The sequence below is a fragment of the Nocardia higoensis genome (assembly GCF_015477835.1).
GTDB lineage: Bacteria > Actinomycetota > Actinomycetes > Mycobacteriales > Mycobacteriaceae > Nocardia > Nocardia higoensis_A.
Genome location: NZ_JADLQN010000001.1, coordinates 2066505 through 2181197 on the forward strand (window position 1 = coordinate 2066505; position 114693 = coordinate 2181197).

The 114693-nt window shown below is 69.1% G+C and carries 107 protein-coding genes and 2 tRNA genes (2 of these 109 running past the window's edge); 49 read left to right on the forward strand and 60 right to left on the reverse strand.

The annotated features are described in order from the left end of the window. Together IU449_RS09355 and IU449_RS09360 are read right to left on the reverse strand one after the other, a co-directional pair. Positions 1-3098 carry the 5' portion of a pyruvate carboxylase gene (locus tag IU449_RS09355; protein ID WP_195001453.1) on the reverse strand. 304 nt of this gene lie to the left of the window's left edge, so only the first 3098 of its 3402 coding nucleotides appear in the window; the start codon lies at positions 3096-3098; the stop codon falls past the left edge of the window. 427 nt (positions 3099-3525) lie between these two features. Then, positions 3526-3906, reverse strand: a complete 381-nt coding sequence (locus IU449_RS09360) for a nuclear transport factor 2 family protein (RefSeq protein WP_195001454.1) — start codon at positions 3904-3906, stop codon at positions 3526-3528. A 256-nt stretch (positions 3907-4162) separates the two neighbouring features. Between IU449_RS09360 and IU449_RS09365 the strand changes: the two genes are divergently transcribed. After that, positions 4163-5584, forward strand: coding sequence for a short-chain fatty acyl-CoA regulator family protein (locus IU449_RS09365; RefSeq protein ID WP_195001455.1), 1422 nt, complete (start codon positions 4163-4165; stop codon positions 5582-5584). Between the two features lie 125 nt (positions 5585-5709). Here IU449_RS09365 and recG read toward each other — a convergent pair whose 3' ends face one another. Both recG and IU449_RS09375 read right to left on the reverse strand, forming a co-directional pair. Continuing rightward, on the reverse strand, positions 5710-8022 hold the full coding sequence (gene recG / locus IU449_RS09370; RefSeq protein WP_195001456.1) for an ATP-dependent DNA helicase RecG: 2313 nt from the start codon (positions 8020-8022) through the stop codon (positions 5710-5712). A gap of 31 nt (positions 8023-8053) precedes the next feature. Then, positions 8054-9811: a DAK2 domain-containing protein gene (locus tag IU449_RS09375; protein WP_324188146.1), complete on the reverse strand. Its 1758-nt coding sequence runs from the start codon at positions 9809-9811 to the stop codon at positions 8054-8056. A gap of 285 nt (positions 9812-10096) precedes the next feature. Here IU449_RS09375 and rpmB point away from each other — a divergent pair, with 285 nt between their 5' ends. The 3 genes from rpmB (at position 10097) to IU449_RS09390 (ending at position 11674) form a co-directional block, all read left to right on the forward strand. Beyond that, positions 10097-10288, forward strand: coding sequence for a 50S ribosomal protein L28 (rpmB, locus tag IU449_RS09380; RefSeq protein WP_011210730.1), 192 nt, complete (start codon positions 10097-10099; stop codon positions 10286-10288). Positions 10289-10371: 83 nt separating this feature from the next. After that, positions 10372-10878: a GNAT family N-acetyltransferase gene (locus IU449_RS09385; RefSeq protein ID WP_324188147.1), complete on the forward strand. Its 507-nt coding sequence runs from the start codon at positions 10372-10374 to the stop codon at positions 10876-10878. A gap of 10 nt (positions 10879-10888) precedes the next feature. After that, positions 10889-11674, forward strand: a complete 786-nt coding sequence (locus tag IU449_RS09390) for an enoyl-CoA hydratase/isomerase family protein (protein WP_195001458.1) — start codon at positions 10889-10891, stop codon at positions 11672-11674. Between the two features lie 45 nt (positions 11675-11719). On the opposite strand, the gene IU449_RS09395 is transcribed toward IU449_RS09390, so the two are convergent. From IU449_RS09395 to IU449_RS09410, 4 genes are all read right to left on the reverse strand, one after another. After that, a complete protein-coding gene (locus IU449_RS09395; protein WP_195001459.1) occupies positions 11720-12604 on the reverse strand; it encodes an alpha/beta fold hydrolase in 885 nt (294 codons plus the stop codon). Between the two features lie 102 nt (positions 12605-12706). Further along, the gene (locus IU449_RS09400) at positions 12707-12964 is read right to left on the reverse strand and encodes a hypothetical protein (RefSeq protein ID WP_195001460.1); all 258 of its coding nucleotides are present in this window, start codon (positions 12962-12964) and stop codon (positions 12707-12709) included. A gap of 118 nt (positions 12965-13082) precedes the next feature. Further along, positions 13083-13766, reverse strand: a complete 684-nt coding sequence (locus tag IU449_RS09405) for a uracil-DNA glycosylase (protein ID WP_195001461.1) — start codon at positions 13764-13766, stop codon at positions 13083-13085. An 11-nt stretch (positions 13767-13777) separates the two neighbouring features. After that, positions 13778-14830, reverse strand: coding sequence for a thiamine-phosphate kinase (locus tag IU449_RS09410; RefSeq protein ID WP_416382118.1), 1053 nt, complete (start codon positions 14828-14830; stop codon positions 13778-13780). 144 nt (positions 14831-14974) lie between these two features. Between IU449_RS09410 and IU449_RS09415 the strand changes: the two genes are divergently transcribed. After that, positions 14975-15640 (forward strand): DUF3515 domain-containing protein, encoded by a 666-nt coding sequence (locus IU449_RS09415; protein ID WP_195001462.1) that lies wholly within the window; start codon positions 14975-14977, stop codon positions 15638-15640. A 34-nt stretch (positions 15641-15674) separates the two neighbouring features. Here IU449_RS09415 and IU449_RS09420 read toward each other — a convergent pair whose 3' ends face one another. Then, complete coding sequence (locus IU449_RS09420; protein WP_195001463.1) at positions 15675-16775, reverse strand: D-alanine--D-alanine ligase family protein; 1101 nt, start codon at positions 16773-16775, stop codon at positions 15675-15677. A 55-nt stretch (positions 16776-16830) separates the two neighbouring features. Then, entirely contained in the window at positions 16831-17841 is a 1011-nt protein-coding gene (locus IU449_RS09425; RefSeq protein WP_195001464.1) for an NAD(P)H-dependent glycerol-3-phosphate dehydrogenase, read from the reverse strand. Between the two features lie 31 nt (positions 17842-17872). On the opposite strand from IU449_RS09425, the gene cofC reads away from it, so the two are divergent. The 3 genes from cofC to IU449_RS09440 all read left to right on the forward strand — a co-directional run bounded on the left by cofC (position 17873) and on the right by IU449_RS09440 (position 21767). After that, positions 17873-18562, forward strand: a complete 690-nt coding sequence (cofC, locus tag IU449_RS09430) for a 2-phospho-L-lactate guanylyltransferase (protein WP_195001465.1) — start codon at positions 17873-17875, stop codon at positions 18560-18562. A gap of 74 nt (positions 18563-18636) precedes the next feature. Then, positions 18637-20811: an RNA degradosome polyphosphate kinase gene (locus IU449_RS09435; protein ID WP_195001466.1), complete on the forward strand. Its 2175-nt coding sequence runs from the start codon at positions 18637-18639 to the stop codon at positions 20809-20811. Beyond that, on the forward strand, positions 20808-21767 hold the full coding sequence (locus IU449_RS09440) for an NUDIX hydrolase (protein ID WP_324188148.1): 960 nt from the start codon (positions 20808-20810) through the stop codon (positions 21765-21767). Before IU449_RS09435 ends, IU449_RS09440 begins: the two co-directional genes overlap by 4 nt. 152 nt (positions 21768-21919) lie before the next feature. Here IU449_RS09440 and IU449_RS09445 read toward each other — a convergent pair whose 3' ends face one another. From IU449_RS09445 to leuC, 3 genes are all read right to left on the reverse strand, one after another. Beyond that, positions 21920-22594 (reverse strand): HU family DNA-binding protein, encoded by a 675-nt coding sequence (locus tag IU449_RS09445; protein WP_195001467.1) that lies wholly within the window; start codon positions 22592-22594, stop codon positions 21920-21922. Positions 22595-22752: 158 nt separating this feature from the next. Then, complete coding sequence (gene leuD / locus IU449_RS09450; RefSeq protein WP_195001468.1) at positions 22753-23361, reverse strand: 3-isopropylmalate dehydratase small subunit; 609 nt, start codon at positions 23359-23361, stop codon at positions 22753-22755. Positions 23362-23400: 39 nt separating this feature from the next. Then, positions 23401-24825 (reverse strand): 3-isopropylmalate dehydratase large subunit, encoded by a 1425-nt coding sequence (gene leuC / locus IU449_RS09455; RefSeq protein WP_195001469.1) that lies wholly within the window; start codon positions 24823-24825, stop codon positions 23401-23403. 264 nt (positions 24826-25089) lie between these two features. Between leuC and IU449_RS09460 the strand changes: the two genes are divergently transcribed. Next, the gene (locus IU449_RS09460) at positions 25090-25791 is read left to right on the forward strand and encodes an IclR family transcriptional regulator (protein ID WP_195001470.1); all 702 of its coding nucleotides are present in this window, start codon (positions 25090-25092) and stop codon (positions 25789-25791) included. Between the two features lie 30 nt (positions 25792-25821). After that, positions 25822-26358, forward strand: coding sequence for a pyridoxamine 5'-phosphate oxidase family protein (locus IU449_RS09465; protein ID WP_195001471.1), 537 nt, complete (start codon positions 25822-25824; stop codon positions 26356-26358). A gap of 66 nt (positions 26359-26424) precedes the next feature. Here IU449_RS09465 and IU449_RS09470 read toward each other — a convergent pair. The 4 genes from IU449_RS09470 to IU449_RS09485 form a co-directional block, all read right to left on the reverse strand. Continuing rightward, a tRNA-Glu gene (locus IU449_RS09470) sits at positions 26425-26497 on the reverse strand. 154 nt (positions 26498-26651) lie between these two features. Then, positions 26652-26723: transfer RNA gene (locus IU449_RS09475), tRNA-Gln, on the reverse strand. A 199-nt stretch (positions 26724-26922) separates the two neighbouring features. Beyond that, on the reverse strand, positions 26923-28407 hold the full coding sequence (gene gltX / locus IU449_RS09480; protein WP_195001472.1) for a glutamate--tRNA ligase: 1485 nt from the start codon (positions 28405-28407) through the stop codon (positions 26923-26925). Between the two features lie 13 nt (positions 28408-28420). Next, on the reverse strand, positions 28421-29194 hold the full coding sequence (locus IU449_RS09485) for a fumarylacetoacetate hydrolase family protein (protein WP_195001473.1): 774 nt from the start codon (positions 29192-29194) through the stop codon (positions 28421-28423). A gap of 209 nt (positions 29195-29403) precedes the next feature. Here IU449_RS09485 and IU449_RS09490 point away from each other — a divergent pair, with 209 nt between their 5' ends. Then, positions 29404-30687: an MFS transporter gene (locus tag IU449_RS09490; RefSeq protein WP_195001474.1), complete on the forward strand. Its 1284-nt coding sequence runs from the start codon at positions 29404-29406 to the stop codon at positions 30685-30687. On the opposite strand, the gene IU449_RS09495 is transcribed toward IU449_RS09490, so the two are convergent. The 4 genes from IU449_RS09495 to IU449_RS29455 all read right to left on the reverse strand — a co-directional run bounded on the left by IU449_RS09495 (position 30633) and on the right by IU449_RS29455 (position 34458). Continuing rightward, the gene (locus tag IU449_RS09495; protein WP_195001475.1) at positions 30633-31232 is read right to left on the reverse strand and encodes a Uma2 family endonuclease; all 600 of its coding nucleotides are present in this window, start codon (positions 31230-31232) and stop codon (positions 30633-30635) included. The genes IU449_RS09490 and IU449_RS09495 overlap by 55 nt on opposite strands. Positions 31233-31430: 198 nt before the next feature. Continuing rightward, on the reverse strand, positions 31431-32438 hold the full coding sequence (locus IU449_RS09500; protein ID WP_195001476.1) for a 3-isopropylmalate dehydrogenase: 1008 nt from the start codon (positions 32436-32438) through the stop codon (positions 31431-31433). Between the two features lie 86 nt (positions 32439-32524). Continuing rightward, the gene (gene serA / locus IU449_RS09505) at positions 32525-34123 is read right to left on the reverse strand and encodes a phosphoglycerate dehydrogenase (protein WP_195001477.1); all 1599 of its coding nucleotides are present in this window, start codon (positions 34121-34123) and stop codon (positions 32525-32527) included. 200 nt (positions 34124-34323) lie between these two features. Further along, positions 34324-34458, reverse strand: a complete 135-nt coding sequence (locus IU449_RS29455; protein WP_267468263.1) for a hypothetical protein — start codon at positions 34456-34458, stop codon at positions 34324-34326. A gap of 1232 nt (positions 34459-35690) precedes the next feature. On the opposite strand from IU449_RS29455, the gene IU449_RS09510 reads away from it, so the two are divergent. Next, positions 35691-36509 carry a DNA polymerase beta superfamily protein gene (locus IU449_RS09510; RefSeq protein ID WP_195001478.1) on the forward strand — a complete coding sequence of 273 codons (819 nt, stop codon included), beginning with the start codon at positions 35691-35693 and terminating at the stop codon, positions 36507-36509. Here the strand turns inward: IU449_RS09510 and IU449_RS09515 are convergent. The 3 genes from IU449_RS09515 to IU449_RS29650 all read right to left on the reverse strand — a co-directional run bounded on the left by IU449_RS09515 (position 36493) and on the right by IU449_RS29650 (position 38215). Next, positions 36493-36699: a cold-shock protein gene (locus IU449_RS09515; protein WP_195001479.1), complete on the reverse strand. Its 207-nt coding sequence runs from the start codon at positions 36697-36699 to the stop codon at positions 36493-36495. The two genes, IU449_RS09510 and IU449_RS09515, sit on opposite strands and share 17 nt — an antisense overlap. Before the next feature lie 169 nt (positions 36700-36868). Next, positions 36869-37075 carry a cold-shock protein gene (locus IU449_RS09520; RefSeq protein ID WP_011210759.1) on the reverse strand — a complete coding sequence of 69 codons (207 nt, stop codon included), beginning with the start codon at positions 37073-37075 and terminating at the stop codon, positions 36869-36871. 357 nt (positions 37076-37432) lie between these two features. Further along, positions 37433-38215, reverse strand: a complete 783-nt coding sequence (locus IU449_RS29650; RefSeq protein WP_195001480.1) for an HNH endonuclease — start codon at positions 38213-38215, stop codon at positions 37433-37435. A 267-nt stretch (positions 38216-38482) separates the two neighbouring features. Between IU449_RS29650 and IU449_RS09530 the strand changes: the two genes are divergently transcribed. Both IU449_RS09530 and IU449_RS09535 read left to right on the forward strand, forming a co-directional pair. Then, entirely contained in the window at positions 38483-38701 is a 219-nt protein-coding gene (locus tag IU449_RS09530) for a hypothetical protein (RefSeq protein ID WP_195001481.1), read from the forward strand. Between the two features lie 166 nt (positions 38702-38867). After that, entirely contained in the window at positions 38868-40229 is a 1362-nt protein-coding gene (locus IU449_RS09535) for a helix-turn-helix transcriptional regulator (protein WP_324188149.1), read from the forward strand. On the opposite strand, the gene IU449_RS09540 is transcribed toward IU449_RS09535, so the two are convergent. Then, entirely contained in the window at positions 40189-41013 is an 825-nt protein-coding gene (locus tag IU449_RS09540) for an alpha/beta hydrolase (protein WP_195001482.1), read from the reverse strand. The genes IU449_RS09535 and IU449_RS09540 overlap by 41 nt on opposite strands. Positions 41014-41589: 576 nt before the next feature. On the opposite strand from IU449_RS09540, the gene IU449_RS09545 reads away from it, so the two are divergent. The 11 genes from IU449_RS09545 (at position 41590) to IU449_RS09595 (ending at position 51305) form a co-directional block, all read left to right on the forward strand. Next, on the forward strand, positions 41590-42861 hold the full coding sequence (locus tag IU449_RS09545) for a cytochrome P450 (protein ID WP_195001483.1): 1272 nt from the start codon (positions 41590-41592) through the stop codon (positions 42859-42861). A gap of 16 nt (positions 42862-42877) precedes the next feature. Continuing rightward, a complete protein-coding gene (locus IU449_RS09550; RefSeq protein WP_195001484.1) occupies positions 42878-44152 on the forward strand; it encodes a cytochrome P450 family protein in 1275 nt (424 codons plus the stop codon). Beyond that, a complete protein-coding gene (locus IU449_RS09555) occupies positions 44149-44460 on the forward strand; it encodes a hypothetical protein (protein WP_195001485.1) in 312 nt (103 codons plus the stop codon). The genes IU449_RS09550 and IU449_RS09555 overlap by 4 nt, the downstream gene beginning before the upstream one ends. A 3-nt stretch (positions 44461-44463) precedes the next feature. Then, positions 44464-44769 (forward strand): hypothetical protein, encoded by a 306-nt coding sequence (locus IU449_RS09560; protein ID WP_195001486.1) that lies wholly within the window; start codon positions 44464-44466, stop codon positions 44767-44769. A gap of 214 nt (positions 44770-44983) precedes the next feature. Continuing rightward, a complete protein-coding gene (locus IU449_RS09565) occupies positions 44984-45778 on the forward strand; it encodes a PIG-L deacetylase family protein (RefSeq protein ID WP_228803857.1) in 795 nt (264 codons plus the stop codon). 2 nt (positions 45779-45780) lie between these two features. Next, a complete protein-coding gene (locus IU449_RS09570; RefSeq protein WP_195001487.1) occupies positions 45781-47082 on the forward strand; it encodes a nucleotide sugar dehydrogenase in 1302 nt (433 codons plus the stop codon). A gap of 39 nt (positions 47083-47121) precedes the next feature. Continuing rightward, on the forward strand, positions 47122-48084 hold the full coding sequence (locus IU449_RS09575) for an NAD-dependent epimerase/dehydratase family protein (RefSeq protein WP_195001488.1): 963 nt from the start codon (positions 47122-47124) through the stop codon (positions 48082-48084). Next, positions 48084-48365, forward strand: coding sequence for a MoaD/ThiS family protein (locus IU449_RS09580; protein ID WP_195001489.1), 282 nt, complete (start codon positions 48084-48086; stop codon positions 48363-48365). The genes IU449_RS09575 and IU449_RS09580 overlap by 1 nt, the downstream gene beginning before the upstream one ends. Before the next feature lies 1 nt (position 48366). Further along, on the forward strand, positions 48367-49245 hold the full coding sequence (locus IU449_RS09585; RefSeq protein ID WP_195001490.1) for a formylglycine-generating enzyme family protein: 879 nt from the start codon (positions 48367-48369) through the stop codon (positions 49243-49245). 12 nt (positions 49246-49257) lie between these two features. Then, a complete protein-coding gene (locus IU449_RS09590) occupies positions 49258-50175 on the forward strand; it encodes an NAD-dependent epimerase/dehydratase family protein (protein ID WP_195001491.1) in 918 nt (305 codons plus the stop codon). Positions 50176-50417: 242 nt separating this feature from the next. After that, positions 50418-51305, forward strand: coding sequence for an HNH endonuclease (locus IU449_RS09595; protein ID WP_195001492.1), 888 nt, complete (start codon positions 50418-50420; stop codon positions 51303-51305). A gap of 54 nt (positions 51306-51359) precedes the next feature. Here IU449_RS09595 and IU449_RS09600 read toward each other — a convergent pair whose 3' ends face one another. Next, positions 51360-51617, reverse strand: a complete 258-nt coding sequence (locus IU449_RS09600) for a hypothetical protein (protein WP_195001493.1) — start codon at positions 51615-51617, stop codon at positions 51360-51362. Between the two features lie 249 nt (positions 51618-51866). Between IU449_RS09600 and IU449_RS09605 the strand changes: the two genes are divergently transcribed. The 3 genes from IU449_RS09605 to IU449_RS29655 are packed head-to-tail and all read left to right on the forward strand — an operon-like array spanning position 51867 to position 53480. After that, positions 51867-52142 (forward strand): hypothetical protein, encoded by a 276-nt coding sequence (locus IU449_RS09605; protein ID WP_228803859.1) that lies wholly within the window; start codon positions 51867-51869, stop codon positions 52140-52142. Further along, positions 52123-52644 (forward strand): DUF6879 family protein, encoded by a 522-nt coding sequence (locus tag IU449_RS09610; protein ID WP_324188150.1) that lies wholly within the window; start codon positions 52123-52125, stop codon positions 52642-52644. The genes IU449_RS09605 and IU449_RS09610 overlap by 20 nt, the downstream gene beginning before the upstream one ends. Continuing rightward, positions 52641-53480 (forward strand): helix-turn-helix domain-containing protein, encoded by an 840-nt coding sequence (locus IU449_RS29655; protein ID WP_195001495.1) that lies wholly within the window; start codon positions 52641-52643, stop codon positions 53478-53480. The genes IU449_RS09610 and IU449_RS29655 overlap by 4 nt, the downstream gene beginning before the upstream one ends. A gap of 10 nt (positions 53481-53490) precedes the next feature. Here the strand turns inward: IU449_RS29655 and IU449_RS09620 are convergent, their stop codons facing one another. Continuing rightward, positions 53491-54042, reverse strand: a complete 552-nt coding sequence (locus IU449_RS09620; RefSeq protein WP_195001496.1) for a flavoprotein — start codon at positions 54040-54042, stop codon at positions 53491-53493. A 313-nt stretch (positions 54043-54355) separates the two neighbouring features. Here IU449_RS09620 and IU449_RS09625 point away from each other — a divergent pair, with 313 nt between their 5' ends. Then, positions 54356-54664, forward strand: coding sequence for a hypothetical protein (locus IU449_RS09625; RefSeq protein ID WP_195001497.1), 309 nt, complete (start codon positions 54356-54358; stop codon positions 54662-54664). A 43-nt stretch (positions 54665-54707) separates the two neighbouring features. Here IU449_RS09625 and IU449_RS09630 read toward each other — a convergent pair whose 3' ends face one another. The 6 genes from IU449_RS09630 to IU449_RS09655 form a co-directional block, all read right to left on the reverse strand. Continuing rightward, positions 54708-56087: a DUF2252 domain-containing protein gene (locus tag IU449_RS09630; protein WP_195001498.1), complete on the reverse strand. Its 1380-nt coding sequence runs from the start codon at positions 56085-56087 to the stop codon at positions 54708-54710. 64 nt (positions 56088-56151) lie between these two features. After that, entirely contained in the window at positions 56152-56640 is a 489-nt protein-coding gene (locus IU449_RS09635; protein WP_195001499.1) for a Uma2 family endonuclease, read from the reverse strand. Between the two features lie 258 nt (positions 56641-56898). Next, positions 56899-57369 carry a hypothetical protein gene (locus tag IU449_RS09640; protein WP_195001500.1) on the reverse strand — a complete coding sequence of 157 codons (471 nt, stop codon included), beginning with the start codon at positions 57367-57369 and terminating at the stop codon, positions 56899-56901. 103 nt (positions 57370-57472) lie between these two features. Further along, entirely contained in the window at positions 57473-58474 is a 1002-nt protein-coding gene (ilvC, locus tag IU449_RS09645) for a ketol-acid reductoisomerase (protein ID WP_174550437.1), read from the reverse strand. Positions 58475-58573: 99 nt separating this feature from the next. Next, positions 58574-59077, reverse strand: a complete 504-nt coding sequence (ilvN, locus tag IU449_RS09650; RefSeq protein WP_195001501.1) for an acetolactate synthase small subunit — start codon at positions 59075-59077, stop codon at positions 58574-58576. Continuing rightward, on the reverse strand, positions 59074-61029 hold the full coding sequence (locus IU449_RS09655) for an acetolactate synthase large subunit (protein ID WP_195001502.1): 1956 nt from the start codon (positions 61027-61029) through the stop codon (positions 59074-59076). The genes ilvN and IU449_RS09655 overlap by 4 nt, the downstream gene beginning before the upstream one ends. Before the next feature lie 347 nt (positions 61030-61376). On the opposite strand from IU449_RS09655, the gene IU449_RS09660 reads away from it, so the two are divergent. After that, on the forward strand, positions 61377-62093 hold the full coding sequence (locus IU449_RS09660) for a PH domain-containing protein (RefSeq protein WP_195001503.1): 717 nt from the start codon (positions 61377-61379) through the stop codon (positions 62091-62093). Between the two features lie 209 nt (positions 62094-62302). After that, positions 62303-64144, forward strand: coding sequence for a dihydroxy-acid dehydratase (ilvD, locus tag IU449_RS09665; RefSeq protein ID WP_195001504.1), 1842 nt, complete (start codon positions 62303-62305; stop codon positions 64142-64144). A 347-nt stretch (positions 64145-64491) separates the two neighbouring features. On the opposite strand, the gene IU449_RS09670 is transcribed toward ilvD, so the two are convergent. Then, positions 64492-65508, reverse strand: coding sequence for a DoxX family protein (locus tag IU449_RS09670; protein ID WP_324188151.1), 1017 nt, complete (start codon positions 65506-65508; stop codon positions 64492-64494). 216 nt (positions 65509-65724) lie between these two features. Here IU449_RS09670 and IU449_RS09675 point away from each other — a divergent pair, with 216 nt between their 5' ends. Further along, positions 65725-66831, forward strand: a complete 1107-nt coding sequence (locus IU449_RS09675; protein ID WP_195001505.1) for a PQQ-dependent sugar dehydrogenase — start codon at positions 65725-65727, stop codon at positions 66829-66831. A 103-nt stretch (positions 66832-66934) separates the two neighbouring features. Continuing rightward, positions 66935-67369 (forward strand): DUF4259 domain-containing protein, encoded by a 435-nt coding sequence (locus IU449_RS09680; protein WP_195001506.1) that lies wholly within the window; start codon positions 66935-66937, stop codon positions 67367-67369. Positions 67370-67530: 161 nt separating this feature from the next. Here IU449_RS09680 and gatB read toward each other — a convergent pair whose 3' ends face one another. The 4 genes from gatB to IU449_RS09700 all read right to left on the reverse strand — a co-directional run bounded on the left by gatB (position 67531) and on the right by IU449_RS09700 (position 72590). Next, the gene (gatB, locus tag IU449_RS09685; protein ID WP_195001507.1) at positions 67531-69036 is read right to left on the reverse strand and encodes an Asp-tRNA(Asn)/Glu-tRNA(Gln) amidotransferase subunit GatB; all 1506 of its coding nucleotides are present in this window, start codon (positions 69034-69036) and stop codon (positions 67531-67533) included. Between the two features lie 51 nt (positions 69037-69087). Beyond that, entirely contained in the window at positions 69088-70464 is a 1377-nt protein-coding gene (locus tag IU449_RS09690) for an alpha/beta hydrolase family protein (RefSeq protein WP_195001508.1), read from the reverse strand. A 125-nt stretch (positions 70465-70589) separates the two neighbouring features. Then, the gene (locus tag IU449_RS09695; RefSeq protein WP_195001509.1) at positions 70590-71624 is read right to left on the reverse strand and encodes an ATP-dependent 6-phosphofructokinase; all 1035 of its coding nucleotides are present in this window, start codon (positions 71622-71624) and stop codon (positions 70590-70592) included. A 72-nt stretch (positions 71625-71696) separates the two neighbouring features. Then, positions 71697-72590 carry a class A beta-lactamase-related serine hydrolase gene (locus IU449_RS09700; protein ID WP_228803861.1) on the reverse strand — a complete coding sequence of 298 codons (894 nt, stop codon included), beginning with the start codon at positions 72588-72590 and terminating at the stop codon, positions 71697-71699. Positions 72591-72924: 334 nt separating this feature from the next. On the opposite strand from IU449_RS09700, the gene IU449_RS09705 reads away from it, so the two are divergent. Beyond that, on the forward strand, positions 72925-74064 hold the full coding sequence (locus tag IU449_RS09705) for a cytochrome P450 (protein WP_195001510.1): 1140 nt from the start codon (positions 72925-72927) through the stop codon (positions 74062-74064). 115 nt (positions 74065-74179) lie between these two features. Here the strand turns inward: IU449_RS09705 and IU449_RS28965 are convergent, their stop codons facing one another. From IU449_RS28965 to IU449_RS09720, 3 genes are read right to left on the reverse strand one after another with little or no spacing between them, the layout of a single operon-like run. Continuing rightward, positions 74180-76894, reverse strand: coding sequence for a protein kinase domain-containing protein (locus IU449_RS28965; protein ID WP_324188152.1), 2715 nt, complete (start codon positions 76892-76894; stop codon positions 74180-74182). 46 nt (positions 76895-76940) lie between these two features. Further along, on the reverse strand, positions 76941-77594 hold the full coding sequence (locus IU449_RS09715; RefSeq protein WP_195002451.1) for a response regulator: 654 nt from the start codon (positions 77592-77594) through the stop codon (positions 76941-76943). A gap of 35 nt (positions 77595-77629) precedes the next feature. After that, the gene (locus IU449_RS09720) at positions 77630-78970 is read right to left on the reverse strand and encodes a sensor histidine kinase (protein WP_195001511.1); all 1341 of its coding nucleotides are present in this window, start codon (positions 78968-78970) and stop codon (positions 77630-77632) included. A 186-nt stretch (positions 78971-79156) separates the two neighbouring features. Here IU449_RS09720 and IU449_RS09725 point away from each other — a divergent pair, with 186 nt between their 5' ends. Genes IU449_RS09725 through IU449_RS09735 form a run of 3 tightly spaced genes read left to right on the forward strand, consistent with a single transcriptional unit; the run spans position 79157 to position 82731 of the window. Beyond that, a complete protein-coding gene (locus IU449_RS09725) occupies positions 79157-79477 on the forward strand; it encodes a hypothetical protein (RefSeq protein WP_195001512.1) in 321 nt (106 codons plus the stop codon). A 27-nt stretch (positions 79478-79504) separates the two neighbouring features. After that, a complete protein-coding gene (locus tag IU449_RS09730; protein WP_195001513.1) occupies positions 79505-80242 on the forward strand; it encodes an ABC transporter ATP-binding protein in 738 nt (245 codons plus the stop codon). After that, positions 80239-82731 (forward strand): FtsX-like permease family protein, encoded by a 2493-nt coding sequence (locus tag IU449_RS09735; RefSeq protein WP_195001514.1) that lies wholly within the window; start codon positions 80239-80241, stop codon positions 82729-82731. The genes IU449_RS09730 and IU449_RS09735 overlap by 4 nt, the downstream gene beginning before the upstream one ends. A gap of 199 nt (positions 82732-82930) precedes the next feature. Here IU449_RS09735 and IU449_RS09740 read toward each other — a convergent pair whose 3' ends face one another. Then, the gene (locus tag IU449_RS09740; RefSeq protein WP_195001515.1) at positions 82931-84961 is read right to left on the reverse strand and encodes a serine/threonine-protein kinase; all 2031 of its coding nucleotides are present in this window, start codon (positions 84959-84961) and stop codon (positions 82931-82933) included. A gap of 335 nt (positions 84962-85296) precedes the next feature. Here IU449_RS09740 and IU449_RS09745 point away from each other — a divergent pair, with 335 nt between their 5' ends. Continuing rightward, entirely contained in the window at positions 85297-86169 is an 873-nt protein-coding gene (locus IU449_RS09745; protein WP_195001516.1) for a hypothetical protein, read from the forward strand. Here the strand turns inward: IU449_RS09745 and IU449_RS09750 are convergent. Together IU449_RS09750 and IU449_RS09755 are read right to left on the reverse strand one after the other, a co-directional pair. Further along, the gene (locus IU449_RS09750) at positions 86139-86801 is read right to left on the reverse strand and encodes a response regulator (RefSeq protein ID WP_195001517.1); all 663 of its coding nucleotides are present in this window, start codon (positions 86799-86801) and stop codon (positions 86139-86141) included. The two genes, IU449_RS09745 and IU449_RS09750, sit on opposite strands and share 31 nt — an antisense overlap. Before the next feature lie 133 nt (positions 86802-86934). Continuing rightward, positions 86935-88227, reverse strand: a complete 1293-nt coding sequence (locus IU449_RS09755) for a sensor histidine kinase (protein WP_195001518.1) — start codon at positions 88225-88227, stop codon at positions 86935-86937. 168 nt (positions 88228-88395) lie between these two features. Between IU449_RS09755 and IU449_RS09760 the strand changes: the two genes are divergently transcribed. The 3 genes from IU449_RS09760 to IU449_RS09770 are packed head-to-tail and all read left to right on the forward strand — an operon-like array spanning position 88396 to position 90857. Then, entirely contained in the window at positions 88396-88995 is a 600-nt protein-coding gene (locus tag IU449_RS09760; RefSeq protein ID WP_195001519.1) for a hypothetical protein, read from the forward strand. Beyond that, a complete protein-coding gene (locus IU449_RS09765; RefSeq protein WP_324188153.1) occupies positions 88992-90380 on the forward strand; it encodes an alpha/beta-hydrolase family protein in 1389 nt (462 codons plus the stop codon). Before IU449_RS09760 ends, IU449_RS09765 begins: the two co-directional genes overlap by 4 nt. A 30-nt stretch (positions 90381-90410) precedes the next feature. Continuing rightward, positions 90411-90857: an SRPBCC domain-containing protein gene (locus IU449_RS09770; protein WP_195001521.1), complete on the forward strand. Its 447-nt coding sequence runs from the start codon at positions 90411-90413 to the stop codon at positions 90855-90857. A 173-nt stretch (positions 90858-91030) separates the two neighbouring features. Here the strand turns inward: IU449_RS09770 and IU449_RS09775 are convergent, their stop codons facing one another. After that, on the reverse strand, positions 91031-91627 hold the full coding sequence (locus IU449_RS09775) for a TetR/AcrR family transcriptional regulator (RefSeq protein ID WP_324188154.1): 597 nt from the start codon (positions 91625-91627) through the stop codon (positions 91031-91033). 112 nt (positions 91628-91739) lie between these two features. Between IU449_RS09775 and IU449_RS09780 the strand changes: the two genes are divergently transcribed. Continuing rightward, on the forward strand, positions 91740-92702 hold the full coding sequence (locus IU449_RS09780; RefSeq protein ID WP_195001523.1) for an SDR family NAD(P)-dependent oxidoreductase: 963 nt from the start codon (positions 91740-91742) through the stop codon (positions 92700-92702). 76 nt (positions 92703-92778) lie between these two features. On the opposite strand, the gene gatA is transcribed toward IU449_RS09780, so the two are convergent. Both gatA and gatC read right to left on the reverse strand, forming a co-directional pair. Then, a complete protein-coding gene (gene gatA, locus IU449_RS09785) occupies positions 92779-94269 on the reverse strand; it encodes an Asp-tRNA(Asn)/Glu-tRNA(Gln) amidotransferase subunit GatA (protein WP_195001524.1) in 1491 nt (496 codons plus the stop codon). A 144-nt stretch (positions 94270-94413) separates the two neighbouring features. Next, positions 94414-94713: an Asp-tRNA(Asn)/Glu-tRNA(Gln) amidotransferase subunit GatC gene (gene gatC / locus IU449_RS09790; protein ID WP_195001525.1), complete on the reverse strand. Its 300-nt coding sequence runs from the start codon at positions 94711-94713 to the stop codon at positions 94414-94416. A gap of 273 nt (positions 94714-94986) precedes the next feature. Here gatC and IU449_RS09795 point away from each other — a divergent pair, with 273 nt between their 5' ends. Further along, positions 94987-95637 (forward strand): amino acid-binding protein, encoded by a 651-nt coding sequence (locus tag IU449_RS09795; protein ID WP_195001526.1) that lies wholly within the window; start codon positions 94987-94989, stop codon positions 95635-95637. A 140-nt stretch (positions 95638-95777) separates the two neighbouring features. Here IU449_RS09795 and IU449_RS09800 read toward each other — a convergent pair whose 3' ends face one another. Next, entirely contained in the window at positions 95778-96443 is a 666-nt protein-coding gene (locus IU449_RS09800) for a hypothetical protein (RefSeq protein ID WP_195001527.1), read from the reverse strand. A 17-nt stretch (positions 96444-96460) separates the two neighbouring features. On the opposite strand from IU449_RS09800, the gene IU449_RS09805 reads away from it, so the two are divergent. After that, entirely contained in the window at positions 96461-96775 is a 315-nt protein-coding gene (locus tag IU449_RS09805; protein WP_195002580.1) for a hypothetical protein, read from the forward strand. A gap of 79 nt (positions 96776-96854) precedes the next feature. Here IU449_RS09805 and IU449_RS09810 read toward each other — a convergent pair whose 3' ends face one another. From IU449_RS09810 to IU449_RS09820, 3 genes are all read right to left on the reverse strand, one after another. Beyond that, positions 96855-97343 carry a GNAT family N-acetyltransferase gene (locus tag IU449_RS09810; protein ID WP_195001528.1) on the reverse strand — a complete coding sequence of 163 codons (489 nt, stop codon included), beginning with the start codon at positions 97341-97343 and terminating at the stop codon, positions 96855-96857. A 257-nt stretch (positions 97344-97600) separates the two neighbouring features. Further along, on the reverse strand, positions 97601-97942 hold the full coding sequence (locus IU449_RS09815; RefSeq protein WP_324188155.1) for a hypothetical protein: 342 nt from the start codon (positions 97940-97942) through the stop codon (positions 97601-97603). Between the two features lie 242 nt (positions 97943-98184). Then, entirely contained in the window at positions 98185-98658 is a 474-nt protein-coding gene (locus IU449_RS09820; RefSeq protein ID WP_195001530.1) for a MarR family winged helix-turn-helix transcriptional regulator, read from the reverse strand. A 110-nt stretch (positions 98659-98768) separates the two neighbouring features. Between IU449_RS09820 and IU449_RS09825 the strand changes: the two genes are divergently transcribed. Then, entirely contained in the window at positions 98769-99902 is a 1134-nt protein-coding gene (locus IU449_RS09825) for a GDSL-type esterase/lipase family protein (RefSeq protein WP_195001531.1), read from the forward strand. Positions 99903-100188: 286 nt separating this feature from the next. Next, positions 100189-101061: an SDR family NAD(P)-dependent oxidoreductase gene (locus IU449_RS09830; protein ID WP_195001532.1), complete on the forward strand. Its 873-nt coding sequence runs from the start codon at positions 100189-100191 to the stop codon at positions 101059-101061. Positions 101062-101245: 184 nt separating this feature from the next. On the opposite strand, the gene IU449_RS09835 is transcribed toward IU449_RS09830, so the two are convergent. From IU449_RS09835 to IU449_RS09870, 8 genes are all read right to left on the reverse strand, one after another. Continuing rightward, a complete protein-coding gene (locus IU449_RS09835) occupies positions 101246-102490 on the reverse strand; it encodes an AAA family ATPase (RefSeq protein ID WP_195001533.1) in 1245 nt (414 codons plus the stop codon). Between the two features lie 165 nt (positions 102491-102655). Beyond that, a complete protein-coding gene (ligA, locus tag IU449_RS09840; RefSeq protein ID WP_195002452.1) occupies positions 102656-104779 on the reverse strand; it encodes an NAD-dependent DNA ligase LigA in 2124 nt (707 codons plus the stop codon). Positions 104780-104957: 178 nt separating this feature from the next. Continuing rightward, positions 104958-105950, reverse strand: a complete 993-nt coding sequence (locus tag IU449_RS09845; protein WP_195002453.1) for a methionine synthase — start codon at positions 105948-105950, stop codon at positions 104958-104960. 262 nt (positions 105951-106212) lie between these two features. Continuing rightward, a complete protein-coding gene (gene mnmA, locus IU449_RS09850; RefSeq protein ID WP_195001534.1) occupies positions 106213-107331 on the reverse strand; it encodes a tRNA 2-thiouridine(34) synthase MnmA in 1119 nt (372 codons plus the stop codon). Continuing rightward, complete coding sequence (locus IU449_RS09855; RefSeq protein ID WP_195001535.1) at positions 107331-108560, reverse strand: cysteine desulfurase family protein; 1230 nt, start codon at positions 108558-108560, stop codon at positions 107331-107333. The genes mnmA and IU449_RS09855 overlap by 1 nt, the downstream gene beginning before the upstream one ends. A 141-nt stretch (positions 108561-108701) precedes the next feature. Next, the gene (locus tag IU449_RS09860; RefSeq protein ID WP_228803865.1) at positions 108702-109778 is read right to left on the reverse strand and encodes a lysophospholipid acyltransferase family protein; all 1077 of its coding nucleotides are present in this window, start codon (positions 109776-109778) and stop codon (positions 108702-108704) included. 13 nt (positions 109779-109791) lie between these two features. Beyond that, entirely contained in the window at positions 109792-110619 is an 828-nt protein-coding gene (locus IU449_RS09865) for a GNAT family N-acetyltransferase (protein ID WP_195001536.1), read from the reverse strand. A gap of 155 nt (positions 110620-110774) precedes the next feature. Further along, the gene (locus tag IU449_RS09870; RefSeq protein ID WP_195001537.1) at positions 110775-112088 is read right to left on the reverse strand and encodes an NAD(P)/FAD-dependent oxidoreductase; all 1314 of its coding nucleotides are present in this window, start codon (positions 112086-112088) and stop codon (positions 110775-110777) included. Positions 112089-112197: 109 nt separating this feature from the next. Here IU449_RS09870 and IU449_RS09875 point away from each other — a divergent pair, with 109 nt between their 5' ends. The 3 genes from IU449_RS09875 (at position 112198) to IU449_RS09885 (ending at position 113810) form a co-directional block, all read left to right on the forward strand. Continuing rightward, positions 112198-113055 carry a LysR family transcriptional regulator gene (locus IU449_RS09875; RefSeq protein WP_324188156.1) on the forward strand — a complete coding sequence of 286 codons (858 nt, stop codon included), beginning with the start codon at positions 112198-112200 and terminating at the stop codon, positions 113053-113055. Between the two features lie 81 nt (positions 113056-113136). Next, complete coding sequence (locus IU449_RS09880) at positions 113137-113388, forward strand: hypothetical protein (RefSeq protein WP_067862427.1); 252 nt, start codon at positions 113137-113139, stop codon at positions 113386-113388. Further along, positions 113385-113810, forward strand: coding sequence for a hypothetical protein (locus IU449_RS09885; RefSeq protein WP_195001539.1), 426 nt, complete (start codon positions 113385-113387; stop codon positions 113808-113810). The genes IU449_RS09880 and IU449_RS09885 overlap by 4 nt, the downstream gene beginning before the upstream one ends. 87 nt (positions 113811-113897) lie before the next feature. Here IU449_RS09885 and IU449_RS09890 read toward each other — a convergent pair whose 3' ends face one another. Continuing rightward, positions 113898-114693, reverse strand: the 3' portion of a protein-coding gene (locus tag IU449_RS09890; protein ID WP_195001540.1) for an electron transfer flavoprotein subunit alpha/FixB family protein. It continues 161 nt past the right edge of the window; only the last 796 of its 957 coding nucleotides appear in the window; its start codon lies beyond the right edge, outside the window; the stop codon is at positions 113898-113900.

Sequence of the window (114693 nt, forward strand, 5' to 3'; positions counted from 1 at the left end):
TGACCGTTGAGGATGCACATGACGGTGCGCATACCCTTTTCGTCGGGTTCGGAGATCGCTTCCAGGCCGATCAGCAGCGTCACGCCCTTCTCCAACTGCACGCGATGCTCCTCGCCGCGGCGCAGGCCGTAGAAGAACTGGTTCGCCGACAGGCCCATGGTGTCGCCGTACCTCTCGCGGTGGGCCAGGAACTCGGCGGTCGGGCCGGGGAACAACAGACGGTTCAGCGTCGCCCGGCGCTGCGCCGAGTCCCCGGACAAGGCGGCCTCGTCGGCGGCCGAGAGCGGGGTCTCCGGCTTGGCGGGGCCGCGCCCTTCCAACGCTCGTGAGCGCAGCGGTTCCGGCCAGCCGCCCGCCGGGGTGCCCAGCTCGCCGCGCAGGAAGCCGATCACCGAATCCGGGATGTCGTAGCGGCCGGGGTCGGCGGCGAAATCATCGGCGTTCACACCGGTGCCGACCAGCGCCAGCGCCAGATCACCGACCACCTTGGACGACGGAGTCACCTTCACCAGGCGGCCGAGCATCCGGTCGGCGGCCGCGTACTGCGCCTCCACCTCTTCGAACCGGTCGCCCAGCCCGAGCGCGATGGCCTGCTGACGCAGGTTCGACAACTGGCCGCCCGGGATCTCATGGGTGTACACGCGGCCGGTCGGCGCGGGCAGGCCCGATTCGAACGGGGCGTACACCTTGCGCAGCGCCTCCCAGTACGGCTCCAGGTCGCACACGTTCGACAGATTCAGACCGGTGTCGAACTCGGTGTGCGCGGCCGCGGCCACGATCGCCGACAGCGCGGGCTGGCTGGTCGTGCCCGCCATCGCCGCGCTCGCGCCGTCGACCGCGTCCGCACCGGCCTGCCAGGCCGCCAGGTACGTGGCCAGCTGACCACCGGGAGTGTCGTGGGTGTGCACGTGCACCGGCAGATCGAAATTGCTGCGCAGCGCGGTCACCAGCTTCGCCGCCGCGGGGGCGCGCAGCAGACCGGCCATGTCCTTGATCGCCAGCACGTGCGCACCGGCATCGACGATCTGCTCGGCCAGTTTCAGGTAGTAGTCCAGCGTGTAGAGGTCCTCGGCCGGGTTCATCAGATCGCCGGTGTAGGACAACGCGACCTCAGCGATCGCGGTCCCGGTCTCGCGGACCGCGTCGATGGCCGGACGCATCTGATCGACGTTGTTGAGCGCGTCGAAGATGCGGAAGATGTCGATGCCGGTGGCGGTGGCCTCGGAGACGAACGCCCGGGTCACCTTCTCCGGATACGGCGTGTACCCGACGGTGTTGCGACCGCGCAGCAACATCTGCAGGCAGATATTCGGAATCGCCTCGCGCAGCGCGGCCAACCGCTCCCACGGATCCTCGTACAGGAACCGCAGGCCGACGTCGTAGGTGGCCCCACCCCAGCACTCCACCGACAACAACTCCGGGGTCAGCCGCGCCACATGTCCGGCCACACCCAACAGGCCGTTGGTGCGCACCCGGGTCGCCAGCAACGATTGATGCGCGTCACGGAAGGTCGTATCGGTGACCCCGACAGCCTTCTGCTCGCGCAACGCCCGCGCGAACCCCTCCGGCCCCAGGGTCAGCAACCGCTGCCGCGAGCCGTCCGGCGGCGGCACGCTCAGATCGATGGCGGGCAGCTTGTCGTGGGCGTACACCTGCGTCGGACGCTCGCCGTGCGGCTTGTTGACCGTCACGTCGGCGAGGTACTCGAGGATCTTGGTGCCGCGGTCGGCCGACTGGCGCAAGGTCAGCAACTGCGGGCGTTCGTCGATGAACGAGGTGGTGACCCGGCCCGCCCTGAAGTCCGCGTCGTCGAGCACGGCGAGCAGGAAGGGGATATTGGTCGTGACGCCGCGAATGCGGAACTCCGCCAGCGCGCGCCGGGCCCGCGCCGCGGCGCCGGCCAGATCCCGCCCGCGACAGGTCAACTTGACCAGCATCGAATCGAAGTGGGCGCCGATCTCCGCGCCGAGAGTCGCGCCGCCGTCCAGCCGGATACCTGCCCCGCCCGGCGTTCGGTAGGCCGTGATGCGGCCGGTGTCGGGACGGAACCCGTTGGCCGGGTCCTCAGTGGTGATCCGGCACTGCAACGCCGCGCCGCGGATCGTCACCTTGTCCTGGCTCAACCCCAGATCCGCCAGCGACTCTCCCGCCGCGATCCGCAACTGCGACTGCACCAGGTCCACATCGGTGATCTCCTCGGTCACCGTGTGCTCGACCTGGATCCGCGGGTTCATCTCGATGAACACATGATTGCCGCGCTCGTCGAGCAGGAACTCCACCGTGCCCGCGTTGCAGTAACCGATCTGCCGGGCGAAGGCCACCGCGTCCGCGCAGATCCGCTCACGCAACACCGGATCCAGATTCGGCGCGGGCGCCAACTCGATCACCTTCTGATGCCGCCGCTGCACCGAGCAGTCCCGCTCGAACAGATGCATCACGTTGCCCTGGCCATCGGCCAGGATCTGCACCTCGATATGCCGCGGATTCACCACCGCCTGCTCGAGGAACACCGTCGGATCACCGAACGCCGACTCCGCCTCCCGCGAAGCCGCTTCGATCGACTCCCGCAATTGCGCCGGCTCGGCCACCCGCCGCATACCGCGCCCGCCGCCACCGGCCACCGCCTTGACGAAGATCGGGAACTCCAGCTCCCGCGACGCCTCGAGCAACCACTCCACGTCCGCCGACGGCTCGCTGGACTTCAGCACCGGCAGCCCGGCCGCCTCGGCCGCCGCGATCGCGCGTGCCTTGTTGCCCGCCAGTTCCAGCACCTCGGCGGAGGGGCCGACGAAGGTGATGCCCTCCCGCGCACAGGCCGCCGCCAATTCGGGGTTCTCCGAGAGGAACCCGTAGCCGGGATAGATCGCGTCGGCGCCTGCCGACTTGGCCGCGTCGATGATGGCCTCGATCGACAGATAGGCCCGGACCGGGTGGCCGGTCTCACCGATCTGGTAGGACTCGGCCGCCTTCAGCCGATGTACCGAGTTGCGATCCTCGTGCGGGAAGACCGCGACCGTCCCGATGCCGAGCTCATAAGCCGCCCGGAACGCGCGGATAGCGATCTCGCCACGATTGGCGACCAAGACTTTCGAGAACATTGGCCTACGGTACCCGCCGCCATACCGGCGCTCGACAGGCAAGTCCCGGTTCGCCATCTTCTTCACAACTATGGCTGGCAACGTTGCGAAGACTTGTTCACCGGCCCGTCACATACTCCGGGAGTGTCATTCCTCATCCACAGGTTTGCGAACCTGATGCCAGCGCGGGGAGGTGTAGCTTTCACAGGCTTCGCCGGCGGGCGATGCCGGGCGCGGCCGATGCCTGGGCCGCGCTCCGCTGCCATGACCTGTTCCCCGCCGCCACGTCAGCCTGCACTTCGGATTCTCCACGCGCCACCACTCCTCACAGCTCCACAAGCCGGATCGTGCACCCGCTTGTACTACTTCGACGTACGGACGCGCGGTTCGGTTCCCGACCGTGGCTCGGGAATCTCCGTGAGCGGGAATCCGCGGGAGGGCGGGCTTCTCAGTCGTCGGCGGCGAAAGCGCGGGTCACCGCGGTCATGTCGAAGTAGTCGCGCCAGGCGGTGACGAGGCCGTCGTTCACCTCGAACACGCCCATCACCGGCAACGCGGTGTCGCGTCCGTCCTTGCCCCGCATGGTGTCCGTGCGCTCGTTCATCACCAGCCCACCGGCGACGACCTGGTGATGGATCTCGAAATCGATGGCCTCGAAGGCGGTCAGAAAGCCCGCCACGAACTCCCTGATAGCGGCGCGACCGACCACCGGCTCCATCGGGATGTTGTGGTAGACGGCGTCCTCGGCGAAATAGGCGGCGATCTCGTCGGGGTCGGGCGTGGACCAGCTGCGGCACAGCGCGCGCACGATGTCGTCGGAATCGGTCATGTCCTCGGCTCGCTTTCTCGCGGCAGTGGCGCTCGGCGCCCGTCGGCTGCGATTCAAGCAAACAACGGCCCGTCCCGGCCGGTGTTCGCGCGGATTCCCATCGCGCGCCGGGGGATCCCCCGAGGTTTGCCATCCCGGGCGCACTCTTCACACGGGGGCATCGCCACGCAGAAATCGTTGTGACACAGCGGTTTGCGAATCCTCGCAGGCGACGACCCCGGCGTCCGCCGGATCGGGGAGACTAGGATTTTTCCCTGTGCGCAAGATGTACGCGGGCGCTCGGCTTCGTCGCCTACGCGAGGAACGACGGATGACCCAGGCCGCCTTGGCCAAGTCGCTGGATCTCTCGCCCAGCTATCTCAACCAGCTCGAACGCGATCAGCGACCGCTCACCATCCCGGTTCTGCTCAAGCTCAATTCCACCTTCGACCTGGACGTCCAGTTCTTCGCCGCCGATTCCGACGCCCGGCTGGTCTCGGCCCTGCACGATGTCCTCGTGGACGCGGCGGGCGGCGACAGCGCACCTCTGGCCGAGGTCGAGGAGCTCGCGACCCGCCAGCCCGAGGTCGCCCGCATCCTGGTCGCGATGCACCGGCGGCTGCGCGCGGCCACCGATCAGCTGGACCTGCTCTCCGCGCAGGTCACCACGCCCACCGGCGCGGCGAAGGTACCGATGCCCGCGGAGGACGTGCGCGATTTCCTCTACGACCACCACAATCACATCCCGCAGCTCGATCACCTCGCCGAGCAACTGTTCGACGACTGCGGGCTGAGCATCGGCTCCCTGGACCGGCAGCTGGCCAGGGTCGCCGAGGAGCGCGCGGGCGTGACAGTGCTGGTCCGCGGCGACGGCGCGGACCCGAGCATCCCGAAACGCCACTACGACGAAGCCGGTCGCACGCTCACCCTGGCCCGGCGGCTGCGCCCGGGGCAGCGCGCCTTCCAGATCGCCGCCACGCTGGGTTTCCTGCTCTACGGCGACCACTTCGACACGGTCCTGAACGAGACCCCGTCGCTGTCGGGCGAGTCTCGGGACCTGGCCAGGCTCGCCCTGGGCAACTACTTCGCCGCCGCGCTGGTGCTGCCCTACAGCCGGTTCCTGCGCTCGGCGGAGGAATTGCGCTACGACATCGACCTGCTCGGCCTGCGTTTCGAAGTCGGTTTCGAAACCATCTGCCACCGTTTGAGCACCCTGCAACGCCAGGGTCAGCGCGGTGTGCCGTTCTTCCTGGTCCGTACCGACCGGGCGGGCAATATCTCCAAACGCCAGTCCGCGACGGCCTTCCACTTCGCCCGCGTGGGCGGCAGCTGCCCACTGTGGGTGGTGCACGAGGCCTTCGCCCAGCCCGGCCGCATCCTCACTCAGATCGCCGAGATGCCAGACGGCCGTCGCTACCTGTGGATCGCCCGGACCACCGCCGCCGCACCGCGCGGATTCGACACCGCGACCCGCGATTTCGCCTTGGGCCTCGGCTGCGACATCGAGTACGCCGACCGGCTGGTCTATTCCGCCGGGATGCCCGTGGCCGATCCCTCCGCCGCGGTCCCGATCGGCGCGGGCTGCAAGGTGTGCGAGCGCCCCGCCTGCCCACAACGCGCCTTCCCGCGAATCGGCAGTCCACTGAGTGTCTCCGAGCACACCGTCACCGATCTGCCCTACCCGCGCGCCCTCCCCTGATCGTGTCCGACCACCGGCGGCGCCCGGCATGACCATCGACCGTGGTGACGGCGGCATCGGCACCGACGCAGTCCCCGATGCCCCGCGAGCTGCTCACGCGAGGTGCGGATCACCGCCGGGCGCGGTCAGGACTTGGCGAGATACTCGAGGCGGTCGGTATCGACGGCGGCGTGCATCATGGCAGCGAGGCCGGGATGCGCGGCCAGTCCCGGATCCTCCTCGACCAGCCGACGCGCGAGTTCCTGCGCACTGGTGATGACCTCCAGGTCGTCGACCAGCGAGAGCAGACGCAGTGAACGTGCGGTGCCGGACTGCGCGGAGCCGAGCACATCGCCTTCGCGGCGCTGGCGCAGGTCGAGCACGGCCAGCTCGAATCCGTCGTTGGTCCCGGCGACCGCCTCCAGGCGCGCCATCGCCGAGCCGCCCGGTGCGGCGTCGGTGATCAGCAGACACAGGCCCGGGTGCACGCCGCGCCCGATCCGGCCGCGCAACTGGTGCAACTGGCTGACGCCGAACCGGTCGGCGTCGACGATCACCATCACCGTGGCATTCGGCACGTCCACGCCGACCTCGACGACGGTGGTGCACACCAGCACATCCACCGAACCGTCGTTGAAGGCGCGCATCACCTGGTCCTTCTCGTCGGCGGGCAGACGGCCGTGCAGCAACCCGACCTCGACCGAGGCCAGCGGCCCGGACCGCAGCATCTCGAAGACGTCCACCGCGGCCTGAGTCGGTGGCGGCTCCTTCTCGTCCGCCTCGGCGGCGTTGCCGCGCGCCTTGCCGCCCTTGGCGCCGCCCCCCTTACCCGCGACCTTGCCGTCCTCGTCGTCGCCGATGCGGGAGCACACCACGTACGCCTGGCGCCCCTGGCCGACCTCCTCGAGTATCCGCTCCCACGCGCGCTGCACCCAGTTCGGATGCAGCTTGCGGGGCACCACTTTGGAGCTGATGGGCGAACGGCCGCGTGGCAGTTCGGTAAGCGTGGAGGTCTCCAGATCGCCCAGGGTGGTCATGGCGATCGTGCGCGGGATCGGCGTCGCCGTCATGACCAGCAGGTGCGGGCTGATCCCCGCTTTCGCCTTGGCGCGCAGCGCGTCTCGCTGTTCGACGCCGAAGCGATGCTGTTCGTCGACGATGACCATGCCGAGATCGAAGAACTCCACGTTGTCCTGGATGAGCGCGTGGGTGCCGATCACGATCCCGGTTTCCCCGGTGACCGCCGCGAGCAACGCGGCCTTCTTCGCGCTCGCCGACATCGACCCGGTCACCAGCACCACCCGGGTCGCGTTCTCGGCGGCGCCCAGCTCACCGGCCGAGCCGAGGTCGCCCAGCATCGCGCACAGCGATCGATAGTGCTGGGCGGCAAGCACTTCCGTGGGCGCGAGCAGCGCGCACTGCTGCCCCGCGTCGACCACCTGGAGCATGGCGTGCAGAGCGACGATGGTCTTGCCTGAGCCGACCTCGCCCTGCAACAGCCGGTGCATCGGGTGGGTGCGTTCCAGATCCGCGGAGATCTCGCCGATGACCTTCTGCTGGCCTTCGGTCAGCTGGAAGGGCAGCCGTTCGGCGAACGCGGCGGCGATCCCGTCGGCACGGGGCGGACACGGGCGGGCCGCCCGCCCGGACACCTCGTGCCTGCGCTCGGCCAGTACCAGTTGCAGCGCCAGCGCCTCGTCGAAACGCAGCCGCTCGCGGGCCTTTTCGATATCGGCGCGATGCTCGGGCAGGTGGATCAGCCGCAGCGCGTCGGAGACCGGCAGCAACTCGCGTTCGTCCCGGATCTGCTGTGGCAGCGGATCGTCGATCGGGTCGAGCTGTTCGAGCACCTGCCGCACACAGGCGAGCAGATCCCAGCTCTGCACCTTCGCGGTGGCCGGATACACCGGGATGAACTCCCGCTCGAGGAACGAGACATCCACTCCGCCCGCGCCTTTCGCGCTCTCGGCCAGCCCGCGCAGATCGCCGCCGCCGCGTACCCGCGTGATCGGCGCGAGATCGGTCGACGCCGGGTCGTCGCCGGCCTCCGGCAGGATCAGATAGCCGGGGTGGTTCAGGCTCCAGCTACCGGGACGCCAGTAGCTCACATTGCCCGACATCATCGCGCGAAGTCCTTGCTTCACGACGTATTTCACCTTGTCGCCGTTGAAGAAGGTGACGTCGACCGGACGTCCGGAGCCGGTGTCGAGCTGCACTTTCAACAGGGAGCCGCGGCGGTTGCGCATCGGGCGCAGGTCGGCTTTGACGATCCGGCCGATCACCGTGATGTGGGTGCCGTCCTCGGGGGCCTCCTCGGTGAGCGGCTGTCCCTGGGTGGCGTAGCGCAGCGGGTAGTGGCGCAGCAGGTCCTCGACGGTGGTCATGTCGAATGCCTCGGACAGCGAATCGGCCGCCTTCGCTCCGAGGATGTGGTCGAGCCGGTCGCTCAGGGTCGCCATGTGTTCGTCCTCACCTCTGCCTGCCCCGCGTTCATTCCACCCCGATCTGCACCAGATCCCCGCGCTGACCACCCGCGTACACCGCGATCTCCACTCCGGGGAAGCCGCGCGCGATGTGCTCGCCCAGGGCGTCGGCCAACGCGGGGTCGGCGTCGGCGCCCATCAACAGAGTCACCAGCTCACCGCCGAGACCGAGCATCCGGTCCAGCAGTATCCGGCCCGCGCCGAGTACCTCGCGATCGATGACGACCACATCGTGCCCGACCAACCCCAGGCCGTCACCGGGCCCGCAGGTGCCCACCATCGTCAGCGCCCGATGCTGGGCGCGACGTACCGATCCCCACCGGGTCGCCGCCGCGGCCTCCGACATGGCGAAACCGTCGTCGACGGCGATGCGGGCGCGATCGTGCACCGCGAGCGCCGCCAGCCCCTGCACCATCGACCCGCTCGGCAGCAGCAGCACGTCGCGGTGCGCGTCACGGGCGGCGACTCCGACAGCCACCAGTTCGTGCGCGGGCAGCGCGCCGTTGGGCAGCACGAGGACTTCGCGGTGCGGCAGGGTACGTATCGCGCTGAGCAGGCTCGCCGAGGTGACCGGATGCTGATCGAGCACCACCGCGCCCGCTTGCTCGAACAACGCGGCCGCGCCCACTCCCGTCGCGACCGCCAGCACCGCCCGATCGGCGGGCGCCCCCTCGGAGCGCGCCGCCGTCCCGATGCCCGGTAGACGGCCCGGCCGATGCCCGGTGCCGTGGGCGTTCTCGGCGAAACTCTCGATCCTGATGCGGCTGAGCGTGCCCGCCGCCAGACCCGCTTCCACCGCGGCCCCCGCGTCGGCGCAGTGCACGTGCGCCGACCAGATCTGCGCGCCGTCTCCGACGACCGCCACCGAATCGCCGAGTTCCCCGAGCGCCGCACGCAGTCTGTCGATCCGTCGAGGGTCGGTGTCACCGATCAGATACATCACTTCGAACGCGGGCTCGGCGGCCGCGGTCGTGGGGTACTCGCATTCCGGACGGGTCGGCTCCACCACCAGGCGGGCGTATTCGGGGCGTGCCGGGAGTTCCCCGAGTGTCACCGCCACCAGGGCGTCGAGCAGCACCAGCAGCCCTCGCGCGCCCGCGTCCACCACCCCGGCATCGCGCAGCACCCCCAGTTGCGAGGGCGTCTCCCCCAGTGCTTCGGCCGCGCCCTCCGCCGCGGCGACGGCGACGTCGGCGACGGTCACCGGCCCCGCCGGATCCGCTGTCGCGAGGTCGCCGCCGCCCGCCGACGTGATCGAGGCGCGCTCTCCCGCGCCGACCATCGCACGGTCGTAACAGGCGCGGGCGGCGGCGGCCGCACGGTCGAGCACCGTGAGGATGGTGCCCTCGACAGGGGCGCTCAAGCAGGCCCGCACCAGCGTCGCCGAGCGGGACAGCGCGTCGGTGAGCGCCCCTGCGGTGAGTGGGCCGTATCTACCCGCGTCGGCGAGTCCGCGCAACAGTTGCGAGAGGATGATGCCCGAATTGCCGCGTGCGCCGACCGTCGCGCCACGGGCCATCGCGGCGGCCACCTCCCCGACGGACGGTTCGGCGGCGGACTCCCCCGCGCGAGCCTGCGCCGCCTGGACGGCCGCGCGCATGGTGGACAGCAGATTGGTGCCGGTGTCGGCGTCCGGGATCGGGAAGACATTCAGGGAGTTGATCTCCGCCCGGCGCTCGGCCAGGCCCTCGAGGCAGAGCCGGCCCCAGTGCAGCAGCGCAGCGCTGTCGATCGTCTCCCGCTCGCCGGGCACGGTCCACCTCACTCCCTCACACCGCCGCTCACCACCGCCGCTCGCCAGGTTAGCGGCAGCGGCCGACGGCCGAGGCCGCAGCGGGGCCCGTGCCCCCGGTTTGGTCGTTCGGGGAAGCTGCGGTTACGCTTGCGGGGTTGCCACGCCGCACGTCACTCCCACGGGGTCGCTGTTTCTCGCCGGGTTGCCGCGCGCCGCACGCCGACATCAGTCGGCACAGGCACATCACGACATTGTTTCCGGACATGCCGCCTGTCAGGGTAGCTGTCCCCACAGAACATGAAGGAGTTCGCGACTATGGCTGCCGTCTGCGACGTCTGCGCCAAGGGCCCCGGCTTCGGGAAGTCGGTCTCGCACTCGCACCGGCGTACCAACCGTCGTTGGAACCCGAATATCCAGACCGTGCGTGCCCAGGTCGCGCCGGGCAACACCCGCCGCATGAACGTGTGCACCTCCTGCCTCAAGGCGGGCAAGGTCGTTCGCGGCTGAGCCCAGCGCGATACCGCACACGCCCCGGCGCCCTGATGGGTGATCCGGGGCGTTGCCGTTCCCAGCCGATACGAGCATGGCGCGTGGTTCCCGCCGCGCCCGAACACGCCCGCGGCATCGCCGAGTGCCATATCGAGTCCTGGCGCGAGGCATACCGCTCTCTGGTGCCCGCACCGCTGCTCGCCGCCTTCGACATCGATCGCCGCGCGGCCGCGGTGGCCCGGCATCTCGATCCGGCCACCGGGGAGACCGCCGAACGCACCTACGTGGCGTCGGCAGGCGAGGAGGTGATCGGGTTCGTCACGGTCACCGTGCCCGGCGACATCGACCCGGGCTACGCCGAACTCGACGCGCTGTACGTGCGGGAAGCCTGGTACGGCACGGGAGTCGCCGACGATCTCGTGCGCACCGCACTCGACCCCGCCGTCCCGTGCCGCCTGTGGGTCTTCGCCGACGCTCCGCGCGCCCTGGCGTTCTACCGGCGCCACGGCTGGCGCGCCGACGGCGCCATCAAGTTCGAGGAATTCACCGCCCTGACGCAGCTGCGCATGTCCCGGACCCGGCAGCCGGAGCGGAATCGGTCCGGTTAGGGTGGCGATCATGACGACCAGCGAGACTGTCGAATACGTCACCAGCACCGAGGGTGTCCTGCGGATCACCATCGCCACCGCCGCGCACGGCACCTCCATGGACTTCGCCGGAATCGACGCGGGCACCACGGCTCTGCGGGAACGCGATTCCTCCGTCGGCGCGGTGCTGCTCACCGGCACGGGCGCGAACTTCTGTGCCGGTGGCGACGTACGCGGCTTCGCGGCCGCCCCGGAGCGCGGCGCGCACATCCGGGACCTGGCCACCAGGCTGCACGACTTCGTCCGCGCACTCGACGCCACCACCGTGCCGATCGTCGCGGGCGTACAGGGCTGGGCGGCGGGTGCGGGCATGAGTCTGGTGCTGGCCGCGGATGTGGCGCTCGGCACCTCCTCGACCAAGTTCCGGCCCGCCTACCCCGGTATCGGGCTGAGCCCGGACGGCGGGATGTCCTGGAACCTGCCGCGCGTGGTCGGACTCGGCCGAGCGCGCGAGATCCTGCTCACCGACGCGGTGATCGGCGCCGAGGAAGCCGTGCGACTGGGCATCCTCAGCAGGCTGGTCGACGAGGGCGTCGATGTACGCGAGGCGGCCTTCGATCTCGCCCGGTCGCTGGCGAACGGACCCCGCTCCACCCACGCGAGCATCAAAGCCCTGCTGCGCGACTCGCTGACCACCCCGCTCGATGCTCAGCTCGACCGGGAGACCGACGCGATCGCGACCGCCGCCGACAGTCCGACAGGCCGGGAGGGCGTCGACGCCTTCGTTCAGAAGCGCGCGCCCGACTACACATCCTGATCGGCGCGGGCCGGGCGGCGAGGCCGCCCCGGACGACTGCTCCGCTCAGCGAACCGACGCGCGCACGAATTCCGCGACCGCGTCGGTGAAGGCGTCGTTGTCGTCTCCGGCGGCGGTATGCGCGGCATTGCCGATTTCCACCACGTCGGCGTGCGGCACCTGCTCGAGGAATTCCTCGACCGCCTCGGCGCTGACCACATCGGACATCCTGCCGCGCACCAGCATCACCGGGATGGTCAGGGCTCGCGCCGCGGGCTCGAGCACCCTGGCCATGCCCTCGGTGTCGGCGTCATCGGTGCCACGACCGGCGATCATGTCCGGATCCCAGTGCCAGTACCAGCGACCGTCACGGTGACGAAGATTGCGCAGCAGCCCGTCGTTGCTGGTCGGTCGCGGCCGGTGCGGCATATACGCGGAGACGGCGTCGGCCGCCTGCTCGACGGTGTCGAAACCGTCGCGATGCTTGCCGAGGAAGTTCAGCACCCGCTCCACACCCTGGGACTCGGGCCTGGTCACGATGTCGACCAGGACGAGCGCGTGGATGCCCGCGCCACGGGGATGGGAGGTGGCCAGCAGCCCGGTGATGCCACCCATGCTCGCGCCGACGATCACCGCGCCGTGTTCGGCGGTGGCGCCCAGTTGGTCGAGCACCTCGACGAGATCCTCCACCAGGACCGCACGAGAGTAGTCGCGGTCGGGAGCCCACTGGCTGTCGCCGTGGCCGCGAGCGTCGAGGGTGACCACGCGCAGGCCGTCGGCGGCCAGGACCGCGCCGGTCTGCTTCCAGGAGTGCCTGGTCTGACCGCCTCCGTGCAGGAACACGACGAGCGGTCCGTCCTCTGGTCCGAACTGGTCGGCGGCCAGTTCGATCCCGCCCTTGCCACGCAACCGCAGCGGCTTCGGCTCGACGAGATACTTCGCATTACTCACGATCCGAGGATCGCATACCGACAGTGCTTTCTCACAGTGCCCCCGACGCGAACGCGGGCCGGTGACACTGTCACCGGCCCGCGAGATAGGTGTTTCAGCTGGTCAGCAATCCAGCGGCATGGCGCTGAGGGTGCGCTGGAGGGTGCAGGCGATCTTCGCGTTCACCGCGGAGGAGATGGTGGAGGTGCCGGTCGAGGTGAATTCCTCCGCCACGGGAGCGGATTCGACCACCGGCTCCGTGTAGGGCTGCAGCGGCAGCGGCTCGGCGTTCGCAGCGGACGCGCCCCCCGCCAGTGCGCCTGCCAGCGCCAGGGTCGTCAGGGTGCCGCGCAGTCCCGCGCGAACGGTCGTGTGGTGCATGGTGTAGCTCCTCGGTGAATCGTTGCGTGCGATATAACAGGCCCCGGATTCGCCCGGGGCACAGCGGTGGGGATCAGAGGGTACGAACTCACGGACCGGAGCACCGCGGGCCGCGGGCTCAGGGCAGCCGCCAGTCGACAGGGTCGGCACCGAGTTCGTCGAGTAGTTCGTTGACCCGGGAGAACGGCCGCGAACCGAAGAAGCCGCGCGAGGCCGACAGCGGCGAGGGGTGCGCCGACTCGATGTAGGGCACCTCGGCCTCGGTCAGCAGTGGCCGCAGCGTGCCCGCGTCGCGGCCCCACAGGATCGCGACCAGCGGTTCGTCCCTGGCCACCAGCGCGCGGATGGCCTGCTCGGTGACCGCTTCCCAGCCCTTGCCTCGATGGGAGGCGGCCTGGCCGGGAGCGACGGTGAGTACCCGGTTCAGCAGCAGTACGCCTTGATCCGACCAACGGCTCAGGTCCCCGTTGGAGGGGGTGGGATGACCGAGATCCTTGTGCAGTTCGGTGAAGATGTTGACCAGGCTGCGTGGAATCGGCGAAACATCCGGCGCCACCGAGAAACTCAGGCCCATGGCGTGTCCCGGCGTCGGGTACGGGTCCTGGCCGACGATCAACACCCGCACATCGCGGAAGGGACGCTGGAACGCGCGAAGGACGTTCTCCCCCGCGGGCAGGTATCCGCGTCCGGCGGCATTCTCCGCCCGGAGGAATTCACCCATGGCCGTGATCCGATCGGCCACCGGTTCGAGCGCCTGCGCCCAGCCCGGATCGATGATTTCCGACAATGGTTTCGAGCCCATGACCGCACAACCTATCGCGCTTCGTCACCCGGCGCAGCCTCCGCCCCACGGAACGATTCCCAGCCCCCAGCGCCCTGCGGCGTCACGCCGTCCACCGTGACGCCCGTGCCCGCGCCGACCACACCGATCACCCGCCAGCCCGCGGGCAGTTCGACCCCGGCCGACCAGGCGCCCGCGAAGGCGTGGTCCTCTCCGCCGACCAGAACCCACTGCGCCGCATCGGCATTCAGTTCCGCGGCGAGGGATTCCAGCTCCGGTGCCCGCAGTGCGTCCCAATGCACATCGATGGCCACTCCGGAGGCCGTGGCGAGATGCCCGAGATCGGCGAGCAGTCCGTCGGAGACATCGGTCAGCGCGTTCGGCCGCGGGCCCGTACCGATCGGGACGCAGTCGTAGGGCGGCTGTGGAGCACGGTGCGCGGCGAGCACGTCCGCCAACAGCCGCGCGCGAGCCGACACCTCGTCGCCGGGCGCACCGGAGGAAACGCGGTGCTCGGTGGACGAGCCGGGCTCGGCGTCCTCGCCCCGGGCGAATGCGCCCCTCTCGAACACCGCCAACCCGGCCGCCGACCACCCGAGCGCACCCGCGACCGCGACGACGTCGCCCGGCCGTGCCCCCGAGCGGCTGATCGCGGGCTGTCCGCGCAGGTCCCCGAACGCGGTCACCGAGATCACCAGTTGCGGGCTGCGCACCAGGTCACCCCCCGCGATCGAGGCCCCTGCCCGGCCGGCCTCGGCCCACATCCCGTCGGAGAGCTCGTCGATCACCTCGACCGGGGTGTCGGCGGGGCAGCCGAGCGCCACCACGAACGCCGAGGGCGCCGCCCCCATCGCGTAGACATCGGCGGCGTTCTGGGCGATGGCCTTGCGTCCGATATCGCGCGGGCGGGACCAATCCAGCCGAAAGTGCCTGCCCTCCACCAGCATGTCGGTGGAGACGACGAAGCGCCCGTCCGGCGCGGCCACCACCGCGGCGTCGTCGCCGGGTCCCAGCAGGACACCGGCGGTGTGCACACGCCCGGCGTTGATGCGCTCGATGAGCGCGAACTCCCCCAATTCGCGCACCGTCCGCGGCGTCGCGCTCTCGCTGATGGCCGTGGCCCCTTTCCCGAGGTCGTGCGGGCAGAAGTCGGCACGACGGTACCCTGTTCTGAACGCTCGGCACCACCGAGCGGCTCCGATGCCGACGAGATCGAAAAGGACCAGGGCATGGCGGCGGATGCGCCGGACGAGGACATCTCCCACGAAACCGCTTCCCGCGAGGACCACTCGCGCGAGGACGCGGCCCGCTCCGACGGGAACGGCGCTTCCGACAGCGGGACCGTCGAGGACGTCGCCGAGTCCCGGTACTCCCCCGCGTTGATCGCGACCGCCGTCGCACTGCCCGTCGTGCTCGTGGTCGGTCTGCTCGTCGCCGCGCTGATCGCGGGCAATACGTCGGTCGAGCGCGAGCCGCTGGCGCTGGGCGCGGTCCCCGCACCCGCTGCCGACGGCCCGGCCTGCGCGGCGCTGCTGCCCACCCTGCCCGAGGAACTCGGCGATTACACCGCGGCCACTCTGGTCGAACCGGTCCCGCCCGGCACCAAGGCCTGGCAGCCCGAGGGCGAAGGCGAACCGATCGTGTTGCGCTGCGGCCTGGAGCGCCCGCTCGAATTCCACCGCGCCTCACCGCTGCAGATCGTCAACGATGTGCGCTGGTTCGAGATCCGCGACGATGCCGCCGCGGCCAGCACCTGGTTCGCCGTCGATCGCGAGACCTACATCGCGCTGACCATCCCGGAAGGCTCCGGCCCGACGCCGTTGCAGGCGGTCTCCGATGCCATCGCCGCCGGTATGGCCCCGCGCGAGATCGATCCGGGCCCGCTTCCCAACTGAGCGACGGGTCGCGTCCCGATGCGTGCCCGGCCTGTCAGCGCAGTCCGGTCCCGCGCGCCACGGCGGTGTCGATCAGAGTGGACACCAGCGTGGCATAGTCCACGCCCGCCGCTTCCCACATCCGTGGGTACATCGAGATCGAGGTGAATCCGGGCATGGTGTTGATCTCGTTGATCACCGGTCCGTCCTCGGTGACGAAGAAGTCGACCCGAGCCAGCCCCTGGCAGTCCAGCGCGCGGAACGCCCGCACCGCCATCTGCCGCACCGTGTCGGTGATCTCGTCGTCGAGCTTGGCGGGCACATCGAATTCGCAGACGTCGTCGAGGTACTTGGTGTCGAAGTCGTAGAACTGCGGCCCGTCTCCCTCAGGCATCTTGATCTCGGCGACGACACTCGCGTCCACCCGCCCGTCCGGGAATTCCAGCACGCCGCACTCGACCTCGCGCCCGACGATGCCCGCTTCCACGATCACCTTCGGATCGTGCTGCCTGGCCTTGCCGATCGCCGCGTCCAGACCGCTCCACTCGTCGACCTTGGTGATGCCGATGGACGAGCCGGCCCGCGCGGGTTTGACGAACACCGGCAATCCGAGTTCGGCACGCTGTTCGTCGGTGAGGGTCGCGGTCCCCGGCCGCAGCACCACCTGCCTGCCGATCGGCAGCCCCTCCGCGGCGAGCAGCTTCTTGGTGAACTCCTTGTCCATGCCCGCCGCGCTGGCCAGCACGCCGGGTCCGACATAGGGCACGCCCGCCAGTTCCAACATGCCCTGGAGCGTGCCGTCCTCGCCGAACGGTCCGTGCAGGACCGGGAAGACCACGTCGACCGAACCGAGCACCGCGCCGGGATCGTCGAGCGCGACCAGCGCGCCCGCCCTGGTCGGGTCGGGGGTCAGGGTGAGCGCGGTGCCGGTCGCGTCCACCGACGGCAACGCCTCGTGGCTCAGGCCGATCGAGGCGGCGTCCGAGTTCGCCTGGTTCGCCAGCACCCAGCCGCCGTCGACGGTGATGCCGATCGGGACGGGCTCGTACCTGTCGCGATCCAGATGCCGCAGCACGCTGGCCGCGGACACACACGACACCGCGTGCTCGTTGCTGCGCCCGCCGAACACCACCGCCACCCTGATCCGGTTCGTCATGCCAGGAACCGTACCGGGCGCGCCGGTGTCCGCCGCACCCGCACTTCTGGGGTCACTACTCCGGCTTGATGCGTCTGCCGAGCAGGCTGCCGACCGCGTCGCGCACCGAAACTCCCTCGTGGCACACGCGGTGCACGGCATCGGTCAGCGGCATCTCCACCCCGTGCGCGGCGGCCAGCGCCCGCACCGATGTGCACGACTTCACACCCTCGGCGACCTGGCCATGGGTGGCCTGTTGCGCGGCTTCCATCGAACCGCCCGCACCGAGCACATGACCGAAGGACCGGTTGCGCGACAGCGGCGAGGTGCAGGTCGCGACGAGGTCGCCGACGCCCGCCAACCCGGCCAGCGTCACCGGTTCGGCGCCCAGGGTGACCGCGAGGCGGATGATCTCGGCCAGCCCGCGGGTGATGATGCTGGCGATCGAGTTGTCGCCCAGTCCCATGCCCGCCGCGATGCCGGTGGCCAGCGCGATGACGTTCTTACAGGCGCCGCCGATCTCGCAGCCCACCACATCGGTATTGGTGTAAGGCCGGAAATAGCCGGTGTAGCAGGCGCGTTGCACCGCCTCCGCCCGCGCCGAATCGACGCAGGCGACCACGGTCGCCGCCGGCTGGCCCGCGGCGATCTCCTTGGCCAGATTCGGTCCGGACAGCACCGCGATGCGTTCGCGCTCCGCGCCGGTCACCTCTTCGATGACCTCGCTCATCCGCAACAGCGTGCCGGTCTCGATGCCCTTGGCCAGACTCAGCAAGGTGGCGTCGTGGTCGTCGATCGCGGCGCGCAGCGCGGGTCGCCATGCCGTCAGGTTCGCGCGCAGCGATTGCGAGGGCACCGCGAGCACCACCAGTTCCGCGCCGCGCAGCGCGAGTTCGGGGTCGTGGGTGGCGGCGATCCCGGGTAGCCGCACGTCGGGCAGGTAGGCGGGGTTGCGATGCTCGGTCGCGATCGCCTCGGCGATCTCCGGGCGCCTGGCCCAGATGGTCACTTCCGTTCCCGCGTCGGCCAACACCTTCGCGAACGCGGTGCCCCATGATCCCGCACCAAGTACTGCCGCCCTCGTCATCAACCCAATATGCCATGCAAGGATTGGGCCCATGCGTCCGCACGCCGTGCACGCCCTGATCGCGGTCAAGCGCCTCGATCAGGCCAAGAGCCGCCTCGCCGACCGGTTGCCCGCACCACACCGGGCCCGCCTCGTCCTCGCCATGCTCGCCGACACCGTCACCGCCGCCACGGCGGTCCCGCAGATCCGCACGGTCACCGTGGTCACCCCGGACGCGACGGTGACCGACCTGATCGGCGCGCTCGGCGCCCACGCTCATCCCGAACCCGCGGCCGACGGCCTCGACACCACCGACGGCCTCAACACCGCACTGATCCACGCCGCCGCGAGCCTGCGCGCCGAGCACCACGGCGCCGACCTGCTGGTCCTGCAGGCCGATCTCCCCGCGTTGCGCCCGGCCGAGCTCGCCGACATGCTCGACACCGCCCCGCCGCACGGACGCGCCGTGGTCGCCGACCACACCGGCTCGGGCACCGCCGCCCTGCTGGTGCGCGGCGGCGGCGAGCTCGCACCCGCGTTCGGCGTGGACTCCGCGCGACGCCACGTCGCGGGGGGCGCGGTGGAACTGGGGGGCGATTGGCCCGGCCTGCGGCTGGACGTCGACACGGTCGCCGATCTCGAGCTGGTGACCGAGCTGGGTGCGGGTTCGTCCACGCGCGCTGTTCTGCACGACATCGGCTGGTCCTGCCGCGTTCACGAACCGGCCCGCCGAGTGTGCTAGCGGGTCGCCGTCCCCCAGGTCGCGACGCTGTGTTCGTTGCGACGTCGACGTGCGCGCCGGGCCGCCGGTAAGGGATGATCGGTGATGTGAGCCCTACGGAAATCGTCAAGCAGCAGCAGCTGCCAACGCCGCCCCCGGCCGCGACGCCTCCCCGACCAGACCAGGCGACACAGCGTTTGCCGCAGGATCGCTACCTCAATCGGGAATTGAGCTGGCTCGACTTCAACGCACGGGTTCTCGCCCTGGCCGAGGACGCCTCGCTGCCCCTGCTGGAGCGGGCGAAGTTCCTGGCGATCTTCTCCTCGAACCTCGACGAGTTCTTCATGGTGCGCGTCGCCGGTCTCAAACGACGCGCCGAGACCGGTCTGTCGGTGCGATCGGCCGACGGACGCTCGCCGAGCGAACAGCTGGCACTGATCGCCGCCCGCACCCAGGAGATCGCCGCCAGGCACGCGCGGGTGTTCATGGATTCGGTGCTGCCCGCGCTCACCGCCGAGGGCATCGACATCATCGGCTGGGACGATCTGGACGCCGAGGAGCGCAAGCGCCAGTCGGCGTACTTCCAGGATCAGGTCTTCCCCGTCCTGACCCCGCTGGCGGTGGATCCGGCGCACCCGTTCCCCTACATCAGCGGCCTGAGCCTGAACCTGGCGGTGACCGTGAAGGACTCGGTCACCGGCGGCGAGCACTTCGCCCGCGTCAAGGTCCCCGACAATGTCGACCGGTTCGTGCGGGTGCGCCGCACGTCCGGCTCCATCGCGGCCTTCCTGCCGATGGAAGCCCTCATCGCCGCGCACCTGGAGCAGCTGTTCCCCGGCATGGAAGTCGTCGAGCACCATTCCTTCCGCATCACCCGCAATGCCGATTTCGAGGTAGACGAGGACCGCGACGAGGATCTGCTGCAGGCCCTCGAACGCGAACTGGCCAGGCGCCGCTTCGGTTCCCCGGTGCGACTCGAGGTCTCCGACGACATGACCGAGCACATGCTCGATCTGCTGCTGCGCGAACTCGACGTCGATCCCGCCGACGTGATCCAGGTGCCCGGTCTGCTCGACCTGTCCTGCCTGTGGCAGGTCTACGGCGTGGACCGGCCGCTGCTCAAGGATGCCCCCTACGTGCCCGCGACTCCGCCGGCGTTCGGGGAGCGCGAGACCCCGCGCAATGTCTTCGCCGCGCTGCGCGAGGGGGACGTGCTCGTGCACCACCCCTACGATTCGTTCTCCACCAGCGTGCAGCGCTTCATCGAACAGGCCGCCGCCGATCCGCAGGTGCTGGCCATCAAGCAGACGCTGTACCGCACCTCGGGTGACTCCCCCATCGTCAACGCGCTCATCGACGCCGCCGAGGCGGGCAAGCAGGTCGTGGCGCTGGTGGAGATCAAGGCCCGCTTCGACGAGCAGGCCAATATCAAGTGGGCCCGCAAGCTCGAACAGGCGGGCGTGCACGTGGTCTACGGGCTCATCGGCCTCAAGACGCACTGCAAGACCTGCCTGGTGGTGCGACGCGAGGGCTCCACGATCCGGCGCTACTGCCATATCGGCACCGGCAACTACAACCCGAAGACCGCGCGACTGTACGAGGACGTCGGATTGCTCACTGCCGCACCGGAAATCGGCGCGGATCTCACCGATCTGTTCAACTCGCTGACCGGATATTCGCGAAAGTCGGACTACCGCAATCTGCTGGTTGCCCCGCAAGGGGTTCGCGCAGGCATCATCGAGCGAATCCAGCGCGAGATCGAACTGGCCCAGCAGGGCGTGGCAGCGCGAATCCGGTTGAAGGCCAACGCGATTGTCGATGAGCAGGTCATCGACGCGCTGTACCGCGCCTCGCAGGCGGGTGTGCCGGTGCAGATCGTCGTGCGCGGCATCTGCGGCCTCAAGCCGGGTGTGCCGGGCATGAGCGAGAACATCGAAGTGCGATCGATCCTCGGCCGGTTCCTCGAGCACTCGCGGTTGCTGCATTTCCAGGCGCAGGACGAGTTCTGGATCGGCAGCGCCGACATGATGCACCGCAATCTCGACCGGCGCGTGGAGGTCATGGCGAAGGTGAACGATCCCAAGCTGAAAGAGCAATTGGCACGAGTGCTCGATTCCGCCCTCTACCCGACCACCCGATGCTGGGTGCTGCAGCCGGACGGCAGCTGGGCCGCTTCCCCCGGCCACGACTCCACCGAGGACGGGCAGGGCGAGCAGGTTCGCGATCACCAGCAGTACATGATGCGACTACGGAGGCCGGAGCAGCCGTGATCGAACACGCTGGCTACACCGACGAGGGCCCGATCACCGATCCCCGGGTCACCGCCAATATCCACGCGGCAGGCGCGGTGCTGTGGCGTCCCGGCACCAAGGGCGGGATCGAGATCGCCGTCGTGCACCGGCCGAAGTACGGCGACTGGTCGCTGCCCAAGGGCAAACTCGACCCCGGCGAGACGCCGATGCTCGCCGCGGTGCGTGAGGTCCACGAGGAGACCGGTCTTTCCTGCCGGCTCGGCAGATACCTCGGGTCGGTCACCTATCCCATTCCCGGCCACCGCCGGCTCAAGCGCGTCGATTACTGGGCGGCCTCGGCGGCCGGCGGCGAATTCCACGCCGATTCCGAAGTCGACGAACTGCGCTGGTATCCGCTCGATCGGGTGATGGACGCGTTGTCGTATCCGATGGACCGTCAGGTGGTGCGCACCTTCGCCCGACTGCCCGCCGACACCGCCACCATGATTCTGGTGCGCCACGCGAAAGCCGGTAACCGCGACCGTTTCGACGGACCGGACGATCAGCGCCCGCTCGAACAGGCCGGCCAGGAACAGGCGCGGGCACTGGTGCCCAACCTGCTCACCTTCGGCCCTGCCGCGGTGCACTCGGCGCCGCCGGTGCGCTGCGTGGACACGGTGCGGCCGCTGGCGGACAAACTGGGCGTCGAGGTCCTCCTGGAGCCGACGTTGTCGGAATCCGCCTACGACGCCGACCCCGAGGCGGCCAGGAGGCGGGCCACCGAACTGATCTCGCCCGATGAGGTGCGGGTGGTGTGCAGTCAGGGCGGAGTGATTCCCGATCTGCTGGACTGGTGGGCGAATCGCGACGGATCGAAACTGCCGCCGGCACGCAATCGCAAAGGCAGCGCGTGGGTGCTCTCGTTCGCCGGCGGGCGACTGGTCGCCGCGGATCATCTCGACCGCAAGCTGTCGGCCTCCGTAGTGAAATCGTGACCTGCTCAGCGAAATACCTCGGCCGATAGCGCCCGCACACGCCGAATCGGCCCCGGGACGGTGTTCCCGGGGCCGTTATCGGTCCAGCGGCGGTGTATGCGCGTGTGCCGCGCCTGCGGCGGGGTACGCGGCGTTCGGCGCGTTGTGCGGCGTCAGCGGCGGGTGGTCGTCCGCTTGGCCGCGGTCTTCTTCGCGGGGGCCTTCTTTGCCGCCGTGGTCTTCTTTGCGGCGGTGGCCTTGGCCGGGGTCGCCTTGGCCGTCGTGGTCTTCTTGGCGGCGGTCGTCTTCTTGGCGGCGGTGGTGCTCTTGGCGGCCGTCGCCCTGGTGGTGGTCTTCTTCGCGGGCGCCTTCTTGGCCGCGGTCTTGGTCGCGGTCGTCTTGCGCGCGGTGGTCTTCGCGGGCGCCTTGGTGGCGGCCTTCTTGGCCGGTGCCTTGGTGGCGGCCTTCTTGGCCGCCGCCTTGGCCGTGGTCTTCTTGGCCGCGGTCTTCTTGGCCGCCACAGGCGCATTCACGCCGCGCTTGACCGCGGGGCCGGTCGCGGCCAGCTTCTGCTTACCCGCGATGACGGCTTTGAACTGGGCGCCAGGCCGGAACGCCGGCACCGAAGTGGCTTTCACCTTGACGGTTTCGCCGGTGCGCGGGTTCCTGGCGACCCGGGGAGCCCGCTTGCGCTGTTCGAAGACACCGAATCCGGTGATGGTGACGCTCTGGCCCTTGTGCACTGCACGCACGATGGTGTCGACAACGTGCTCGACTGCCGCGGTAGCCGTGCGCCTGTCCGTACCCAACTTTTCGGTCAGAACGTCGATCAGTTCCGCCTTGTTCATTGAATCCTCCGCAGACTAATGGCCCGTCGTCGGACCGACTAGGTACCACGGTAAACCCACATTGAGCAAGAGTCTATGTGCCACGCCAAAATTCATGGTGGTTTAGCACACGTCCAGCTACCGCTTCTGATGAGGCCCAGCTATCACCGCGCCGGTGATTACGTCTGCGAAATAGGCGCCGGAAGCGTGGTGGGCTTCCATGCCGGCCTTGCCTTTTCGAACTCGGCGATCACGTCACTACGGCGCAGCGTAAGGCCGATGTCGTCCAAACCCTCGAGCAGACGCCACCGCGTGTAGTCATCAATATCGAACGGCAACACGACGGTTCCGGCGGTGACCGTGCGCGCGTGCAGGTCCACCGTCAATTCGAGACCGGGCTGTTCCTCGATCATCTTCCAGAGCATTTCGACATCGTTCTGTGACATCTGCGCGGCCAACAGACCGCCCTTACCCGCATTGCCGCGGAAGATGTCGGCGAAGCGGGAGGCGATGACCACTCGAAAGCCGTAGTCCGACAGCGCCCAAACGGCGTGTTCACGGGAGGATCCGGTGCCGAAATCCGGTCCCGCCACCAGTACGGTGCCTCGGTTGAAGGGTTCGATGTTCAGAATGAAGTCCGGGTCGTTGCGCCAGGCGGCGAACAGCCCGTCCTCGAATCCGGTGCGAGTGACCCGCTTCAGGTAGACCGCCGGAATGATCTGGTCGGTGTCGACATTGGACCGGCGCAGCGGCACGCCGATTCCCTTGTGCACGGTGAAGGCTTCCATCGGATTCTCTCCTGGTCGAAAAAGGTGAAGGGTGGGCTTTCAGGCCAGATCGGCGGGTGAGGACAGCGTTCCGCGCACCGCGGTGGCCGCGGCCACCAGCGGGGAAACCAGGTGGGTGCGGCCCCCCTTGCCCTGCCTGCCCTCGAAGTTGCGATTCGAGGTGGAGGCGCAGCGCTGACCCGGCTCCAGCTGATCGGGATTCATGCCCAGGCACATCGAGCAGCCCGCCTGCCGCCATTCCGCGCCCGCGGCGGTGAAGATTTCGCCGAGCCCCTCGGATTCGGCCTGTGCGCGCACCCGCATGGAACCGGGCACCACCAGCATCCGCACGCCGTCGGCGACCCGACGACCCTTCAACACATCGGCCACCGCGCGCAGGTCCTCGATCCGGCCGTTGGTGCACGATCCGACGAAAACGGTGTCGACCGGGACCTCGCGCAGCGGCGTGCCCGGGATCAAATCCATATACCGCAGCGCCTTCTCCGCGGCCTCCCGGGCCGTCTCGTCGGCGATCTCGGCCGGATTCGGCACCGCCGAACTCAGCGGCGCGCCCTGACCGGGGTTGGTGCCCCAGGTGACGAACGGGCTCAGCGTGCTCGCGTCGATGTGCACCTCGGCGTCGAAAACCGCCCCTTCGTCGGTCCTGAGCGCATCCCAGGCGGCCACCGCGGCGTCCCAGTCGGCCCCCTTGGGGGCATGGGGGCGGCCTTTCAAGAATTCGTAGGTGACCTCGTCGGGGGCGATCATGCCCGCCCTGGCGCCCGCCTCGATGGACATGTTGCACATGGTCATCCGGGCTTCCATCGACATCGACCGGACGGCCTCGCCGCGGTACTCGAGCACGTAGCCCTGACCGCCGCCGGTGCCGATCTGGGCGATGACCGCGAGAATCACGTCCTTACTGGTGACTCCGTGCGGCAACTGACCGTCGATGTCGATCGCCATGGTCTTGAACGGGCGCAGCGACAGCGTCTGAGTGGCCAGCACGTGCTCGACCTCGCTGGTGCCGATGCCCATGGCCAGCGCGCCGAACGCGCCGTGCGTGGAGGTGTGGCTGTCGCCGCAGACCACGGTGGTGCCCGGCTGGGTCAGCCCCAGCTGCGGCCCGACCACGTGCACGATGCCCTGCTCGATGTCACCCATCGGGTGCAGGCGGATGCCGAACTCCGCGCAGTTGCGCCGCAGCGTCTCGACCTGGGTACGCGAGATCGGGTCCGCGATCGGCTTGTCGATGTCGACGGTCGGGACGTTGTGGTCCTCGGTGGCGATGGTGAGATCCGGCCGGCGCACCGGTCGGCCCGCGGCGCGCAGACCGTCGAAGGCCTGCGGACTGGTCACCTCGTGCACCAGATGCAGATCGATGTAGATCAGATCGGGCTCGCGCGAGGCGCCTTCACCCTCACCGCGGGCGACGACATGCTCGTCCCAGACCTTCTCGGCCAGGGTACGGGGGCGGTCGGTCATTTCTCGCTCACCTTTCGAAACGAAACAGCAGGTCCGCTGCCTCCGGGCTGCGGAGGGCGGCTGACTGCACGGGCTGGGCTCTCGCGTCCGGCGGACTCGCCCGGGCGGAGCCGCCCGAGGCCGGTGTCCGGCGAGATCGCTTTTCCGAGGGTTCCCACCGATTCGATCTCCGGGCCGGCTTCCGGTCGACCTTCCCGGGGTGGGATTCGCGGTATTCGATTCTCAGTATTCGAATCTCAGTATCCGAGACGCTAGTATCGTTCTATGAGACAGCATAGCGGTATCGGCGTTCTGGACAAAGCGGTGGCGGTGCTCTACGCGGTCGCCGAGCAACCCTGCGGCCTCAACGACCTCTGCGCCCGCACCGGCCTGCCGCGCGCCACCGCGCACCGGCTCGCGGTGGGCCTGGAAACGCACCGCCTGCTCGCCCGTGACAACAACGGCATCTGGCGGCCCGGCCCGGCACTGGCGGAGCTGTCCGCGACCGCCAACGATCCGCTCCAGGAAGCGGCGACCCTCATCCTGCCGCGGCTGCGGGAGATCACCGGCGAGAGCGTCCAACTCTACGTCCGCGACGGCCAGGCCCGCGTCTGCGTGGCCGCCATGGAGCCGCCCTCCGGCTTGCGCGACACCGTCCCCATCGGCGCTCGCCTACCGCTCACCGCGGGTTCGGCGGCCAAGGTCCTGCTCGCCTGGGCCGATGCCGAGGTGCAGCGGGCCGTACTGCCCGACGCCGTGTTCGGCGAGCGCGTGCTGGCGGAGGTGCGCAAGCGCGGGTGGGCGCAGAGCGCCGCCGAACGCGCCTCCGGCGTGGCCAGCGTCTCGGCACCGGTGCGCGATACCGCGGGCCTCGTGGTCGCGGCGGTCTCGGTGTCCGGCCCGATCGACCGGATGGGCAGGCGGCCGGGCGCGCGCTGGGCGGCCGACCTGGTGGCCGCGTCGGACGCGCTCCACAAAAGGCTGTAACACGTTTCATTCTCGCCCTAGAGTGGGCGAATGGGAGTCAATCAACGCGCGCAGATCGTCATGGCCGACGCCGAGGTCGCCGAGTTCCTGGAGAACAGTCGCATCGCCACCCTGGCGACCATCGGCCCCGGCGGCGCCCCGCATCTGATCGCCATGTGGTACGCGCTGATCGGCGGCGAGCGCGAGGCCGACGGGTCGGTCCGCACCCTGCCGGAGCTGTGGTTCGAGACCAAGGCCAAGTCGCAGAAGGTGGTGAACCTGCGCCGCGACTCGCGGATCACCTGCATGGTGGAAGCCGGCCACACCTACGACCAGTTGCGCGGGGTCTCCCTCGAGGGCACCGCCGAGATCGTGGAGGACCCGGACGCCATCTGGCGGGTCGGGGTCAGCGTATGGGAGCGCTACACCGGGCCCTACAGCGAGGAGGTCGCTCCGCTGGTGGCGAACATGCTGCACAAGCGGGTCGCCGTGCGGGTCGTGCCGACCCGCATCCGCAGCTGGGACCATCGCAAGCTCGGCCTGCCCGCCATGCCGCTCGGCGGGAGCACCGCCGCCGGCCTGGAGTGAGACCGCGCCGGAAGAGAGCCGGAACGAGAAAGGCTCCCGCTCGTGACGAGCGGGAGCCTTTCGTTGTAGCCCCGACGGGATTCGAACCCGCGCTACCGCCTTGAGAGGGCGGCGTCCTAGGCCGCTAGACGACGGGGCCAGGGACATGATCTCTCATTTCTGAGGACCACCCGGTGTGGATCTCTGCGATCCGTGGAGTGCTCGGTTAGCTTAGCCGACCGGAGCCCGGCGACCAAATCGCCGGGTGCTGAACTACTTTCGGTCGCGAACCGAGAGACGTGCAACACTTTCCGCTGGGGTACCAGGACTCGAACCTAGAATGGCTGAACCAGAATCAGCTGTGTTGCCAATTACACCATACCCCAATGACCTGGACTTTCTTCCCGGAGTCTGGCTGACTCCGGTCCGTGTTCCGGCCGAGAAAGAGATTACCAAACCCCAGAGGGTAAACTACAAATCGCCTGGTCAGAGGCATGTTTTCGGCGGTTTCGAGCCGATTGCCGGGGTGTGGAGCCCGGACGGCGCCCCACCCCAGCTCCCAGACCCCGGCACCGCCGGCCCTCGCTACTCCCGCGAGGATTCGATAGCCGAGCGCAGCCGAGCGAGAGTGATCTCACGCCCGAGCAGTTCCAGCGACTCGTACAGTGGCGGGCTGATGTGCGAGCCGGTGACAGCCACCCGCACCGGCGTGAATGCCTTGCGGGGTTTGAGGCCCAGATCGTCGATCAGCGCCGTTTTGAGCGCCTCCTCGATCACGGGGGTGGTCCAGGAGGTGAGCGGCTCCAGCGCGGCCGCGGCCGCCTCCAGCACCGGCACCGCGTCGGGGCCGAGATTCTTCGCGGCCGCCGCCTCGTCCACGGCGAATTCCTCGGCCGGCACGAACAGGAATCGCAGCAGATCCCAGGCGTCGCTCAGCACGACGATGCGGGTCTGCACCAATTCCGCCGCCGCCGCGAACACTTTCTCGTCCACCTCGCCGGCTGTGGTCCCGGCGCCGATGTGCCCGTGCCCGGTGAGGAACTCCCGCAGCCGTCCGGCGAAATCGGCCGGATCCAGCATTCGGATGTGCTCGGCATTGATCGCGTCGGCCTTCTTCTGGTCGAAACGGGCCGGATTCGAATTCACTTTCGAGATATCGAACGCGGCCACCATCTCGGCCATGGAGAAGACATCGCGGTCCTCAGCAAGGCCCCAACCGAGCAATGCGAGGTAATTCAGCAAACCTTCAGGAATGAAGCCGCGGTCCCGGTGCACGAAGAGGTTCGACTCGGGGTCGCGCTTGGACAACTTCTTGTTGCCCTGACCCATCACGAAGGGCAGATGACCGAACTCCGGAGTGAAATCGGCCACCCCGATCCGGCGCAGCGCGGCATACAGCGCGAGCTGACGCGGCGTGGAGGAGAGCAGGTCCTCGCCGCGCAATACGTGGGTGATCTTCATCAGTGCGTCGTCGACTGGATTGACCAGCGTGTAGAGCGGAATGCCATTACCGCGGGTGAGCGCGAAGTCCGGGACCGTGCCCGCCTTGAAGGTGGTCTCCCCGCGCACCAGATCGTGCCAGGACAGGTCCTCCTCGGGCATCCGCAGCCGCACTACCGGCGCCCTGCCCTCGGCCTTGTAGGCCGCGATCGCCTCGGGGGTCAGATCGCGATCGAAGTTGTCGTAGCCGAGCTTGGGATCGCGGCCGGCAGCCCGGTGGCGAGCCTCCACTTCCTCTGGCGTGGAGAAGGATTCATAGGCCTCACCGGCCTCCAGCAAACGCCGGACGACATCGAGGTGCAGATCGCGTCGCTGCGACTGCCGGTAGGGCTCATAGGGGCCGCCGACCTCCGGACCCTCGTCCCAGGTGAGCCCGAGCCACCGCAGCGCGTCGAGGATGGCCTCGTAGGACTCCTCGGAATCGCGGGCGGCGTCGGTGTCTTCGATGCGGAAGACGAAGGCGCCGCCGGTGTGTCGGGCGTACGCCCAGTTGAACAGGGCGGTGCGGATCAGGCCGACGTGCGGCGTCCCGGTCGGCGACGGGCAGAAACGGACCCGTACTGGTGTCATTGCTCTCTCTCGATCAGCGCTTGGCGGCAACAGGATTGGTGAGCGTACCGATGCCTTCGACGGTCACGGACACCTGCTGTCCGACCTGCATCGGGCCGACGCCCTCGGGTGTTCCGGTGAGGATCACATCGCCGGGCAGCAGCGTCATGACCGTACTCACCCATTCGACGAGCTGCGGGATGTCGTGCAGCAGAAGCGAAGTCCGGCTGCGCTGGCGCACCTCGCCGTCGAGTTCGGTACGGATCTCCAGATCCGCGGGGTCGAGGTCGGTTTCGATCCACGGGCCGAGCGGGCAGAAGGTGTCGTACCCCTTGCCCCTGGTCCACTGCCCGTCGCTCTGCTGCTGGTCACGAGCGGTCACATCGTTGGCGACGGTGTAGCCGAGGATGACATCGCGCGCCCGCGCGGCGGGCACATCCTTGCAGGGCCGTCCGATGACCACGGCCAGCTCGCCCTCGTAGTCGACTCGGGTGGAACTGGGCGGATAGACGATCGGCACGTTCGGCCCGACGATGGCGGTGTTCGGCTTGATGAAGATCACCGGCTGCTCCGGCGCGGCCCCGCCCATCTCGGCGGCGTGCGCGGCGTAGTTCTTGCCCACGCACACGACCTTGCTGGCCAGGATCGGCGCGAGCAGGCGCACGTCCGCCAGCGGCCAGCTGCGCCCGGTGAACGTCGGAGTACCGAACGGGTGCTCGGCGATCTCCTTCGCGACGGCGGTGTCCCCCTCACCTTCGATGCTCACGAACGCGACCCCATCGGGACTGGCAACTCGACCTAGACGCATGGCTGGGAGTCTACGGAAGCCGCTGGTCGCCGCGATCCACCTCCCCGCCGAGCGCTCGCCGAGGAGCCCGCGAGTGTGACATTCCTCGCCGCTCGGAGTCTCGAACTCGGATGCGCACACCCGCCGGCCGGGTGTACCGTGAGCCACGGTTTTCACTTTCTGAGAACTATATCCCATATCTTGAGATCATTCGGAACAGGGGTGAGTCGATGTCCGTCGAATCGGTCGGCATACGGGTGGGCGCGATACACCGGTGGTCGATGCTCGCCCTCGGCGTCTTCGCCCAGACCTCCAGCGCCGTCTTCATCCACGGCACGCCGTTCCTGCTGCCCGCGCTGACCGAGCGCGGAATGGCACTGCCGACCGCGGGGCTGCTGGTGGCGATGCCCACCGTGGGCCTGGTCTGCACACTGATCGCCTGGGGCTATGTGATGGATCGCATCGGCGAGCGCACAGTGCTCGTCGCCGGCCCGGCGGTGATGTTCGTCGCCGGCATCGGCGCCGCGACGACCACCGGCCACCTCGCCCTGGGCGCATTGCTGCTGCTCGGCGGCATCGGCGCGGCGAGCACCAACGCCGCCAGCGGCCGGGTGATCGTCGGCTGGTTCCCGCCGAACCGTCGCGGCCTGGCGATGGGGATCCGGCAGACCGCGCAACCGCTGGGCGTCGGCATCGGCGCGTTGACCATCCCTTTGGCCGCCTCTCACCACGGAATCCCCGCCGCCATCCTGGTGCCCGCGATCATGGCGGGGGTCGCGGCGCTGGCCTGCCTGGTCGGGATCGTCGACCCGCCCCGTCCCGAAGGTGGTGCGGCCGACCGGGACAACCCCTATCGCGGCGATTCCACCCTGTGGCGGGTGCACGGGGCCTCGGTGCTGCTGGCCGTCCCGCAGGGCGTGCTGTGGACCTTCGCCCTGCTGTGGCTGCACCGTGACCTCGGTTGGTCGATCCCGGTCGCGGGCGCGGTGGTCACGGCCACCCAGATCCTCGGCGCGCTGGGCCGAATCGGCGCGGGCGCCTGGTCGGACCGGGTCGGCAGCCGGCTGGGTCCGCTCCACCGGATCGCGGTCGCCGCGGCGTTGTGCATGGCGGCGCTGGGCGTGGCCGCGTGGACCCAATGGTGGTGGGCGGCGATACCGCTGCTGTTCGCGGCATCGGTGATCACGGTGTCGGACAACGGTTTGGCCTTCACCGCCGTCGCCGAGATCGCCGGGCCCTATTGGAGCGGACGGGGTCTGGGCATGCAGAACACCGGACAGAACCTCGCGATGGCCGCCATCCCACCGGTTTTCGGCGCCCTGATCACCTGGGGCGGCTTCTCCGCCGCCTTCCTCGGCGCCGCCGCTGTCGCGGCGCTGGCCATTCCGCTGGTGCCGCCGGATCACACGCGCAGGCCGCAGGCGCACAGTGGATTTCGCCGTCGACGCCGCTCGGCCGATCAGATCTCCAGCAGCTCGGCCGGATCCATGACGACCCGAAACCCGTTGACCTGACCCACCTCCGCGATCAGCACCGAACCGGGATCGACCACCGACCGCGCGTGATAGATCCCGTCGTCGAGGACCAGCCGGTGGACGCGCGCCCGCGGATGGTGTTCCACGATCCAGTATTCGGGGATACCGGCGGCCGCGTACTCGCGCACCTTGCGCACTCGATCGGTGCGCTCGCTCGCGGTCGCGGGCGCGATCACCTCCACCGCCAGCCGCACCTGGTCCCCGGCCAGCACGCGCGGCGGATCGGCCACCAGCGCGTGGCGGATAACCTCTCGCGGCACGACCACGATGTCGGGTTTGCGCACCCCGCTGGAGGTCCCCACCTCCCAGCCGCCGCCGATGCATACGTGCAGGGCCAGATCCGCGGCGCGGTCCAGTGACCGCGCCATCCGCCGCACCACATGATCGTGCCGGGCGCCGCGGTCGACCTCGACCAGCCAACCGTCCTCGAGCTCGTAGTCGCGCCCACGGCCGGGCAACGCGTGCAGGTCGTCGGTCGAATACGGTCCGCGACCGGCCCCCGGAGTCACTCGTCGTTCGCTCATCACGACCTCCCGCCGACTCGAGGCGGCCTCTCGGCGATCTCGTCGAAGCTGTGTACCCGGCGACGCGACTTTCGAACGACCCTGAAAGCATGGGCCTCGCCCCGAGAAGGAGGCGAGGCCCATGCGTGTGCGATACCCACGCCGACACCGAGACCACCTGCGGCCGAGGTAGTTCGCGCCGGAGTTCGCCGAAACGGATCAGACCGAGGCGGCGATCCGATCGCCGACCTCGACCGTGGACGCGGCGCCCGAACGCGCGGCCAGATCCTTGGCGACAGCCGCTTCGATGCGCGTGGCCTCGTCGGTCTTGCCGAGGTGGTTCAGCAGCAACGAGATCGACAGAATCGCGGCGGTCGGATCCGCCTTCGACTGGCCCGCGATGTCGGGTGCGCTGCCGTGCACCGGCTCGAACATGCTCGGATTGGCGCCCGAGGCATCGATATTGCCGCTGGCCGCCAGACCGATACCCCCGCTGACCGCGGCGGCGAGGTCGGTGATGATGTCGCCGAACAGATTGTCGGTGACGATCACATCGAAGCGGCCCGGGTCGTTGACCATGAAGATGGTGGCGGCGTCGATGTGCTGGTAGGCCACGGTGACCTCGGGGAACTCCGCCCCCACCGCGTCGACGGTGCGCTGCCACAGCGAGCCGGCGAACGTCAGCACGTTGGTCTTGTGCACCAGGGTCAGATGCTTGCGTCGCGCCTGCGCCTTCGCGAACGCGTAGCGGACCACGCGCTCGATACCGAAGCGGGTATTCGTGCTGACCTCGGTCGCCACCTCGTGCGGGGTCCGCACGCGGATCGCGCCGCCGGTGCCGGTGTAGGGGCCTTCGGTGCCTTCGCGCACGACGACGAAATCGATCTCGGGATCGCCGGCGAGCGGGCTGGTGACACCGGGGAACAGCTTCGACGGGCGCAGGTTCACGTGGTGGTCGAGCTCGAACCGGGTGCGCAGCAGCAGACCGCGCTCGAGCACCCCGCTGGGCACCGACGGGTCGCCGATCGCGCCGAGCAGAATCGCGTCGTGCTCGCGCAGTTCCGGCAGCACCGACTCGGGCAGGATCTCGCCGGTCGCGTGGTACCGCTTGGCGCCCAGGTCGTATTCGGTCTTCTCGACGCCGGGCACGACCACGTCGAGCACCTTCAGCGCCTCGGCGACGACCTCGGGACCGATGCCGTCACCGGGGATGACCGCAAGCTTCATGACAACTCCTCGTCATGCCCCACGCGCCGCCACCGGGTGTGCGGTGGCGGCGCGTGACGGCAATGTATGGATCAGCAGGGTTTCGATCAGAACAGGTCGACCTGGGCGATCTTGGCGGCGCCGACGGCCTCGCCGATCGCGGCCTGCACGTCTTCGGGAACCGGCTTGTTGACACGCAGGATCACGGTCGCACCTTCCTTGTCGACATCCTGAGCCAGCTGGGCGGCCTGGATGTCGATGTCGGCCTCGCCCAGCTTGGTGCCGATCTTGCCGAGCGCGCCGGGGCGGTCCTCGTAGTTCAGCACGGCCAGGTTCAGGCCCTCGGCGCGCATGTCGTAGTTGCGGCCGTTGATGTTGACGATCTTCTCCACCAGCTGCGGCTCGGTCAGCGAACCCGCGACATTGAGCGTGCGGCCGTCGCCGAAGACGGCGCGCAGGTCGACCATGCTGCGGTGGTTCGGGCTCTCCGAAGCGGAGGTGACCTCGACGCTGATGCCGCGTTCCTTGGCCAGCACGGGCGCGTTGACGAAGGTGACCTCTTCCTCGACATGTGCCGAGAAGATGCCGCGCAGCGCCGAGAGTTCGAGCACCCCGACCTGCGAGGAGGCCAGCTCGCCGCGCACCTGCACCTCGACGCTGACCGGCAGCTCGTCGGCCAGCGCGCCGAGCAGGACGCCCTGCTTGCGCACGATGTCCAGCCAGGGGGCGACCTCGTCGCCGACCACGCCGCCGGTGACGTTCACCGCGCCGGGCACGAACTCGCCGGCCAGCGCCAGCAGCACCGACTTGGCGACATCGGTGCCCGCGCGGTCCTGCGCCTCGGAGGTGGACGCGCCCAGGTGCGGGGTGACGACGACCTGCGGCAGATCGAACAGCGGGCTGTCGGTGCACGGCTCGGTCTCGAACACGTCCAGACCGGCGGCCCGCACATGGCCGGAGTTGATCGCGTCGGCCAGCGCCTGCTCGTCGATCAGGCCACCGCGCGCGGCGTTGACGATGATGACGCCCTTCTTGGTGAGCGCCAGCTTCTCCTTGCTGAGCAGACCCTTGGTCTCCGGGGTCTTCGGCAGGTGCACCGAGATCAGGTCGGCACGGCTGAGCAGCTCGTCCAGCGTCACCAGCTCGATGCCGAGCTGAGCGGCGCGCGCCGGGGAGACGTAGGGGTCGTAGGCGATGATCTTGGTCTCGAACGCGGCCAGACGCGCGGCGAAGAGCTGGCCGATACGGCCGAGGCCGACGACGCCGACGGTCTTGTCGAAGATCTCCACACCGTTGAACTTGCCGCGCTGCCAGGTGCGCTCACGCAGGGTGGCGTCGGCGGCGGGGATCTGTCGGGCCGCGGCCAGCATCAGGGTGACGGCGTGTTCGGCGGCGGTGTGGATGTTGGAGGTCGGCGCGTTGACGACCATCACGCCGCGCTCGGTGGCCGCGGGCACATCGACATTGTCGAGACCGACGCCGGCGCGCGCGACGATCTTCAGATTCTTGCCCGCCTCGAGCACCTCGGCGTCGACGGTGGTGGCCGAGCGCACGAGCAGGGCGTCGGCTTCGGGGACCGCGGCCAGCAGGGCCGGCCGGTCGGGGCCGTCGACCCAGCGAACCTCGACACCGTCACCGAGCGCGTCGACGGTCGACTGGGCGAGCTTGTCGGCGATCAGAACAACAGGACGGCCTGCTTGGCTCACAGTGGGTTACTCCTGAAGAAGGGGGACGGCTGATTACCGGGCCCCAGCTTAGTGGGCAGGTTCCGAGCCGATGCCGCCACCCGGTGGGCGGCTGCCGTCAGTGGCATCGCACCCTTGCGATGAATCGGGCAAACCAGGACACAGAACGGGCTCCGCACCCACCTGTCCGGTACGGAGCCCGCGTTCGGCGCCGAAGTCGTCTATGCCGCGTCCGCGGAGCCCAGGGCCTCGGCGATTCCCTCCAGAACACCCACGACGAGGTCGATGACATCCCCGACCACAACACTGCCGAGGTCGAGAACGGCGCTGCCGAGTCCGATGATCGCACTACCCATTGAGAACTCCTCTTCCTTGGGAACCGGTCGGGGCGACCGGATCTACCCCGGTTCGCCGCGCGGCGGACACTGTGGGGCGTCGGATGGTGAGTCAACTGCGAGCGCAAGGCTAGCAACGATCCGATCAAGCTCATGTGAGCCGAAACGCGGATTCGGTTACGATTCGGCAACGCCTACGAAAGGACCCCGCACCACACCGTGCGGGGCCTCTGTCGAACAGTCAGGAGACGGTCGGCGTATCAGACGCCATCCGAGGAGCCCAGCAGCGCGCCGATGCCCTCCAGAATCGTCACGACGATATCCAGGGCTCCGTCGATGACGGCACTGCCGGTTTCGATGATGATGGGAATCACGGTAGAACTCCTCTTCCTCGATGCGGTCGGGTAAAGCCGAATCGCACCCAGGAACCGGCCGATCGGCCGACCCCCGGGACGGGCGTGTAGAGCTACTTCCGACCGCCGAGGTTAGCAACGTTGCGGACACATCCACGCAGGCCGACCAGCGTTTCGATAACGATCGAGTAACACGAAAGCCCGGACGCGCGGAACCCCGCGCCGATCTCGGCGCGGGGTTCCGAAGCCAGTGCCTTCGCTTCCGCGATCAGGCGCCGAACGAACCCGTCCACAGGGTGTTCACCAGACCGTGCAGCGCGGCACCCAGAGTGTCGAAGAGTCCGTTCAGAGCGGCGCTACCGGTGTCGATGATAACGGGGATCATGCGAATTCCTTTTCGTCGAACTGTCCCAGTATTCGAACTGGCTGACATACGACACATCGAGACACCCGCACACACGGTTACGGAAATTCTGAAAATGTGAGCCAGGCTACTATCCGCATCCGGGAGTGAATCCGAACACGTGAACAGTGACCATTTCAGACATTGCACTACGCTCTGACCTGCGCATACATCATGCCCGCCCGGCGATCGAGCAGGGAAACAGACACAGATGCCCCAGATATCCGGGCCTTGACAATTACCAGCGCCTCGCGTGCGTCCGGTCCCATGAGAATTGCACGAAAATTCTCACCGTCCTGCCGTCGAGATCAGACCGAAATAGGCGTTCACCTGCGGTCGAGATATGCCCGGAAGCGATTCGACGGCCGCCGCGACCCGCAGCACGCGTTCTCACCGACCGGCAGGGCAGCGTCGGTCAACCGCCGGTCGAGAACGGCACTGCCGGACGACCGGAAAACGAGAGGCAGCGACCGCCCTCTGGCCCGTACCATCGCCGCATGTCTCTTCGCGCCGTGCCCGACTCGATGGACCCGCACATCGTCGGGACGATCGACGAGGAGTTGTCGCGTATCGAGCGCGACCACGGTGTCCACATCCTGCTGGCCATCGAAAGCGGCAGCCGAGCGTGGGGATTCCCCTCCCCGGATTCCGACTACGACTGCCGCTTCGTCTACCTGTCCGGACTGGACACCTATCTGTCCCCCTGGCGCACCCGCGAGGTCATCGAGACTCCGCTCGTCGATCTCCTCGACGTCAACGGCTGGGACCTGGCCAAGGCCCTGCGACTGCTGGTGCGCGGCAACGCGGTGCTCATCGAGTGGCTGATGTCGCCGATCGTCTACCGCGGAGACCCGGCCTTCCGCGCCGAGTTGCTCGCGCTGGCCCATCAGGTCGCCGATCGTGACCGGATCGCCAGACACTACCTGCACTTGGGCAGCAAGCAATGGCAGCGCAGGAACGAACAGGGTTCGTTGAAGAAGGTCTTCTACGCGCTGCGACCGGCCCTGGCCCTGCGCTGGCTACGAGAGCATCCCGGCGCCGCCGTGGCACCCATGCATGTGCCGACCTTGCTCGCCGAATGCGATCTCGCGCCCAGCCTCCGCACCTCGATCGACGAACTGATCGCACTGAAGTCCCACACGAGAGAGATGGGCTCAGGCGCCGCCCCGGCGATGATCGCCGACTTCGTCGAGGCCGAATTCGCCCGCGCCGCGGCGGCCCTGCCGAAGTCGCCGTCCGAACCCCCTCGGCACGCGCGCCGACTGGCGACCACCTTCTTCCACGACCGCGCCCTCGCCCTCAGCCGACGACCCTGACCCCCATCGCCTCTGGTCCGGACTTGCTGTGACGTAGGTCGAAGGCCACCCGCTGACCTTCTTCGAGCGACCGGAACCCGGTCCCGGCCAGCTCCAGGTAGTCGACGAACACGTCGGGTCCGCCTCCGTCCTGGGCGATGAAGCCGAAGCCCTTCTCGCTGTCGAACCACAACACAGTGCCGTGCACCATCTACGTCTCGAACCTTCTGTCGAACGTGCGGAACGACGAATGGTACTGCGCCGACTGTCACCCGCTGCCCCCGCCCCGCATCGAACCGGCCGCCCCCGGCCCGCGCAACTCCCCCGAAAACGCGAGAAGCCCCGCACCATTGGTGCGGGGCCTCTGCGAAGTCGACGTGTCAGGCGACGACGCGGACATCCTGGGCCTGCGGGCCCTTCTGCCCCTGGCCGATCTCGAACTCCACGCGCTGACCCTCGTCCAGCGACCGGAAACCGGAACCGCTGACCGCCGAGTAGTGCACGAAGACGTCGGGACCGCCGCCATCCTGAGCGATGAAGCCGAAGCCCTTCTCGCTGTTGAACCACTTCACAATGCCTTGAGCCATTTCATACTTTCCTGTAGACGAGCCGGGTAACGTGCAGTGCACCGGTCTCCTGAACCAGAGTGCCACGGGTCGTGGCATTACTCCACCTCTGCAGGGGGAAAGTGTGAGGCAGGCGACCTCCGACCGGCTGGTGTGATCGCAGATTTCCCGCCTGCCGCGGGAGACAGGTTCGCAGGTCAGCATCGTTATTGCATTTCGTAATAAGACCGGTCGAACCACATTGGCGCACACAGCAAGATGATGTTCGCCCTGGGCTGAAGATGCCCACTATCCGCGACGGAAAATTGCGGGCACGCGCCTTCAGAACGTCGATAACTGGCAGCACGCACTACCAGAACCGGGACGCCACCCCTGGGCTCAGTCCGTGCCCGGCACGCGGTCCCCGGCCGCGTCGAGGTCGACCGGCACGTTTGCCGCATCGCGGAGAGCCTCACGCAATTCCGCGGGGCTCAACCATTGCGTCCGGTAGTGAATCATCCGATGACAGTTCGAGCACAGCAGGATCAGATCGGAGAGCTTGGTCTTCGTTTCACCTGAACTGTGTAGCGGCACGATGTGATGGCATTCGATATAGCCCGCCCCATGGGGCCCGTACACGTTCTCGAAGTCGAAGCCACACGCCTCGCAGAACAACCGCGCATGGACGGCACGAAATTGATCGACCTTCTTCTTCCGCAACCTCCGGTCACGCTCACGCCGAAAATGCCTGGTCGCCAGCAACTTTCCCTCGCGGAAGTCGACGTCGTCCACGAAAGCGACGTCCCAGCCTGCGGGCTCCACCACCTCATTCGTCGGCATCTCGGGTGCGATCGCCCGTATGGTCTCGGCAGCCTGGTGCATGAGCTCCGGCTCGTTCAGGAAGTCGAACAGAACCTTCTTCGTCAACGCCCCGCCCTTGGTTGCTTTCCCCCGATAGCCCGGATGCACCGTCATGATGTCGGTCGTCTTCCGTGAGACGCTGCCCACACTGCGGAAGGTCGGACTCCTGCGCTCGGGCGGATGAATCGGCAGGGACCGCAACAGGCTGGACAACTCACACACCCGGGGATCGTGCTCTCGCAGCTCGATCCATCCGTTCGCCATCGTGAGATCGCATGCGAGGATCAGCTCATCACGGGTCCAGGATGGATCGGGCGACACAGCCGGAGACTACCGCCGCCCCTCGGGGCCCTACCACCTGATTGCGCACCGCGGCGGTCAGATCGGCATAGGCGATGTGGTAGTCGCATCGACCTCACCAGTGGTTTCCGGGCGATCCAGGCAGCCGGGTCGGCAAGTCCCAGTAGTCACACAGATGGACGCCTCACCCGTGATCGCTCAGCATCTCGGTCGTGCGACGAGGCTCGGTTGGTCGGACTACGGTCGTGGCCGTGAGTCGCAGCCAGGGGACCATTTCGCGGCGAGACCATGGTGAACGAGAACCGACACATCCACCTCTCCACCCTCGACGTCGAACTTCGCGACGGTATCAAGTTCTCCAAGGACGTCGCACGCATGCCGGCCTGCGTGATGCCCGTAATTCTCAACGAACGCCGAGAAGTGCTGCTGATGTACCGGCACCGGTTGTCTGCTGAGTGTTTCCGGAATGTGCAGCTCACCAGGCCAACGGGTGATAATGTGCCCTGACCAGGGCATACGGAACCAATAGCGGCACCCTAGGAGCAGGTTCATGACGGGGGAGACGCGGCGATACTGCTCACGGTGTGGCAGTCGGCTCAGCCGCTACAACACCGGAAGATGCTGTGCGTCGTGCGAGAGTAGTTCTCGAGCGGGCCTGCCACATCCACCGGAGGTGCCGTCTACCTTCTGGCAGACCGACCTGATGCGCGATGCTCTCGCCGCTGGACATATGGGCCACGTGATTTTCGCCTTCCGGACCCACCCGCATCATGGTCGACAGCTCTCCCAGGAGCAGGTCGCCGGCTGGCTGGGACTCACGCAAGCTCAACTGAGCCGCATCGAGAAAGGTGCAGCACCGGAACATCTCTCCAAGCTCATCAAATGGGCACAGGCATTGCGAATTCCGGAGGAACTGCTCTGGTTCAAGATTCGTGGTCGCGTCGGCGACAGTGCCACACCAGCAACGAGCAGCGACCCCGCCAATCCTGAGCCCGACGCGGATCTGCGACTTGCCCAACGACTGATGACCTGCGGTGCCGAGGTACCGATACCCATGGGTGATAGCCGATTCGAGCACCAGGCGCTGCCACTCGAGGATTCTTACCGGCATTTCGACAGACCGACCGTCGACGTCTTTGTCGATACTCTGGCCAAGTGCAAGGCCGATGATCGTGCTCGCGGTTCTGCTGCCGCCCTCTCGTCGACGCTCGGTCTACTCGCGGCGATCCGACGCCACTGCAAGGATGCGAAACCGGACATCCGGCGCTCACTTCTCTCGCTCGGCGCGGAGGGGGCCGAATTCTGCGGGTGGCTGTACCGGGATATGCGGCGGCCGGCAGTCGCCGGGTACTGGTATGACCGGGCAGTCGATATGGCCCAGGAGGCGGGCGACCTACCGATGCAGGGCTATGTGCTGCTTCGGAAATCGCAGATGGCCTACGAAGAACGCGACGGCGTGCGCGTCCTTGCTCTCGCACAGGCAGCGCGGTGCGGTCCGTGGCAGTTGTCCGCCGCGGTACGAGCCGAAGTGATCCAGCAAGAGGCCCGCGGGCTCGCCATGCTCGGCGAGCCACTGAGCCTGGTCGAGCAGGCGCTCGACGACGCGACCGCTGCCTTCACAGCGGGGGAAACTGATCAAAACACCCTTGTGCCTGATGGGTACAACGAACAGACCCATCTGCTGCGGACCGCCAGCTGCTACGTCGAGGCGGGCAAACCGGCGCGGGCAGCGACGTTGTTCGGCAGAGTCCTTGGGACAGGACACCTGTCAGGCCGCGACGAGGGATACTTCCGGGCGCGACATGCTGGTGCACTGGCGCTCTGCGGTGAGCCCGACCAGGCCGCCGACGAGGGCTTGCGGGCAATGGTCTGTGCCATCGAAACGCAGTCCAGTCGCACGAAGCGCGAGCTTTGCCGAGTCGTCGACAGTCTGAGTCGTTGGCACGCCAGGCCGGGGCCGCGCGAACTGGCTGCCGCGTTGTCGGCAGACGACGTTACGGCGAGCCCGTCAGCCAATCCCGGACCGTCTCGATGACGAAGGATTGCCACCGCTGACTCTGCGGGTTCATATACTGCGAATCGTCGTGCACGGCGAAGCCGTGTTGTGCCCCAACGATTTCGACGAGCTTGTGCTCGGTCCGCAGCCGCCGCGCCGCCAGGCGTGATGTTTCGACCGGCACGAAGGTGTCTTCGGTGCCGTGTACGAGCAGCGTGGGGGCGACGATCTCACTGATCACCTCGTTCGGCCTGATCCAGAACACCTCGTTCAGGAATGCCCGGCTGTGCTTCACCGTGGCTGAGTGGTTGATGTAGCCCTGTTCGCTGAGCTGCCTGGACATGTCTTCGTCCAGGAAATCGTTTATCCAGTGCGGCTTTTGATCGATATAGCGGGACTTGTAATCAAGTTGGGGATTCAGAAGCACCAACCGCGTCACGTCATCCGGGCAGCTGGCCGCGTAATAGGCGGTCAGGCCACCGCCGAAACTCGCTCCGATGAGGCTAGTGCCGGCTATCCCGGTCTCGCGCGCCAAGTGCTGTCGGGTGACTCGAATGTCGTTGAGGTGCGCGGCGAGCGACGACTCTTCGGGGCGCCCCTCGCTGGCTCCGTGGCCACGCAGGTCATACCGAAGTGAGGCGATACCGGCATCGGCCAACCCCTCTGCCAGGCGGGCGAAGAACCCACCCTCCTCTCTGGTGACGCCGCCGCCATGCACGAGCAATACGGCCGCGTCGACCGCAGCTTCAGGGGTGACGACTGTTCCCTCGAGGCGGAGGCCATCGAGCGTGCGGAGGAATGTGGTGGTGCTGCGAGCGGGCACCAATCCATCCGACAAGACACCTGAGCGTTCGTCAAGTGGTCGAGAGAGTATGCGTCGCACGCATACCGCTCATACCTGCACGTCATAGCCATTTTCCGGCTCAGAACGAATCCTTGGAGACTCCGCAGCTCGTCATGGTGGCCCAGTCGACACGGCCTGAAGATACGGCTGATTGCAGAAGAAGGGGAGGCGAACAGACGATGGATGCGTTGAGGTGGATCGATCCGTGTTCACCGGTGCTGAGATGGCTAGCGCCGTCGTCCTGGCTGCCTGTTCCCGTTCCGCTGTTCACCAGATTCCGGTCCCGTCGACATTCCGGGCCGATGAGCCGACAGGCCAACTGGATTCGGACTTCGCACCACACGCCGTTCCGCCCCTATGGGCTGGATGTCGCGCGAACGATTGCCATCGAACACGCGGACTGTCCGAGCAGCCGATGCGGCGCAGGAGCGTCCGCAATGAGCATGCTCATCGCAGCGGGGCTGACGTCCGAAGCGAGAAGACTTCTCCGAACGTCCACTTGATCCGCCGCAGAAATCGGTGCACCCCCAATTCACTTGATTCGGGAGTACTTTCATGCCCGCAACACAATCCGGCATTACCCATCCCGCTTGTTGCCCTGGCGGGCGCGGCTCGCCGCTGGATCCCGACAGCGAATTCCGTTTCCCGCTGTTCACCACCGCCTTCGCGACCGACCCACACGCCGCATACGCGCAGATGCGCGAGCAGTTCGGATCGCTGGTCCCGGTATGGCTCTCGCCGGGTGTCCCGGCGACCTTGGTGATCGGCTATTGGACCGCAGTGCGGATTCTGAACGATCCCGAACATTTCCCGGCCGATCCGCGGAGCTGGCAGCGTCACATCCCACCGGAGTGCCCCGTCTTGCCGATGATGCAGTGGCGGCCGAACCCGTTGCGCAGCAGCGGTGTCGAACACAAGCGCTACCGGTCGGCCACCGTGGATGCGCTCGCCCAAGTGGACCTCGTCGGCGTCCACGGCGTGGTCGAGCGGATCGCCATGGCGTTGATCAACAGGTTCTGTGGCGGTGGCCGGGCCGATCTGATCGCAGATTTCGCCTCACCGCTGGTCTTCGAAGTAATCAGCGAGCTGATCGGATGCGAGGCTGACCTCAGCGCACAGGCCGCGGCGGGGATGGCGATGATCTTCGAGTCGAGCGCCGACGCCGCCGAAGGGAACCGGCTGATGGTGACGGCGCTGGGCGAGATCGTCGACCGCAAGCGCGCCCGACCGGGCACAGACATCACCTCCTGGCTGCTGGCCCATCACACCGGTCTCGACGACCAAGAGACCGTCCACCAGTTGGTCACCCTCTACGGGGCGGCGAGCGAGCCGCTGACCAATCTCATCGTCAACGCGCTGTCCTGGATGTTGACCCACCCGAGCTTCGCGGGCCAGGTCTCCGGCGGGTCGATCTCGACACGTGACGCACTCACGTACGTGCTGTTCCGTGACCCACCGATCACGAATTTCTGCATGAGCTATCCGCTTCAGCCGCAGCTCATCGACAACACCTGGGTGCCGGCGCATCAGCCGGTCGTGATCAGCCTGGCAGCCTGCAACAACGACCCGGCCGTCGTCGGCGGCAACATCCGCGGCAACGAATCACATTTGGGATACGGCACCGGGCCGCACGGCTGCCCCGCGCGAACGTTGGCCGAACTGATCGCCTGGGACGCCATCGATCAGCTCCTCGACGCCCTGCCCGAAATGGAGCTCGCGGTAGCCCGCGAGCAGTTGCGGTGGCGGCCGGGCCCGTTCCACCGGTCTTTGGCAGCACTGCCTGTCGTCTTCGCTCCAGTCCCGCCGCTGACCGTGCCCTTCCGCTGAACGTAAGGCCCAAGCGATGACCGATCTTCACCTCACTCCCACTCCTGCGCCCATCGTGCTCGATCCCACCGGCACCGACATCTCCGGCGAGGCCGTCGCACTACGCGAGCGCGGACGCCTGGTCCGCGTCGAGCTGCCCGGCGGCATCCGTGTCTGGGCGGTCACCGACCCCGAACTACTCAAATCGCTGCACGTCGATCGACGGGTGTCCAAGGACGCCGCTCAGCACTGGCCGCCGTTCCGCGCCGGTGACATCCCGGCGGACTGGCCGTTGATCTCCTGGGTGTCGGTACGCAACATGCTCACCGCCTACGGCAAAGAGCATCAACGGCTACGCAGGCTCGTCGCCCCCGCGTTCACCGCGCCCCGTGTCACCGCTTTGCGCCCGCAGATCAAGCAGATCACCACCGCCCTGCTCGACGGTCTGGCCGCACGAGCAGACGGCGAGGTGATCGACCTGCGTGCGGACTACGCCGAGCAGGTGCCGGCGCGGGTGATCACCGCGCTGATGGGTGTGCCCACCGACCTGCAAGCCGGGCTGCAGTTGTGTGTCGGTGAGATCTTCTCCACCTCTCCACAGCGCGATCCGCAAGCCACGTTCGCCGAGATGGTGAGCATTCTGACCGCGCTGGTGGCCCGTCGCCGCGTCGAGCCGGGCGAGGACATGACCAGCCTGCTCATCAGCCACCGCGACGACGCCGACCGGCTCACCGAGGAAGAACTCGTCCACACGCTGCTGCTGGTGATCAGCGCCGGATACGAAACCACGGTCAATCTCATCGACCAAGCCATCTACCACCTGCTGACCCGTCGCGAACTGCTCGCTCGGCTTCGAACGGGCGCGGTCACCTGGCCGGCGCTGGTCGAGGAAACCTTGCGCTACACACCCCCGGTGGCGAATCTGCCCCTGCGCTACGCGGTCGTCGATATCGACATCGACGGCCAGCGCATCGCCGCCGGGGAAGCGATCATCACCAGCATCGCCGCTGCCAACCGCAACCCACACCTGCACGGACCCGATGCCGACGAGTTTCATCCGGCCAGGCCGACCAAGGAGCACCTGTCCTTCGGGTACGGCCCGCACTACTGCCTCGGCGCGGCTCTGGCACGTCTGGAGGCCGGGATCGCGCTGCCCGCGCTGTTCGGGCGGTTCCCCCACCTGACACTCGCTGTCGCACCCGATGCGGTGAAACCGCTGCGCAGCTTCATCTCCCAGGGACATCAGCAGCTCCCCGTCTGGCTGGACGGACCGGTCGCCCCGTCGTCAGCCATCACGGACTCCGACCGGTGACCGGTCGAACACACGGTTCCGAGCGCGCGGCAGCGGAGGGGATCGCCGCCACCGGCGACATCCGTCGACCGGAAAGCAGGAACATCATCCCGATCGAGCAGGCCCCGAGTATGCGCGGTTTCACGTCCGCCGACGACAGGGCACGCCACGACAACCCGCACTGGCCGGTGCGATCACCCGAAGACGCCGCCAGCGCCCTCCAGCTCCATGGCGACTGTCCCCTGAGCTGCTCGACCCGAGTCGCGGCACTGCGCGTCAGCGCCGACGACTACCAGTACTTCCGCGAACGCGGCCGCATCGAAAGGTGAACCATGCACACCGCTCTCGGGGTGATGAACCGCGACATCAGCGACTCCGAAACCGACGACCGCGCCGCCCTCGCAGCCTTGGCCGCCCGGCACGGCTGCCGAATCGGTGAGGTCATCGTCGTCGACCACAACACCTATATGCCCACCACCCTCATCACCCACACCGCCCACACGATCGGCGCGACCGCGATCCTCGCCCCCGGGCTCGCGCACCTCGGCACGGCCGCCAAAGCGCTGACACTGGCCTGCACCCTGCTCGTGCCCGAAAACGTCATCGAACGCACACCGGGATGGACACCCAACCCATAGCCGTGATCCTGCCGAACCTCATAGCCATAGCCGCAGTGGCAGGGGTGATTTCCCTGCTCATCTGGGCAACCGCAGCCACCCTCGCTCCGCGACACCGGCGCCACCGCACCCACAGCGAACCGACAACCGCGCCAGGGCAGCGGCAAGCAAGGAGGGGGACGGATTCGGAGCGAATTCCGTTGCAATCCCCCAAAAAATTAATTGAGAGGAATACATGTCCGAGAACAGCGCCCACGGGGACCGGTTGTCCAGCGAGTGGGCGGTCGGGACCGAACACATGGTGCCGATCGTCACGACGAACCCGTGGTCGGAGCAGCGCGTTCTGATCATCGCGCCGCACCCGGATGACGAGGTGCTCGGCTGCGGCGGGTTGATCGGTCGCATCAAGCGTGAGGGCGGGCAGGTCCATGTGTTGTATGTGACCGCTGGCGACGTCGCGGACTTCTCTCCGGCAGGCCGGTCGAGGAAGGAGGAGAAGTTCCGTGAGATCGAGAAGGTCGCCGAGTTCCTCGGGCTGGACGGCTGGCATCTGGCACTTCCCGACGGTGTCTACAACCTGCGACTGGACACCGTGGCTCGAAGCCAACTCGTGGATCTGCTCGAACGTCCGGGGCATCCGCTCGCGTTGCCCACCCTGAAGCCATCGGTGGTTCTCTCACCCGATCCCACCAGCTACAACCAGGATCACCAGGCAGTTGCCTCGGCGGTGTTCACTGCCCTGCGGCCCGGCCCCGATATCTTCCGCCACCAGCCGGTAGTGGTGGCGACTTATGAGGAGGTGGCGGATTCGTGGAGCGGGCAACCGGCGCTGGCCCGCAACGTCTTCGTTCAACTCACAGGCGATGACGTCGACGGCAAGGTGGCCGCGATGGAGCTGTATGCCAGCCAGAGACGCGGGCATCCACACACCCGTTCCGAGGTCGCGTTGCGCGGTCTGGCCGCGGTTCGCGGCGCGCAGAGCGGCTACCAGTACGCCGAAGCGTTCCACTGCTTGCGCTGGAGGGCTTGACCATGACCCACCCGATCAAGGTCGGCGACGTGCCGATGATCACCAGTGTCGCCCCTGTACCCGGGCTGCGCGTTGCGGTGATCGGATGCGGCTATGTGGGCCTGCCGGTGGCAATGCTCACGGTCGCTGCCGGGCACACGGTCGTGGCATTCGACACCGATCCCGACCGTGTCCTTCACCTCACGGCCGGGCATTCCTACGTCCGAGATGTGGCCACCACGCAACTGCGGGCTGCGCTGGACAGCGGCCGACTCATCGCGACCAACGACCAGGATGATCTCCAAGGCTTTGATGTCGCCTTGATCGCGGTCCCCACACCGACCGACGGTGGTCGTCCTGATCTGAGCTGTATCGAGGCCGCCAGCAAGACGGTGGCCGCATACCTGCGGCCCGACGCGACCGTCGTCCTCGAGTCGACCACCTATCCGGGTACGACCGAAACCGTCGTGGCGCCGATCCTGGAGTCCTCCGGCCTCACCGCGGGCGTCGATTTTCACCTCGGATACGCCCCCGAAAGGATCAACCCCGGCACCCCGGTCACCGACCTCGCGGCGGTGCCCAAGATTGTCGCCGGAATCAATGACGCTTCACGAAAGGCGATCGCACAGTTCTGGGGTGGCCTCGTCGAGGAGGTGGTGGCCGCGCCCGATATCCGCACCGCCGAGCTGGCCAAGCTCATCGAGAACGCCTTCCGGTTGGTGAACATCTCCTTGGTCAACGAATTGGCTCGGTACGCCAGCGCGCTCGGTGCGAGTATCTGGGACGCGCTGGACTTGGCGGCCACGAAACCGTACGGGTACATGCGGTTTCATCCCAGTGTCGGAGCCGGAGGGCACTGCCTGCCCGCAGACACCCGATACCTCGCCTGGTCGATCCGCGAAGCGTCCGGCACACCGGCGGCCCTGGTGGAGACAGCGTCACGGATCAACGACGCCATGCCCGCCTACGTCGCCGACCGGATCATCACCGGCCTTACTCGACGTAACCACATTCGCGAGCACGCGAGGATCGTCGTTGTCGGCGCGACCTACAAGCCTGATGTTCCCGACGTTCGGGATTCCTGCGCGTTGAAGGTCGTCGAGGAGCTGCGCCGATGCGGTTTCGATGTGCTCGTGGTCGACCCCTTGGTCTCAGGGCTACCCACTGTGCTGCCGGATATGACAGTGCAGATGGTCGCCCGAGCGTCGGTCGTCGCGGTGCTGGTCGCTCACCGCGTACTCGACTACGCCCTGATCGCGTCCGCCGACTACGTCTTCGACGCCTGCTGCGCGATGCCGTCCGCCGCAAACATCGAACGGCTTTGAGAGCAAACCACGTTCAACTACCATGGAAGAGAGCGTTTTGTGAGCACCAACCACATCGTTGTCACCGGCGGCGCCGGGTTCATCGGCTCGCACCTGTGCCGCGCACTCGTGGACCGAGGGGATCGGGTGAGTGCGATCGACAACCTGTCCACCGGACACCACGCCAATCTCGCATCGCTCACCGGTAACCCGCGGTTCACCTTCCGCCTCGGCGACGTCACCAGCGCGGTCACGTTCGCCGATCTGCAGGAAGTGACCCATGTCGTGCATCTGGCGTGTCCGGCCAGTCCGAAGGCCAACACCGCGATGCCGATCGAGACCATTCGTGCCGCGACGACCGGAACTCTCAACGCGCTCGAGCTGGCCGCGCGAACCGGTGCCAGAGTGGTGATCGTCTCCAGCTCCGAGATATACGGCGACCCTCAGGTGCATCCGCAGCACGAAGACTATCGAGGCAACACCGACCCGGTCGGCCCTTTCAGCGCCTACACCGAAGGCAAGCGGGCCTGCGAGGCGGCCGCCGCCGCGCACCACCGACAGGGCACGAACGTCGGAGTGGTGCGGCCGTTCAACGTCTATGGCCCGCACATGTGGCCCACCGACGGCCGCGTCGTCTCCTCGTTCTGTGCTGCCGCGCTGCGAGGTGAGGCGTTGCGCATCAGTGGCGGTGGCCGACAGACCCGCTCGTTCGTCTACGTGACCGATTTCGTGGCGGCGCTGCTGGCGATGCTCGATGTGGAGGAGTTCGGACCGATCAATATCGGCAGTGATGCCGAGGTCTCGATTGCCGACCTGGCACGACTCGTCGTCGACCTCGCCGGGAGTGGTGAGCTGGAGATCGCTCCCGCCCGCGATTCCGAAGTCACCGTTCGCCGGCCCGAGGCCCGCCGCGCCGCGCGGCTTCTCGGCTGGCAGGCCACCACACCGCTGTGCGAGGGAATCGAGCAGTCGCTGAGCTGGATGCGTGAGGTGCTCGACCGCAGCGAAGCGGCGGTGTCGTGATGGCCGTCCGGTTCATCCTGCCCGCGAGCTGGCGCACCCTGGCCGGAAGCAACCTCACCGGCCTCAACTGCGACGCGGCCACCGTTGGGCAGGCACTCGCCTGGCTCACCGATCTGTTTCCCGTGTTCACCGAGCGCATCCTCACCGAGGACGGACGACTCGCGCCATGGACGCTCGTGTGCCTGAACCACACCGACGTGCGCACGATCGGCGGCCTGGCCGCAGAGATCATCAGCAGCGACGCCGAATTGGAGATCATTCCCGCCCTCATGGGAGGCTGACATGGCGGGCATGGTCCACATCCCCGGCGGACGGGTCGAAATTGGCGCGCCCGCCGGGCATCTCGACGAAATCGCCGACCGACAACACTACGGCCGGACCTGGTTCGAAGACGAAGCGCCGCAACACACCCGCACCGTCTCTACCTACTACATCGACCGCACACCGGTCACCAATGAGCAGTACGCAGCGTTCATCGACGCGACCGGCTACGTCACCGGCGCCGAGCACCGCGGGTTCGGCCTGGTCTACGGCCCGACGTTCTGGCGTGAGCAGACCGGCGCGTACTGGAAACAGCCCGCGCCAGGCATCGATGCCCTGGCCGATCGCCCCGACCATCCGGTGGTGCACATCAACCGATCAGACGCAACGGCCTACGCCTCCTGGGCAGGTAAGCGGTTGCCGACGGAGACCGAATGGGAGTACGCCGCGCACGGCCCCCGTTGGTCGCCATGGCCGTGGGGCGCGCGGTGGGATCCAGCGCGAACCAACAGCGCCGAACTCTGGGCTGGACCGCTGCATGACCTGGACGGCTGGCGGCGGTGGTGGACACACCGCTACGTGCTCGAGGGTCCCGCACCCTCCACCACCCCAGTGGGCCGATTCTCTCCGGTCGGTGACTCGCCGTTCGGTGTGGCCGACATGTCCGGCAACGTCGCCGAATGGACCGCGAGCACCTACGATCCCTACGACCCGAACCGCGTCTACGACCCCGCATTCGCCGCGGCTATGCGCCACCGCTACGCCGTGATCCGCGGCGGATCGTGGAAGCACTTCCGGTTCCAGACTCGCACCACCGAACGCATCGCAGCCTTGCCCGACTACAGCTGCTTCGACATCGGGTTCCGATGCGTCGCCGACCCCGATCCCGACGAAAGATAAGGCACCTGCCCTATGCGCACGATCATCACCGGCGGCGCCGGATTCATCGGCTCCCACCTGCTCGACCGCCTGGTCGCCGACGGCCACACGGTAAGCGTTATCGACAACCTTTCCAGCGGCGACAAGTCCCGCGTCCCCGATGGCGTCACCCTGCATATGGCCGACATCCGCGACGCCGACACCATGGCCGAAATAGTCACCACCGAGCGGCCCGAACTGATCTTCCACCTCGCCGCCCAGATCAGCGTCCGCCACTCCGTGGCCGACCCCCAGACCGACGCGACAACGAACATCCTCGGCACCCTCAACCTGCTCACCGCGGCACAACAGGTCGGAGCCCGCCTCATCCTGGCTTCCACCGGCGGCGCGATGTACGGCGACGGTGTGCCCATGCCCACTCCAGAGACCATGCTGCCGAAAACCGAAGCGCCCTACGGAATCAGCAAATACTGCGCCGAGACATACCTCTCGCTCTTCAACCGGCTTCACGGCACTCACCACCTTGCGCTGCGGCTCGGCAACGCTTACGGACCCCGGCAGGATCCTCACGGGGAAGCCGGAGTGGTCGCCATCTTCTGCGGACAGATCGCCCGCGGAGAAACCCCGACCATCTTCGGCGACGGCACACAGACCAGGGACTACGTCTATGTCGCCGACGCGGTCGAAGCGTTCACCGCCGCCGTCGGCTACAGCGGCGCCGAGGAGGTGTTCAACATCGGCACCGGCGCAGGCACATCAGTGCTCACCCTGCTCGATGCGGTCAACGCCGCCGCAGGCACCACCATCAGACCTCGCCACGCACCCGAGCGCGACGGCGAGTGGAAACACGGCGCGCTCGACTCCAGCCGCGCGGCAACCGAACTCGGATGGACAGCCACCACAACCTTGACCGACGGAATCCGAAGCACCTACCAGCAGGTCAGCCCGTAGTGCTACCGCGCCCGTGACGGGCCCCTGTGGATCGGTTCAGATCAGCGGCATCGTGAACGGGGCCAGATCATCCGGACCGAACCAGCGGGGTCACGTCGCTGCCCGGTAGCCCAGCTGTGACCGTGCAGGGCAGCTGATTCCGCTTCGAGCAGTCGTCCGGCTACCAGACGATCAGATGTGCTTGGCGGGAGATCACAGGTCGAACCGCTGACGATTCTGAAACACCGTGCCACACTTCGCTGGTGCAGAGCAGAGTGGAGCACGAACTCCGGCAGATGATCTTCGAGGAGTTGAAGCGGCAAGTCTCGGAGAAGGGCGCCTTGACCCGCGCGGACCTCGCAGACTTCAGCGTGGCCGGACAGCGGCGCCGGCTGATCGACCAGAACAAAGGCATATGGAACCCGCGTGATCTGCAGGCGACACTTTCCATCCTGTCCAAGCCCGACAGCCAGTACAGCGACGAGGAAGTTGGGGACGGCCTGTTCTCATACGACTACCGCGAGGGCAATCCGGAGGGCGACAACACCAAACTGCGCAGAGCCTTTGAACTTCAGCTACCCCTGATTCTGCTGCGCTGGATCAAATCAGGGGTGTACGTGCCTGTATTTCCCGCATACGTCATCGCCGACGATCCCGTACGCAAGAGGTTCCTTGTCGCCTTGGACGAGCGCCTCCGAGAACTCCCCGACCCCCAGCATCTCGGTCCCGTAGAGCGTGCCTATGCAGAGAGAATTACCCGGCAACGACTACATCAGCCCGAGTTCCGCGCCAAGATCCTGCTCGCCTACGCATCACGCTGCTCGATCTGCCAGCTCGGCCACGTCCAGTTGTTGGATGCAGCACACATCATCGCCGACAACGATGCTCGTGGTCTCGCAGAGGTCAGCAATGGACTGTGCTTGTGCAAGCTGCACCACGCAGCTTACGACGCCAACCTTCTGGGGATTTCGCCGAAGCATGTCATCCACATCAGCGAGAAGATCAAGCGCGACCCGAGCGACTCACCGGTGCTCACCCACAGCCTTCGAGATTTCGACGGCCGCCTCATCAGTCTGCCCGCGGCGCGCAACAGCACCCCCTCGCCCGAGAGGCTTGCCGAACGATTCGAGACATTCAAGGAGGCCAGTTAGCTCGAGCCGGAGGAGGTGAGCCGGCCGGAGCAACCTACGCCGGCACGGTAGGAATCACATACCGGGTTGACTCCATCGCTGCAGCACGCCGTTGATCGACGGGGCGAACTCCGCGGCGGAGCCGATCGCTCTTCCCGCGACGAGATCGACGGTGAACGATTCGACCCCTTTGCCCGTCACGTCGGCGATCAGCTGCTGCGCTGTCGCTTCGATCGAGCGCTTGTCCCCTGTCAGCGTCCACCGGTCCACCGCCGGAACATGCACCAGCCATTCCGGCCCGCAGCAGTGGACCTTGACGTAGTACCGCAGCACTGTTTTTTCTCCTCGCCTGGTCAGCGCCCGCCCCGACGCGGGTGCTGAAGATCACCGTACGAAGAGATCAACTGTCGCGGCCAGAAGTGAGCACGAGTTTGCACGACTCGCTCTCAACTGCGTGTATTCGGTGCCGCGAGCAGGCATGATGTGCAGCCACGAGAACACTTGTGCTCACACAGGACAGGGGAAGTCATGCGCTTGCGGTTCCTCGGAAAAGGTGGTTCGGACCTCGGCGGGTGTCCTACGTTGTACGCCACCGACAAGGGGACGTATCTGGTTCAGGGGTGGGAGACGGGCCGGGTCGCGACGATCGAGATCCCGCATCTGCTCACCGGGTTCGCCGAGCCGGACACCTTCATCGGGGCGGCGCTCACCGATTCCGGGCGTGGGACGTTCATGTTGAGCGGTCGGCCGGTGACCGAATCCGACACTCTGGCACAACTCGATCTCGCGGCCAACGAGACGGTGATCGAGGTGCCGAAGTTCAAGAGGACGTATTACGGTGCTCTACCTTTCGCATGATCCGCCGGATTGGGTAGCGCTGCTGCGTGACTGCGAATCCGACGCGTTCCATCTGGAGGTGCGCGATTCCTACGCCGTTCCCACCGAGTCCGCGCGCCTGGGACGGTTCCTCTCCGGCGAACCGGCGCTACCCGATCAGCGCAAGGCCCGTTGGAACGAACTGGTCCGGGAGACGATCGGCCGGGGTGTGGCCATCAGCAGGGTACGGGTGGTGAGCGTGCCGCACTCGGACTATCACCGTTGGCTGCTGTCGGTGACCGAGACCAACGCCGCTGCCGGCGAGGACATCCGCTATCTGCCCAGGCACCTCGCCGTCGAGGTGCCGCCGGACGACTGGTGGCTGATGGACGGGCGGCGGGTGGTGTTCAACCTGACCGACGGGTGCGGCAAGCCGGCGGGGCTGGCGGTCACCACCGATCCCCGGATCGCCGACCAGTGCCGCGAGGTCCGTGCCCGACTGTGGGAAGTGGCCATCCCGTTCGAGGAGTACCGCTCGCCGTGACCGACAACGTGCACAACGCCAGGGCGGTGCTCGGAGCGAAGCTTCGGGAACTTCGGGTCGCCGCGCGACTGACCAACCGCAAGCTCGCCCAGTTGGCCGGGTGGCACGAGTCGAAGGTCTCCAAGATCGAGTTCGCGCGGATCAAGCCGTCCGACGAGGACATTCGCGCCTATTGCAGGCACTGCGACGCCGAGGATCAACTGCCCGACCTGCTGGCGACGCTGCACACCATCGATGTCGCCTATCTCGAGTGGCGCAAGATCCTCGGGACCGGGGTGCGCCGCAGGCAGCAGAAGTCACTGCGGCTCGAGGCGACGGCCGCCGTCATCCGGGACTATCAGCCGCAGATCGTGCCGGGCCTGTTGCAGACCGCGGAATACGCCGCCGCCAAGTTGAAGCGCGGCATCGAATTCCACCAGGTGCCCGACGACCTCGACGAAGCCGTCGCCAAGCGCATGGAGCGACAGCGCGTCCTGTATCGGCGCGACCATCTGTTCCACTTCGTGATCGCCGAGCAGGCCCTGCGGACCACGGTGGGAGACGACGAGGTGATGGAAGGTCAGCTCGATCGGCTGTCCTCGCTCATCGGGATGCCCCGGGTGACGATCGGGATCGTGCCCGCCACCGCCGAGGCCCTCGTCGTCTCCACCAATTTCGTGATGTTCGACAACCAGATGGTGATGGTGGAGGGCACTGCCGCCGAGCTGACCATCACGCAGCCACGCGAGATCGCCGTCTACGGGCGGGCGTTCGATCTTCTCGCGGGCCAAGCGGTGAGCGGGAAGCGGGCGCGCGAACTGATCGGCCGGGTATCGCGAGACCGTTCCCGGAGCTGACCGGGATCGCCTATCTGAGCCGATGGTCCAGCAGTGCCTGCCAAGCCTCCTGCCACGGGAAGGCTTCCACGCGCCGCTTCCCTGTCCCCGGTTCGTGCTGATCGTCGAACTGGTCGCCGACGAGCACGCTCACTCCCCAATCCGACAGCTTGAAGATGGCTTCCTGTATCGCGGGAAAGCTCATCTGCGCCGTGTTGGAGAACGGCACGGCGACCACCGGCAGGCCCTTGCCGACCGCTTCCACCAGCAGCCCCAGCGGCAGGGTGTCCGAGATTCCGGCAGCCCATTTGGCCAGCGAATTACAGGTGACGGGGGCCGCGATCATGGCGTCGGCGGGCGGCAGCACATCGGGAGTGCCCGGATCCTTGTACCGGCTGCGCACCACGTGGCCGGTCGTCTCTTCGAGCGCCCGCACATCGATGAACTTCAGGCCGTCCGGGGAGGATACGATGCACACCTCCCAGCCTGCCGACTGAGCGAGTTCCACCAATTTTCCGACATCGCGCGCCGCTGGTGAACCGGTGACGATGATGTAGAGCACGGGCGCTTTCGGATCGTTCATGCTGCCATCGTCCCAGTTCCGGCCGGACGCTAATCGGTGGAAATGGTGTGCTGGATTCGTATTTCACCGGGACTCGGGGTTTTCCCTGAGCCCTGCCCCAGCCCCGGTGCCGACATTTCCACCGAATCACCGGCAGACAGTGACCTTTCCGGCCGCATGCAGCAGAGTGGTTGTTCGTGCGCGCACGACGCGAGGTGCCGGGGGTCGCGGCTCGTGGTGTGGGCGCGCGGCTCGCTCGCCGGTCACGGTGGGGCACATCCCCTGCGGGGGAAGGCGGGCGTAACGTCCGCCGAGGATCGAAAGGACAGAGAAGGTGAATTCGACGACCCGTTCCGAGCAGACTCGGCGCCGAGTGGCCCGGGTGGCCATGGCAGGCGCGCTCGCCGCCATCCCGTTGACCGCGTTGGCGGTTCCCGCGTCGGCGCAGCCGACGGTTCCCGGCATGACCGAGGTCAGGCACGGCCACCACGATCGTGACCGGTTCGGCTGTGACGCGCCGGGGCGCTGGGACGACTGGGCCCACTCGCCGGGCCACCGGGACGACTGCAAGCACTGGGACGACCCGCACGTGCAGTTCTTCCACCATCACCGGCCGGCCGGAATCTTCTTCGGCAGCAGCTAGTCGGTGGTGAGGCGGTCCGGCACTGCGCCGGGCCGTCTTCCGGTCATTCGATTTCGGCCGCGCGCACTTCGCCCCAGTCGATGGCATCGACGAGGCGTTGGTGGTCCGCGGCGGTCCGGTCGGCGTAGGAGAGGGCGAAAGCGCCCATCGCACGGTCGAAGCTGTCGCTCTTGCCCAGATAGGTGGCTATGGCGACACGGTCGCCGGAGCGCGCGTGCGCACGGGCCAGGGTGCGGCCGCAGAGTTCGCCGTAGCGGCGGAGCAGGGCCGGGGTCATGGTGGCGAGGTCGGCGGAGCCTTTCATGTCCCGCAGTTGCCGCCAATAGAAATGGCGGCCCCCGGGGCCGGTGCACCAGCCGAGGAAGATGTCGGCGGCGGCCTGGGTCAGGCGCTGGCCGTGGACCACCCGGGCACCTTGCTGCTCATATCGGCTCGGCGCGAGGTGGGCGGCCAGGACGGACTGCTCGGCCTCTTTCACCTGGAGAAACAGCGGGGTCGTGGTATCGCGTTCGGTGAGTAGGACGATGAAGCAGCGGGTGCCGACGCTGCCGACGCCCACGACCTTGCCCGCGACGTCGACGACGCGATAGCGGTCGAGCAGGATGCGGCGTTCCTCGGGCAGGGTGTCACGATAGGCGGCGAAGACCTGGTTCACGATGCCGATGTCGAGTTGGTCGGCGCTGGTGATCAACGGTGGGTTGGCGCGAATGCGGGGCTCGCCGTCGCCGCCGGGTTCGGTGAGTTTGCGCAGTGCCTGCAGGCTGGTGCGGCCGCGGGCGGCGGCAAGGGTGCGTTCCACCCGGCTGCGCGTCTGGGGTTTGCGGATCAGCGCGGTGGCTTCTTCGGCGTCGGTGCGCTCGTACCAGATGCTCAGCGCGTCGGTTGTCGCGTATTCGCGCATGGCCGTTCGGTAGGCGGCGGACGCGTCGACGGCGGCGCGGGTGGCCTGGTCGTCGTCGAAGCCGTTGGCGCGGGCGGCGACGGCCAGGCCCGCGACGAGGCGTTTCACGTCCCATTCGAAGGGACCGGGCAGGGTTTCGTCGAAGTCGTTGAGATCGAAGACGAGGGTGCGTTCGGGCGAGGCGTAGAGGCCGAAGTTCGACGGGTGGGCGTCGCCGCACAGCTGGACGGTGAGGCCGGTGTTCGGGGTGGCGGCGAGATCGGCGGCCATGACGGCAGGCGCGCCGCGCAGGAACGGGAAGACGCCCGCGGCCATCCGGGCGTAGCGGATCGGGACCAGCTCGGGCACTCGGGTCTTCGCCTGCTGCTGGAGAATGTCGATCGGGTCGCGGCGGTCGGCCGGTGGTTTCCAGGCTCCGAGTTCGGAACGTGCGACGCGTCGGCGGGCGGCACGGCCGGTCTCCTTCGACGACTCGGCCGATGCGCCGGGGTCTGCGGGGGTGGTGGCGGCCGTGGGTGTCATTCTCCCAGTCTCGGTCCTGGGGTCGCCGAGATGCGGCAATTCGACGCACGCGCCGCCGCCGAGTTCAATAGGCGAGTTCCTGCCAGGGGATGTCGATCGGGAACGGGAACCCGATGTGCACGCCGTCCTCGTCGGCGGGGGTCCATTCACCTGCCAGCAGATAGTTGGTCGGTCGCAGGAGTCGTACCCCCTCGGGCAGACGACCGTGCCCGGTCTCCAGCGCGTAGGCGCGGACGACAGCGATGGCACTGTCGGTCCGCGCGATCATGACCTCCCAGTACCAGGGAATCCCGGCGCCCGCGTAGCGGCCCTTCTTCGCTTCCATGTCGGTCTGAGTGTTCGACGGTGACAACACCTCGCCGACCATCAGGGTGTCGGCGGCGCGGACGTCTTGGAACGGGGAATCGAGGCAGCAATAGACGAGGAAGTCCGGCGTCAGGAAGTTCGACTTCCCGGTGGCGCCGAGGAAGACGTTGGTCTCGACGTCTACCTGCCAAGACCAGCCACACGGTACGCGTCGAATCGTCGATGCCGTATCGGATTCGGCCGGCACTGGTCACCTCATACTCCCACTGCTCCAGATCGACGCCGTTATGACGGTGCGTCGCCAGATCACCGCGCAGGCGATGCTGTCGATCCGGATGCGCCCGTGACCGCGGATCGGCTCGCAACGCTTCGAAACAGCGGCGCGTATTTCCCAACGCCAGGCGGCACAGCTCCTCCCACCCGCGAACAGCGTCCGTGGTGCCGAAGCGCAGCTCCCATTCAGGTTCCTGAGCGGGCACCGTCACCCGATCACCGCGTTTGGGGCTCATATGGCGACGTCCACTGCGCCGAAATCCCCCGTGGTCGGCTGTTGCGCCGCCCGGTAGGTAGAAGGATCAGCCTTGATCCGGGCAGTCGCCCGCCATCCGGCGAGACACTCGCGAACGCGCACATCGGCTCCCAGTTCAGCCGCATCCGACAGAACTTCCACCAATTCCACGATGAACGCGCGCGTTTCCTCTTCGGTCAGGTGCCTGACCCAGGGAAAGACATCGGGAACCGCCGGTAGTAGAGCCTGGGCTTTCGGATCGTGACGCAGCAAGGCGAGGAACAGGCGCGAGGCAGCAGTCAGCGACTCGTCACGCAAGTCCTGACTGTCGGCGACGGTGAGATAGAAATCGACAGCATCCCGATGGGTCACCCGAACACGTCCGAGCTTGGACGCTCGCTCCGCGACCTCCTTGGGATGGCGGGAGAGGTCGGAGAAGGTGACGTTGTCATCGGCCGTGATGCTCATTCATCGAGCATAATTCAGATCGTATTCTGAATACCAGCCCGAATCTTGCAGACGACGAAGGGCCGCCCGCGAACGGACGGCCCTGTCGTGGGGAAACCAGCGATCAGGCGGTTTCGGTGATCGGGCGATCGACCCAGCTCATCAGGTCGCGCAGCTTCTTGCCGGTGACCTCGATGGGGTGCTCGGCGTTCTGCTTACGCAGGGCCTCGAGCTCCTTGTTGCCGCCTTCGACGTTGGCGACCAGGCGCTTGACGAAGGTGCCGTCCTGGATGTCCTTGAGGATGGCCTGCATACGCTCCTTGGTGCCCGCATCGATGACGCGCGGGCCCGACAGGTAGCCGCCGAACTCGGCGGTGTCGGAGACCGAGTAGTTCATGCGGGCGATGCCGCCCTCGTACATGAGGTCGACGATCAGCTTGAGCTCGTGCAGGACCTCGAAGTAGGCCATCTCGGGGGCGTAGCCCGCCTCGACCATGACCTCGAAACCGGTCTTGACCAGTTCCTCGGTGCCGCCGCAGAGCACGGCCTGCTCACCGAAGAGGTCGGTCTCGGTCTCTTCCTTGAAGGTGGTCTTGATGACGCCCGCGCGGGTGCCGCCGATGGCCTTGGCGTAGGACAGCGCCAGCGCCTGGCCCTCGCCCTTGGGGTCCTGGTCGATGGCGATCAGGGCGGGCACGCCCTTGCCGTCGACGAACTGGCGGCGCACCAGGTGGCCCGGGCCCTTGGGGGCGACCATGCCGATGGTGACCTCGGCCGGGGGCTTGATCAGGCCGAAGTGGATGTTGAGGCCGTGGCCGAAGAACAGCGCGTCGCCGTCCTTCAGGTTCGGCTCGATGTCGTTGGTGAAGATCGACGCCTGCGCGGTGTCGGGGGCCAGCACCATGATCACGTCGGCCCACTCGGAGACCTCGGCGGGCGTGCCGACGGTCAGGCCGGCCTCTTCGGCCTTGGGACGCGACTTCGAGCCCTCCGCCAGACCGACGCGAACCTCGACGCCGGAGTCACGCAGGCTCAGCGAGTGGGCGTGGCCCTGGCTGCCGTAGCCGATGACCGCGACCTTGCGGCCCTGGATGATCGACAGGTCGGCATCGTCGTCGTAGAACATCTCGACTGCCACGTGGTTGGTTTCCCTTCTGGAGGATCATCCCCGCCGGCGGCGGGGAGCACCGTGCTGACGCACGGGTGACGGATGGAATTGTTGGACTCAGCGCGTCGCGGTGATGGACTTGGGTCCGCGACCGACGGCGACGACACCGGACTGCACGATCTCCCGGATACCGTACGGCTCGAGCATGCGCAGCAGCGCGTCGAGCTTGGAACGAGTGCCGGTCGCCTCGACGGTGAGCGCGTCCGGCGAGACGTCGATGACCTTGGCGCGGAACAACTGCACGGCCTCGATCACCTGGGTCCGCACACTGGCGTCGGCGCGCACCTTCACCAGGATCAGTTCGCGGGCCACCGAGGCATCGGCGTCCTGCTCGACGATCTTGATGACGTTCACCAGCTTGTTGAGCTGCTTGGTGACCTGCTCGAGCGGCAGATCCTCGACGGTGACGACGATGGTCATCCGCGAGATGTCGGGCAGTTCGGTGCCACCGACCGCCAGCGACTCGATATTGAACCCACGGCGGGAGAACAGGCTCGCCACCCGCGCCAGCACGCCCGGCTTGTCCTCGACCAGGACGCTCAGGGTGTGGGTGCTGCTCATGCTTCGGTCCCCTCGTTCTCTGCTGCCTGCTGCTGGCCGTGCGTCATCGCCTCGTGGATGACCGCGGGCTCGGCGGCCTGCTCGTCCTCGTCGAAGAGCGGACGGATGCCACGCGCGGCCATGATCTCGTCGTTGCTGGTGCCCGCGGCGACCATCGGCCACACCTGGGCATCCTTGCCGACGATGAAGTCGATGACGACGGGGCGGTCGTTGATCGACTGTGCCTCGCGGATCGCGGCCTCGACCTCTTCTTCCTTCTCGACGCGGATGCCGTGGCAGCCCAGGGCTTCGGCGAGCTTGACGAAATCGGGGATGCGCAGGGTGTGGGTGCCCAGATCGGTGTTGGAGTAGCGCTCCTCGTAGAACAGGGTCTGCCACTGGCGGACCATGCCGAGGTTGCCGTTGTTGATCAGCGCCACCTTGATCGGCACGCCCTCGACGGCGCAGGTGGCCAGTTCCTGATTGGTCATCTGGAAGCAGCCGTCGCCGTCGACGGCCCAGACCTCACGGTCGGGCATGCCCATCTTGGCGCCCATCGCGGCGGGCACGGCGTAGCCCATGGTGCCCAGGCCACCGGAGTTGAGCCAGGTGCGCGGCTTCTCGTACTTGACGAACTGGGCGGCCCACATCTGGTGCTGGCCGACGCCCGCGCAGTAGATGGCGTCGGGACCGGCCAGGCGGCCCAGCGCCTCGATGACGAACTCCGGGGACAGCGAGCCGTCGCTCGGCGGGGTCCAGCCCAGCGGGTACTGGTCGCGGATGCCGTCGAGGTAGGTCCACCACTCGGTCAGGTTCAACAGCGGAGCGTCGCCGCCGACGGCCGGGTCGGCCTGCAGGGTCTCGACCAGTTCGGCGATGACCTCGCGGCAGTCACCGACGATCGGGACGTCGGCGTGCCGGTTCTTGCCGATCTCGGCCGGGTCGATGTCGGCGTGGATGACCTTGGCCTCGGGCGCGAAGGAATCGAGCTGGCCGGTGACGCGGTCGTCGAAACGGGCGCCGAGGGTGATCAGCAGATCCGACTTCTGCAGCGCGGCGACGGCGCCGACGGTGCCGTGCATGCCGGGCATGCCCATGTTCAGGCGGTGGCTGTCGGGGAACGCGCCGCGCGCCATCAGGGTGGTGACCACCGGGATGCCGGTCAGCTCGGCCAGCCTCAGCAGCTCGGCCGAGGCGTCGGCCTTGATGACGCCGCCGCCGACGTAGAGCACGGGGCGCTTGGCGTCGAGGATCATCCTGGCGGCTTCACGGACCTGCTTGCCGTGCGGCTTGGTGACCGGGCGGTAGCCGGGCAGCCGCATCTCCGGCGGCCAGCTGAAGGTGGTCTGCGCCTGCAACACGTCCTTGGGGATGTCGACCAGGACGGCGCCGGGACGACCGGAGGCGGCCAGGTAGAACGCCTCGGCGATCATGCGCGGGATGTCGATGCCGTCGGTGATCAGGAAGTTGTGCTTGGTGATCGGCATGGTGATGCCGGAGATGTCGGCTTCCTGGAAGGCGTCGGTGCCGATCAGGCTGCGGCCGACCTGGCCGGTGATGGCGACGATCGGGACCGAGTCCATCTGGGCGTCGGCGATCGGGGTCACCAGGTTGGTCGCGCCGGGGCCGGATGTGGCCATACACACACCGACCTTGCCGGTGGCCTGCGCGTAACCGGTAGCGGCGTGGCCCGCGCCCTGCTCATGGCGCACCAGCACGTGACGCACCTTGGTGGAGTCGAACAGCGGGTCGTAGACGGGCAGGATCGCGCCGCCGGGAATGCCGAATACGGTGTCGACGCCGAGCTCCTCGAGCGAGCGGACGACCGACTGCGCGCCGGTCACCCGCTCGGGCGGGACCTGGCGGCGGTTGGCCGTGCCGGCGGGCTGATGCGCCTGGCTACCGGTCTGCTGATTCGCCGAAGGCGCTGACCTGCGGGCCGAGGGCCCGGGTCGTGCGGTTGGTGCGCTCACCGTCTTCGTTCCTTACTTGTCGTTCCGACCCCGGACAACACTTGTGTGCCTGGCACGACCGGCGTCTGCGACCCGCCGCGCGCCGGACGATGTCCGAACACAAAAAAGCCCTCGACAGCCGAGGCTGATCGAGGGTGGCGCGTCACAAACGCGAGCTGACGTATTCGACTCAGGCAGTCAGGCTCAACGCTGGACGCGCCGGCCGAGTACGAGCAACTCGTTTCGATTCACGCGCACGACGTTAAGGCCGCGTGAACCGAACAGTCAAACAGATGACCCCGCGCGTCCCATTATGTGGGACAACAGTGGTTGCTTGTGTCCGATCACCAGGATGCGAGGATGGTGGTGTGTCATCACCGCATCAGTCCGTGCCACCGGGTAAATCGTCCCACACCGCCGAGACCGGATCGTCGACGGGTAGCTCGTCGGCTGCCGCCGGCCACCGCACGGTCATACGGGTCACTCAGCTCGCCTACCTCGGCGTGGTGGTGCTCGCACTGGGCGTGTTCCTGTTCGTCGTCGGGTGGCCGAAGTTGCTGTGGTGGCTGATGCTGCTGCCCGTCGCGGTCGTGGTGTGGATCGCCCGCACCCGGACCGTGGTGTCCGACGACGGGCTCGATCTGCGGCGGGTGTTCTCGTCCCGGCATCTGGACTGGGAGCAGATCGCGGGGGTGAGCATCCCCAAGCGCGGTTACGTGCGCGCGCACCTGGCCGACGAGTCGGTGGTGTCGCTGCCCGCTGTCGGCTACGACCGGCTGCGCACGCTGATCACCGCCTCGCAGGGCAGGCTGCCGGATGTGTTCGCGGCCGAGGAGGCCAAGCGCCAAGCGGAGTGGGAGGCGCGACAGGAGGCCAGGAAGGCCGAGGACGAGAAGGCCGCGGGGGCCGAGGGCTCCGCGACGGCCGGCGATGTGGACGACATGAGCGGCACATCGAAGACGAGCGACGCAGACCACGCGAGCGACGCGGACCAGACGAGCGCCGCAGGCGAGCGCGGCGACACCGGGAAGGGCGGCGACACCGGGAAGGGCCGCGCCGACGAGAGCGGCGCCGACAAGGACTGATCTCGCCGTCTCCCCCGGGCCTCCCACGAGCCCGGCGTAAGCTCGCAGGTGCCGTGTAACAGGCGGGTCACCCGGTGCGGCGACCCCCGATCGACCCGCTCACGCCGACGGCACCACCCCTCTCCGTCGGCGCGAGGTCCGCGGCGACACGCGGCTCCGACCCGCCCCCAGCACATTCAGCCCACCGCACCTTTCGAGGACGATCACACATGCCACCGCTTCGTTCACGCACCACCACCGCCGGACGCAATGCCGCAGGCGCACGCGCGCTGTGGCGGGCCACCGGCCTCACCGACTCCGACTTCGGCAAGCCCATCGTCGCGATCGCGAACTCCTACACCCAGTTCGTGCCGGGCCATGTGCATCTCAAGGACGTCGGCGAGATCGTCGCCGAGGCGGTCCGCGCCGCGGGTGGAGTGCCGCGCGAGTTCCACACCATCGCGGTGGACGACGGCATCGCGATGGGCCACGGCGGCATGCTGTACTCGCTGCCCTCGCGCGAGATCATCGCCGACTCGGTGGAATACATGGCCAACGCGCACACCGCCGACGCGCTGGTCTGCATCTCCAACTGTGACAAGATCACCCCCGGCATGCTCAATGCCGCCATGCGCCTGAACATCCCGGCCGTGTTCGTCTCCGGCGGGCCGATGGAGGCCGGCAAGGCCGTGGTGGTCGGCGGTGTCGCGCAGGCTCCGACCGACCTGATCACCGCGATCTCGGCCAGCGCCAACGCCGCCGTCTCCGACGATGGTCTGAGCGAGGTCGAGCGCAGCGCCTGCCCGACCTGCGGTTCCTGCTCGGGCATGTTCACCGCCAACTCGATGAACTGCCTGACCGAGGCGCTGGGCCTGGCCCTGCCCGGCAACGGCTCCACCCTGGCCACCCACGCCGCCCGACGCGCGCTGTTCGAGCGGGCGGGCACGGTGATCGTCGACATCGCCAACCGCTGGTACCGCGACGACGACGCCTCGGTGCTGCCGCGCAATGTCGCCAATGCCAAAGCGTTCCGCAACGCGATGGCCCTGGACGTGGCGATGGGCGGTTCCACCAACACGGTGCTGCACACCCTCGCCGCCGCGCAGGAGGGCGAGATCGACTTCGATCTGCAGACCATCGACGAGATCAGCCGCCAGGTGCCCTGCCTGTCGAAGGTCTCGCCGAACTCCGATTACCACATGGAGGACGTGCACCGCGCCGGCGGCATCCCCGCCATCCTGGGCGAACTGCGCCGCGCCGGACTGCTCGAGACCGACGTGACCACCGTGCACACCGCGAGCTTCGACGAATGGCTCGACACCTGGGACATCCGCTCGGGCAAGGCATCCGAGGAAGCGATCGAACTGTTCCACGCCGCGCCCGGCGGGGTGCGCACCACCGAGCCGTTCTCCACCGAGAACCGCTGGTCCTCGCTGGACACCGACGCCGTGGGCGGCTGCATCCGCGACAAGGAGCACGCCTACACCGTCGAGGGCGGCCTGGTCGTGTTGCGCGGCAACATCGCTCCCGACGGCGCGATCCTCAAGACCGCGGGCATCGACGAGGACCTGTTCTCCTTCCAGGGCCCGGCCGTGGTGGTCGAGTCGCAGGAAGAGGCCGTGTCGGTGATCCTCGGCAAGAAGATCCAGCCGGGCGATGTGCTCGTGGTCCGCTACGAGGGCCCGGCGGGCGGTCCGGGCATGCAGGAGATGCTGCACCCCACCGCCTTCCTCAAGGGAGCGGGCCTGGGCAAGCAGTGCGCGCTCATCACCGACGGCCGGTTCTCCGGCGGCACCTCCGGTCTGTCCATCGGTCACATCTCCCCCGAGGCGGCCAGCGGCGGCGTGATCGGCCTGGTCGAGAATGGTGACCAGATCCGCATCGACGTCGCCACCCGCACTCTCGAGGTGCTCGTGGACGACGCGGTGCTGGCCGAGCGGCGCGCCAAGATGGACGCCTCGGAGCGGCCGTGGCAGCCGGTGGACCGGCAGCGTCCGGTCACCACCGCGCTGCGCGCCTACGCGGCGCTGGCGACCTCCGCCGACAAGGGCGCGGTTCGTCAGGTGCCCTGAACATCGATCCGTCCCGGGCGCTGACGGACGTCTCGGCGAGAGCGCACCGTTCGTCGCGTCCCGTGTGCGTTCCGACAGCGACGACGAAGGCCCCGGCTCGGATGAGCCGGGGCCTTCGTCACGCGCGGCGCGAACTCGTGCCGGCCGCGGTGGGCAGCGCCGCTGATCAGCCGCGAGAATCGGCGGCGGCGACCGGGCCGCCGCCGGGATCGCGGGCGAAGACGGGGAACCGCGCGATCAGGCAGCCCGCGTTTCGGCGGTTTCCGACGATGTGTGCGGCTCCGGCCGTCGGCGGCACGGCCCGAAACGGTGGTCGGCCCGACGGAGATCCGCCTTCGCAGGCTGGATCAGTCGAAGGGTCCGATGCCGGTCAACGGGTTCCCGCCGTGCAGATACCAGAAGGTGAGGGCGGCGGCCACGACCGCGAGCAGCAGGGCGGTGAACGATCCGATGAAAGGGCGGGTGGCCCAGCCGCGGCCGCGGTCCAGCGAGAGCCTGCCGGGGCCGGTGAGGATGATCGCCACGGCCGTGCCCGCGAGGATCGTGTCCAGTTCGACGCCGGTGGGGACCGAGGAGTTGAATTGGAATCCGGGCAGCATGCCCTGCTTCCAGGCCCAGGCGTCGAGGATCACGGCGAGCACCGCGCCCGCCGCGAGCGGGGTGGCCAGGCCGAGGATCAGCAGCGCGCCGCCGCCGACCTCGCCGACGACGAGCAGGATCGTCGACAGCGTGGGGTGGTCCCAGCCGCCTTCGGCCATCATGTCGCGGGTGCCGTCCAGGCCGGGGCCGTGGAACCAGCCGGTCAGCTTCTGCAGACCGTGGTAGAGGAAGATCGCGCCGACCACCAGGCGCAGCACGAGCAGGCCGAGATCCAGCGTGCCGCGCCGGTTCTCGACCGCGCGTCTGCGGGCCGCGACGCTCCGCTCACCGGGGGTGTTCGCGGCGGGCGGGATGCTGGCGTAGGCGTAGGCGGCGGTCTCGCCACCCCGGTCGGTGTCGCTGCCCTGGTCGGTATCGGAATCCGCCTCGGGCTCGGCGTCCTGGTCGGGAATCGTCGCCGTGGCGGTGGCTGCTGTGGCCGCGCCGGCATCCCGCTTACGGAGATCGGCCTTGCCCGGACCGGACTCAGCAGGACCGGACTCGGCAGGACCGGACGCAGCGGGATCGGACGCAGCGGGATCGGACGCAGCGGGACGCGGTTCGGCCGGCTCGGCGGACTTCTCCGATCCGGCCGCGGCCGCGCGGTTCGCCACCGTCGGCACATCCGGGTCCAGTCCTAGTTCCTCGTCGGTCCGCGGTACGTCCCGTACCGAGGTGTCCATCGCCTGGAACTGCTCGGTGGGATTGTCCATCGGACTGGTCACGCCGCGGCTCGTGGACGCGCCGGTGGTGGACACAGCGGACCGGTCACCCTGGGGCGAACCTGCGGACGTCGCTTTCGGCTTGTCGCTCACGGCTGTACACATTAGGCCGCGAAACCCGAGCGTGCGGCCGGTACGCGCGACGGCGTGTCCGCGAACCTCCGGCAGGACCCGACCCGGCGGCAGCGCGAACGGCGGGGTTTCCGTAACGTCTGGGGCATGAGATCGGTTGCCGTGGCGCGCGTCGCGATGTGTGTGGCGCTCGGGTCCACTCTGCTGGCCGGGTGCGCGAGGTTCGACGATTCCGCGTCGAGCCCGTTCACGCCCGAGCCGACGTACGCACCGGCCGCACCGGAGTCCCCGGACCAGCCGCCGAGTTCCAGCACCAGGCCGGCCGGGCCGTGCGTGGATCAGGACCCCGCGGTGGTCGCGACCTGCCTGGACACCACCGGCGGGCTGGTCGGCATCGGGGAGGGCGTGCTGGTCGCCGAACGTCGCACCGGGCGCATCATGAAGGTCGTCGATCCCGACATCCCGCCGGTGGAGATCGCCACCGTGCCGGTGGACGGCTCGGGCGACGGCGGGCTCACCGACATCGTGCTCTCGCCGACCTACGGCGAGGACGGCCTGATCTACGCCTACGTCACCACCGCCTCCGACAACCGGGTGGTGCGGCTGGCCGAGAACGGCGCGCCCAAGGACATCCTGACCGGAATCCCGAAGGGCGCCACCGGCAACCGCGGCGCCATCGAATGGGCCACCCCGGATCGGCTGATGGTCTTGACCGGCGACGCCGGCAACCCCGGCCAGGCGAGTTCGCCGGGATCGCTGGCGGGCAAGCTGCTGGGCCTGGATTCCCCCGCGCCCGGCGCGGCGTCCCCGCAGGTGGTCGCCTCCGGCATCGGCACGGCCGGTGACGTCTGCCGCGACAGCACCGAAGCGGTGTGGTTCACCGATCGCACCGGCGTCGAGGACCGTTTGCAGCGGCTGGGCCCGGACGGCACGCTGTCGGTCGCGTGGACGTGGGCGGATCGGCCGGGGGTGGCGGGATGTGCCGCGGTCGCCGACGGTATCGCGATCGCGCTGACCGACGCCAAGGCGGTGGCGATCGCCGCGACCGACCCGGCCACCGGCGCCGTGACCACAGCGCCGACCCTGCTCGTCCAGGACCGCTACGGCCGGATCGGTGGCGCGACCGTCGGCCCGGACGGCAACGTCTGGGTCGGCACGGTCAACAAGAGCGACGGCGGCGCGCCCGGCCCCAACGACGACCGCGTCGTGATCGTCCCACCGCCCTCCGGCGGTGGCGGCGGCGGCCCGGACTGACCTGCCGTGCCCGGGACGACGGCCCGTTCGCCGACGCGCGAACGGGCCGTCGTCGTACCCACTCGCTACCGTCTGTCCCGTAACCGGTGAGAAGGGAAGAATTGTGGGAGCTTGGGGCGAAGGGCCGTTCGACAACGACGGATCGCTCGACGCGATCGGCGGGTTGCGCGACGCGGGTGGAGACGGCGCCGAGGAGTATCTCCGTCAGGTGTTCCGGGAGGTGCTCGAGGCGGACTATGTGGAGTCCCACGAGGCTCAGGGCGCGGTCGGCATCGCCGCCCTGCTGGCGCATCTGCGCATCCCGTCCGACGATCCGGCGACCCTGCGTGCCGCGGAGGGAGTCCAGCTGACGGTCACCCCGGAGCTGTGCGAGCTCGCCGCCCGTGGTCTGCGCCGAATCCAGAAGCCCGATGACAACGAGTGGTTCGAACTGTGGGACGAGGGCGGGGACGGATTCGGTGAGACGATGGTCCGCTCACTCGATCCTCTCCTCGACGCACTCGGCGGACAGCGGTCCGCCGGAGCACCGACGGGTTAGATCCGCCGGAACACCGACGGGTCAGCGGCGACGCCGAGGCGCCCCGCTGCCAGACCGGCCGGCGGGGTCGCCCACGGCGGGTGGGCCCTCCGCGGCCGACGCCCGCTGTCCCCTGGCGAGCGGCGAGCGGTGCCCGCGGGCCGCAGGCACCGCCGGAGGACTCAGGAGCAGGCGGCCAGGACGAGTTCGCGGACTCGGGCGGCGTCGGCCTGACCTCGGGTGGCCTTCATGACGTCGCCGACGATCTTGCCCGCGGCCGCGACCTTGCCGGAGCGGATCTTGTCGGCGATGTCGGGGTTGGCGGCCAGCGCCTTCTCGACCTCGGCCTGCAGGGCGCCCTCGTCGCTGACCATGCCGAGCCCCTTGGCCTCGACGATGGCGGCGGGTTCGCCCTCGCCGTCGAGCACGAAGTCGACGACCTGCTTGGCGACCTTGCTGTTGACGGTCTTGGCCTCGACCAGCTTCACGACTTCGGCCACCTGGGTGGGGGTGATGGGCAGCTCGGCCGGTGCGACGCCGCGTTCCTTGGCCTTCTCGCTGAGGTAGGCGACCCACCAGGAGCGGGCCTCGTTGACCGGGGCGCCGGCCTCGACGGTGGCGATGATCAGGTCCAGCACGCCCGCGTTGACGACATCGCGCATGACCTCGTCGGACAGGCCCCAGTCGGCCTGGATCCGGGCGCGGCGCAGCCACGGGTATTCGGGGATGGTGGCGCGCAGCTGTTCGATCCACTCCTCGGCGGGGGCGATCGGCAGGAGGTCGGGCTCGGGAAAGTAGCGGTAGTCCTCGGCGGTCTCCTTGCGACGGCCCGGCGACGTGGAGCCGTCGGCCTCGTGGAAGTGCCTGGTCTCCTGCACGATGCTGCCGCCGGAGGTGAGCACCGCGGCCTGGCGCCGCATCTCGTAGCGCACCGCGATCTCGACGCTGCGCAGCGAGTTGACGTTCTTGGTCTCGGTGCGGGTGCCGAATTCGGTAGCCCCGACGGGCATCAGCGAGACGTTGGCGTCGCAGCGCAGCGAGCCCTGCTCCATCTTCACGTCGGAGACACCGAGCGATTCGAGCAGGTCGCGCAGTGCGGTGACATACGCGCGAGCGACTTCGGGGGCCCGCTCCCCCGCTCCGGTGATCGGCTTGGTGACGATCTCGATGAGCGGCACGCCCGCCCGGTTGTAGTCGAGCAGCGAGTGGCTGGCGCCATGGATGCGGCCGGTGGCGCCGCCGACGTGCAACGACTTGCCGGTGTCCTCCTCCATGTGGGCGCGCTCGATGTCGACGCGGAACACGCTGCCGTCGTCGAGTACCACGTCGAGGTGGCCGTCGGTGGCGATCGGCTCGTCGTACTGGCTGATCTGGTAGTTCTTCGGCTGATCCGGGTAGAAGTAGTTCTTGCGCGCGAACCGGCCCCACGGGGTGATGGAACAGTTCAGCGCCAGGCCGATCCGGATGGCCGACTCGACGGCCTTCTCGTTGACCACCGGCAGCGAGCCGGGCAGGCCCAGGCAGACCGGGCACACCTGGGTGTTCGGCTCGGCGCCGAACTCGGTCGGGCAGCCGCAGAACATCTTGGTCGCCGTGGAGAGTTCTACGTGGACCTCCATGCCGAGCACCGGCTCGTACCGGGCGACGACATCGGCGTAATCCATCAGCTCGACCGTGGGTGCGCTCATGGGGATCAGTCTAGGTAAGCCCGCCCACGCGATCGTCACGACCTCCTGCGGTCACTTCGGCGGCACGCGACCGGTCAGCCAGTCGGTGACGTAGGTGAGGACTTGCGGGTCGATGGTGGTCTCGATGGCGGCGTACTCCTCGAGACTGCCGGTGGTCGCCGGCTGCATCAAATGATTGGCTTCGGGGAAGACGTGCACGGTGGCAGCCGGATTCGCGGCCAGCAGATCGCGCGCGGGCCGCTCGTTCTGGGAGGTGAGCACCTGCAGGTCCTTGCCGCCGTAGAGGGCGAGCACCGGAATGCGCAGTGCCGAGAGCGCGGGCGCAGGGTCATAGGTGACGAAGGAGGCGTAGTAGGGCGTGATCGGGTTGACTGCCTCCACCGCGGACTCGCGTGCTTGCTCGGGCATATCGGCCAGGCTGCGGTCGTAGACGGCCCGAGCACCTTCCAGATCACCCGCAAGCAGCAGACTCAGCATCTCGGTGGTGGTCGCGAGCTGCTTGTCGATCTCCTCGGCGGTCGAACCGCTCGCGGCCATGATGGCGCGGGTCTGCTCGATGAGCACCGAACCGCCGTCCACCGAGGGACCGGCCATGAGGACGGCGAAGGCGACGCCGCTGTCGGGTCGGGCGGCGACCAGCGGGGCGAGATACCCGCCTTCGCTGTGGCCGAACAGGCCGATGCGCGCCGGGTCGATATCGGGGCGGCCGCGCAGGTAGTCGATGCCGGACTCGACGTCGCGGGCGAGGTCGTCGTAGGAGGCGGTGTTCAGGTCGCCGCCGGTGCCGCCGACACCGCGGTCGTCGGTGCGCAACACCGCATAGCCGGCGCGGGTCAGGGTGTCCGCGATCAGCAGGAACGGCTTGTGGCCGAACAACTCCTCGTCGCGATTCTGCGGGCCGCTTCCGGTGATCAGCACGACCGCGGGGAACGGGCCCTGGCCTTCCGGCAGGGTCACCGTGCCCGCCACCGTCAGGTCACCGGCGGCGAAGTCGACGTCCTCGACGCGGTAGGGGAACGGCGGTCGCGGTTCCTGCGGACGCGCGAGCGGCGCGATCGCACCGGGTTCGAGGGTCAGCGGGAAGCTCTGGCCCATCTGCGTGAACTCACCCCCGATGCGCCCGGTCGCCTCGTCCAGGGCGCCCTTGAAGGTCGGCTCGCCGGGAATGTCCGGGACGACGAAGCCGACGTCGCCGGGGGCGGTGCGCACGTCGCGCAGTGCGACGTCCTCGATGCCCTGCACCGGGATGTCGATGGTGGCCGAATCCGGACCGTTGAAAGTCACGCCGATCTCGATCGGGGAGCCGGGCACTTCGATGGCGCCGTGCCAGTCACCGCCGACCGGCTCGGGCCCCTCCGATCCGGACGAGCATGCCGTGACGGCGAACAGAACCGCGGCGAGCGCGGCGATCAGATACCCGTGGCGCATAGCCGCACCCTACCGGCGCGGCCGGGGCGCGCGAATCACCCTTCGGTCGCCCCTGGATCCGCCCTCGGGATGAGGTGCGTGCGGCGGATCTCAGGGCGACGGTGCGGGTTCCGGCGGCGGGCGGCTCAGCCGAAGAACGTCTTGGCTTCGGCGTACCGTTCGGCGGGCACCCGCTTGAGCTGCTTGGTCGCCTCCGACAGCGCCACCAGTTCGATCGCGGTCCCGTGCAACGCGACCATCTTGCCGAACTGCCCGGCGTGCACGGCTTCCGCGGCGTGCAGACCGAAACGTGTGGCCAGCACCCGGTCGTAGGGGGTGGGGCTACCGCCGCGCTGCACATGACCGAGGACGGTGGTGCGGACTTCCTTGCCGATGCGGCGCTCGATCTCGGCGCCGAGCTGCTGGGCGACGCCGGTGAAACGCTCGTGGCCGAATTCGTCGATGCCGCCCTCCCGCAACGCGAAACCCGATTCGGGAGCCGGATGCGAGCCCTCGGCGACCACGCAGATGAAGTGCTTGTCGCCGCGCTGGAAGCGGCGCTTGATCAGGGTGCAGACCTCCTCGACGTCGAAGGGTTCCTCGGGCACCAGGGTCAGGTGCGCGCCCGCGGCCATGCCGGAGTTCACCGCGATCCAGCCCGCGTGCCTGCCCATCACCTCCACCAGCATCACGCGCTGGTGGGACTCGGCGGTGGTGTGCAGGCGGTCGATGGCCTCGGTGGCGATGCTCAAGGCGGTGTCGTGCCCGAAAGTGACGTCGGTGCAGTCGATGTCGTTGTCGATGGTCTTGGGGACGCCGACCACCGGCACCCCTTCGTCGGCCAGCCAGCTGGCGGCGGTGAGGGTGCCTTCGCCACCGATCGGGATGAGTGCTTCGATGCCGTTGTCGTCGAGGGTCTGTTTGATCCGGCCGAGCCCGTCCCTGAGCACGTCCGGGTTGGTGCGTGCGGTGCCGAGCATGGTGCCGCCCTTGTTGAGCAGCCGGTCGGTGCGGTCGTCGTTGAGGATGTTGATCTTGCGGTCTTCGAGTAGGCCGCGCCACCCGTCCTGGAATCCGACGATCGCGTCTCCGTAGCGGCCGTTCGCGGTGCGAACGATCGCGCGGATCACCGCGTTCAGCCCTGGACAGTCTCCGCCTCCGGTCAAGACTCCGATGCGCATGGCCGCTATCTTGCCCCCGTCGGACCGATCCGGCAGCCGCGCCCCCGTGAACCCTGGGTTACGAGCGTGGGCTCACGACGGGCAACTGCCGCCCGCGAGTTCGTCGAGGTGCTGGGAGACCAACTCCGCCATCCCGTTCAGCGCGGCCATGCCGTCGGCGAAGGAGCCCGATTCCGGTTCGGCGGCCAGCGCCACCGCGATCCGGCCGCCCGGGCCGTCGATGATGCCGAACTGGCGGACCAGATAGTTCCCCGAGGTGTCCGGACCCCAGCCACCCTTGAAATTCGCACCGGTCACCGTGCCCAGGCCCCACTGGTGGTCCGGGATGATCTCCCCCATCAACTCCAGCACGGTCTGCGCACCGGGCAGGCAGGGCAGCTTCGCGGCGAAGCGGATCTGTTCGGTCAGCGACCACTCGGACTGGCCGAAGGCGGAATGCTCCGGCCTGGGCCGAGTGGCGGGCACCGCGGTGGTGCTGTCGCCGGCCTCGCGCAACACTGCCTCGATGGCCTGCGCGGCCTGCTTGCCACCGCCGAGTCCCTGCCAGAGGGCGTCGGCGGCGGTGTTGTCGGAGGCGGTGACGGCCGCGTTGATCGAGTAGGTGGAGGCGTTCGCGTTCGCGCGCTGGGCCGCGATCACCAGCGGCACCTTGATCGTCGACCAGGCCGGGCCACTGGTCCAGTCGCCGAAGACGACCGGCCGGGTGCCACCGACCGGCATGACCGCCATCCCTGCCCGACCGTCGATGTCCGCCTTCCAGAGCTGGAAATCGGCGGCCAGGGTGCCGGGGAGCGTGACCTCGATCGGCGCTCCGGTGACCGTGGTGGTCGTCTCGGTGGCGGGCAGCACGGCGGCGTCGGCATCCACACCGCTCTCGCGGTCGACCGTGCACCCGATGAGCAGCGCCGATACCAGCACGCCCCCGCCCAGCGCCGCAACCATGCGGCCGAACCGATCAGCAGCCATCTTGTCCTCGCAACCAGCTCCACCCGGCCCCGGTGACCGCGTCGGCTGATGTGACACCGTACTGGGCGTCACGGTGTTCGACCACTCGCGTCCCGCGTCGGTCGGCCGAATCGCCGGACCCGCGAGGTATGCTCGCCCACGCTTGCTCGAAACACACGTGTGTCGAACATGTCATCCGCCCGAGAGTATTACCGGGCAAGGATTCCGATCGATCGCCCCGTCCCCATGGCGGGTTCGGCAGCGTGTGCGTGAAAGACCGTGCAGTACAGCATTTCCCGTTGTCCACTCGCTGTCGTTCATGGGGGTACCGCATTTGATCACCACGTGCTCGCTCATGCCGTCGACCCTTCGCACCGGCGGCGGACCGCGCCGCGACGACGAACCGGCGCGGTTGCACTCGGCGGAATTCGCCGCCGACCCGCACCGCGCCTACCGGGAGCTGCGCGCGGAGTACGGCCCCTTCGTCCCGGTGGAGATATCCGACGGTGTACGCGCGACCCTGGTGGTCGGCTACCGCGAGGCGCTGCAGATCCTGACCGACGAGGCTCGATTCCCCGCCGAACCGGCCGGGCACGGCGATCGGTACACCGCCTACGCCGAGTGCCTCGCCCGCATCGACCTGTTCGCGCTGCGCCGCGCCGTCGAGCAGACCGCGGTGCCGCTGATCAACCGGTTCTGCCGGGTCGGCGAAGCCGAACTCCTCGGCGACTACGCCATTCCGCTCACCGTCGACGTCGTCGGCCTCGTGCTGGGGCTGAGCCCGCACGACGGCGAGGCCGCCCACACCGCGATGACGCAGCTGCGCGACGCGACGGACACGACGACCGCCGCACGCGCCCGGCACCGGCTGACCGCCGTCTTCGCCGACACACTCGGCGCCAAACGCGAGCAGCCCGAGGATGATCTGATCTCCTGGCTGATCGACAGCTCGCCCGACCTCGACGACGCCGAACTGATCCGCCGGATCACCGAGGTGTATCTCGCCGCCACCGAGCCGACCTGGAATCTGATCGCCAACACGCTGTTGCTGATGACCACCGACGAGGGATTCCGCGGCGGGCTGCTCGGCGGCGCGCTCACCGTGCGCGACGCCGTCGACGAGGTGCTGTTCACCGATCCTCCGCTGGCCAACCACTGCATGCGCTATCCGCGCCAACCGCAGATCATCGGCGATACGTTCCTGCCCGAGCAGCAGCCGGTGCTGATCGGCCTGGCAGCGTGCAACAACGACCCGGCTGTCACCGGCGATCGCACCGGCAATCGTTCGCATCTGGCGTGGGGCGCCGGGCCGCGGGCATGCCCGGCCGTGCCGGTGGCGACGATGATCGCCCACGAAGCGCTCGAACTGCTGCTCGACGCGATCCCGGAGATCCGCCGGGCGGTACCGCTCGCGGAGATCGGCTGGCGGCCCGGCGGGCGGCATCGGGCGCCGACCGCGCTACCGGTCACCTTTCCGCCCTGCTCGCCCCTGTAGCTCCCCGGTCACCGCGCTGACAGCTGGGGCACCGGCCGTTCCGGCACGCCCCATCGACGTAGACACCGGAGGTCCGGCCGACCGGGGCCGGAACACCGTCGTGGCGCCGTTCGCCTCAGTACACGTAGACGATGGCGTTCTCCCCGCCGGTGCAGGTGACCAGGCCGCCCGACGGCGTGCAGGTCATGGTGTACGAGCGACCGGTGACCGGGCTGACCGCGGTGACCGTGCGCGGGGCGGTCGAGTTCGGCGAGGCCTGCGCGGCGTACGCGCGCCGGACCTCCTCGGCGAACGGGCAACTGGTCACCCCGTTGCCCGCGGCGGCATTGCCGTTGGCACTGCTGGAGGTCGAGCCACACGGCGTCGAGCCCGCAGGCAGGCGGACCGGTGTGCTGCCGGTGGTGGTGGGGCGCGCGGCCGAGGTCGTCGGGCCGTCGGCTCCCGTGCCGGTACCGGAGCCAGAGCCGCCGGGGTAGGCCGCGATGGTCGCGGTCGTCGCCGCGCCACCGGCGGCGGTGTCCGCGCCGTCGCCGCCCAGCACCCGCCACACCACGAGACCGCCGACCGCCAGCAGCGCCACGGCCGCGCAGACGGCGAGGATCGGCAGGAGCGGAGAACGTCCGGACCGCTGCTCGTAGGGGTCGTGGTAGGCGGTGGGGGCGGCTCGCTCGGGTCCGTAGCCGGGTGAGGCATACGGGTCGCGGCCGTACGGATCGTGCTGCGGGGCATAGGGATCGCCCTGCGCACCGTACGACTCGCCTCGAGCCGCATAGGGACCGGCCTGCGCGGCGTACGGGTCGCCCTGTGCCCCATAGGGGTCCGCCTGCGCGGCGTACGGGTCGCCCTGCGCGCCATAGGGATCCGCTTGCGCACCGTACGGGTCGGCCTGCGCACCATAGTCGTCCGCCTGCGCACCATAGGGATCGCCGTGGGCCGCGTACGGATCCGATGGCGCGCCATGAGGATTCCGGTCACGAGGGTACTGATCCGCATGCCGCCCCGCGTGGGGCTCGGCGAAGGGGTTGGACCGCTGACCGTATTCCTGCGCGGCGTACGGATCCCGGCCGTATCCGTCCGCGCCGTAACCGTCCTGTTCCGGCGAGGACAGTGGGTATCCCCGCGGGTAGTCCCCCGCCGTCACGCCGGGCGGCGGCGCGGTCGGTTCGGGGTAGCGCCTGGTCTCGGGCGCGGGCTGGGCTACTTCAGGCACCGGCGGGACGCGGTAGCGGGTCGTCGCGGGCGCGATCAGCTCGTCACGGGCGACATCGCTGCTGTAGGCGGGCGCGCCCACGTAACCGCCCTGCGCTCCGGGCTCGGCCGGATCGTACTGCCGGGTCGGGTCGGCCGCACCCTGCGAGAAGCCCGCGGGTATGCGATAGGTGCCGGAGGGGTGTTCGTCGGAGTAGGGCTGATCGGGCGAGTCCCCTCGGGACATCTCGCTGTGAGGCACCTCACCGGGGGGCACCTCACCGAGGCCCACGGGCGGCGGGGTGGAGACCACCGGCGGAGTGACCGGGATCGGCGCACTGACCGCGTCATCGCCGTAGCGTTGACCCTCGTCGTACAGGTGAGCGTCCGGGAACGGCCGCACCTGCGGGATCGCGCCGGACGCGGGAGCCGAGACGGGGGCGGGGACCGGGGGGACGGCCTGCTGCTCCTGGGTGGGCAGCGGGCTGAACTCGAACTCCGAGGCCCGGATCTCGGTCGGTCCGGTCGGATGGATCACCGCCGAGACCTCGCCCGTGGACTCGGGCGGGAGCAGCGTCGAGGCGACGCCCGGCTCGGATCTAGCGCCGAAGCGCGACGGGTCGGGGGCGTGCACGACGAACGTCGGACCGGTGCCGGTGGTCACCGGAACGGTCCCGGTCGCGGGCGCGGCGGGCGTGGTACCGAAGACGCCGGGACCGGCCGCACCCTTGCCGAACACCCCGCGCGTGGGCTGTCCGGCGACCGCCGCCGTGGACTTCGGAGCGGCGACCGGCGCCGGACCGGTGTCGCGCATACCGAGCGCCGAACGGGCCGCCCGGCTGAACTCCAGGCCGGTGGCGTAGCGGTCGGCGGGGTTCTTGGCCATCGCGGTGGCGATCACCGCGTCGATGGCGGGCGGCAGTCCCGGGCGCTGAGCGCTGGCGCGCGGCGGCGGCTGGGTCATGTGCGCCTTCACCAGCGCGGTCACGCCCGCGGCCGGGAACGGCGAGACGCCGGTGAGGCATTCGTAGAGAACGCAGGCCAGCGAGTAGATGTCGGAGCGGCCGGTGACCGGACCCGCGTCGAAGCGCTCCGGCGCCATGTAGATGTAGGAGCCGACGGCCATGCCGACCTCGGTGATCGCCGAATCGCCCTCGGAGTACGCGATGCCGAAATCGGCCAGGTAGGCGAAGTCGGCGTCAGTGACCAGGATGTTGGCCGGTTTCACGTCGCGGTGCACCAGGCCCTCGGCGTGCGCGGCGTCCAGTGCGGCGGCGATCTGCTCCACCAGGCGCACGGCGCGAGCGGGGTCCAGCGGGCCGGTCTGGTGCAGGATGGTGCGCAGGTCCGCACCCGCGACCAGGCGCATGTCGAGGAACAGCACGCCGTCGATATCGCCCCAGTCGTGGATGGGGATGACGTGCGGTTCGGCCAGCCGGGCCGCGGCCTGCGACTCGCGGCGGAAGCGCTCCTGATAGACCGGATCCTGGGCCGGCGTCTCCGACAGCAACTTCACCGCGACCAGCCGGTGCCGGGTGGTGTCGAAGGCTTCGTAGACCTCGCCCATCCCGCCCTTGCCGAGCAGCGCGCGCAGCTCGTAGGGGCCGAACCGGGTGCCTACCCGCCGTCCAGGACCGTCCACCCCGTGCACCTCCAGTCTCGGGCGCGGCAAGGGCTTGCGCCGCCCCTCAGGCCATGGATTCTCCAGGTGAAACCACCCCGTGGTCAAACGCGAAGACAATGGCAGCGGCCCGGTCACGCAGGTCGAGCTTGCCGAAGATGTGGCCCACATGGCTTTTCACGGTGACCTCGGAGATCCCGAGCTCACCGGCGATCTCCGCGTTGACCCGGCCCCGGCCGATCAGCTCGAGCACTTCGTACTCGCGGGCGGTGAGTTCGGCCAGCCGGTCGTTCGCCCGGGAGGGGGAAGGACGCACCGTTCGGTAGGCGCTCAGCACACGCTCGGTGACCGCGGGATCCAGCCACGCGCCACCCCCGGCAACCGTGCGGACCGCGCGGATCAGATCCTCGGCCGGTGAGTCCTTGAGCAGGAAGCCCGCCGCTCCGGCGCGCAGCGCCCCGGACAGCAGCTGGTCGTCGTCGAAGGTGGTGAGCACCAGCACCGGCGGAGCCTCGGCGACCAGGCGGAGCCTGCGGGTGGCGTCGATGCCGCCGACGCGTTTCATCCGCAGATCCATCAGCACCACGTCGGGCACGGTCGCGGCGACGGCGGCGGGCACCTCGTCACCGTCCGCGCATTCGTGCACCTCGAAGCCGTCGCGCCTGCGCAGGATGCGCCGCAGCCCGCCGCGTACCAGTTCCTGGTCGTCGACGACGAGCACTGTCACCGAGTTCCCCGGTTCGTTCGTCCCTGTCGTCACTCGTTCTCCCCGGTCTGCGCCGCGAATCCGCCGTAGGACGTCGCGACGCGACACGCCGACGCCCGCGCGGCCGCGTTCAGTGGGAACCGAGCGCGTACCGACCAGCCCTCGTCCGTCGGGCCCGCGCACAGTTCTCCGCCCAGCAGATCGGCTCGTTGCCGCATACCGGCCAGCCCCATCCCGCCGCCGCGATCCACCGCCGGACCGGCGGACAGGGTGTTGTCGACCCGCAGCGTCGCCGCGCCCGCGCGCACCCGCAGTTCGACGGCGACCGCCGCGTCGGGTGCGTGCTTGACCACGTTCGCCAGCGACTCCTGTCCGATCCGGTAGAGCGCCAGCCCGACCGCCGCCGACACCGCGTCCAGGTGGTCGTCGAGCCGGACGTGGTCGATGCGCAGCCCGGCCTTGGCGAAGTCGGCGACCAGGTCGGGCAGGTCGCGGACGCCGGGCTCGGGCAGATGGCTGGTACGCCGCTCACCGAGCAGCCCGACGGTGCGGCGGATATCGGCCATCGCCTGCCTGCCGAGACGTTCGGCGTCGACCAGCGCTTCCACCGCCTCGTCCACGTCGCGGTCGGTCTGCAGGGCATGCCTGGCGGCGGTCAGATGCAGCAGGGTGACACTGAGCGAATGCGCGATCACATCGTGCACCTCGCGGGCGATGCGACGGCGTTCCTCTTCGGCGGCCTGCGCGGCGCGGATCGACTGGCTCTCGCGCTCCTGGTAGAGGAAGTGCCGCTGGTAACGCAGCATCACCCCGACCATCCACCCGAGCGCCACCCCCGCGGTGTACATGAGCACTCCCTGCAGCGGCTCGCCGCTGCCGCTCCATGCCAGCCGCCCGCCGAGGTCGAACGCGACCAGTTCCGCGATCGCGACGGCCGCGAACAACGCGCTGTAGCGTTTCGGCGCGATGGCGGCGACCTCGCCGACCGTGAGCACCAGCACGAAGGGCGCGAAATCCGAGGGCACCGGTTGCAGCAGGAACAGGGCCGTGGCGATCATCGCGCCGCCGGCCAGCAGGATCGGCCGGGGCGTCACCCCGAGCAGGCAGAACAGCGGCACCGGCAGATGCACGACCACCAGCGCCAGCAGCGGCACCAGGGTCGCGAAGTACTCGTGGCGTTGCCCGACGGCGATCACACTGATCACCAGCAGCGCCAGATCCGCGGACAACAGCACCGCGGGCGGGTAGTCGAAGGGCAGCTCCTCGAGATTGCGGCGCGACACCTCGATCGGATGCCGTACGAAGGCCGCGAGCCGGGCCCCGACGCTGCCGCTGACGCGGAACGGCACAGCGGGACGTATCCCATCCGCTGTGGTCCGCAGCACATCCATGGGTTCAGGTTAGCCGCGGGCGAACACCCGCCACATCGTGCCGGAAGCGGTCCACTCGTCCTACCACGGTAGGAGGCGGATTCGGTGCCCCGGCACGACGATCGAGACGGCTCGGGCCCGTAGCGTCGATCCGGTCAGCCCCACTGCGACATCACCGACCACGGGGCATCACCGGAGGGGATCGAGATGACCTGGACCGATCAGCACGCGCGCACCGAACTGGTGCGCACCGTTCTCGCCCGCGCCGCGATCGACCCGGACGACCCCGGCCTCTTCGACGGGCTGCCGGATCTGGACCGGCTCTTCGGCGGAGTCGAGGGCCTGCTGCTCACCCTCGGCTACCGCTGGCGCAACCACTTGGACGTCAAGATCGAACTGGGTACCGCGCAGGGCCGGACGGCCGAGGAGATGTATCGGGAGTTGTGCGCCGAACAACCCGAACTGCGGGCGCTGCTGGATGCACAGTATGTTCGCCGCAACCTCGCTTCCCTGGCGCCCGCGCGCTGATCCCAACTACGGAGGGGGATTCATCCCATGTCGGAACCGGCCATGCTGGAACTGTCGGGTATCACCAAGGAGTACCGCGTCGGCAGGCAGACCGTGCGCGCGCTCGACGGTGTGGATCTGCGGATCGAGCCCGGCGAGTTCACCTCGATCATCGGTCCGTCCGGTTCCGGCAAGAGCACCCTGCTGCACCTGCTCGGCGCACTCGACAACCCCGACTCCGGTTCGATCACGTTCCAGGGCGAGGAGATCGGCGCGCTGCCGGAGGAGCGGCAGGCCGAATTCCGGCGCCACCGGGTCGGTTTCGTGTTCCAGTTCTTCAACCTGCTGCCGACGCTGACCGCCTGGGAGAACGTCGCCATCCCGAAGTTGCTGGACGGCATCGGGTTACGCAAGGCCAAGCCACGCGCGCTGGAACTGCTCGAGCGCGTGGGGCTGGCCGACCGGGCCGGGCACCGGCCCGCCGAACTGTCCGGCGGCCAGATGCAGCGGGTGGCGGTGGCGCGGGCGCTGATCATGAACCCGCCGCTCATCCTGGCCGACGAGCCGACCGGCAACCTGGATTCGGCGACCGGCGCGGCCATCCTCGAACTGCTGGGTGAGCTGGCGCGCGAGGGCAATTCGATCGTCATGGTCACCCACGATCTCGGTGCGGTGCGGTACTGCGACCGGGTGATCACCCTGTGCGACGGCCGCATCGGTTCCATCGAGCGCACCGGACGCCACGCGGCTTCCGGCGCCGCCGACCCGGGCACGGTGCGCGCATGATCGGCGCCGCGTGGGATCGGCTGCGACTGTTCAACATTCGTGAGCTGCTCGATCATCCCGGCCGCACCCTCATGTCGCTGACCGTGATGGGTGTGTCCGCCGGTCTGCTGGTGTCTGTGCTGAGCATCTCCGGGTCGGTGACCGGATCGGTCGAACGGCTCACGGAGGCGCTCGGCGGCGACGCCGTCCTCGAGGTCACCGGCATCACCGACGCCGGGTTCGAACAGACCCTCCTGCCCGTCATCGCCGCGACACCCGGTGTCGAGCACGCGGTGCCGATGCTGCGCGCCCAGATCGGGACGGGCGATGACCGTGCGCTGCTGCTCGGCGCCGACGCGTCGGTCTCCGCGCTGGGCAGCGAGCTGGCCGGGCCGATGGGCGCGCAGGCGACGGCGCTGCTCAGCACTCCCAACGGGGTACTGGTCGGGGCCGCGATGGGCCACGCGCAGGGCGAGCGTTTCCCGCTCGGCGGCGACACCGTCACCGTCGCCGGTGTGCTCGACGCCGAGACCTCCGGCAAGCTGAACGGCGGGCATGTCGTGGCCGCGCCGTTGCCGCTGGCGCAACGGCTCGCCGATCGCGCGGGCAGGCTGGATTCGGTCCAGATCGTCGCCGCCGACGGCGCCGACGTCGAGGAGTTGCGGACCGCGCTCGTCTCCGCGGTCGGCGGCCGCGCGGTGGTGGCCGATCCGGATCTGCGCACGGCTCAGGCGGGCGGCGCGATCCAGATCGTGCGCTATTCGACGCTGATGTCGGCGGCGGCCGCGCTGATCGTCTCGGCGTTCCTCATCTACAACGCGATGAGCATGGCGGTGGCCCAGCGCAGACCGACGCTGTCGCTGGTGCGCGCGATCGGCGCGCGGCGCGGGCCGACGGTCCGTGACCTGCTCGCCGAAGCCGCGCTGCTCGGCCTGCTCGGCGGCGCGGTCGGCGCGGTGATCGGCCTGTTCACCGGCCGGTTGACCATCGACCTGCTGCCCGCCGCGCTGGTGCAGTCGGTGGAGGCGCGCACCGAATACCTGGTGCCCGGCTACGCGGTGCCGCTCGCCGTGGCGGCCTGCGTGCTGGCCAGTGTGGGGGCCGCGGCGCTGGCCGCGCGTCAGGTGTACAAGGTGGCTCCGGTCGAGGCACTCGTGCCGGTGGGCGCGGGCAGCGGCGACACCGCGTCGCCGGTGACCCGGTGGGTCGCCGGCGGGGCGGGCCTGGCGCTGACCGTCGTGGCGATCGCGACCGCCTACGCCGATCTCGGCAGGCTCTCGCTGGCCGCCATCTCGACGGCTTTCCTCGCCTCGGTGCTGATCTGTTTCGCCGCCACCGGCCCCATCGTGCGCGGGGCGGGCGCGATCGCCCGGATCTTCGGCGGACCGGGCACCCTGGGCGCGACCACGCTCGAACGCGCACCGCGCCGGGTGTGGGCGACCGCGATGACGGTCATGATCGGCGTCGCCGCGACGGTCTCGATCGGCGGCGCCGCGCAGGACATGGTCGATTCCGCCACCGGGAGTTTCGCCGACCTGGCGAAGACCGACCTCTATGTCAGCGCTGGCTCGATGGAGAAGTTCCCGACCGGACCGCTGCTGCCCGGCGACATGCGCGAGAAGATCGCCGGCCTGCCCGGCGTGGCGGCCGCCGACCCCGCGCAGATGGCGTTCGCGACCGTGGGTGCGGGCCGGGTCATGCTGCAGGGCTATCCGACCGAGCGCGGTGAGGTCCGGGTGGGCGGCGTCGACCGCTCGCTGCTGCCCCGCATGGACAGCGGCGACGGCGTGGTGATCTCCCGCGACGTCGCGCGCTCGCAGGGCGTGCGCACCGGCGACACGCTCACCCTGAACACCCCGTCCGGTCCGCGCGATGTCGAAGTACTGCAGGTGATCCCGTACATGTCGGCGGTCGCGGGCGTGGTCATGATGGATCTCGACCACATGCGTGACTGGTACGGGCGCCCCGGCGAGACGTTGATCGCCGTCGACGTGGCTCCCGGCGCCGACCTCGCCGACGTGCGGGCCGCGATCCGCGCGGTGGTGCCCGCGGGCTATCACGTCGACACCGGCGACGACGTGGTCACGGCGATCTCGTCGAGCCTGCGCCAGGGTTCGGCCATGAGCCGGTCCATCCTGTGGATCGTGGTCCTGGTGGCCACGGTGGCTCTGCTGAACACCCTGATGCTCTCGGTACTCGAACGCCGCCGCGAACTCGGCGTGCTCCGGGCGATCGGCACCGGACGCCGGTTCCTGCTGCGCTCGGTGCTGGCCGAAGCGGCCGGGATCGGGGTGATCGGCGCGTTGATCGGTCTGGTCGTCGGCGCGGCCGTGCAATATCTCGCCGACGTGGCCATCGGCCATGCGGTGACGGTCGACATCGCCTATTCCCCCAGCCCCGTGCTGCTGGTCTACGGCTTGGCCGCCCTGTTGCTCGCACTGCTCGGGTCGATTCCGCCCGCGATCAGGGCGGCGCGAATGCCGATCGTGCAGGCGCTGGCGATCGACTGATCCGGAGCCTGCCGGGATCGTCGCAGGGCGATGCCCGCCGAGGAGATCGGATCCGTGCTCGGGACTGTCGCGGGCCTCGCGCCCGGGGAGGTGGCGACGCCGGTCACCGCTCGCACCGGCGGACGGGAGACCAGGCGAACCACCTCGGGACCAGGCGGGGTCGGCGTTGTCGAGGGCGGGTTGTTCCCGAGGCGGGCGTTCAGACCGGTGCGTCCGCCCACCAGGCGACGAGTTGTTCGTCGGCCGAGGGCAGCGGGGCCAGCGGATGCCGGGACGCGCCGGTATGGGTCGCGTAGAGCAGGTAGGACCCACGCGGGGAATCGGCGGGAAAGGTGACCGCGAGATTGGCGGTGTGGACGAGCGCCTGCCGCGAGTCGGCCTCCACCCAGACCCGCTGAGTGACCGGCTCGCCGTCCTTGCGGCCGACCGACTCGATCGCGGCGGGCAGGTCCGCGACGACCTCGCCCACCACGCGCGGCGAATCGTAGTGCAGGATCACGTAATCCATCGACCGCTCGCTGCCCGCGGAGGCGAGGCACTCCCAGGCGATCAGCCATGGCCCCGAACTCAGCGTCGGCTCGTCGATCCGTAGGGTCTCCTCGCGCCGGTGGGCATGACAGGTCGTCGCCCCGTACCCCGGCCCCTCGGTGTCGCTGCCCTGAGGAAGCAATCCCGAGAAAACCTTGCGACTCATCATGAACGGATCGGAGGTGACGCTCCGACTGGGTGTCGTCGTGGGCGTCGCGGCCGCCTCGGGCGACGGTGCGGCGGCAGGGTCCGTGCGCATCTGCACCACCACGACCACACCGACGACCAGCGCCAGCACGGCCACCACCCCGAGGATCACCGGCGCGATCCATGCCCCCCGGACAGCAAACGAAGGCCGTGGCCGCTCACCGGGGTTCGGCGGGTACGCCTGCTGCACCGGCCCCGGGCCGTACCCGCCGGGCGGATGCCCCCCACTCGGGTCGAAGCGCGGCGGCACGCCGCCGCTAGGGGATGCGCCCGCTGGATGCTGTTCCACCGCTTCGATATTCGGCTCGGCCGATTGCCGCGGCGCCCCGTCGGTGGGCTGACCGCCGGGCGCGACGGGTCCGGCTCCCCCGGCCTCACCCGACCCCCGGCTCGGGGTGCCCTTCACCAGACTGACCCGCTCCGCGGGAGAAGCACTCTCGCCGAAGGGTTTCGGATCGGCCGGGATCGGCGCCTGGACAGGTGGCGGCGCCTGCGCTGGGGCGACAGGTGGCGGCGGCACCTGGTATCGGACGACGCGCGGCACCGGGGCGACCGGCGGCGCCAGTCCGGGCGGCACGGGCCCGTACCCGGGCGGGGCCGGGGCATGCTGCGGATACACCGGCGGTGCGGGCGGCGGGGGTGCGGGCAGCGGGGGCGGGCCGACCGCGGTGAGGGCCGTGCGGGCGGCGGCGGCGAATTCCGCGCAGGTGCGGTAGCGGTGTTCGGGGAGTTTGGCCATGCCCGCGGCGAGCACCAGGTCGAGGGCCGGGTTCAGGCCGGGGCGGCGGCGGGTGACCGGAACGGCCGCCAGCTCGAGGTGGCCGTGGATGATGTCGGCGGGGTTGTCGGCGTCGAACGGACCGACGCCGGTGAGCAGCCAGTACAGCGTGCACGCCAGCGAGTACTGGTCGGAGCGGTTGCCCAGCGGCGCGCCGGTCATCTGTTCCGGCGAGGCGTAGGCCAGCGTGGCGGTGAACATGCCGGTCTGGGTGAGGTGAGTGGTGTCCTCACGCAGGCGGGCGATGCCGAAGTCGCTGAGGAAGACCCGCTCGCCCTTGCCCTTACCCGCCCGCGCCAGCAGGATGTTCGCCGGCTTCACATCGCGGTGCAGCACGCCGCGCGCGTGCGCGTAGTCCAGCGCGTCGGCCACCCCCTCGATGATCTGCACGGCGCGTTCGGGCGGCAGCGCGAGCGCGTTGACCGAGGCGGCGTCGACGCCGTCGACGTACTGCATCGAAATCCAGAGCTGATCGTTCTCCGAACCGCGGTCGTAGACCGCGATGATGCCGGGGTGATCGAGTTGCGCGACCAGGTCGGCTTCCCGCTCGAACCGGGCCCGCACCTGCTGGTCGGTGAACAGATCGCGGTTGAGCAGCTTCAGCGCGGTCCGTTTGCCCGTGCGGGGATGACGCGCGAGGTAGACCGAGCCCATGCCGCCCTGGCCGAGCAATCGTTCGACGGTGAAACCCGCGAACACCTCACCCTGTTCGAGCAAGGCGACCCCCTTCCTTCCAGGTCGTCAGCCTACCGCCGGGCGCGGGACCGGGGTCCGATCGCCGGTCCGTTAGATTTTCTCGCGCCGATGGGCAAAACTATCTCTTGCGCACCGTCGTCGCGTCACTGTCCCGGACGTGTGGTCACGCGGTGCGCGCCGAGGCGGCGGCCGGCCGCATCGGGTTGGCTGGGGTGTGTTCGCCACCACCGCGGATAGCGCGCGGGTGGTGTGGAGGTTCGCGGTTCGTGAGGTCGGCTCGAAGGTTGTCCGTGTTCCGGTCGGCTGTTCACGGGGGGCTCGCAGTCACCGTATTGACGGTGGCGTCCTGCGGGCTGTTGGCTCACAAGGTCGACGCCGACCCGGTGGCGGTGGTCGCCACCGAGCGCCCGGAGGATTCCCGAACCGCCATCGCCGACGGAAGCGAAGCGCTGGCAAAGGATTTCACGCTCGTGGAGTCGATGCTGCCGGGCCGCATCGGCCTGGCGATCATGCCGGTGGGCGGCAGCCGCGCCACCGTCATGGGTGATCTGACCACGGGCTCGGCCTGGTCGACGATCAAGGTGCCGATCGCGGTGGCGGCGGTGCGCAACGACCCCGACGGCTTGCTCGACTACGTCGAGGCCGCGATCACCTACTCCGACAACGACGCCGCGGGCACCCTGTGGAACTCGCTGGGCTCCGGCGCGGCGCAGGCGGTGCAGCGGGTGCTCGACGAGGCCGACGACACCATGCCGGGCGGACCGTGGCCGCACACTCCGATCGACGACTACGAGTTCGGTGCGACCGAATGGTCGCTCGCCGATCAGGTCCGCTTCGCCTCCCAGCTGCCGTGCCTGCCGGAGACAGCCACCGTCACCGACCTGATGTCGCAGATCACCGACGAACAACGCTGGGGGCTGGGCTCGTTGGCGGGCACGGTCTTCAAGGGCGGCTGGGGTCCCGACGACGAGACCGGCGTCTACCTGGTCCGCCAGTTCGGCCTGGTGCCCGTCCGCGACGGTTACCTCGCGGTGGCGATGGCTGCGCAAGCCGACTCCGGCGACTTCGACACGGCCACCGCGATGCTCGACACCCTGGCCGCACTGCTCGGCGATCATCTGCACGAGACCCGCAGCGGCGACTGCCCGGCCACGGACTCGGTGATCGCGGCGCTGCCGAGCATCGGCCGGTTGACCGCTCAGCCCGGGACGACCAGGCCGGATTCGTAGGCCAATACCACGGCCTGCGCGCGGTCGCGCAGGTGCAGCTTCGAGAAGACCTTGGACACATGGGTTTTGACGGTCTGCTCGGCGACGAACAGTGCCTCGGCGATCTCGCCGTTGGACATCCCGCGCGCCACCAGCTCGAGCACTTCCCGTTCGCGCGGGGTGAGTGAGCTCAGTTCCGGCATGGTCCGGCGGGTGCCCGCGCGCCTGCGGGTCACCTCCGCGATCAACCTGCGGGTGACCGTCGGCGCGAGCAACGCCTGCCCTGCCGCCACCACCCGCACCGCCCGCACCAATTCGTCGGCGGGCGCGTCCTTGAGCAGGAACCCGCTGGCGCCCAGGCTCAGTGCCTCGTAGACGTAGTCGTCGATGTCGAAGGTGGTCAGCATGAGCACCCGGGTCGGTGCGTCGCCACCGGCGGAGAGGATGGCGCGGGCGGCGTCCAGGCCGTTCATCTCCGGCATGCGTACGTCCATCAGCACCACGTCCGGGCGTAACCGCTTGGTCTCGGCGACCGCCACCTTGCCGTCGGGTGCGTCACCGACCACGCTGATATCCGATTGGGCGGCCAGCAACGCCCCGAACCCCTGCCGCACCATCGCCTGATCGTCGGCGATGAGAACCGTTATTGCCACCAGCCCACCATAGGTCCGCATCCGCCGTCGCCGACTTCCGGCCGCCCGCGCGACGATCCGCAGGAGCCGCGTCGCGCGCGTCCCGCCGCACCCACCGACCGGAACGGCGTTCTTCTCGTCCGCGACGCGATGGTCAGCGACGTGCCGTGACCTCACCGGCTCCCGACGCCGCGGCAGGCGTCGGCGCGAGGCCACTCACCGGCGACTCGGCGCCGGGCGCCAGCGGCAACCGGGCGCGTACCTCGAAGCCGCCGTCCGGGGTCGGCTCGGCATCGAGCACCCCGCCGACGGCCAGCGCCCTGGCACGCATCCCCGCGATGCCGTGCCCGCCGTTGCCCGTGGCCCCGGCCCGAGCCGCGGGCGGAGCGTTGCGCACCCGCAGATCCAGGCTCACCCGGCAGTCGATCGTCACCCGCACCTCGGCCCCGGGCGCGTGCCGGGAGGCGTTCGACAGCGCCTCCTGCACGATCCGGTAGAGCGCCAGGCCGCAGATGTCGGAGACCGCGCCCAGCTCGCCTTCGACCGCCCATTCGATCGTCACGCCCGCGCGTCGCGCACCCTCGAGTAGACCGACGACCTCCGGCGCGGTCGGCTGAGGAGAATGCTCGGGCGCCACGCCGTCGCTGCGCAACACGCCGAGCATCCCCCGGATCTCGTTGAGTGCCTCGCGCGCGGTGACCGAGATGGAGTCGAATTCGGCGCGTACGGCCGGTGTCACGCCCTCGACCCGGTAGGGCGCGGTCTGTGCCTGCACCACCACCAGCGACATGTGGTGGGCGACGACATCGTGCAGATCGCGGGCGATGCGCGCCTTTTCCTCGAGGATGGCCCGCCGCGCCCGCTCCAGCTCGGTGTACTCCTCCTGTTGCACCAACTGCCTGCGCGAGAGCACCAGCCTGCGCACCAGCCAGGCGATCAGCACCACGACGGTCAGCGCGATCGGCCACCCCCACGCCGCGCCGGCCAGCGCGTCGCCCTCCCCCGGCATGGTGGTGCCGAACAGCATGGCGGTCGAGATCCAGGCCACCAGCACGACCCGCGCGGGCGCCAGCAGCCCGACCGCGAACAGCAGCACGATCAGCGACAGCACGTGCACGACCTGGAACGGCATCTCGTTGCCCGGCTGATGCGGAATGGCCAGCGCGATGACCAGAGCCGACCCCGCCGATATCGCCCAGCCCAGCGAGGGGTTGACCCGCACGAGCAATACCGGCAGCGCCGCCGACGCGGCGACCAGCGGCTGCGCTCCCTGGGCCACCACGTGCGTCACATGCAGCGTGGACCAGGCGACGATGTAGAACACCAGCACCACCACGCCCGTGGCGACGTCGAGCCAGATCACCGCGGACAGTGCGCGCAGGCGGTCGCGGATCCGGCGGCGCGCGCCGGTATCGGGGTCGGCGTCGGCGTCGGTGGAGAGGTTCATAGCTATGACCTTAGGAACACCGGGCGTCGCGCGCCGTCGTACCCGCGGGGGAATTCGACCCCCTACCCCGGTACGGGGTCGCGCCGCCGTACCGCCCACGCGCGTGATCATCGAACCGCTCCCCGGTGGGACGCCCGGGAGCGACCGGCGTTCATAGCGTCGGACACCATGCTCACCACGCCTATCGCCGCCGAACACCGTGCGGCCCATCGTCGCGGGCGGCTCGCCGCGTCTGCCGCCGTCGCCCTGACCGTCACCGCGATCACCACGGTCGTTCTCCCGGTCGCTGGCGCGACGCCCGCCCCGCTCCCCGAGAACGCGGCCGCATCGGCAGCCGTCACCGCCCTGAGCCGGGGCAACGCCGGAACCGTCTCGGTACCGGGTGATTTCGCGGCGACCTTCGGCTACACGCCGGTGCGCTACGACGGCGTGATGATCAAGCCGACCGGCGAATGCTCCTCCCCTGTCCCGCTGCCCGCCGAGTTCGACACCGCCTGCAAGGCACACGACCTCGGCTACGACCTGCTGCGCTACGCCCGACTCCACGACGAGCCGCTGGGACCATGGGCGCGCCAGACCGTCGACGCCGCACTGGAGCGCGCGATGCGGGAATCCTGCACGACCCGCGCCGAGGCCGTGGCCCGCGCGCGATGCGCGGTGATGGCGTCCGTCGCGAGCGTCTTCGTCGATCTCAATTCCCGCCGCGAGGGGTACGGCTCGCCGGTGGTGGGCGCAGTGCCCGGCCGAGTCGAGGCGGTGGCCCGGTGAGTATCACCGCTCGACGCCACCACCGTGACCGCGCAGGTCTTCCGCTGCCCCGGATCGGCACCTGCCTCGGTATCGCCGTGGGGGTGGCGGCCTCGCTCGCGCCCGGGCTGCTTCCGCGGACAGCGGGGGCGCAGGCCATTCTGACCGGCTTGCTGGTAGCCGGGGCGCTGGGCGCGGCAGCGGGGCTCGGGTGGGCGTTGCGCCGGGCCGGAATGGACACCGATCGACAGGCGGGGCGCGCCGGAGTCGCGATAGCGACAGCCGTGGTGCTCACCGCAGCGATATGGCGAGCCGGCCACTGGCAGAACGGATTGCGCTCGGCGATGGGAGTCGCGCCGATCGACCCGTGGTACTGGGCGAGGTGCGCGGCCGGGGCGACGCTGGTCGCGGGCACGCTGGTCGCGGTGGGGCGGGTGTCGCGGCGGGCGCTGACGGCTCTGCGGACCGGCCCGACGATCGTCGCGGCTGTGGTGGTGGCGCTCGTCGGCTGGCTCGTGCTGGCGCCGGGCATCGTCGACTGGCGGATGGCGACCTATGCCGAGGCCAACGCGGCACCGGAACCCGATACGCCGCCGCACATTCCGCCCCCGCACTCCGGGAGCGCGGAATCGGAGGTGGACTCGGCCGGCCTGGGCAGGCAGGGACGCCGGTTCGTCGGCGGCGGGCAGGACGGGCCGATCCGGGTGTACGTGGGCGTGGATTCCGCGCCCGACCTCCGGACGCGGGTGGCACTGGCGGTCCGCGAACTGGAACGTTCCGGCGGGTTCGCGCGCGGCAATATCGTGATCGCGGTGCCGACCGGGTCCGGGTGGATCGACGGCGGTGCCGTGACCGGTATCGCCGAACGTTTCGGCGAGGACGCGGCCGTGGTCGGGCTGCAATACGCCTACACCCCCAGTTGGGTGAGCTTCGTCTTCGGTCGCGAGCAGGCCGTGGAGGCGGCGCGCGCATTGTTCACCGCGATCGAGGACCGCGTCGCGACCATGACGCCCAGGCCGCGGTTGTTCGTCTACGGACAGAGTCTGGGCGCCTACGGGGGCAGCGGGATCTTCACCGACGAGGTCGACCAGGACCGGCGCACCTGCGCGGTGCTGTGGGCGGGACCACCGGCGAATCGGGCCCACCGGGCGGGCGCGACGGTGCTGGCCAACAGCTCCGACCCGGTGGTGCACTGGTCGCCCGCGCTGCTGTGGCGCGCACCCGACCTGGCCGACGTCCGTCACGACGCACCGCTGCCCCGCTGGCTGCCGCTGCTCTCCTTCGTCCAGACCACCGCCGATCTGCTCGGCGCCCTGGACGCGCCCGCGGGCCACGGTCACCGCTACGGCACCGACCAGGGCACCGGACTGGGCGATTGCGGCTCTCCCGGTGGCACCCACGGTTGACGCGAGCTAGAACATGTTCTAATTTCAGGCATGGCCTTCGTCGTCGACACCACCGTGTACATCGATGCCCCCGCCGATGTCGTCTGGCAAGTCATCACCGACTTCCCCCGCTACGGCGAATGGAATCCGTTCGTCGCCGAGTGCTCGAGCACGCTGGTGCCCGGCGCCCCGATCGACATGGTGGTGAACCTCGGCGGCCCGAAACCCAAGCGCCAGCGCGAGTTCGTCCGCACGCACACCCCCGGCCGGGAATTCAGCTACACCATGAAGCCGGTCCCCCTCGGCACCTTGCACAGCCTGCGCAGTCACACCGTCACCGAGGTCACCCCGCAGCGCACCCGCTACGCATCACACTTCGAACTCGCGGGCTGGTTGCATCCCGTCGTGGCCGCCGCGCTCGGCAAGCAACTGCGCCGGGGTTTCGAGGGCATGACCGTCGCGGTGCAGCGCCAGGCCGAGACACTGCGCGCACGCTGACCCACCGGACCGGGGCAGGCGGGCAGTCCGATGCCGGATCGGACTCCGCGCGCCACCGACACGGTCCCGCTAGGCCACGGCCGTCGACACGACCTCCCGAGAGTCCGGACCGACTGACTGGGAGGCCACCCCGCTCACCCTGGTCGCCGCGCCGCCGAAGCGGCCGATCGCCGTCATTCCGGTCGCGCGAGCAGATAAGCCGAGACGGCTTCCAAGGCGGCGTCGGCGTAATCCTCGGTGAGGCCGCCGAGCCCCAGCGACCAGCGCATCTGAATCGGGCCGAGCAGGAGGTCCACGGCCAGCTCGAGATCGAGCCCCGGGCGGAGTTCTCCGGAGTCGACGCCCGCGGCCAGGCGATTCGCCAGGGCCCTCCGCTGCGGTAGCAGGAGCTGCTCACGGTAGGCCGCCGCGAGTGTCACGTCCTGCTGGATCTCGATATACATCGCACGCAGGAAGCCCTCGAAGACCGGATCGGTGAGAGCGGCGATCGATCCGCGCAGCAGCAGGCGCACATCGGCGCGCAGGTCGCCGGTATCGGGGAGCGCGAGACCGTCCGGCCCCGAGTCCATGTCGCGCATGGCGTCGAAGACCACCGCCCCCTTGGACGGCCACCAGCGATAGATCGTCTGCTTCCCGACGCCCGCCCGCGCCGCGATCGCCTCGACCGTCAGTTTTCCGTAGGGCAGTTCACCGATGAGCTCGCCGGTTGCCGCGAGAATCGCCGCCCTGGCTCGTTCGCTTCGTCTGGCCGCGCTGGGTGATTCGGTCACATGGCCCAGAGTACCGGAAGACGAGACGAAACGTCTCGTCTTGACAGGTCCGTATTCCGATGCCACTCTTCTCGAAACGAGACGCAGCGTCTCGCAACGAAAGGACGACGACATGACCCGAACCTGGTTCATCACCGGCGCCAACCGCGGCCTCGGCCGCGCCTTCACCGTGGCGGCGCTCGGCGTGGGCGACCGGGTCGTCGCGACCGCCCGCGATCCGCGGACCATGGCCGATCTGTCCGACGATCGGCTGATCGTGCTGCCGTTGGACGTGCGCGACCGCGCGGCTGTTGTCGACACCGTACGGACAGCCGTCGCTCGCACGGGCGGCATCGACGTGGTGGTCGACAATGCCGGCTACGGCCTGGTCGGCGCGATCGAGGAACTGTCCGAAGCGCAGGTGCGCGAGCAGATGGAGGTGAATTTCTTCGGCGCACTGTGGGTTTCGCAGGCGATCGCCCCGCATATGCGCGAGCGTGGGAGCGGACGCATCGTGCAGATCTCCACGGTAGGCGCGGTCGGCAGCCTGCCGCTGTTCGGCGCGTACAACGCGAGCAAGTGGGCGCTGGAGGGTTTCAGCGCGGCGCTGGCCGACGAACTGCGCCCCTTCGGCGTGCACGTGACGCTGGCCCAGCTCGGTGGCTTCGACACCGACTGGGCCAAGTCCAGCATGCGATTCGGCACCGCGTTGCCCGCCTATGACGCGGTGCGCGAAAGCATTCTGGGGCTCGACACCTACCCCGAGACGCACGTCGGCACCCAGGGGACGACCGCAACGGCAGCGGATGAGCAAGCCGACCCGGAACCGAGTGCGGTCGCCACGCCGGCGACAGATCCGGCCGAGACAGACCGGACCGCACCGGCGGCGGCCGGACCCGAGCCGGACGCGGCGCACGCCGAATGGATCGACGCCGCGCCGGAAGTCGCCGCACGGGCCCTGCTCGAGCTGGTGGACATGCCGAATCCGCCGCTGCGCAAGATCATCGGGCCCGGAGCGCACCAGATGGTGACCATGGCACTCGACCAGCGGCGGATCGACTACCTCCGCGATCCCGAATTCACCTGGCCCGCATAACGAACGAGCCCGCACCTGCGCGGTGCGGGCTCGGCGAGCGAGCCCCGCCTCGATCCGGGATCGGGTGGGCGCGGGCTCAGGCCGTCGGCGCTGCGGCGATCGGGCCGCGCGCGGCCTCGTACGCCGCGCCGACCCGATAGAGCCGGTCGTCGGCCAAGGCGGGCGCCATGATCTGCAACCCGACCGGCAGGCCGTCGTCCTCGCTCAGGCCGGACGGCACCGACATGGCCGGGTGGCCCGCCAGGTTCGTCGGCAGCGTGCACAGGTCCGACAGGTACATGGCCAGCGGGTCGTCGACCTTCTCGCCCAGCTTCCACGGAGTGAACGGGCTGGTCGGCGAGACCAGCACGTCGACCTGCTCGTAGGCGGAGTCGAAGTCCCGGGCGATCAGCGTGCGGACCTTGAGCGCCTGGCCGTAGTACTCGTCGTAGTAACCGGCCGAGAGCGCATAGGTGCCGATCATGATGCGGCGCTTGACCTCGGGGCCGAAACCGGCGGCGCGGGTCATCGCCATGACCTGCTCGGCGCTGCGCGTGCCGTCGTCACCGACGCGCAGGCCGTAACGCATGGCGTCGAAGCGCGCCAGGTTCGACGACACCTCCGAGGGCATGACCAGGTAGTAGGACGGCAGGCCGTACTCGAAGTGCGGGCACGACACCTCGACCACCTCGGCGCCGAGTTCCTTCAGCACCGCCACCGCGGCGTCGAAGGAGGACAGCACGCCGGACTGGTAGCTGTCGGAGTGCAACTCCTTGACCACGCCGACCTTCACCCCGCGCAGATCACCGGACGCGCCCTGCCGGGCCGCCTCGACCACCGGCGGGATCGGCACATCGCGGGAGGTGGAGTCGCGCGGGTCGTACCCGGCGATCACCTCGTGCAGCAGCGCGGTGTCGAGCACGGTGCGACCGCAGGGGCCGCCTTGATCCAGCGAGGACGCGCAGGCGACCAGGCCGTAGCGCGAGACCGTGCCGTAGGTGGGCTTGGTGCCGACGGTCGCGGTGACCGCGGCGGGCTGGCGGATGGAGCCGCCGGTGTCGGTGCCGATGGCCAGCGGCGCCTGGTGCGAGGCCAGCGCGGCGGCCGAGCCGCCGCCGGAGCCGCCCGGGATACGGGTGGTGTCCCACGGGTTGCGGGTCGGACCGTAGGCGGAGTTCTCGGTGGAGGAGCCCATCGCGAACTCGTCCATGTTGGTCTTGCCCAGGATCGGGATGCCTGCGGCCCGCAGCTTGCCGGTCAGCGTCGCGTCGTACGGCGACACCCAGCCCTCGAGGATCTTCGAGGCGCAGGTGGTGGGCATGTCGGTCGTGGTGAAGACGTCCTTGAGCGCCAACGGCACCCCGGCCAGCGGCGAGGCCGGGGCATCGCCTGCGGCCAGCGCGGCGTCCACCGCGGCGGCGGCCTCGAGCGCGCGCTCACCGGCGACGTGCAGGAAGGCGTTGATCTCCCCGTCGACCGCGGCGATGCGGTCCAGATGCGCCTGGGTCACCTCGACGGAGGTCACCTCGCGGGCGTGGATCCGCTGCGCCAGCTCGGCCGCGGTGCTGGTGGTCAGTTCGCTGCTCATTCGCCCTCCACTGTGTCCTGCGGGAGCTCCCGCACCCCGTCGGTCGAACGATCAGCTGCGCGATTGTGGATCATTCGCCCTCCACTGTGTCCTGCGGGAGCTCCCGCACCCCGTCGGTCGAACGATCAGCTGCGCGATTGTGGATCATTCGCCCTCCCCGAGAATCTGCGGAACCATGAAGCGCTGCTCCTCGACGGCGGGGGCGGCGGCGAGCGCCTCGTTCGGCGCCAGACCCGGCACCACCGCGTCCACTCGGGTCACATTGGTCTCCGGGTCGGGCGAGGCGGTCGCGGGGACATCGGCGGCGGCGACCTCGGAGATGGTCCGCACGTGGCTCAGGATCGAATCCAGCTGACCGGCGAACTGATCCAGTTCGGCGTCGGACAGCGCGAGCCGGGAAAGCCGGGCGAGGTGTGCTACCTCGTCGCGGGAGATGGCGGGCACCGCGGAACCCCTTTCGGCATGGAGAGCGTCGGGAACGGCTGGGCATGGAACCGTCGGGCAATACCCTACCGACCCCGCTCCGCGGCCCGTCATCGCCGCCACCCTCCGACGACACACCACCGCACCGAGAGCGACACGCCGCGAATCAGACAACCCGCCGTGTGGCGTGCGTCACGCCGCGCGCTTCGACTCGATAACCGACCGTTCCGGGTGTAAATATTGCCTGACCCGGGTAACCGAGCAGCAGGCTCGGCCCAGAGGAAAGGAATGCGCGTGTCTTATCTGCTCCGCGTGCAACTTCCGGATCGCCCGGGAAGCCTCGGCGCACTCGCACTCGCATTGGGCACGGTCGGAGCGGACATCCTGTCGCTCGACGTGGTCGAGCGCGGCGCGGGCTTCGCGGTGGACGATCTGGTCGTGGAAGTGGCGCCCAACGCGCTGCCCGACACGCTCATCACCGCCGCGGAGGGCATTCCCGACGTCCACGTCGATTCCATCCGCCCGTACTCGGGCGTGCTGGACACCCACCGGGAACTCGAACTCATCGATCAGGTCGCCGGCGCGCGCGACGACCGCCTGCAGATCCTGGTCGACGGCATCCCGCGGGTGCTGCGGGTCGGCTGGAGCACCATCCTCGACTCCGGCCCGCAGGGCGCCTACCGGGTCGTCGGCAGCCAGAGCGCGCCGCAGACCCAGGCGTCCTCCGCTCCCTGGATGCCGCTACAGAAGCCCACCGTGCTGGACCCCGACGGCGACTGGGTGCCGCAGATCTGGCGCGACATGGACACCAAGCTGGCCGCCGCGCCGCTCGGCAACACCGGCAAGGTACTGATGCTCGGCCGCCCCGGCGGGCCGGGCTTCCGCCCGTCGGAGGTCGCGCGCCTGGGTTACCTCGCCGGCATCGTCGCGACCGTCCTCGGCTGATTCGCTCGCCGGACACCGATGGCGCACCACGCCATCGGAATTCGGTTGGCAGACAAGGGTCCTCAGCACCCTGTGGCCGATCGCCGCAACGGCTCGCGGAGACGAGCGCCCACCGCTCGGCCGGACGGGCCCGCAGGCCGCTACGGGTCCGGCGACGAGTCCGGCGGGGGCACGTCGACGGCGATCTCCCCGCCGAGCGCGTAGCGGCCGGACAGCTGTAGATCGTCACCGCTCCAGAAGCGGCCCGGGTCGTACCAGTTCGGGCTGCGGTGGGCCGGAAGCAGATCCATCGCCTGATAGGTGGCGGCGACGATCTCCGCACAGTAGGCCTTCTCCAGTTCCCTGGGATCGGGCCGCGCGCGCCTGCGTCGCGGCATCCTGATCCGCCCGCGCAACCACCGGCCGGCCAGTCCGGCGGTCGAGGGGAACGGGGTGCCGTCGAGGCGGGCGATGGTGCGCAGCAGGCTGTCCTCCATCTCGCGCGTCACCGGATCGTTCAGCTGGCGCAACCACGCGCGCTGCCCGTACCGGTGCGCCCACACCAGCACCGCGTCGCGCAGATTGTGCAACTGCACACCGCGATGCGTGCTGCCGGTCCACATGTCGGTCAGCGAGTGGCCGAGTTCGGCATGCCAGATCAGAGCGGGCAGGTCGTCGATGACCACCGACATGCCGACGTGGTTGACCGGGCTGTTGGTCGTCATCCGGATCACCCGGTCGGCGGCGGATCTGCCTCGGAACAGCCAGATGTCGCCGGTTCTGGTGATGTCGAGCGCCCGGTCGAGACTGATGCTCCTAGCCGTCATGGCGTTAGCCTAGGGGTATGAGGTGGTGGAAGGCAGTGGGATTGGCGGGGGCGGCCGGTGTGGTCGCCACCGGTGTGATCGTGGTGCGCGCCGAACGCCGCCGCCGCGCGTACACACCCGAGCAGGTCCGTGAACAACTCCACGCGCGGTTCACGCAGGCCACCACGGCCGAGTCGGCGCTGTCGCCCGTCGAGCCGGAAGCGACGCGGGCAGATCGGCTGCGCGAGCGTTTCTGCGCGCTGGTGCGGCGCCGCCGTCCCATCCCGCGATCCTCCGCGAAAGCACGATCACCGCACCGTTCGAGCGGCACCACGTGGCGGCGGCGACGGTGATCGTTCCCGCTCGTGCGGGCGGCCGTGGCCGCCCCCGCGGGTTGCGATCGCGGCGGTGACGCTCACGAACCGATTCGGATCAGTCGGCCATGTCGACAGGCAGGCGCATGACGGTGAGCGGCAGTCCCGAGGGCGTCGCCCAATCCCGTTGCGGCGCATGGATGAAGCCGAGCCGGTCGTAGAGGCGGCGAGCATCGGCCATGGCGGGCATGGTGGTGAGCACCACGGCCCCGAAGGATTCGGCGCGGGCGAGTCCGATCACCGTGCGCACCAAGGCGGTTCCCGCGCCGAGGCCGCGGGCACCGGACGAGACCGCCAGCATGCGGAACTCGAGTTCGCCGGGACGGGCGATATCGGCGTAGGGGGTGCCGGGACGGGCAACGGTCAGCGAGCCGACCACCTCGCCCTCGTGCTCGGCGACCAGCAGGGTGGCAGAACCCGCTCGGCGGGCGGTGTCCGCGAGCTCGTCGACGTAGGGGCTGTCCGGGGAGACGTAGCCTTCGCCGACGTAGACAGCGACCGTCAGCTCGCCGATGCGGCGGTGGTCGGTCGCGGTAGCGGTGCGCACCGTGAGCCCGCTCGCCGCACCCGGACGAACCGTACTCGGGCGAGCCGCACTCCGGGCTGCCGGGCTCGAGTGCGCCGGGCTCCTGTCTGCCGAGCTCCGGTCTGCCACGCTGGAGTGCGCCGGGGTCGAGTGCGCCGAACTCCGCTCTGCCGGGCTCCGCTCTGCCGGGCTGGAGAGCGCCGGGCCCGAGTGGACGGTGCGCGGGTGTGCGGCGCTCTCGTGACCGGGCTCGGCCGTGCGCCGACCGCCACTCGTCGTCACGAGTCGAGCCCCGGACCGCTGGAGACGATCAACTGCCAACGATCGGGTTTGCCGGCCGGATAGACCACCGGCCAGTCCTGACCGATCTGCGGCCACTGTGCCCCGTCCCACACGAATCGCCGGTAGACCGTGGTCGGGGAGACCGAGGGGCCGCTGAGGTCGCCGGTGATCGTCACGAACTGCTCGCCCATCGCCTGCGGGCGCGGACTGACGCCGGTGATGCGCAGGGTGCCGTACTCCGGCTCGGCCGGTGGGTGCCCGGGTCCACGGCTGCGCCGGTAGGAGACCAGCAGCGCCACCACCAGGGCGACCAGGATGATGAGCATGGCGAACTCCATGCCGTCCATCCTAGGAGTCCTCCGATCGCCGGACAGACCCGCGCCGACGCCGTCGCCGGACAGACGGGCACCTGAGGCGTGTCTGACAATGCGGCCGGCTAGCCTCGCTTGCACGGCAGACGACGTCCGCAACGTGCACGAAACCCTCTCGGCGATCGGTGAGTACTGGCAGCCCCATCGGCTCGGCGGGTAGCGCTGTCACGCTGGTCTGACGACACTGATGAGGCGGGAACCGGTTTCGGCTATTCCGAGACCTGAGCCGCGCCCGGCACGGTGGCGTCACGGATGATGCGCAGGCTCGCGGTGAGGTCCGCGAGCTGCTTCGGGGTGAGCAGTTTGGTGAACCATCTGTCCACACCCTCGAGGTAGGCGGGCAGCACCCGGGCCACACGAGCGGCGCCGGCGGCGGTGAGGACGGCGTAGGAGCTGCGGCGGTCGTGCGGGTCTGCCTCACGCCGGACGAATCCATTGCGCTCCAACCTGTCCACCAGCCGGGTGACGCCGCTGGTGGACAGGTTGGTCTGGGTGGCCAGATCGGTCATGCGCAGCTTGCGGCCCGGCGAGCGGCTCAGGCGCATCAGGGCGTTGAGGTCGAGGCCGGAGAGCCCGTTGCTCTTCCAGGTGGCCTCGAGACAGGCGAGCAGCCCGTCATGCGCCTCGTAGAGGAGGCCGACGGCGGTCAGTCGCGGATCGTCGAAGAGCTTTTCGGTGTCCACGTGAGCAGCCTAGACCAAGAAGTTTCCACGCGGATAGTTGACATGAGGAATACATGCGCTATGTTCTTGCTTACGCAACATTCCGCACAGCAACTAAATGGAGGTTCTCGATGTCGACGCAACGCTGGGTGGCCGGTTTCCGTGCGCCGCTGGTGAATCCGGCCGAGCAGATCCGGCTCGCCGAGCCGCGTGAATTCGCCGGGCAGACCCTGCGACAGGTGGTGCGCCTGGCCGGCGGCGGACAGCAGCTGCGGGTGCGCCTGACCAACCGCTACTCCGACCGGGACCTGATCATCGGCGCGGCGGCCGTGGCGCAGCGCAAGGCCGGCGACAAGATCGTGCCCGAAACCGCTGCCGAGGTCCGGTTCGCCGGCTCGGCACGGGTACGGGTGCCCGCCTTCGGCGAAGTGGTCAGCGATCCGATCGACCTGCCGGTGGCCGCCGGGACGCACCTGGCGCTGAGCCTGTACCTGCCCGAGCCCACCGGGCCCGCCGCCTTCGCCCACATGCCGGTGGACACCGCGTGGATCGCGCCGGGTGATCAGGTCACCGCGCAGGCGCTGTCCGACGCCGAGGAAAGCACCTCGCGGTTCTTCCTCACCGGGGTGGACGTGCTCACCGAAGGTGCGCCCCCGGTGCTGGTCGCCTTCGGAGACTCCTGGTTCGAGGGCGTCGGCTCCTCCCACGGCGAGAACCGGCGCTCGGTCGACCGGTTCAACGAGCGGTTACACCGCGGCTGGGCGGTAAACCAGGGCATCGGCGGAAATCGCCTGCTCACCGATCAGATCGGCGAGCACGGTCTGTCCCGGTTCGCGCGCGATGTCCTGTCGGTACCGGGCGTCGCGGCGGTGTGGGCCAACTTCGGCATCAACGACCTGATCCTGGACGAACGAACCGCGACCGCCGCGGACATGATCGCCGGCTACACCGAACTCGCCGGCCTGGCACATGAGGCCGAACTGCCGATTTATATCAACACCATCGGCCCGTTCGGCGGCGCGCGCTACCCCGGGCTCAATATCGCCGAGGGCATCCCCGTGCGGCGGGAGCTGAACGACTGGCTGCGCGGCACCGATGTCTTCGACGCCGTGTTCGATGTGGCCGCTGCGGTCGAAGATCCGGCCCGGCCGAATTTCATCCGCCCCGAATTCGACAACGACGGCATGCACCTCAACGATGCGGGGCATCGCGCCATCGCAGCCGCCTTCGATCTCTCGGTGCTGCCCACCGCGTTCGGAAGGTGACGGTCACCCCACCGCGCTCGGCGATATCGCGAGCGCGCTTGTCTCGCACCCCGAGGTCGCGTGCGCCACGACGATCACGGACGTCAGCGCATTGTCGCGTTCCTCGAGCTCGCCGACGGCTGCCACCTGCACGGGTACCCCGCCGAACGCGGCGGAGCGCTCCCCGGCGTGTACCGCGCCGAGACCGAGATCACGCGCAGTGGATCAAGCGGGCGGACCGCTCGTCGCCTCCCGAGTCTGAGCGCGGCTTGCTTTCGAGCGCGCTCGAAGCTTTAGCGTCGGGGCCATGACCGCGACGAGCGAGACGAAGACATGGATAATCACGGGCGCGAGTTCGGGCCTCGGCCTGGCGCTCGCCGAAACGGCACTCGCAGCCGGCGAGAATGTGGTCGGGACCGCGCGACGGGCCGACCGGTTCGAGGGGCTCGAGGCGCGATATGGGGAACGGCTCCTCGCCATCGAGCACGATGTGCGCGACACAGCGGGAGCGGACGTGGTCGTGCGGCGGGCGCTGGAGGTGTTCGGGCGCGTTGACGTGCTCGTCAACAATGCCGGTGCCGGACAGGTCGGCGCGGCCGAAGAGATCACGGATGCCGCGCTACGGGCCATGCTCGAGCAGCACCTGTTCGGCCCGGCCGCCTATGTTCGTGCCGTGCTGCCCCACCTGCGGGAGCGTCGTTCGGGCGCGATCGTGCAGATGAGCAGCCAGGGCGGGCGGATGTCGTTTCCTGCCGTGGGCAGCTACTCAGCTGGCAAGTTCGCGCTCGAGGGTTGGTCGGAGGCGCTCGCGGGCGAGATCGCGCCGTTCGGCATCCGCGTCCTCATCGTCGAGCCCAGTCGCTTCCGCACCGCCTTCAACGCAGCGGACGTGCTCAACACAGCGCAACAGAGCTCGGTCTACGAGGAGGCCATCGGTGCTGTGCGCGCGAACATGGCCGAGGCCGACGGCATTCAGGAGGGCGACCCGGCACGCGCCGCCCAGGTGATCCGCGACATGCTCGACACCCCGGAGGCGCCTCTCCGGCTCCCGCTCGGTGCCGAGGCGGTGCGCAATCTCACCCGCGTCTACCGCGGTGCGCTCGACGACGTCGAGAAATGGGCGTCTGTGAGCGAGTCGGCAGACTTCCCGGGCATGCCGCCCGCGGTGCGCGCGTTCTGATCGCCGTCATTGTCGGTTATCGCCACTGAAGCGCTGATCGAACGCGTCCTCGCTGCCAGCGACGGGCCATCCTCGTCGGCGATCGATGCGCTGCACGAGCTGCTCGACGATGCCACGATCGAGGCCGGCGGACCCGCACACCGCCGACCCGGCAGCACGATCGCCGCGGGTCCGTCGCCGCTCGTCAGCGCACCGTCAGTTCGCTGGCGCCCCGCTCGTTGCGGCGCACCTGCCAGACCGTCGAGCGGGTGCGCTGGGACCGGCCGTTGCCGCGGTCGATGAGGCCGCGGTCGTCGGTGGTGAACACCAGTTGGGCGCCGTGGGTATTGGTCTCCGGGTTCTGGAAGAGCTGGATGAGGCGGTCGGTCTGTTCACCGGACAGACCTGCGCCGATGTCGTCGACGGCCAGCACGCGGCCGGTGTCCAGCGCGTCGAGCATGGTGGGCAGCAGGCGCAGCAGGGCGAGGGTGGACGAGGATTCGTCGGTGATCTCGAAGGGGATGTCGATGCCCTCGTGGACCAGTTGCAGTCCGACGCCGCGGCGGGCGACCATGCGCGCGTAGAGCGCGTCCCGGGCCGAACGCAGGTTGGCCAGTTCACGCTCCAACAGCAACGGGGTCAGTCCGTTCTGCTCGAGCAGGCGATCGGCGTGCGCGGGCGAGGCGGCGGCGAGTTCGGCGTGCTCGGCGCCCGCGGCGATATCGGCGTCGAGTTCGCGCAGGTAGTCGGCGTAGAGCGGATCGGGTTCGGCGACGAGCAGATCCGCGATGCCCAGGTCGGCGGTGCGCAGCAGCAACAGCAGACGGGCGGCGTGCTCGGCGGAGCGCGAGATGTGACCGCCGAGGCGGTGGGCCACGTCGTCCGGGTCGACCGGGCCGCGGATCACCTCCAGCATGGAAGAGAACCAGCGGTAGGCGGGCACCAGTGCCTCGGCGTACATCTGCCCCGCCAGGCTGAGCAGCAACGCGTTCGGCCGCACCAGCGGGACCAGCGCGGCGATGCCGTAGCGAGCGGCCTCGAACATCGGGCCGATCTTGATGTCGGTGCCGACGCGCTCGAACACGATGCGTTTGCGCGAGCGCGGATGGCTGTACAGCCATTCCGCGGTCACGTCGGCGTTGTCGAGGCCGAAGCCGTAGGTGTACGGACAGCCCTCGGCCACGAACGCGACCTCGAACTCCGTCGGCCGCTCCGGGTGCGCCAGATGCGGCGAGCGCACCGGCCCGGCGTACGGGTCCCAGCCGGTCACCGAGTTCAACACCGCGTCGCGCATCCGATCCAGCGCGTGGATCAGGCTCGACTTGCCCGCGGCCGGACCGCCGTGGATCGCGGTCACCGGCACCGCCACCGGGCCGCTGCCTCTGGTCAGTCGCAACTCCTGGGTATCGGCCAGTGAACGGTGATTGGTCACCTGGAAACTGCGCAGCATGCCGTCATGATTCCCGGTGTCCCGGCGTCGACGCACGGCAACCCACCGGTTCCCGCCGCGCGCACGGCTCGGCCCGGCGTCTTCACCCGCTGCCGCGACCCACCGCTGCCTGGGTGCCTACACCAGACCAGCGGTGGTGAAGGTGAGCGCGAGCCGGAGCAGGCGCTATTCCGCGGGCTCGTCGGCGGCGGGGGTGACCGCGGCGGGCCCGTGTTCGAGCAACCGCACGAATCCCTCTTCGTCGAGGATCGGGACCCCGAGTTCCTCGGCCTTGGCCGCCTTGGAGCCGGGTGCGTCGCCGACCACGACGAAGGCGGTCTTCTTCGACACCGAACCGGCGGCCTTGCCGCCGCGCAGCAGAATCGCCTCCTTGGCCCCGTCGCGGGAGAACCCTTGCAGCGAGCCGGTGACCACGATGGACAGGCCCTCGAGATTGCGCTCGATGGACTCGTCGCGCTCGTCGACCATCCGCACGCCCGCGGCGCGCCACTTGTCCACGATGGCGCGATGCCAGTCGACGGTGAACCATTCGGCCACCGCCGCCGCGATGGTCGGGCCGACGCCGTCGGTCGCCGACAGTTCCTCCACGCTCGCCTGCTCGATGCGCTCGATGTCGGCGAATTCGGCGGCGAGCGCCCGTGCCGCGGTCGGGCCGACGTGGCGGATGGACAACCCGACCAGCACCCGCCACAGCGGCTGATCCTTGGCGGTCTGCAGGTTCTGCAGCAGCCGTCGGCCGTTGGCGGACAGGCCGCCCTCTTTGTTGGTGAACAGCGAGGTGGTCAGCAGGCGAGCTTCGTCCAGGTCGAACAGATCGCCCTCGTCGCCGATCGCACCCGACTCGAGCAGGTCGGTCGCGGCCTCGTAACCGAGCGCCTCGATGTCGAAGGCGCTGCGTCCGGCCATGTGGAACACGCGCTCGCGCAATTGGGCGGGACAGTGTCGCTGGTTGGGGCAGCGGATGTCGGCGTCGCCCTCCTTCTCCGGAGCCAGCGCGGTGCCGCACTCCGGGCAGTGCGTGGGCATGACGAACTCGCGTTCGGCGCCGGTGCGGGCGTCCACCAGCGGCCCGAGCACCTCGGGAATCACGTCGCCGGCCTTGCGGATGGTGACGGTGTCGCCGATCAGCACGCCCTTGCGCTTGACCTCGGAGGCATTGTGCAAGGTCGCCATCGCGACCGTCGACCCGGCGATCGGCACCGGCTCCATCACCGCGAACGGGGTGACACGCCCCGTCCGGCCGACGTTCACCGCGATGTCGAGCAGCTTGGTCGTGGCCTCTTCCGGCGGGTACTTGTAGGCGGTGGCCCACCGTGGCGCGCGCGAGGTGGAGCCGAGGCGGCGCTGCAGGGCGGTCTCGTCGACCTTGATGACCTGGCCGTCGATCTCGTGCTCGATGTCGTGGCGGTGCTCGCCCCAGTAGGCCACCCGCTCGATCACCGCGTCGATACCGCGCACGACCCGCGCGTGCTCGGACACCGGCAGCCCCCAGGCCGACAGCGCCCGGTAGGCCTCGGACTGCGAGGTGAAGGCGGCGCCCTCGACGCGGCCGACACCGTGGCAGATCATCCGCAGCTTCCGCCGCGCCGTCACCGCCGGGTCCTTCTGCCGCAGCGAACCCGCCGCGGTGTTGCGCGGATTGGCGTAGGGCGGTTTGCCTTCGGCGACGATGGAGGCATTGAGCGCCTCGAAATCCTCGAGTCGCATATACACCTCGCCACGGACCTCGAGCAGCGTGGGAACGGGGAATTCCGCGTTGTCCGCCAGCCGAGCGGGCACATCCTCGACGGTGCGGGCGTTGAGCGTCACATCCTCACCGGTGCGGCCGTCGCCGCGGGTGGCGCCGCGCACCAGCCTGCCGTTCTCGTAGACGAGGTTCAGAGCGACGCCGTCGATCTTCACCTCGCACAGGTAGTGCAGGTCCGGGCCGGTCTCGGCTTCGACTCGCGCGGCCCAGGCGCGCAGTTCGTCGTAGTCGAAGACGTTGTCGAGCGAGAGCATCCGCTCGAGATGGTCGACCGCGGTGAAGTCGGTGGCGAAACCGCCGCCCACCAGCTGTGTGGGGGAATCCGGGGTGAGCAGGTCGGGGTGGCGCGCCTCGAGATCCTGCAGCTCGCGCAGCAGAGCGTCGAATTGGGCGTCGGAGATGACGGGCGCGTCGCGCACGTAGTAGCGGAACTGGTGCTCGCGCACCTCTTCGGCCAGTTCCTGCCAGCGCAGCCGATCCTCCTCCGAGGCCGGGACCTGTTCGGCCGGATGGGCTCCCGCCGGGCCCGTGTGCGGCCCCATATCCGACTCGTCGTCATCCATGGCGAAATCCGCCGCCGTAGTGGAGTCGGCTGTCGTCGTGGATTCCCTTGTCATCGTGGATTCCGCCGGCGCCGTGGATTCCGCGGCCGTGTCCCTGTCGCTCACGAAAAGCACATTAGCCGAGCCCACCGACACGTTCCCGCACGTCGGCGGTGGTTCACAGGGTGCCGAGCGACTCCGGATCCTCGGCGTAGGCGCGGCTGACCTCGGCGGCCAGGGTCAGGGCGCGCCGCGCCCACGGCAGCGGCGCGCCGCCGAGACCGCAGGCAGGTGCGACGAGTATTCGACGAGCCAGCGTGACGCGGGGGAAGCCCAACCGGTCGATCAGGCGCACGCCGGGTTCGGCGATCTCGCGCCAGGTCACCGTGCCCGCGGGTTCGGTGGTGGGGACCAGGCCCAGCACGAGCTTGGTGCCCGCGTCGAGCGTTTCGCCGAGCGAGTCGAGGTCGGCGGTGCCGATATGGGCGACGTCGATGGCGAGAGCGGCCGCCGCGGTGCTCCGCAACAGTGCCAGCGGCGGGTTCGCGGAGCAGTCGTGCAGCACGACGGGGACGCGCTGGGCCTCGATCACCCGGTCCAGCACCGCTCGGGCCTCGGGTTCGGGGACTGCGCGCACGGTGTCGAGAACGCTGACGCCGCGCAGCGCGCCGTCGAGCACTTCACGCAGATTCGGCTCGTCGAGCTGGACGACGATGTCCGCGCCCAGCCGCCTGCGCACCTCGTCCGCGTGCGCGGCCACCCCTTCGGCCAGCGACTCGGACAGATCGCGCACGGCGCCGGGATCGGTGAGCGCGCGATGACCGGAGGGCAGTTCGATCTGCGCGGCCAGGGTCAGCGGGCCTGCCGCCTGCAGCTTGATCACCCGGCCCGTGCCCGCCGCCCCCGACGTCTCCCACACTTCTTCGAGGGCGTCGAGATCGGCGCGCAGCAGGTCGCGGGCGCGCCGGGAGACCGCGCCGGGACGGGTGGCCAGCCGGTAGGCACGCGTGCTGGTGTCCAGGCGCATGTCGACCAGCAGGGCCGACATGCGGCCGATCATGTCCGCGCCGATGCCGCGGGCGGGCAGCTCGACCAGATGCGCCAGGTCCGGCAGTTCCCCGAGGATGGTCGCCGCGGCCTCGCGGGGATCGGTGCCCGGCCAGGAACCCATGCCGGTGCTGATGCCGCCGCGCAAGATCTCCGGCGCCTGCGCCGTCTCGTCGCGCGCCGACACGCTCCCCGCCTCGGTTACCTCGGAACCACTGCTCCGCGTCCCGTTTTCGCTCACCACCACTCGCCCCTCACCCACGATGCATCGTTTCCGGCGCCGACCTCATGACGGCATTGTGCTCGCGATCGGCGCCGCCCTCGCCATCGGTCCGCCACGCGCCGCCGCGGGCCGGGCAGCGGCTCGACGGCGTGCGGCGGTCGCGTCACCGCGCGGTCGCGTCGGCGGGGATCTCCGCGATGCGGTTCGCGCGGTCGGTGCCGGTGATGGTGCCGCTGCCGACGACCTCGTCGCCTGCCTCGTCCGGGCGGTACAGCACCACGGCCTGCCCCTTCGCGACGCCGGTCAACGGCTTACGCAGGCGGACCAGTAGTCCCCCGTCGACGGATTCGGCGACGGCGGGAGCGGTGCCGCCGTGCGCGCGTACCTGGGCCACGCACTCGAACGGACCCTCGGGCGTCCGGCCGGAGGTCCAGATCGCCCGCTCCGCGCGCACCTGCCAGACCTGCAGGTCCTCGGCCGAGCCGACCCGCACCGTGCCCGAATCGGGGTCGATGTCGGTCACGTAGCGGGGCTTGCCGTCGGCGGCGGGGCCGGGCAGCCCCAGCCCTTTGCGCTGACCGATGGTGAAGCCGTGCACGCCCTCGTGCTCGGCGAGCACCCGGCCGTCGGTGTCGACCAGCGCGCCCGGCCTGATGCCGATCCTGGCGCCGAGGAAGGCGCGGGTGTCACCGGAGGGGATGAAGCAGATGTCGTGGCTGTCGGGCTTGTTCGCCACCGCCAGGCCGCGCTCGGCCGCTTCTTCGCGGATCCGCGGCTTCGGGGTGTCGCCGACCGGGAACATCGCGCGCGAGAGTTGCTCGGCGGTGAGCACAGCCAGCACGTAGGACTGGTCCTTGTCGGCGTCGACGGCGCGGCGCAGCACGCCGTCGGACAGCCGGGCGTAGTGACCGGTCACCACGGCGTCGAAGCCGAGCGCGACGGCACGGTCGGCCAGCGCGGCGAACTTGATCTTCTCGTTGCAGCGCAGGCACGGATTCGGCGTCTCCCCCGCGGCGTAGGCGGCGACGAAATCGTCGATGACGTCTTCCTTGAACCGATCGGCGAAGTCCCACACGTAGAACGGGATGCCGAGCACGTCGGCGGCCCGGCGCGCGTCACCGGCATCCTCCTTGGAGCAGCAGCCGCGCGAACCGGTGCGCAGCGTGCCCGGTTCCGCCGACAGCGCCAGGTGCACGCCGACCACCTCGTGGCCCGCGTCGACCGCGCGCGCGGCCGCGACGGCCGAGTCGACGCCACCGCTCATCGCCGCGAGTACTCGCATCACACACCGCCTTTCGCACCGGCGAGACCAGCGGCCCTGGCTCGCTCCACAACCTGAGGCAAAACGTTCACGAGGGCGTCCACATCGGCGCGCGTCGAGGTGTGCCCGAGGGAGAACCGCAGCGAACCGCGCGCCGTGCGCTGGTCCACGCCCATCGCGATCAGCACATGACTCGGCGCGGCCACCCCCGCATTGCACGCCGAACCGGTGGAACATTCGATTCCGGCGGCGTCCAGCAGCATCAGCAGCGAATCGCCCTCGCAGCCGGCGAAGGTGAAATGCGCGTTGCCGGGCAGCCGCGCATGGTCGGCCGGGCCGTTGAGCACCGCGTCGGCGACCACGTCGGTGACCCCGGCGATCAACTGGTCACGCAACGCGGTCAGGTGCGCGGCGTGGACGGGCAGTGCGAGGACGGCGTGCTCGAGCGCGGCGGCCATGCCGACCGCGGCGGGGGTGTCGGAGGTGCCCGACCGCAGATCGCGTTCGTGGCCCCCGCCGTGCAGCAGCGGCACGCACGGCACCTGCCTGCCCAGCAGCAGCACGCCGATTCCGTGCGGTCCGCCGAATTTGTGCGCGGTGAAGCTTGCCGCCGACAGTCCGCTCGAGGCGAAGTCGATCGGTAGCTGGGCGGCGGCCTGGACGGCGTCGCTGTGCATCGGCACATCGAATTCCCGTGCCACCGCGACGAGTTCGGCGATCGGCTGGATGGCGCCGACCTCGTTGTTCGCCCACATGACGGTGACCAGCGCCACCTCGTCGGCGTGCTCGCTCAGCTCGGCGCGCAACGCCTCCGGCGCGACCAGCCCCTCGGCGTCCACCGGCAGCCACGTCACCCGGGCGCCCTCGTGCTGCTCGAGCCATTCGACCGCGTCGATCACGGCGTGGTGCTCCACGGCGGAGGCGATGATCCGCACCCGGCGCGGGTCGGCGTCCCTGCGCGCCCAGAAGATGCCCTTGACCGCGAGGTTGTCGCTCTCGGTGCCACCGGAGGTGAAGATCACTTCCGAAGGCCGCGCGCCCAGGTTCGCCGCGATCGATTCGCGCGCCTCCTCGAGCATCCGCCGCGCGGTCCGCCCCGACCCGTGCACCGAGGACGCGTTGCCCGGCCTGGCCAGGGCAGCCGTCATCGCCTCGATGGCGACGGGGAACATCGGTGTGGTCGCCGCGTGATCGAGGTAGACCGTCTGGGGTGCAGCACCGATGACCGGACCCGAATAAGCCGACTTCATGACCAGTAAAGGATAGCCGTCGCGGTCGCGCCGATATTCCCGCACCGAACCGGCGACCGGCGACCCCCGGCGCGAGCAGGCCGGACCCACCCCTTCCCGGTGGTCACCGGCACCGGCGCGAGCACCGGCAGCGTGCCGCTGTCACGCGCGCTCCGCGGCCGGTGTGACGGACGGGTCCTGCACGCGAGTCGTGGTGGCCTCGATCCACTCGGAGCTGTCGTGCCCGTGCCGGGACAGGTCGTGACCGCGCACCGCCTGCTCGCAGCGCCGGGCCAGCTCACGCCGGTCCATACCCGGGTACTCGAGTGGTTCGAGCACGATCTCGGCGGTGATGCCCGACGAGCGCAGCATCCGTAGTGCCGAATCGAGGAACGAATCGTCGCCGACGAACCCGGGGGCGGTGCACTGGGCGCCGTGCCGGTCCAGGTAGCGCAGGCGAATCGGCTGCACGAACGCACCCGCGTCGACGGCGGCCTGGAAGAAGGCGGGGCGCAGACGGCCGTAGGCGCGACCACACCAGGTCGTGCCCTCGGGGAACACCGCGACCGTCTCGCCGCTCGACAGCCGCTGGGCCACCCGTCCGACGGTGGTGGGCAGGGCGCGCAGTCGCTCGCGTTCGATCGGGACGACCTTCATCAGACGGGCCAGCGGGCCCAGCACCGGCCAGTCGACCAGGTCGGCGCGGGCCACGAATCCCATCGGCCGAACCGCCACCAGCGCGAGCACATCGGTCCAGCCGACATGGCCGACGACGACGAGCACCCCGGCGGAGCGCGGCGCCTGCTGCTCGGTGCGCCGATCCACCACCTTCAGGCTCATGCCGAGGCAGCTCAGCGCGGCGTGGGCGTAACCGCGCCGCATCCGGTCGCGAGCGACCGGTGGGGTCGCCACGTGCGCCAGCGGGTAGCTCGTCAACAGACCGGCGAGGCCGGCGACGCGAGCGATCACCCGCATCGTGCCGACGCGCGCGGTCGGTTCGATGCAGGACGGTCCGCATGGGCTCGACGGCATCCACGAGTGGTAGGGCGTGTGCGCCTGCGCTGTCGTCGGGGGCCGGGCCGCCGCGGGCTGATCGGTACGACACTCGGCGGCACCGGGTTCGGCGTCGAGATGCCGGGCGGCGGCGGGCTGCTCGGCGCGATCGCGCTCGACACGACGCTGCGCGATGTCGGCCGGGGTGTCGGCGGGCGGGTTCACGGTGCGCGCTGTGTCGAACATGGCGAAGAAGTCCTTACCGGCCCGTGTCCAGGGCCGTCGCGGCGCCCTGCAGGCGCTCCAGGTACCGGGTGTCGACGGTGTCCATGCCCAGCAGGGCCACGAAATCCGCGACCCCGAAGTCCGGATCGTGTGCGGGTTCGCCGCAGATCTGCGCGCCCAGGCGCAGGTAGCCGCGCATCAGCGGCGGGAGCTTCGGGCGAGCGGGCGCGGGCAGTTCGTCGAGGGAACGATTGTCGACGACCACGGGCCGCAGCGGCCGGACCCGCAATTCCGGTGCCACGGCATGCTTGCTCAGGACGAGATCCCGCACACCGCGCACATTGTGGCCCGCCGGGTCACCGGGATGTTCCTGCATCGGCACCGAGACGCAGCCCATCACCTGTTCGTAACCGGTGAGCTGGATGTAGTGCAGAATGCCCGCCCACATGAGGGTGAGCACCGAACCGTTGCGGTGCTCGGGCACCACGCAGGCCCGGCCCATCTCCACGATGCGCCTGCCGTGCGGATCCAGCTGCGCCAGATCGAATTCGGTGGCGGTGTAATACCCGCCCGCCGCTGTGGCCTTGTCCGGCGGCAACATCCGGTAGCAGCCGACGAACTCGCCGCTGCGCTCGTCACGGACCAGCAGATGGTCACAGTGCACGTCGAAACGGTCTGCGTCCAAGCCGGTTCCGTCGTCGGCGATGACGAATCCCGGTTCGTTGGCGAACACCCCGTAGCGCAAGCGCTGGGCCGCTTCGCGATGCTCGGCATCGGAGGCGACGACCAGCGCGTACCGGGAGCGCGGCGCAACGGATTCCGCCGGGCCGGCCGGGGCCCTCAGCACAGACGAAAGAGTCATGTCCCTGATGAAGCCAGGCCGACACTGCGATGGGGCGACCTCGAAGTGTCGCCCGAATGCCCGTTCGGTGAACGAGACCGGGGTCACACCCGCTGTTCACCGCGGCGTCGCGCACCATTCGCGCCGACGCGGCGAACGCGTGACCCGAACTGCCGCTATGCCGCGATCGGTGTGCGTTCCTCGGTCCGCTCGGTCTGCCGCTCCACCTCGTCGAAGCCGGGGCGTCCGGTGCCGATGAAGGCGATCAGCCAGGAGGCGACCGCGGCGAACCGGTTGCGGAAGCCGACCAGATAGAACAGGTGCACCGCCAGCCACATGAACCAGGCGATGACGCCGCGGAAGCTGATGCGCTCGTTGAGCTTGGCCACCGCGCTGAACCGGCTGATCACCGCCATGCTGCCCTTGTCCCAGTAGAAGAACGGGGTGCCCGGCTGGATCTTGCGGCGGATGATGTCGGCGGCGTGCCGGCCTTCCTGCATGGCCACCGGCGACTGGCCGGGGTAGCCGTTGAGCGAGGTCATGTCGCCGATGGCGTAGATGTCGGCGTAGCCGCCCACGGTCAGGTCCGGGTTGATCAACAGCCGTCCGGCGCGGTCGGTCTCGGCGCCGGTCGCCTCGGCCAGCAGCTTCGCGAAGCCGCCCGCCTGCACACCGGCCGACCACACCACCGTCTCGGCGGCGATCGTGCGCTGGGCGCCCGACTTGTCCTTGACGGTCACCACACCGGGCTCGATATCGGTGACGAAGGTGTCCAGCAGTACATCGACACCGCCGTTGGCCAACGACTCCTTCGCGTACTCCGACAGCCCGCCACCGAACGGCGGCAGCACCGCGCTCGCGCCCTCGACCAGGGTCACCGAGACCTTCTGGTGGAAATGCCTTTTGGCGAGTTCGGTGAGCTGACCCGCCACCTCGACACCGGTCGCGCCGGCACCGACGACCACGAAGCTCAGCAGTCGATCCCTGGTCTCCGGATCGGCCTTCGCGGCCTCGGTGAACACCCGTTCGATCTGCGCGCGCAGCAACTTCGCGTCGTCGATGGTCTTGAGCGAGTAGGTCTTCTCGGCGAAATCGTCGCGGCCGAAGTACGACTGCGACGCGCCGGTCGCCGCGATCAGCGAGCCGTACCGGATGCGGCGCACCCCCTGCTCGGTGCGATAGGTCAGCACGGCGGCATCGGGATCGATGCCGATCACGGTGCCCTGGCGGGTCTCACCGTTGTCGTGCCTGCGCAGGATCCGCTCGATCGGCGGGGCGATCTCCTCCGCACCCAGCACACCGGTGGCGACCTGGTACAGCAGCGGCTGGAACAGATGCTCGCGGGTACTCGAGATCAGGACGTACTCGACCCCCGACTTCGCCAGCTGCTTGGCGGCGGCGAGCCCGCCGAACCCCGACCCGACAATGACCACATCTTTGTACTCGAGCACTCCGGCCCCCAAAGCTTCCACGGTAACGACGCTGTTCATCATTCCTCCTCTGTCATGACAAACCGTTATCCGGAACTCGAATATTTCAGGGGTCAGGGCGCATAATTCAGATGACTCTTATCTGACTTGCTCATGAATGGAGATCGAAGTGGAGCTTCGGCAGCTCACGTACTTCGTCGCGGTATGCGAGGAGCTCAGTTTCAGCAGGGCAGCGGCCCGCTGCTTCATCTCGCAGTCGGCGATCAGTCATCAGATCGCCCGCCTCGAACACGACCTCGGGGTTCAGCTCTTCGAGCGCTCGACCCGATCGGTGGTGCCGACCGACGCGAGCACAAGATTACTCCCACTGGCCAAGCAAATGCTCAGTCTGGAGTCGGCCATCCGGGCCGCCGTGCGCACCACCAGTCCGCGAATCCGGCTGGCCGCCAACATGTCCTTCGCCACCCGCTCGCTGTCGGCCATCGCCCGCGCCCGCGCCGCCCATCCCGACGCGGAGATCGAATTCGTCATCAAGCCGTTCCGTCAACGCATCTCCGCGGTGGCCGACGGCGACTGCGATCTGGCACTGATCCGCGGCAGCGTCCAGCAACCCGGCATCGACGTCGAACAACTCTGGGTCGAGGACCTCATGCTCGCCACCGCCCCCGAACACCCCCTCGCGGGCCGCACCGACGTCACCCTCACCGAACTCGGCGCCTACCCGCTGCTGTTGCCCCCGGAGTCCGAACAGGTCCTGCTGCACAACGTCGTCCGCGCCGCCTTCGCCGACCTCCCCGTCGGCCCCACCTTCGGCCCGCCCATCCCGCCCGACCACACCGCGACGATGGAACTGATCAACCACCCCGACGCCTGGACCATCCTCTACGCCAACAGCCCCACCGAGGGCATCGCCACGGTCGAACTCGCAGACCGCCCTCTGCGCATCCCCGTCTGCGCCGTCCTGCGCGCCGACACCCGCCGCTCCCCCATCCTCAGCACACTTCTCGACGGCCTCCACACCGCTTGACCTGCCGCCTGGTACGCGACGCTCACGCACAACTCCTCGAATCAGGAGAAATAATCCAACCATAGGATCTATGATTAATTTATGAGCGATGCCATGACCACCGTCTCCGTCCCCCGATCCCTACGCGACCGTCTCGCCGCCATCCGGCCGGGCAAGATGTCGGACACCATCGCAATACTCCTCGACGACTACGACCGGCGCCGCAATGCCGAGCGAATGGCTTTCGAGGAGCGCATGGCCGCCGCGCAGGCGAACAGCGCAGCCCGGGCCACCGGCGCAGCGTTCGCACAGCATTTGATAGACCTGGCAGCTGCCCAGGACGCCATCCGGTGACCGGCTATGTGCTCGACAACACCGTCCTGACCGCCTTCGCCCAAGGCGACGATCATGTAGCGAACACCTTGGCAGCGCTGGACGAGAACAGCATCCGGCTGTCCGTGCCGATTCTCGAACTGGCGACCGCCCAGGCCGGTCTGTCCGACGACCAGGCCGCGAGCATCGCCGGCTTGGTCACCCATCTGCCCGCAATCGAACTCGACGTCCTCGACGGCACCGACCCGGCCCGGGAACTCGCCCACGCAGCCGCATGGATCACCGACCCGCCCGATCTGGCGGCCGCGCACACCTCCGCTGTCGCCCATCGCCTGGACTGGGCGATACTCACCCTCGATCCGACCCGCTGGGAGGCGGTGAACATTCAACTGCCGTGGAAACCACGGGTCATTCAACTCGCCGAACCACCCGACGGCGCCTGACAGGGTCGACGGATACCGAAATGCCCGGTCGGAGTAGGTACTCCGGCCGGGCGTCTCGAGAGTTGTTCGCGGCGGAACCGCGGGGGCTCAGCCCTTGTGCGTCTTGACCGCCTCGGTCAGCTGCGGGGCGACATTGAACAGGTCGCCGACGATGCCGTAGTCCGCGATCTCGAAGATCGGGGCTTCCTCGTCCTTGTTGACCGCCACGATGGTCTTGGAGGTCTGCATGCCCGCGCGGTGCTGGATGGCGCCGGAGATGCCGAGGGCGATGTACAGCTGCGGGGAGACCGTCTTACCGGTCTGACCGACCTGGAACTGGCCCGGGTAGTAGCCCGAGTCGACGGCGGCGCGGGAAGCGCCGACGGCCGCGCCGAGCGAATCGGCCAGCGCCTCGACGACGGCGAAGTTGTCGGCGGAACCGACGCCGCGGCCACCGGAGACGACGATGTTCGCCTCGGTCAGCTCAGGACGGTCACCGGCGACGACCGGCTCGCGCGAGGTCACCTTGACCACGCCCTCTTCCTGCGCGGGGACCTCGACGGTCACCTTCTCGCCCGCGCCGGCCTGCGCGACGGCCTCGACCGCGCCGGGGCGCACCGAGATGACCGGCACATCGCTGTTGGCCTTCGCCTCGACGGTGAACGCGCCACCGAAGATGGAGTGCGTGGCCGAGCCGTCGGCGCTCACGCCGATGACGTCGATGAGCAGACCGGAGCCGATGCGGGCGGCGAGGCGGCCCGACACCTCCTTGCCCTCGGCCGAGGCGGCCACGATCACCGCGGCCGGGGAGACCGACTCCACCAGGCCGGCGAGCACGTCGACCTTGGGGGTGATCAGGTAATTCTCCACGTCGTCGGACTCGGCGACGTAGATCTTCTCGGCG

Bases quoted from the DNA above. Each gene is read 5' to 3' on its own strand.
- IU449_RS09360 (WP_195001454.1), bottom strand. From the start codon at position 3,906: ATGACCGATTCCGACGACATCGTGCGCGCGCTGTGCCGCAGCTGGTCC.
- recG (WP_195001456.1), bottom strand. From the start codon at position 8,022: ATGGCGACCCTGAGCGACCGGCTCGACCACATCCTCGGAGCGAAGGCG.
- rpmB (WP_011210730.1), top strand. From the start codon at position 10,097: ATGGCTGCCGTCTGCGACGTCTGCGCCAAGGGCCCCGGCTTCGGGAAG.
- IU449_RS09390 (WP_195001458.1), top strand. From the start codon at position 10,889: ATGACGACCAGCGAGACTGTCGAATACGTCACCAGCACCGAGGGTGTC.
- IU449_RS09400 (WP_195001460.1), bottom strand. From the start codon at position 12,964: ATGCACCACACGACCGTTCGCGCGGGACTGCGCGGCACCCTGACGACC.
- IU449_RS09405 (WP_195001461.1), bottom strand. From the start codon at position 13,766: ATGGGCTCGAAACCATTGTCGGAAATCATCGATCCGGGCTGGGCGCAG.
- IU449_RS09415 (WP_195001462.1), top strand. From the start codon at position 14,975: ATGGCGGCGGATGCGCCGGACGAGGACATCTCCCACGAAACCGCTTCC.
- IU449_RS09420 (WP_195001463.1), bottom strand. From the start codon at position 16,775: ATGACGAACCGGATCAGGGTGGCGGTGGTGTTCGGCGGGCGCAGCAAC.
- IU449_RS09425 (WP_195001464.1), bottom strand. From the start codon at position 17,841: ATGACGAGGGCGGCAGTACTTGGTGCGGGATCATGGGGCACCGCGTTC.
- cofC (WP_195001465.1), top strand. From the start codon at position 17,873: ATGCGTCCGCACGCCGTGCACGCCCTGATCGCGGTCAAGCGCCTCGAT.
- IU449_RS09435 (WP_195001466.1), top strand. From the start codon at position 18,637: ATGATCGGTGATGTGAGCCCTACGGAAATCGTCAAGCAGCAGCAGCTG.
- IU449_RS09445 (WP_195001467.1), bottom strand. From the start codon at position 22,594: ATGAACAAGGCGGAACTGATCGACGTTCTGACCGAAAAGTTGGGTACG.
- leuD (WP_195001468.1), bottom strand. From the start codon at position 23,361: ATGGAAGCCTTCACCGTGCACAAGGGAATCGGCGTGCCGCTGCGCCGG.
- leuC (WP_195001469.1), bottom strand. From the start codon at position 24,825: ATGACCGACCGCCCCCGTACCCTGGCCGAGAAGGTCTGGGACGAGCAT.
- IU449_RS09460 (WP_195001470.1), top strand. From the start codon at position 25,090: ATGAGACAGCATAGCGGTATCGGCGTTCTGGACAAAGCGGTGGCGGTG.
- IU449_RS09465 (WP_195001471.1), top strand. From the start codon at position 25,822: ATGGGAGTCAATCAACGCGCGCAGATCGTCATGGCCGACGCCGAGGTC.
- gltX (WP_195001472.1), bottom strand. From the start codon at position 28,407: ATGACACCAGTACGGGTCCGTTTCTGCCCGTCGCCGACCGGGACGCCG.
- IU449_RS09485 (WP_195001473.1), bottom strand. From the start codon at position 29,194: ATGCGTCTAGGTCGAGTTGCCAGTCCCGATGGGGTCGCGTTCGTGAGC.
- IU449_RS09490 (WP_195001474.1), top strand. From the start codon at position 29,404: ATGTCCGTCGAATCGGTCGGCATACGGGTGGGCGCGATACACCGGTGG.
- IU449_RS09495 (WP_195001475.1), bottom strand. From the start codon at position 31,232: ATGAGCGAACGACGAGTGACTCCGGGGGCCGGTCGCGGACCGTATTCG.
- IU449_RS09500 (WP_195001476.1), bottom strand. From the start codon at position 32,438: ATGAAGCTTGCGGTCATCCCCGGTGACGGCATCGGTCCCGAGGTCGTC.
- IU449_RS29455 (WP_267468263.1), bottom strand. From the start codon at position 34,458: ATGGGTAGTGCGATCATCGGACTCGGCAGCGCCGTTCTCGACCTCGGC.
- IU449_RS09510 (WP_195001478.1), top strand. From the start codon at position 35,691: ATGTCTCTTCGCGCCGTGCCCGACTCGATGGACCCGCACATCGTCGGG.
- IU449_RS09515 (WP_195001479.1), bottom strand. From the start codon at position 36,699: ATGGTGCACGGCACTGTGTTGTGGTTCGACAGCGAGAAGGGCTTCGGC.
- IU449_RS09520 (WP_011210759.1), bottom strand. From the start codon at position 37,075: ATGGCTCAAGGCATTGTGAAGTGGTTCAACAGCGAGAAGGGCTTCGGC.
- IU449_RS09530 (WP_195001481.1), top strand. From the start codon at position 38,483: ATGGTGAACGAGAACCGACACATCCACCTCTCCACCCTCGACGTCGAA.
- IU449_RS09545 (WP_195001483.1), top strand. From the start codon at position 41,590: ATGCCCGCAACACAATCCGGCATTACCCATCCCGCTTGTTGCCCTGGC.
- IU449_RS09550 (WP_195001484.1), top strand. From the start codon at position 42,878: ATGACCGATCTTCACCTCACTCCCACTCCTGCGCCCATCGTGCTCGAT.
- IU449_RS09560 (WP_195001486.1), top strand. From the start codon at position 44,464: ATGCACACCGCTCTCGGGGTGATGAACCGCGACATCAGCGACTCCGAA.
- IU449_RS09565 (WP_228803857.1), top strand. From the start codon at position 44,984: ATGTCCGAGAACAGCGCCCACGGGGACCGGTTGTCCAGCGAGTGGGCG.
- IU449_RS09570 (WP_195001487.1), top strand. From the start codon at position 45,781: ATGACCCACCCGATCAAGGTCGGCGACGTGCCGATGATCACCAGTGTC.
- IU449_RS09580 (WP_195001489.1), top strand. From the start codon at position 48,084: ATGGCCGTCCGGTTCATCCTGCCCGCGAGCTGGCGCACCCTGGCCGGA.
- IU449_RS09585 (WP_195001490.1), top strand. From the start codon at position 48,367: ATGGCGGGCATGGTCCACATCCCCGGCGGACGGGTCGAAATTGGCGCG.
- IU449_RS09590 (WP_195001491.1), top strand. From the start codon at position 49,258: ATGCGCACGATCATCACCGGCGGCGCCGGATTCATCGGCTCCCACCTG.
- IU449_RS09620 (WP_195001496.1), bottom strand. From the start codon at position 54,042: ATGAACGATCCGAAAGCGCCCGTGCTCTACATCATCGTCACCGGTTCA.
- IU449_RS09630 (WP_195001498.1), bottom strand. From the start codon at position 56,087: ATGACACCCACGGCCGCCACCACCCCCGCAGACCCCGGCGCATCGGCC.
- IU449_RS09640 (WP_195001500.1), bottom strand. From the start codon at position 57,369: ATGAGCATCACGGCCGATGACAACGTCACCTTCTCCGACCTCTCCCGC.
- ilvC (WP_174550437.1), bottom strand. From the start codon at position 58,474: ATGTTCTACGACGACGATGCCGACCTGTCGATCATCCAGGGCCGCAAG.
- ilvN (WP_195001501.1), bottom strand. From the start codon at position 59,077: ATGAGCAGCACCCACACCCTGAGCGTCCTGGTCGAGGACAAGCCGGGC.
- ilvD (WP_195001504.1), top strand. From the start codon at position 62,303: ATGCCACCGCTTCGTTCACGCACCACCACCGCCGGACGCAATGCCGCA.
- IU449_RS09675 (WP_195001505.1), top strand. From the start codon at position 65,725: ATGAGATCGGTTGCCGTGGCGCGCGTCGCGATGTGTGTGGCGCTCGGG.
- gatB (WP_195001507.1), bottom strand. From the start codon at position 69,036: ATGAGCGCACCCACGGTCGAGCTGATGGATTACGCCGATGTCGTCGCC.
- IU449_RS09690 (WP_195001508.1), bottom strand. From the start codon at position 70,464: ATGCGCCACGGGTATCTGATCGCCGCGCTCGCCGCGGTTCTGTTCGCC.
- IU449_RS09695 (WP_195001509.1), bottom strand. From the start codon at position 71,624: ATGCGCATCGGAGTCTTGACCGGAGGCGGAGACTGTCCAGGGCTGAAC.
- IU449_RS09700 (WP_228803861.1), bottom strand. From the start codon at position 72,590: ATGGCTGCTGATCGGTTCGGCCGCATGGTTGCGGCGCTGGGCGGGGGC.
- IU449_RS09705 (WP_195001510.1), top strand. From the start codon at position 72,925: ATGCCGTCGACCCTTCGCACCGGCGGCGGACCGCGCCGCGACGACGAA.
- IU449_RS09720 (WP_195001511.1), bottom strand. From the start codon at position 78,970: ATGGATGTGCTGCGGACCACAGCGGATGGGATACGTCCCGCTGTGCCG.
- IU449_RS09725 (WP_195001512.1), top strand. From the start codon at position 79,157: ATGACCTGGACCGATCAGCACGCGCGCACCGAACTGGTGCGCACCGTT.
- IU449_RS09730 (WP_195001513.1), top strand. From the start codon at position 79,505: ATGTCGGAACCGGCCATGCTGGAACTGTCGGGTATCACCAAGGAGTAC.
- IU449_RS09735 (WP_195001514.1), top strand. From the start codon at position 80,239: ATGATCGGCGCCGCGTGGGATCGGCTGCGACTGTTCAACATTCGTGAG.
- IU449_RS09755 (WP_195001518.1), bottom strand. From the start codon at position 88,227: ATGAACCTCTCCACCGACGCCGACGCCGACCCCGATACCGGCGCGCGC.
- IU449_RS09760 (WP_195001519.1), top strand. From the start codon at position 88,396: ATGCTCACCACGCCTATCGCCGCCGAACACCGTGCGGCCCATCGTCGC.
- IU449_RS09770 (WP_195001521.1), top strand. From the start codon at position 90,411: ATGGCCTTCGTCGTCGACACCACCGTGTACATCGATGCCCCCGCCGAT.
- IU449_RS09780 (WP_195001523.1), top strand. From the start codon at position 91,740: ATGACCCGAACCTGGTTCATCACCGGCGCCAACCGCGGCCTCGGCCGC.
- gatA (WP_195001524.1), bottom strand. From the start codon at position 94,269: ATGAGCAGCGAACTGACCACCAGCACCGCGGCCGAGCTGGCGCAGCGG.
- IU449_RS09800 (WP_195001527.1), bottom strand. From the start codon at position 96,443: ATGACGGCTAGGAGCATCAGTCTCGACCGGGCGCTCGACATCACCAGA.
- IU449_RS09805 (WP_195002580.1), top strand. From the start codon at position 96,461: ATGAGGTGGTGGAAGGCAGTGGGATTGGCGGGGGCGGCCGGTGTGGTC.
- IU449_RS09815 (WP_324188155.1), bottom strand. From the start codon at position 97,942: ATGGAGTTCGCCATGCTCATCATCCTGGTCGCCCTGGTGGTGGCGCTG.
- IU449_RS09825 (WP_195001531.1), top strand. From the start codon at position 98,769: ATGTCGACGCAACGCTGGGTGGCCGGTTTCCGTGCGCCGCTGGTGAAT.
- IU449_RS09830 (WP_195001532.1), top strand. From the start codon at position 100,189: ATGACCGCGACGAGCGAGACGAAGACATGGATAATCACGGGCGCGAGT.
- IU449_RS09835 (WP_195001533.1), bottom strand. From the start codon at position 102,490: ATGCTGCGCAGTTTCCAGGTGACCAATCACCGTTCACTGGCCGATACC.
- ligA (WP_195002452.1), bottom strand. From the start codon at position 104,779: ATGGGGCCGCACACGGGCCCGGCGGGAGCCCATCCGGCCGAACAGGTC.
- IU449_RS09845 (WP_195002453.1), bottom strand. From the start codon at position 105,950: ATGGGTTCCTGGCCGGGCACCGATCCCCGCGAGGCCGCGGCGACCATC.
- mnmA (WP_195001534.1), bottom strand. From the start codon at position 107,331: ATGCGAGTACTCGCGGCGATGAGCGGTGGCGTCGACTCGGCCGTCGCG.
- IU449_RS09855 (WP_195001535.1), bottom strand. From the start codon at position 108,560: ATGAAGTCGGCTTATTCGGGTCCGGTCATCGGTGCTGCACCCCAGACG.
- IU449_RS09860 (WP_228803865.1), bottom strand. From the start codon at position 109,778: ATGTTCGACACAGCGCGCACCGTGAACCCGCCCGCCGACACCCCGGCC.
- IU449_RS09865 (WP_195001536.1), bottom strand. From the start codon at position 110,619: ATGACTCTTTCGTCTGTGCTGAGGGCCCCGGCCGGCCCGGCGGAATCC.
- IU449_RS09870 (WP_195001537.1), bottom strand. From the start codon at position 112,088: ATGAACAGCGTCGTTACCGTGGAAGCTTTGGGGGCCGGAGTGCTCGAG.
- IU449_RS09880 (WP_067862427.1), top strand. From the start codon at position 113,137: ATGAGCGATGCCATGACCACCGTCTCCGTCCCCCGATCCCTACGCGAC.